This window comes from Rhodococcus sp. DK176 (assembly GCF_038447315.2).
GTDB lineage: Bacteria > Actinomycetota > Actinomycetes > Mycobacteriales > Mycobacteriaceae > Rhodococcus_F > Rhodococcus_F jostii_A.
The window spans coordinates 229400-344742 of sequence record NZ_CP118323.2 but is presented as its reverse complement, the minus strand read 5'-3'; the positions used below and the strand labels follow the sequence as shown (position 1 = coordinate 344742).

Below are 115343 nucleotides of genomic sequence, written 5' to 3'. Positions count from 1 at the left end.
TCGAAGACGCCGGGGCCGGAGGATTCGGAGACGTCGCCGAGTTCGAGTGCGGCGAGCAACCTCGGCGCGATGCCGCCGTCGACGGCGCCGAGTTCGTCGGCGCAGGCGCCGAGCACCTCGGCGGCGGTGGAGCCGGTGGCGAATCCGCTCAGGCATCCGGCGAGCAGGTGCTGGGCCTCGAACGTGTCGGCGAGCGAGCCGCCCGCCTCGGCGTTCCGCAGACTGGCGGCCGCGATGTTCGCGACGGTCTGCCAGCGGCTCGGATCGACCACCACCACGTCCGGCTGCGCCGCGTCGGCGACCATGGTCACCGCGTCGGCCAGCGCCGCGGCCAGCGCGGACGGTGAATCCGCGTGGCCGGGATGGTCGGCCGCGGCGGGTGGGGCCGTAAGGACCACCACCACCGCCGCCGAGGCACCCAGCGCCAGGGTGGTGGGCAGCCGTCTCGTGCAGGCGGTCAGCGCCGCTGAGGTGATACCGCGCATCGCAGGTCCCTTCCGAGCAGTCACGCCGGGGGTTCGGCGGTGAAGCACACACACGGACCGGCGCGACAAGTCAAGACGACACGCCGTAACGCTAATACACTTTCTTCACTTCTGTGCCGATATTCACTTGTTTCCCACGGCTCCCACCGGGTCAGATGGGGAGGACGACGGCGGTGACGAACTCGTCCCGGATCCAGGCAACGAACACATCCCACGCGCCGGTGAGCAACGCGAGCCCGACCACGACGAGGGTCAGCCCCCCGACGATCTGGAGGATGCGCGAGTGCCGCCGCAGCCAGCCGACACCGCGCACGGCCGCGGTGGAGCCGAAGGCGAGCAGGATGAACGGCAGGCCCAGACCCAGGCAGTAGGCGACGATCAGGGTGACCCCGCGGGCGGCGGTGGTGCCCTCGGTGCCGGCGGCCACCGACAGCACCCCGGCCAGGGTGGGTCCCAGGCAGGGGGTCCAGCCCAGCCCGAACACGGCCCCGAGCAGTGGGGCGCCGGCGAGGTGGGAGATCCGCCGCGGATGCGGGCGGGTGTCCTTCTGCAGGGCCGGAATCGCGCCGAGGAAGGCCAGTCCCATCACGATGGTGACCACGCCGCCGATCCGCCCGAGCAGTTCCCGGTTCAGTTGCAGCACGCTGATCGCCCCGAACACCGATGCGGTGGCGAGGACGAAGACGACGGTGAATCCGGCGACGAACAGGACCGCGGCGCCGGTGACCCGCCAGCGGGTGGCCGTGCGCACCCCGGCCCCACCGACGGGGGTGGACTCGGTTTCCGCGCCGGTGATCCCGGCCAGATACGACAGATAGCCGGGGACGAGGGGGATGCAGCACGGGGAGGCGAACGAGATCAGCCCGGCCAGGGCCGCGGCGCCGAGGGCCAGCAGCATCGGTCCGGTGGCGGCGGCGGTCTGGAAGCTCGATCCGAGTTCCTGGGCGAGCACGGTCATCTCGGATCTCTCGGCTCGGCCGCCGCCCGTTCGATGACCGGTTGGAGGTCCTCGGTGAGCAGGGCGCGCAGGAATACCGCGGCGACCCGGTGGTGGCGGTCGAGGACGAGGGTGGAGGGGATGACGCTGGTGGGATAGCTGCCGCCGAGGGCGAGCAGGGTGCGCATGGGTGGGTCGTAGATCGAGGGGTAGGTGACGGCGTTGTCGATGACGAAGTCCTGCGCCTTGTCGCGCCCCGGGTCGCGGACGTTGATGCCGAGGAACGCCACCCCGAGGTTCGCGGTGGCGGTGTAGGCGCTTTCGAGGTCGTCGGCCTCGCTGCGGCAGGGGGCGCACCATTGGCCCCACAGGTTGATCACCACCACCTGCCCGGGGTAGTCGGCCAGCGACACCGGTCGGTCGGTCATCAGATCCGCTCCGGTGAGGGCGCCGATCGTGCCCCGGTTCTGGGGTGGGTCGTAGAAGATGGCGGTCTGCCCGCCGGGGGCAACGAAGTCGAAGGTGCCGCCCTGGGCGACGGCGTCCGCACCGGTGGCACATGCTGTCGCGGTGAGCAGGGCCGCGCAGACGGCGGCGAGGGCGGCTCTGCGGCGAACCCGCCGCTGAGGCGTCGGTGTGGTCATGAGGTCAGTTCGCTGACAGCTCGGTGGATTTGGGCGGGTTCGGCGAAGACCGCAGGCTCGGTGATGCGCGCAATCGTGCCGTCCGAGCGTAGGAGGAAGCTCAGCGGCAGCACCGGCGGCGCCCCGAGGGCGCCGCGCAGGGCGCCGGCGTCGGTGTCACCGAAGGACGGATAGTGCGCGCCCAATTCGGTGAGCAGGGCGAGCGCGGCGGTGGAACTGTCGTCGACATCGACGCCGACGACGCGGATGGCATCGGGGGTGTGCGCGTATTCCTCGAGGACGGGGATCTCCTCCCGGCACGGGCCACACCAGGAGGCCCACACGTTGATCAGGGTCGTCTCCCCACCGAGGGCGGCACCGAGATCGACGTCGGCAGCCGCGCCCAGGCAGCGGGCGCGGATGCCGCCGAGCGGTCCGCTGGACGCCTCGGTGTCCGGCACCGCCTTCGCGGTCGGGCACGGCTGTAGCGCCGCCGTCGCGGCGAGCCGGTCCAGTTCGGCCTGATTACTTCCGCGGCCGGTCTCGGTGACGGGAGAGGACGGCCCGGTCGAGAAGTCCTGGTCCGCTTGTCGTGGCCAGAGGGCGACGATCAGCACGACGATCACGGCCAAGACCGGCACCAGCCAGCGAACACCGACCGGCATGGGACGACTCATGTCTTGGTTCTCGGAATCGAAAACGCTGCTACGAGGGCATCATCATCGAGCACATCTCACACATCTGGCACATCTGCCCGTTCATCATCATCATCTGGCAGTCCCACCATGCTTGCAGGTTGCCCAACATCTCCAGCATCGCTTCCACTCCCATTCGTCGATCGATGACGGTTCCCGACACCAAAATACGTAGTACGTACGTAGATAGTAGATCAGGGGTGTAGGCGTCCCGTGGAGTGGTGGGGTTTGGGGCTGAGCGGCGCGGCTCCGACGTAGAGAGGGCCATCGGCGGGATCTTCGGTGTGTACGGCCAAGCACGCATCGAAGAAAGAGGTCCACCGATGGCCCTGTCCCAGTCTGCCCTGTCCGAGCTACTCGACGCATTCCGTACCGGAGATGGAGTGAATCTGATCCGTGAATCGGTCCGGATGGTTATGCAAGAACTGATCGAAACCGAAGCGACCGAACAGATCGGCGCCGGCCGCTATGAACGCACCGAGGCCCGCACGACCGAACGCAACGGAGCCCGGTCCCGGCTGGTGGCCACCCAAGCCGGCGACGTCCAATTGCGGATCCCGAAACTGCGCAAGGGCTCGTTCTACCCCTCGATCCTCGAGCCCCGCCGACGGATCGACCAGGCACTGTACGCGGTGGTGATGGAGGCCTACGTGCACGGAGTTTCCACCCGCAGCGTGGACGACCTGGTAGCGGCTCTGGGAATCGATTCGGGAATTTCCAAGTCCGAGGTGTCGCGGATCTGCGCCGGCCTCGACGAGGTCGTCGGCGCATTTCGCACCCGCTCGCTCGACCACACCGCGTTTCCTTACGTCTACCTCGACGCGACCTACCTGCACGTACGCAACTCCTCTTCGCAGGTGACATCGATGGCGGTCGTGGTCGCCACGGGGATCACCGCCGAGGGTGCGCGTGAGGTCCTCGGCCTCGATGTCGGGGACAGTGAGGACGAGGTGTTCTGGCGCGGCTTCCTCGCTTCGCTGAAGAAACGCGGCCTGTCCGGTGTCCGACTGGTCATCAGCGATCAGCATGCCGGCCTGGTCGCGGCCTTGCGGCGCTCGTTCCAGGGCTCGGGGCACCAGCGGTGTCGGGTGCATTTCGCGCGAAACCTGTTGGCGCACGTCCCCAAGTCGCACTCCGACATGGTCGCCGCCGTGTTTCGCACGATCTTCGCCCAGCCCGATCCCGCGACCGCGGCCTCCACGTGGGACGAGGTCCGCGATCAGTTGGCCGGCCGGTTCCCCAAGATCGGTCCCTTGATGGACCAGGCGAAGGCGGAGGTCTTGGCGTTCAGCACGTTTCCGCGGGCACATTGGTCGAAGATCTGGTCGACCAATCCGTTGGAGCGGGTAAACAAGGAGATCAAGCGCAGAGCCCGTGTCGTGGGCATCTTCCCGAACGAGGCGGCCGTGATCCGACTCGTCGGTGCGGTCCTGGCCGACATGCACGATGAGTGGCAGTCCGGCGAGCGCCGCTACCTCTCCGAGGGGTCGATGGCGTTGCTAGATCCCAGCGGCGATACTGGGACCATCGCCGCGATCAACCGTGGCGAGTAGGCACCGAGGATTCGACCTCAAAGCCCACCACCCCACGGGGCTCTATCTCAGGGGTTGGTTCGGCCCGTTGCCTCAGGTGGGCGGACGCCGAGCCGACGCACCGGCACGGGGTCGGCGTCGTACCCTGGGACGACGAAGACGGCGGGAGAGAAGCAATGCGGGTGCGCGGGTTCGGGGAACTCGAAGCGGTGGTGATGGAGCGGCTGTGGGATCGGGAAGGGCCGACCACGGTCCGTGAGGTGTTCGACGACATGGCTACCAGCCGGGAGATCGCGTACACCACGGTGATGTCGACGATGGACAACCTGCACCGCAAGGGATGGCTCGAGCGCGAACGCAGCGGCAAGGCATTCCGGTACTGGCCCACCCTGACGCGGGAGGAGCACAGCGCCCGGCTGATGCGCGAGGCGTTCCATTCCGGCGGCAGGTCCGATGTGGTCTTGACCCACTTCTTCGAGCAGATGAGCGAGGAGGAGGCCGCCGGCCTTCGGGTGGCCTTGCAACGGATGGCCGCCGATGAGGACGCCGCCCCATGATGAGCGCGGCGGCGTGTTTCCTCCTGTTCAGCGGGCTCGTTGCCGTTCTCGGTCCCCCGGTGCTGCGGCGCCTCACCCATGACGGCCTCGCCCCGCGGCTGGGCGTGATCGCCTGGACGGCGGCGATCGCCAGCGTGGTGCTGTCGTGGGCGATGGCCGCCCTGCTGCTCGTGATCGGTCTTGTGCGGTATCGCGGTCGGCCCGGCGAGTCGATGATCGGCGCCTGCCTGGCCCGGGTGCAGGAGATGGTCGGCGCCGCCGACACCGCGTTCGCGATGACCGGGGTCGCCGCGGCGGTCGGGGTCGTGTCGGTCACCGCCTGGATCGTCGGCCGCCTCACGGTGGGCCTGCTCCGGTTGCGTACCCGAACCCATGGTCACGCCCGTCGGGCCCGCCTCATCGGCCGCCGGGTCCACGGAGTGGATGCCGTGGTCATCGACAATCCCGAGCGCGCCGCCTACTGCGCCGCCGGTCGCCCGCACGCCGTGGTGATCACCACCGCCGCACTCGCTGCCCTCGATGACCGGCAGGTCCAGGCCGTCCTCGCCCACGAACGCGCCCATCTGGCCGGCCACCACGCGCAGATACTCGCCGTCCTCCGTGTGCTGGCCGCCTCCCTGCCCGGCATGACACTGTTCGCCGCCGGGGTGACCGAGGTGGGCCGCCTGTTGGAGATGTGCGCGGACGACTCCGCCGCCCGCGTGCACGGCCCGCGAACCCTGCTCTCGGGGCTGATCGCGTTGTGCGCTCCGGCTCAGGTTCCCGATGGTGCCCTCGGCGCCGGCAACATTGCCCTACTGGATCGGGCCGGACGACTGGCGTCCCCGCCGCCCCGGTCGGCGAAGGTGCGGGTGCGGGTGTTGTCGGCGGCCGTGGCTGCCGCGGTGACCGTCGCCCCGATCGCGCTGGCCGTGCTCGAGGTGACCGGAACCATGTGGTGCCTGCCGATGGCCTGGTGACCTGCGGGGATCGACGCCGCACCCCCACGCACCCCCCGGTTATCTGGACCGACGCCCAGGTCACGGCTGCTACAGTCGGGAAATTGTGACGGCCCTTGCGATACGCCCCCCGCGTATGCGGACGGTAGTTGCGGTCGCCGCTGTCCTGTATTTGCTCGCGTACACGGTCGCCCAGTGCGGCATCTTCCTGGCGCACGGTCACGAGGGCGAGGACGTCCACGTCTCCTCCTCGTCGGCCCTTCCGGCCGAGGAACTGAATCCCGGGCACGCGCACATCGACGACGGATCGGCCCACCTGGCGCACGAGGCGCACACCGTCGTCGCCATGCCCCGATCCGATAATCCGCTCCGCCCGTTGACCGTCGCCGCGGTCATCGCGATGGCCCTGGCGGTGGTGCTGGTGGTGATGTCGGCGCCCCGCACGCCGCGGGCCCCGCCGGATCTGCCCGTTCCCATCCGGCATGGCCGGACCGTCTTGAACGAACTCTGTATCAACAGGTGCTGATCGGCAGCCCGCAGGCCATCTGAGGACTTTCCCTCGTGGCCCAGCTCGTGCTGCCCATCACTCACTTACTGCGCCGTCGCAGTCAGATACAGGGATTACTCATCATGAACAGTGCTGTTCCCTCCACCCTCGTTCCGCCGCCGGCCGCCGCCCACCTGCCGAGCACCGCCAACCGTTGCCCGCAGCCGAGCACCATGGTCGGCAACACCCCGGTTTTGTGGATCGGTGAACCGTTCGCCGATTCCGGCCGCGGCTTCTGGGCGAAACTCGAAGGCAGCAATCCCGGCGGGATGAAAGACCGCCCCGCGCTGCACATGGTCGAGAAGGCGAAGGCCCGCGGCGACCTCGCTCCCGGGGCGATGATCATCGAATCCACCAGCGGGACCCTGGGCCTGGGTCTGGCCTTGGCCGGGATCACCCATCACCATCCCGTCACGCTGGTCACCGACCCCGGTCTGGAACCGATCGTGCACCGGATGCTCGCCGCCTACGGCGCCCACGTCGAGTTGGTCACCGCACCGCACCCCACCGGCGGCTGGCAGCAGGCCCGGCGCGAGAAGGTCGGTGAACTCCTCGGTGCCCATCCGGGGTCGTGGTGCCCGGATCAATACACCAACCCGGACAACGTCGAGGCGTACGAGTCGCTCGCTCATGAACTCCTCGCCCAGCTCGGCCGCGTCGACACCCTGGTGTGCTCGGTGGGCACGGGCGGGCACTCCGCCGGTGTGGCGCGGGTGCTGCGCCGGTTCTGCCCCGACCTGACACTGGTCGGCGTCGACACCGTCGGGTCCACGATCTTCGGACAACCCGCCAGTACCCGGCTGATGCGCGGACTGGGCTCGAGCATCTACCCCGACAACATCGACTACCCGGCCTTCGACGAAGTGCACTGGGTGGCACCGCACGAAGCGGTCTGGTCCTGCCGCACCCTGGCCGCCACCCACCACGCCAGCGGCGGCTGGAGCGTCGGCGCCGTCGCCCTGACCGCCGGCTGGATCGCCCGCACCAGCCCCCCGGAGACCCGCGTCGCGGCGATCTTCCCCGACGGCCCGCAGCGCTACTTCGACACCATCTACAACGACGACTACTGCGCCGAACACGGCCTGCTCGAGGTGAACCCGCCCACCGAGCCGGCGACCATCGACCACCCGACCGACCAGATCGTGAAGTCCTGGACCCGGTGCGCCACCGTGGTCGATCCCACAGAGAGCATGTCATGAAGAACCTTCTGACCCAGTTCCGCAGCTTCGACCGGCCCGCCCAGGTGCTGATGGTCAACCAGTTCTCCATCAACGTGGGCTTCTACATGCTGATGCCGTATCTGGCCGGGTACCTGGCCGGGCCCCTGGGGCTGGCGGCGTGGGCCGTCGGGCTGGTCCTGGGCATGCGGAACTTCTCCCAGCAGGGGATGTTCCTGCTCGGCGGCACCCTCGCCGACCGCCTCGGCTACAAACCCCTGATCGTCGCCGGCTGCCTGCTGCGGGTCGCCGGTTTCGTGCTGCTCGCGGCCGTGGAATCGCTGCCGGCGATCCTGCTCGCCTCGGTCGCCACCGGATTCGCCGGTGCGCTGTTCAACCCGGCGGTGCGGGCATATCTGGCCGCCGACTCCGGGCCGCGGCGGGTCGAGGCGTTCGCGGTGTTCAACGTGTTCTATCAGGCCGGGATTCTGCTGGGCCCGTTGATCGGTCTCGCCCTGACCACCCTCGATTTCCGGGTCACCTCGCTGGCGGCGGCCGCGGTCTTCGCCGTGCTGACGATCGTGCAGATCTGGGCGCTACCCGCGCACCGAGCCGAGCCGGCCGCGGCCAAGACGTCGGTACTCGAGGACTGGCGGATGGTGGTGGCCAACCGGCCCTTCGTGCTGTTCGCGCTGGCGATGATCGGGTCCTACGTGCTCTCGTTCCAGATCTATCTGGCGCTGCCCCTGCAGGCAGCGGTGGTCGTCGGTGACGACCGGTCCGACACCGCCCTGGTGACCTCGCTGTTCGTGGTGTCCGGGGTGGTGGCGATCGCTGGACAGTTGCGGATCACGTCCTGGTTCTCCCGCAGGTGGGGTTCGGGACGAAGCGTGGTCGTCGGCATGGCCATCATGGCGCTGGCGTTCCTGCCGCTGATCGCGCTGCCCAGCCCGGCCACCCTCGGCGGGTGGGCCGCCGCCGGCGCCCTGGTGCTCACCGCCGCGCTGTTGGCGGTCGGCACCGCCGCGGTGTTTCCGTTCGAGATGGACACCGTCGTCGCCCTCTCGGGCGGCAGGCTCGTGGCCACCCACTACGGCTTCTACAACACCGTCGTCGGGGTCGGCATCCTGCTCGGCAACCTGGGCACCGGCGCCGTCTTCGGGTTACTGCGCGACGCGGATCTGGGTGCGCTGATCTGGGTGGCGTTGACCGTCGTCGGGGCGGTGTGTGTGACCGCCCTGTATCTGCTCGACCGGTCCGCCCGACTCTCCCCGCCGCCGGCGCCGAGCGCCGCGCCCGAGGGCGACGAGGTACCGGCCGCCCGCTAGGTCGACGAAGTCAACGCGCTGGTCAGACCCCCGTCCCCACCCATCTACTATGCAACTACGTAGATTGGGTGGGGTTCTCGGCGGCCCCGCGCCGTCCGCGCTCGAACAGGAGTTGTGCATGATCGAACAGTTTCCCGGCGCCGCCCGCCTGTCGCGTCGGAACTTTCTGGCGCTGGCCGGCCTGGGTGCGGTGGCGACGGCGGCCGCGTGCAGCAGGGGCGGCGGCGCCGGGCCGGCGGCCACCGCCGTCGGTCCCGATTCGGCAGCCGTGAGGACGGCCGAACAGGTCCGGCGAGCCAATATCGGGACCGGGAACACGGTCACCGCCTCCCTGAACGCCGGCCCGACCCGCATCGACCTGGGCGGTGTCCAGGTCGACACCTGGGCCTACAACGGCCGGATTCCCGGCCGGGAGATCCGGCTGCGCCGCGGGGATCTGCTGCGCGCCGAACTGACCAACGACCTGCCGGCCGAGTCCACCATCCACTGGCACGGCATCGCGCTGCGCAACGACATGGACGGAGTGCCCGGGCTGACCCAGCCCGCCATCGCCCCGAACAGCCCGTTCACCTACGAATTCCTCGTCCCCGACGCCGGCACCCACTGGCTCCATCCCCATGTCGGGATGCAGTTCGACCGGGGTCTGTACGCCCCGGTCATCGTCGAGGATCCCGCCGACGGCGCCGACTACGACCTCGAGGCGATCCTGGTCCTCGACGACTGGCTCGACGGGGTGGCCGGACGCACCCCCGAACTCCAGCTGGAGGCCCTGCGCCGGGGCGGGATGCCGATGAGCAGAATGGGCATGGACCACGGCGGCATGAACGGCATGGGGATGGGTGCCCAGGCCGATCCCGCGAACCCGCTGGGCGCCGACACCGGGGACGTGGACTACCCCTACTACCTGATCAACGGCACCCTCGGCGCCGACCCGTTCTCGGTGCGGGCCCGCCCCGGCCAACGCGTGCGGTTGCGGATCATCAACGCCGGCGCGGACACCGCGTTCCGGCTCGCGGTCGGCGGCCATCAGCTGACCGTCACCCACAGCGACGGGTATCCGGTGCAGCCCGTCACCGGATCCTCGCTGCTGATCGGCATGGGCGAACGCTTCGATGCGATCGTCACCCTCGGCGACGGGGTCTTCCCCCTCGTCGCCTCCGCCGAGGGCAAGCAGGGACAGGGTTTCGCCGTGATCCGCACCGGGGCGGGCGGTCGACTCGACCCGGCCATCCGGCCCGCCGAGCTCGACGCACCCCCGATCACCGGCCTGGCGCTGCGCTCGCGTGAGGAGGTGCGGCTCGGCCTCCGGGGCCCGGACCGGGTGCACGATCTGCTGCTGGGCATGGACATGTCCGGGTACCGGTGGACGATCAACGGCACCGTCTTCGACGAGCACACCCCACTCGAGATCACCGAGGGGCAGCGGGTGCGGCTGCGGTTCGTCAACCAGACCATGATGTTTCACCCCATGCACCTGCACGGGCACACCTTCCAGGTCGTCGGCGACCACGGCGCCGGCGCTCGCAAGGACACCACCCTGGTGCTGCCGAACCAGACGGTCGAGGTGGACCTCGACGCGGACAACCCCGGCCAGTGGCTGGTGCACTGCCACAACCTGTACCACGGCGAGGCCGGGATGATGACCACCCTGTCCTACACCGAATAACCACCGCCGCAACGTCTTCCGACCCACCATCCGGGACGGCATGCTTCGCTGCGGGCCTTCCCATTCTCATCCCACCGAGCACAGAACGAGACCCCTATGCCTGCCAATCGGATCGCCCGCACCCTGCTGCCCACCGGGATCGCCGCCCTGCTCGTGCTGGCCGGCTGTACCTCCCAAGCCGACGACACGACGACACCGGACGCGGCCGTGCCGACGGTGGAGTTCAGCTCGGAGCTGTCCCATCTGCACGGACTGCACGTGGGCGCCGACGGCACCGTGGTGGCCAGCACCCACACGGGGCTGTTCGCCATCGACACCTCCGGCGCGACGTCCCGCGTCGGCGCCTCCGACGACGACTTCATGGGACTGACCGGCGTACCGAACACCGACACCGTCTTCGCGTCCGGGCACCCCGGCGCGTCCAGTTTCGCCGCCAACCCGCTGGGGCTGCGCAGCAGTACCGACGGCGGCACCAGCTGGGTGGACCGGTCCCTGGCGGGGCAGGTCGACTTCCATGTCTTGAGCACCGACGGCCGGGTGCTGGTCGGGTTCGACGGCAAGGACGGGCTGCTCGTCTCGACCGACGGCGGCACCACCTGGACCCCGGGCGCCACCCTGGTCGCCGCCGCACTGGCGGTCAACGGCAGCGGGGTGTGGGCGGTGACCCCGGCAGGTCTGGAACACAGCACCACCGCGGCCCGCTCGTTCTCGCCGGTGCCCGGTGCCCCGCGCCTGGTGATGATCGCCGGCGCCGGGGATGCGCTGTGGGGAATCGACGAGGACGGGTATGCCTGGCGCAGCCGCGAAGGGCAGGACTGGCAGAAACGCTCCCGGGTCGGCACCGTCGAAGCGATGACCGCAGCCAACTACGACACCGCCTACGCCGCCACCTCCCAGGCGCTCTACACCCTGAACTGACCGAGATGCCCACCCGCGCCCGCCCGCTGATCCGTAGCACGGCGGTGGATGACCCACCGGGCCCGGCCGATTGTCTCGGGTCACCGCCCCGCGCGAGCGGAGGATGCGGGAGCGCCGATCCCCCGCCGACACGGCCCTTCAGCTCTTCTCACCGGTGCCGGGTCAGTAACATCATGGCTGTGAAACCGCTGGGTGCGACGCCGACGATGCAGCAATTGCTGCGGGTGGCCGCTGTCGTGGCGGTGCTGTTCGGTGTCCTACTCATGCATTCCTCCCCACTCCTCGACCACACCGGCGGACACGCCACCGAATCGGCGCACGATTCCGGTGGCCACGGCCACTCCCACGACGCGGCTGCGGAGCCGATGGCCCTCGATGATCTTCCGGTTGCACTGGCCGGGACGGGATGTGAGGGCGGCGACTGCAACGACCATTCCGGCCTGCATCTGTGCATGGCCGTGGTGACGATCGCCGCAGCGCTGGTCCTTGCCCGGTGGTACGCCACTGCCGCCGCCGGCGAGGCCGCAGTGCACGGTCTGCGGGCGCCGCTACCAATCCAGGCCGGCCGGGCGCCGCCGTGGACCACTCCGACCCTCGCGCAATTGTCGGTGTTGCGGGTGTGACAGGTGACCCACTTCAGGTGGGTCACCTTCGCAGGCGTGTGTTTTCCACGCCTGCTTCACCTTTCACACACCAACCTTTCGAGGAGCCCTATCCATGTGGTCTTTGCGTTCCCCCCGAGCCACCTTCGCCCTGTCCGCCGCGGCCGTGTCCGGAGTCCTGGTTCTCGCCGGCTGTAGCGACAACAGCGGCGGCGGCCATGACATGTCCCAGATGTCGAACAACACCTCGGGCACCACGTCGAGCTCGTCCACCACGGTGGAGACGGTTGCCTTCAACATCGCCGACGTGACGTTCCTGCAGATGATGTACCCCCACCACGCCCAGGCCGTCGAGATGGCGAACCTGGTCGAGGGCCGCAGCACCAACCCGCAGGTCCTCGACCTGGCCAAAAACATTGCGGCAGCCCAGGGACCGGAAATGGAGCAGATGAGCGCGCTGCTCGAAAAGTGGGGCAAGGCCGTCCCGTCGACGGACGCCGCCGGCGGCATGAGCGGAATGAACCACGGCGGCATGAGCGGCATGACCGACGGCGGCGGCATGAGCGGGATGATGACCGCCGAGCAGATGACCGACCTGGCCGGCAAGAGCGGCGCCGACTTCGACACCGCCTGGCTGAACATGATGATCGAACACCACACCGGTGCCATCGAGATGGCTCAGACCGAGCTGGCGGACGGCGACAACGCCGACGCCAAGCAACTGGCCACCGCCATCGTCGGTGCCCAGCAGGCGGAAATCACCACCATGACAACACTGCTGCCACAGGGCTGATCCCCGGAGGGTGGGACCGTCTCCTCTCGCGGTCCCACCCTCCTCCCCCGCGCCACACATGGCGTGCATCTCAACTTTCTTCTCGGCCACCAGCTTCGCTTTCGCCCCGTCGGTATGGAGGAACCCATGCACACTCACCCACCCCGCCGGACTCCGATCCTGTTCGCCCTGGCGATCCTGATCGCGATGCTGGCCGCGTGCGCCCCGTCCGGTACCGGGCCTTCCCCGTCGAGCGGCTGAGGCGGGGCCGTCCGCCGCCGCTGATCCCGGCCCCACGATCACCGTGACCCCCGCCGACCGAGCGGACACCGTCAACCCCGCGGATCCGGTGTCGGTGGACACCACCGGCGGCACCCTCGAATCGGTCACGATGACCAACAACGAGGGCAAAGTCATCGAGGGCATCTTCACCCCCGACCGCATCGCCTGGAAACCCGGTGCCGCGCTGGGATACGGCAAGACGTACACCATCGCGGCCACCGCAATTCACGACGGCGGCACCCGCGCGGAGCGGACCAGCACCTTCTCCACCGTCAAACCGGGCAACCTCACCAAACCGACCTTCGTCACCTCCGGCGGCAATCTCCTCACCGACGGCGGCACCTTCGGCATCGGAATCGTCGTCGTCACCCACTTCGACGAGCCGATCACCGACCGCCCCGCCGCCGAAAAGGCGTTGACCGTCGAGACCACACCCCCGGCGGCGGGATCCTGGTACTGGGCCGACGATCAGAACGTGCACTGGCGCCCGCAGAACTACTACACACCCGGCACGACAGTGACCGCCCGTGCGAACATCTACGGCGTCAACCTCGGCGGCGGACTGTTCGGCCAGGAGGACGCCGCCACCTCATTCACCATCGGCGACGCCCACATCTCCGTCGCCGACGACACCACCAAACAGATCACCGTCACCAACAACGGCGAAGTCGTACGGACCATGCCCACCTCGATGGGCATGGGCGGCAGCGAAACCATCAACGGGCAAACCCTCACGTTCTGGACCCAGCGCGGCATCTACACCGTCATCGACAAGGCCAACCCCGTGATCATGGATTCCTCCACCTACGGGCTCCCGGTCAATTCCCGGCTCGGCTACAAGGAAACGATCAACTACGCCACCCGCATCAGCAACGACGGCATCTACCTCCACGAACTCGCCGACACCATCTGGGCACAGGGAAACACCAACGTCTCCCACGGGTGCCTGAACCTCAGCCCCGACAACGCCCGGTGGTTCTACGACTTCTCCGTCCCCGGAGACATCGTCGAGGTTCGCAACACCGGCGGGGAGCCGCTCGAGCAGTGGCAGAACGGGGACTGGAGCGTGCCCTGGGATCAGTGGCTGGCCGGAAGCGCGCTGGCGTGAAGCCCCACACCCGTCGCGCATGGGCTCGACCGCTTTGCGTCCGAGCGCTCCCGCACCAGCAGCAGTGCCAGCACGGCACTGACCGTGGTGGCGGCGATGATGATGACTTATGCCGGTGAGTGGACCGAGAGCAGTCCGGCGCTGAGGGTGAACACCGTTCGTGGACTTCTCCTGTTGACTTTGATACCAGCACGCCAGCCCAGCACCCAACCGAACCGGGTGAGACCCGGTTCCACCGCGGCCGACCATCTGGTCTGGTTTCGCGGTAGAAGTGCGCATTCCTGGGTATTCCCTGTGCGCGTGTTCATCGCCACTCCGGTCGAGGAACACGTCTGGCATGTGTCGCACTGCGGCGCGAGTCGACGGTTCCTTTGAGGAGAACGAGGGCAGTCGCTTTCGAAGGTGGGATGTGATGCAGAAGCGGGCGGAAATCACTCGTGAGGCGTTGCTACTCGCGGCGGCGGCGGTGTTCACCCGTGTCGGCTACGCAGACGCCCGGCTGAACACGATCACCACCCGCGCTCAGGTCAGCAAGGGCGCGTTGTACGACCACTTCAGTTCCAAGGAAGAACTTGCCCGCGCGGTCATCGAAGCGGGCAGTACGCGATTCCAGATCGCGTGCAGGCCGTTTCTCACCTCCCGAATTCCCGCGTTCAAGGCGCTGATCGGCATCTCGTGCCTCCTGGTCGATCCTGCCGTCAACGACACCATGGTTCGGGCGACGTTCCGCCTGCTCACCGAAATTCCCGACCGCCCCGGTGCAGAAACGACCCTTCTCCCGACCTGGCTCTCGCACTACCGAGAACTCGCCCGCCGAGCCCTCACGGAAGGCGATCTTCGCGACGAAGACCCCGACGCTGTCGCTCTACTCCTGGTGGACACCCTCGCCGGAGCCCGAATCCTGGCCGCGGCCACCGGCCACCTCGACGATCTGCCCGTCCGCGTGGCCGCGACCTGGGACCTTCTTCTGCCCGGCCTGGTCGACGCAACGAAACTCGACCACTTCCGTGAACTCGTGACACGACAGGTGGCTCGAGTTGGTGACCGCGGCACGCCACCACAACCGTTGACGGCGTGAGCAACAACAGTCGAACAGTGGCGAAGCCGTCTCCGCGGACCGCAACGGAAGGGCGTGGGGCGAGCCGCCGTCAACCGTTCTCTACGCAGCCCGCGGTTAACGTTCAGTGGTCACAGCGACATCAGATCGATTAACCCGGCTGACTGATCGTTGCCGGCGCTGACGCGGGCTCATCGACGGACCCGCTCACAAGGACCCCGGTTCCACTGTGAGGCAGAAGAATTGACACCGTGCGCACGACGTACCGCCTACCATCGAATGTCATGGGAGTCGCAGCCGCAGCATGAGCGCTCGGCCGCCTCGAGTACCGGCTCGCGCGTGTTCCCTTTCAACTGTTCGACGACACGGTGATGCCGTTGCTCCTCGACGACGGAGCCCCGGCCCGGCTGGCGTACGAGTGGGTGCTGATCGAGTGCGACAAGGCCGCAGCAGGTTTGTTCGACGACGACTCCGCGGCCGCCCGCGCACAGATGTTGCGACAGCGCAGTGCCGCCGTGCGATACGCCATCGCCCGCCGGCAACGGCAGATCCTCCGCGATACGGACGCCGTCGTCCTCGAGCGGCACCGCGCCCGTTTCCGCGAGCGGCACCGGCAGCACGCCAGGGACACCGTTCAGCGTCTGCGGTCGAGGAGTCGAGTGCTCACTTGCGCAAAGCCCTCGGAGCCCAAACCCGGGACCTCGGCATCCACGATCCCAAACACCCGACAACGGGGAACCGCATCCCGCACAATGGCTACCGGTAGAACGCGGAGCGTTACCGACGGCAGTCGCGGCGACCTCGACGACCCGTCCTCGGGCCTCGGCACGAAGTCATCGAGCACACGTCGGTTTTACTGCGATGTGGTCTCGGGTGGCACCGACCGTATGGAAGTAGCCGAGGGTCAGCGGGCTTTGGTGGTGAGGATCGCCGCGAGGTCGTCGAGGGCGGTGAGGGCGGCGTCGCTGTCCCGGTCGACAAGCCAGCGCAGCACCAACCCGTTCATGCACGCCAGCGCGAACCGTGCGACCTGATCGACCGGGGTGATCCAGGCGACGTCCGCTCTACTCGCGCACAGGGTGAGGAACGCGACGGCTTCGGCGTCCATGGTGCGATATTGCCGCTGCGCGATCGCCCCGGCCGACGGGTTGCCGGCGGCGCGTTGGCGGAGCGCGTGGGCGGTGATCTCGTAGGTCAGCAGCTGACGGTTGGGGGTGGACTCGATGATCGGCCACAGTCCGCGGATTCCGGCGCGCAGCAGGTCTTCGAGGGCCGGAATTCCGGTCAACCCGGCGGGATCGGTGTAGTGCCCGAACGCCAGCCGCATCCCGTCGTTGACCTGCAGGATCTGGGTCTCACCGAGCTGGGTGAGGAGGGTGTCCTTGTCGTGGAAGTGGTAGTGCACGATCCCCAGAGAAGTCCCGGCGGCGGCGGCGAGGGGGCGCATGGTCAGCGCGTCGACGCCCTGCTCGGCCGCGATCGTCAACGCCGCCTCGAGAAGTTGGGCGCGGCGCTCATCGGCGGGGAGCTTCTTCGCCATCTGCCGAGCGTAAGCGCTCGACGGCCGGCCGGTCGCGGTAATCACTGAGCGCAAACCCAAGGGCGGCGTAGTGGTGCCGTCACCCGAGCGAGTGTGAATGCCCACAGAGGACATCGCATGTTCGCCGCCCGTTCGCTGCATGCGCACAAGTTGTCGGCCGGCGTCGGCAGACGAGGGTTTATCCCACGAGGATCAGCACTCCAACGGCCGCGACCGCGAGAGCAGATGCGGTGACGCAGATCGCCCACGCCCGTATCGCGACCCGGTGCCAGTCCCGATCGCGGCGTACAACTTCGACGGTCAGCACCGGCGACTCCGAGGGTGACGCCGCAGTCTCGGCCCGGTCCGGCACCCGCTCACGAGAGCGCCCGGACACCGCATCCGCGGTCACCGCCGCGGCGAACGACACCGCAATCACGCACAGCATGGCCACCAGAACCTCGACCATCCAGAACATATTCATACCGGCAACTCGAACTTCCTTGTTTCTCGGGCGTCCACCGCAGTCGGCGATCGGCAAACCCATCGGTCCCACCCCCGTCGTGTATCGCCACGAGGGCTCACCATGTTGCGCGGATCGACTCACGAATATTTTTCACCATTCTGATCAGTCGTCCAATTCTTATTTTGATCACACGTCCAATTGAAATGGGCTTTCGTTCAGCTTGAGGGGCGAAACTTTTTTTTTCGTGTTACGTGAAACATCGGAGGCGCCCGCGGTCGATATAGGAGTAAGCGGGTTCGGTACCCGTGGAAAACAAACAGAAAGAGGAGTGAAGGGTTCATGGGTTCTGCAGGTGTTGACTTTGCCGTCGCCTTCGAGGCGTTCCTGAAGTGGTTGAGTATCACGTTCGGAGGCGGTATCGGAATCGGCTGATCGACCGCATATGGCCTGGAAATCGGTGGCTCGACTCGCCAGGTGGGAGTCGAGTCACCCGACTGCGCAGCGGCTTGCCTGGGCGATGACCGTCCGTCGTGCCGACGTCCTTCTCTTCCGGCCGCAGTGAAACGGAAATGGGGTGCATTGCCGGCGAAAGGCGGATTCAACTAATGGACGTTATCGTCATTTTGCAACACATTCGCACGACTCGTAATAGCGGCTCAACTCTACGATCGTCCCGCGAATTTCGACCGAGACGGTTATGCGCCTATGATTCTGAGTGTGTTACTGGGTATAACTCTGGGACTGGGGAATCCGGCAATGACGCCGTATACAGTCGGATGAATGGAGAAGCCAATCCGAGCGGACCATGGGCCGCCGTCCGGAGACTCTGATGTCCCCGGTGCCGTCTCCGGTGGCGCCCAGACCGATGATCTCCTCACCCGGGCGATGACCGAGGCTCTCGCGGCGGGCATGTCGTGGGCGCAGATCGGCGCGCGGCTCGGTGTACCACCGCCGGCCGCCCGCGACCACGGCGTCGTCACCGATCGGGACTGGCAGGAGGCAATAGTCGCTCACGAGAACGCCCGGGCAGCCCGCCGCAACGACCAGACCTGAACCGGCCGATCAAACGACACACCGTGAGAGACCGCGTGCCCGCGGGCATGGGCGAGGGCGAGCCTCGATGTGCAAGTACAGCGTCCAGCAGCTTTTTCCGTGGACAGCCCACGGTCAACGACCTCCAGCGGATACCAGCCCCACGAACACCTACGAGTACTGATACCGAGCGGCCGAACAGCCGGGACCGCTCGATCGCAGAGGCACGCGTCCCACGACAAAGGGCACGTCGGCGATCTGGGGACGGAGGTTGATCCGGTGCGGATCGTCGCTTGAAGTGTGACGATGAGGTATGGCCCTTCATGTGCTGCTTGCCAAGGCCGCGTCCACCGTCGTGACCGGTGCCGTCGGTGTCGCCGCGTACAACGCGGTCCGCACGGTGATCGCGAGGGCGCCGCTGCACGAGGCGGCCGTCACCGCGACCGCGTGGGGACTGCGTGGGGCGCGTAAGGCGGAGGAGGGTGCCGAGTCGGCACGCCTGAAGGTCGGCGATGTGGTCGCCGAGGCCAGGGGGCGGATCGGCGAGGAGGTGCCCCCGCCGGCGGAGCCGGACACCGGTCACGGCCACAGTCACTGACATGCCCGACGCGCCGGCCCCGCACATCCCGACCGATGTCGTCGTCTCGGATGCGGCGGGCCGGATCCGCGTGCATCTGTCGTGGTTGCGGGCGAGCCCGGGGCGGGCGGTGGCGATCGAGGACGCTGTCGCCAAGATTTCCGGGGTGCGGGCGGTGCACGCGTACCCGCGGACGGCGTCGGTGGTGGTGTGGTATTCGCCGAGGCGGCTCGACCGCGCCGAGCTGCTGGAGGCGATCGCGGCCGGCGAGCAGACCCCGTGGTCGCGGGTGCCGGACCGGTCGCCGCGTTCGGCCGAGGTCGGTAACGCCGACATCGTGCGGATGGCCGTCGGCGGCGCCGCCCTGATTCTGCTCGGTGTCCGCCGGTACGGTCTGCGCCGGGCGCCGCTGCTGGGCCCGTCGAGTCGTCTGTTCGCCACCGGCGCCACCATCTTCACCGGCTACCCGTTCCTGAAGGGGGCGCTGCGGACGCTGACCGGCAACCGGTCGGCGGGCACCGATGCCCTCGTCTCCGCCGCGACCGTGGCCAGCCTGGTGCTGCGGGAGAATGTGGTGGCTCTGACCGTGCTCTGGTTACTTAACATCGGTGAGTACCTCCAGGAGCTCACGCTGCGCCGCACCCGGCGCGCGATCTCCGATCTCCTCAAAGGAACCCAGGACACGGCCTGGATCCGTCTTGCCGATGCCAGTGAGATCTCGGTGGATATCGACTCCCTGCAGGTCGGTGACGAGATCGTGGTCCACGACCACGTCGCGATCCCGGTGGACGGGGTGGTGGTCGATGGGGAGGCGATCGTGGATCAGTCCGCGATCACCGGTGAGACGCTGCCGATCGCCACCTCCGTCGATCACCTCGTCCACGCCGGTTCGGTGGTGCTGCGCGGACGCCTGGTCGTCCGGGCCACCGCCGTGGGCAACGAGACCACCATCGGCCGGATCATCTCCCAGGTCGAGCAGGCGCAGGACCACCGCGCCCCGATCCAGACGGTGGGCGAGAACTTCTCCCGGCGGTTCGTGCCGGCGTCGTTCGCGCTGGCCGCGCTCACCCTCGTCCTCACCCGCGATGTGCGCCGCGCCATGACCATGCTGCTGATCGCCTGCCCCTGCGCGGTCGGGTTGTCGACACCCACCGCGATCAGCGCCGCCATCGGCAACGGGGCTCGCCGCGGCATTTTGATCAAGGGTGGCTCCCACCTCGAGCAGGCCGGGCGCGTCGACGCCATGGTCTTCGACAAGACCGGCACCCTCACGATCGGCCGTCCGATTGTCACCAATGTGATTGCCTTCGCCAAGGATTGGGAACCTCAGCAGGTTCTCGCCTATGCGGCGAGCTCGGAAATCCACTCGCGGCACCCGCTGGCGGAGGCGGTCATCCGGTCCACCGAGGAACGGCACATCGTGATCCCACCGCACGAGGAGTGCGAGGTGTTGGTCGGGCTCGGCATGCGCACCTGGGCGGACGGGCGGACACTGCTGCTGGGCAGCGACGGGTTGCTGCGCGAGGAGAAGGTGCGGGTGTCGAAGAAGGTGGCCGACTGGGTGGGCAAGCTCCAGCAGCGGGCCGAAACCCCGTTGCTGCTGGCCGTCGACGGCAAGCTGGTCGGGTTGATCAGTCTCCGCGACGAGGTGAGACCCGAGGCCCTCGAGGTGTTGTCGCGGCTGCGGGCCGACGGCATCCGGCGAATCGTGATGCTCACCGGCGATCATCCGATGACCGCGGCGGCGGTGGCCGCGGAGCTGGGTATCGACGAGTGGCAGGCCGAGGTGATGCCGGAGGACAAGCTCGACATGGTCCGCCGACTGCAGGAGGACGGGTACACGGTCGCGATGGTCGGTGACGGCACCAACGACGCGCCGGCGCTCGCTGCCGCGGACATCGGCATCGCGATGGGCCTGGCCGGGACGGACGTTGCCGTCGAGACCGCGGACGTGGCCCTCTCCAGCGATGATCTGCGGCGGCTGCTCGATGTGCGCGACCTCGGGGCACACGCGGTCGCGTTGATCCAGCAGAACTATGCGATGGCGATCGCGGTGAACGCGATCGGACTGCTCGTCAGTGCCGGCGGCGCCCTGTCCCCGGTCCTGGCAGCGATCCTGCACAACGCCTCTTCCGTCGCGGTCGTCGCGAACAGCTCGCGCCTGATCACCTACCAGCTGCAACAACCGCGGCGCTCGGATCGGCAGACCGAACCGACGTCGTCATAGCCGCACTGGACGGTTGCGCCTCAGCCACGGCAGCGAGCAGATCCCCGGGTTGCCGGGATGACATCGGCGACGAGTCCGCTGAGTCACGCGGTGTCACTCCGCGCGGCCGCGCCGCGCAACCCGGTGCACATCACGCCGCTTCCGACTCTGAGCTGCCGCGCGCCGTCGCTCCTTCTCCGTCGTGCCGCCCCACACGCCATACGTCTCGCCCGCAGTGAGCGCATAGTTCCGACACGCGTCAATGACCGGGCACTGTGCACACAGCGTCTTCGCGGCATTCTCGCGACGATCCCGCGCCTTGCGGCCTTCGCCGGTGGGCGAGAAGAACATTCCGGTATCGGCGCCGAGGCACCACGCGCGGGTCATCCACCCGCCGGGGTCACCCGGCGGGTGCGTTCTCGGGGATGGCGACGCGACCACAAACGGTGGTGACAGTGAAGTTGGGGGTGCGGCACTCATCCACTAATGGTAACCATTGCCAATAGTGCCGCTGTGGCCCGTCCTCGTCGGTACCCATTCCGGCCTTCGTGATCCGGTGCTGAAGGTACGACGGATCGTCCTCGAAAAGCGCTCTCCGGCCGTGCACGGCGTCGTCCGTGTCTACTCTCCTCTTCGTGACTTCTCGCACCGGCCCGGGACGCTTGACCGCCGCGAGGGAATGCCCGTAGTCCGCCCTCTGCGGGAGCAGGACATCGGCAGTACGGAACACCGGCCTGTGTGCCTCATTGATCGCCTGAAAGTTTGCGGGTCGCCGGAGACACGGTGCGTTCATAAGCCGGCGCAGGCGATTCGGGGGCATCGGCCGGATGCGAGGCTGGATCCGGGGCTGCCCAGTGGTCGTACTCGGGCGGGCAGGTTTCGGCGGTGCGTTCGGCGACCGTGCGGACGACGTCGGCGAGGGTGCCGGTGTGCAGGGCGCGTCGCTGGTGGACGGCGCCGTTGCCGTGGGCCAGGACCCCCGCCACCGCCGCCCGGGTACACGCATAGTCGCCGGTGTCCTCGAGGGCGGTGCGGACGTGCGCGAGAAGGCGGCCCAGCAGCCGGGCTGCCGGCACCAGGTGTTGCGAGGTCGGGTCGATTCCGTGTCCGGTCAGACCGTCGTGGGCGGCGCGCCAGCACGCCGCCCGCAGCAGGTCGTCGCCGACGGGGCAGGCGAGACGCCCGCGGTCGAGTGCGGAAACTGCGGTTGCGACCAAGGCCCGGACCAGGACGGCGAGCAGCACGGTCTCGTGCACGGTGGCGGGGACGTCGCTGATGCGAATCTCGATAGTGGGCAGATGAGCCGACAGCCGCACATCCCAGTAGACCATCGCCGGATCGAGGATGCTGCCGCAGTCCAGCATCGTCGCCACCGCGGCGTCGTAGTCTCGCGCCGACCGGAAATACGGTGGCGGTCCCGCGCTCGGCCACCGCGCCCACAGGATGTGCCGCCAGCTGGCATATCCGGTGTCCGTGCCGGCGGAGATCGGCGAGTTCGCCGTCAGCGGCAACAACGCGGGCAGCCAGGGGCGCAGGTGATTGCTGACCTGCACCGCCGTGTCCCGGTCGGGAACGCAGACATGGACGTGGCAGCCGCAGATCACCTGCTCAGCCAGTGCGCCGAACCCGTCGGCCATCCGCCGATACCGCGGGGTGTCGGTGATCGCCCGCGGCAACGGCCCGAGCACGGGAACCCCGGTGGCGAGCAATCGGGTCCCGGACCGGGCGGCCGCGGCGGCGGCGAGGGATCGGGCCCTGCGCAGCTCCCGATCCAGGTCCGATATCCGCGCGCAGACCGGGGTGGAAGTTTCGATCTGGCACTGCGAGAGTTCGAGTTGCAGATCGATGCCGAGCGCCGTGCCGGCCGCCGCGACCGCGGCGTTGCGGACGTGCGGTGCGCCGGTGTGGGAATCGACCAGGATGAACTCCTCCTCGACCCCGATCGTGGGAGGGACACCCGACGCAGTGTATTCGGCGGAACCCGCGGGAAGAACGGATGCCCTCGACGTCTGCGACTCGGCCTTTCGCGGAACTACCTCCATAGAGTCAGCGTTCCACGCCTGTGCGGGTGTGACCAGGGCAAAGGAGAGCGCCGCCCGGAACACCGTCGACGTGCCGGCCGCGATCACCCAGGGGGCGAACGTCTTCGGGTGCGCTGACGCGGGGAAGGTCACCGGACACGCCCCAGACAGGGGTTCGGCCGGGAATGCTGACACATTCTCGGCCGGATCTCTGCTTCTCAAGTCCTTCATCGTTGCCGAAGACGATCTCGATCCGCGAATCCCAATGTACGCGCGCCCGGCGGCCCACCGCAATGCCGCGACGAGACTCACGAAAACTGCCCGCGAAACCCCTCTCCGTGCCTCACGTAGGAATGCCCGCGAAACGGTGAGTGTGGTGGGGCATGAGGAATGGGTTGTCGATGCAGTCTCGTGCCGAGGTCACCAGCAGGTACGCGAAGGCGTATGTGAAGGCCAGCAAGACGGACAAGGGCCGAGTCCTCGACGAGGTGATGTCGGTGACCGGCTGGTCGCGGGACAACGCCCGACGTCGGCTGGTCGCGGCCGCGAAACGGCCACCGGGAACTGGCCGGCGGGTCGTCGAGCCGCCGAGGAAGCAACGGGCACCGAAGTACTCCTACGACGCCGTGAAGGTGCTGCAGCGGGTGTGGGCTGCCTCGGGTGGACAGTGCGGGAAGTACCTCGCCGCGTCGATGACAATCCAGCTCGATGGGCTCGAACGCCACGGCGAACTCGTCGACGGCCTCGACCGGTACAGCCGGACGGTCCGGGAGGAACTGCTGTCGATGTCGCCGGCATCGATCGACCGGTACCTCAAACCGGCCAAGGCCACCGACCGGATCAGGGGAATCTCGACGACTAAACCCTCACCGCTGCTGCGTAGTTCGATCAAGATCCGCAAGTCCGGTGACGAGGTTGAAGCCGAGCCGGGGTTCTTCGAAGGCGACACCGTCGCGCACTGCGGGCCGACGTTGAAGGGCGAGTTCGCCCGCACCTTGAACCTGACCGACGTGCACACCGGCTGGGTGTTCACGTCCACCGTGCGCAACAACGCCCACGTCCACATCCTGGGTGCACTCAAAGCAGGCGTCGATGAGGTCCCGTTCGAGGTGACCGGCCTGGACTTCGACAATGGCAGCGAGTTCCTGAACAAGGCCGTGATCAAGTGGGCCGGCGAACGGGAGATCTTCTTCACCCGATCGAGGCCCTACAAGAAGAACGATCAGGCCACCATCGAGTCGAAGAACAACCACCTGGTACGCAAGTACGGCTTCTACTACCGCTACGACACAGTCGAGGAACGGGCCGCGCTGAACCGTCTCTGGCGGCTGGTCAACGACCGGCTCAACTACCTGACCCCGACCAAGAAACCGGTCGGGTTCGGGACCGACCGCAACGGACGACGTACCCGGCTCTACGACAAGCCGAAGACGCCGCTGGACCGGCTGCTCGCAGCACGGGTGCTCACCTCGACCCAGCAGGTAGAGCTGGTCGCCTACCGAGACTCGCTCAACCCCGCGGCCATCGGCCGCCAGATCGCCGACCTGCAGGCCGTTTTGCTCAAACTCGCCAAGGACAAGACCGAACAGCTCTACCTCGATTCGATTCCCACGGCCCTACCCGACGTCCGCAAAGGCATCCGGATCAAGGTCTCCTGACCCACCCGCTTGGCGGGCATTTCTAGTTGAGGCACCACTCCGCTTTCGCGGGCATCTTGACTTGAGGCACTACGTGCCGCGACGAGACTCACGAAAACTGCCCGCGAAACCCCTCTCCGTGCCTCACGTAGGAATGCCCGCGAAACGGTGAGTGTGGTGGGGCATGAGGAATGGGTTGTCGATGCAGTCTCGTGCCGAGGTCACCAGCAGGTACGCGAAGGCGTATGTGAAGGCCAGCAAGACGGACAAGGGCCGAGTCCTCGACGAGGTGATGTCGGTGACCGGCTGGTCGCGGGACAACGCCCGACGTCGGCTGGTCGCGGCCGCGAAACGGCCACCGGGAACTGGCCGGCGGGTCGTCGAGCCGCCGAGGAAGCAACGGGCACCGAAGTACTCCTACGACGCCGTGAAGGTGCTGCAGCGGGTGTGGGCTGCCTCGGGTGGACAGTGCGGGAAGTACCTCGCCGCGTCGATGACAATCCAGCTCGATGGGCTCGAACGCCACGGCGAACTCGTCGACGGCCTCGACCGGTACAGCCGGACGGTCCGGGAGGAACTGCTGTCGATGTCGCCGGCATCGATCGACCGGTACCTCAAACCGGCCAAGGCCACCGACCGGATCAGGGGAATCTCGACGACTAAACCCTCACCGCTGCTGCGTAGTTCGATCAAGATCCGCAAGTCCGGTGACGAGGTTGAAGCCGAGCCGGGGTTCTTCGAAGGCGACACCGTCGCGCACTGCGGGCCGACGTTGAAGGGCGAGTTCGCCCGCACCTTGAACCTGACCGACGTGCACACCGGCTGGGTGTTCACGTCCACCGTGCGCAACAACGCCCACGTCCACATCCTGGGTGCACTCAAAGCAGGCGTCGATGAGGTCCCGTTCGAGGTGACCGGCCTGGACTTCGACAATGGCAGCGAGTTCCTGAACAAGGCCGTGATCAAGTGGGCCGGCGAACGGGAGATCTTCTTCACCCGATCGAGGCCCTACAAGAAGAACGATCAGGCCACCATCGAGTCGAAGAACAACCACCTGGTACGCAAGTACGGCTTCTACTACCGCTACGACACAGTCGAGGAACGGGCCGCGCTGAACCGTCTCTGGCGGCTGGTCAACGACCGGCTCAACTACCTGACCCCGACCAAGAAACCGGTCGGGTTCGGGACCGACCGCAACGGACGACGTACCCGGCTCTACGACAAGCCGAAGACGCCGCTGGACCGGCTGCTCGCAGCACGGGTGCTCACCTCGACCCAGCAGGTAGAGCTGGTCGCCTACCGAGACTCGCTCAACCCCGCGGCCATCGGCCGCCAGATCGCCGACCTGCAGGCCGTTTTGCTCAAACTCGCCAAGGACAAGACCGAACAGCTCTACCTCGATTCGATTCCCACGGCCCTACCCGACGTCCGCAAAGGCATCCGGATCAAGGTCTCCTGACCCACCCGCTTGGCGGGCATTTCTAGTTGAGGCACCACTCCGCTTTCGCGGGCATCTTGACTTGAGGCACTACGTGCCGCGCATCTGCGCGACGCGAAGTCGCGCAACAGGATGTCAGACCGGTCACCCGCTAAGACGCCGCCACCGAAGGCTGATCATGTCACCGCCGACGGCATCATCCCCTCGCCGCAACCGCCGCGGCCTCTTCCCCTGCGCCGGGAACCCTCGACAACATCCGCGCTCGAACCCAACGGCGGTTGGACCCACGGTGTGACTGCCACCCGCACAAGCCCTGCCGCTGATGGACCCGGCCGGTGGCTGCACCCTGCACCCTTTCCGGCTATTATCTGCGTATGAATGCAGATAAGGGTGTTTGTCGGCGGCGGCTACCCGACGACCAGGCAGATCTGGTGGTCGAGGTGTTCCGCATGCTGGCCGATGCGACGCGGGTGCAGGTGCTGTGGGCGTTGGTCGATCGGGAGTGCTCGGTCAACGAGTTGGCCGAACACGTAGGTAAACCCGCCCCCTCGGTGTCCCAGCACCTGGCGAAGCTGCGGATGGCCCGGCTGGTCCGAACCCGCCGGGAGGGCACTTCGGTGTTCTACCGGCTCGAGAACGACCATGTGCGCCAGTTGGTGTCCGACGCGGTGTTCAATGCCGAACACGCCGGCCCAGGCGTGCCGGGGCATCACCGCGACGACAGCGAGCTGCGCGTCCTCCATCCCGGTCCCGCTCCAACACCCATCCTCGGCGAGATCGGCGGTCCGGCATGACCCACGAATCCAAGGACCACGGACATGGTCACGGCCACGGCCACGGCCACGGCCAGGGCCAGGGCCAGGGCCACGGCCAGGGTGGCGGGTTTCGGGCGGCGGTACGAGAGGTGTTCGCCCCGCACAGCCACGACGCGGCGGACAGTGTCGATGATGCGCTCGAATCGAGTGCGATCGGTATCCGCGCGGTCAAGATCAGCCTGGTGGCCCTGGGGATCACCGCCCTCGCCCAGGTGGCGATCGTGGCCATCTCGGGTTCGGTGGCCCTGCTCGCCGATACGATCCACAACTTCTCCGACGCCCTGACGGCGATCCCGTTGTGGATCGCGTTCGCGTTGGGGCGGCGCGCAGCGACTCGCCGCTACACCTACGGTTTCGGGCGGGCGGAGGATCTGGCCGGGTTGTTCGTGGTCGCGATGATCTTCCTGTCCGCGGTGATCGCCGGGGTCGAGGCGGTGCGCCGGCTGATCAATCCCGTCCCGATCGAGCACCTCGGTTGGGTCGCCGCGGCTGGGCTCATCGGATTCCTCGGCAACGAACTCGTCGCCCTCTACCGCATCCGGGTCGGCCGCCAGATCGGCTCCGCCGCCTTGGTCGCCGACGGACTGCATGCCCGCACGGACGGTTTCACCTCACTGGCGGTGTTGTTCGGCGCCGGCGGGGTGGCCCTCGGCTTCCCTCTCGCGGACCCGATCGTCGGACTGATCATCACCGTGGCGATCGTCGCGGTCCTGCGCACCGCGGTGCGGGATGTGTTCCGGCGGTTGATGGACGGTGTCGATCCGGAACTCGTCGATGCCGCCGAGGGTTCGCTGGCCGCCGAGCCCGGGGTGCGCAATGTGCGCAGTGTGCGGATGCGGTGGATCGGGCACCGGTTGCACGCCGACGTCGAACTCGACATCGACCCGGACACCAGCCTCGACGACGCGCACCGGTTGGCGCACGAGGCCGAACACACCCTCACCCATGCGGTGCCGAAACTGTCCACCGCGCTCGTCCACGCCTACCCGGCGCACAGCCCCGTCGCCGCCGGCCGGCACTGACCGACACCTCGTGGATGTACCGGAAGTGTGTGGCGCGCCGGCAGTGGAACCGCGGCGGCGGATGTGGCCGCTGTACGCGGCGGGTTTCACCACCGCCTTCGGTGCACACGGGATCGCGGCGAATCTGGGTTCGGAGACCGGGGATCTAGCTGGTTCGTTGCTGTATCTGGGTGTGTTGCTGGCCCTCTACGACGGCGCCGAGGTCGTGCTCAAGCCCGTGTTCGGGTCGATCGCGGACCGGGTCGGCGCCCGCCCGGTACTGATCGGCGGCCTGATCGCGTTTGCCCTCGCGTCCGGGGTGTTCGTGGTGGTCGATGATCCGGGCTGGCTGTGGCTGGCCCGGCTCGGGCAGGGGGCGGGGGCGTCCGCGTTCTCGCCCGCGGCCAGTGCGCTGGTCGCCCGGATGAACCCGAGATCGCAGCAGGGCAGCGCTTTTGGCAGCTACGGGTTCTACAAGAGCCTCGGCTACACCCTGGGTCCGCTGCTCGGCGGCGTGGTCGTGTGGGTGGGAGGGCTGCCGCTGCTCTTCGCGGTCATGGCGGTTCTCGCGGCGGTGGTCGGGATGTGGGCGGGGTTTGCGGTGCCGCCGGTTCCGCCGCTGCCGCGGTCCCGGCAAACCGTGGTGGACCTGGTCCGCCGCCTGTCGGAGGGATCGTTCCTGCGGCCGACCGCCGCGCTGGCCGCGGCGACCGCCGCCCTGTCGGTGGGGGTGGGTTTTCTGCCGGTGTCCGGGGCCGCGGCCGGGCTCGGTCCGGTCGTGACCGGCGCCGCGGTCTCGGTCCTCGCGGCGTGCGCTGCGCTGGTGCAGCCCCGCGCGGGACGGGCATTGGACGCGGGCCGACTCTCGACCGGCACAGGTATCACCGCCGGCCTCCTCATTACCGGCGCAGGGCTGGGCTGCGCGATGCTGCCGGGCCTGACAGGGGTGCTGCTTGCCGCGATCGGGATCGGGATCGGTACCGGCCTGATCACCACGCTGGCCTTTGCGACTCTGGGCACCTCGACGCCGGCGGAGCGGATGGGGCAGACGATGGGGGCCGCGGAGCTCGGCCGGGAACTCGGTGACGCGGGGGGACCGTTGCTGGTCGCCGGGGCGGCCACGGCCGCCACTCTCACCGCCGGCTATGCGGTGCTGGCCGTGCTGATCGTGGCGTCCCCGTCAGTGTTGACCTGCCGCGGCCGTGGCCAGAACGCCGATCCCGCATTTGACTGAGCTTCTCCGGTCGCGTTGCCCCCAACGGGTCTCATGCCCGCAGGTGCGGATTCTGGGTCTTGTGCCCGCAGGTGCGGATTCGCGGTGGCGCCTAACGAAAGCGACGACGAGAGCGGCCACTGACCTGGGTAAACTTCAGTACAAGCGAGGTGGCGGTGATGCGGGCAGCGTCCAAGCTCGACGTCGAAGATCTGCGGTGGGCGTGGGTCGCCACCTCCGCCGCCGTCGGACTCCTTGGTGTTCGCGTCGTACCCGCGCTCTACCTTCTCTTCATCGCGTCACTGATCGGATTCACCGGCTTGATCATGTTCGGTATCGACAACCACCGCACCACGGGCGCGAGGCTGGCGTCCATCAGCTTCGGTCTGCTGATTCCGGTCTGCACAACATTGGTCCTGCAGGGCGTCAACTCTCTGTGACGCCGCTCCGGCGTGGCGGTGGCGGGATGACTGGTCATCTCTGACATCCAGTGTGCGTAAGCGAAGACCTACCGTTCGTAGACACTTACCAAGCTGGAGACGAATGGGGCGCGCTCGCCGATCGCACGAGGCGCACGATCCTCGAGCGTCTGGCCGAGGGCCCGTGCGCGGTCGGTGAACTCGCCCGCGAGCTGCCGATCAGCCGACCGGCGGTCTCGCAGCACCTGAAGGTGCTCAAAGACGCTGGGCTGGTCCGCGACCGGGCGGTCGGCACCCGCCGCATCTATCACCTCGACCCGGCCGGTATCGGCGTGCTGCGCACGCAGCTCGACCGGTTCTGGGCCCAGGCCCTGACCGCCTACAAGGACGCGGTCGAACAACCCGCAGGAGAGGTCATGACACAGACACACACCGAGCCGGTGCAGCAGCAGATCGTGGTGAACGCAGGTCTGGAGCGCGCATTCGCGCTGTTCATCGAGCGATTCGATGCCATCAAGCCGCGTGAGCACAACATCATGGCGGTCCCGATCGCCGAGACCGTGTTCGAACCGAGGGTGGGCGGCCACATCTACGACCGCGGGGAGGACGGCACGCGATGCCGGTGGGCGCGGGTGCTGGCCTACGAGCCGCCGCACCGGGTGGTGTTCAGTTGGGACATCAACGGGCACTGGCAGATCGAGACCGACCCGGCCAAGACCAGCGAGGTGGAGGTCCGGTTCATCGCCGAATCCGCCGACCGCACCCGGGTCGAGCTCGAGCATCGCCACCTGCAGCGCCACGGGCAGGGGTGGGAAGCGGTCCGCGACGGGGTCGGCCACGACGCCGGGTGGCCGCTCTACCTGCAGCGCTACCTCGACGTCGTCGACAAGGAGCAGTCCTGATGGCACCGATCACCACCAGCATCGACGTCGACCGCCCGCCCGCGCAGGTGTTCGCCTACGTCACCGACCCGACCCGCTTCGCCCAGTGGCAGAAGGGTGTCGTCAGCGGCCACATGGACGGCGACGCGGCCCCGCGGGTCGGCGAGAAATGCCTCACCACCCGCCGTATCGGGTTCGCCGAACGCCCGGTCACGTCCGAACTGACGCATATCGATCCGCCCAGTACCTGGGGTGTGCACGGCGTCGACGGGCCGATCCGTGCGGTCGTGGAGGTGACCGTCGACCCGCTCGACTCCGGAGCCCGCTCCCGGGTGACGATCGCGGTGGACTTCGAAGGCCACGGGATCGGGAAAGTGCTCGTGCCCTTGGCGGTGCGCCCCCAGGCCCGCAAGGAGATGCCGGGCAACCTGGCCACGCTCAAGCAGCGCCTGGAAGCGTCACCGGCACAGCCGAACTAGGCGGAGTACATCCTCCCCACTAGTGGGGCTCATCCTTTCGGGGCCCGCTGCGTGCTCGTGCGGAGGGGTGTGGGGTGGGTTTCGTACATGCGGACCGCGACGGCCAGGGCGGAGGCGGCGCTGACCGCGGCGGCGCCCCACACCGCGGCGTGCAGTCCCATCAGGTCGGCGACGATGCCGCCGAGGATCGCGCCGACGGCGTAGCCGCTGTCGCGCCAGACCCGGTAGATCCCCACGGCGCGGCCGCGCCAGGCGGGGTGGGCGACGTCCCCGATCACGGCGAGCAGGGTGGGGTAGACCATGGCGGTCCCGGCCCCGAGCAGCACCGTCCCGGTAGCCCATCCGGTGAGGCCGTGGGAGGCGGCGATCAGCGCCAACGCTGCCGCTTGCAGGCTCATTCCGGTGGTGATCAGGTGTTTGCGCCCGATCCGGTCCGACAGGGCGCCGGTGACCAATTGTCCGGCGCCCCAGACGCCGGGATAGAGGGCGAAGAGCACACCGATCTGCCCGGGACTGAGGTCGGCGGTGGCGAACAGCAGGGGGAACAGGCCCCAGGAGAGCCCGAAGTTGAGGTTGTTGACCAGCCCGGCCTGGCTCGCCGAGGACAGGGCGGGCTCGGTGAAACTGGTGGCCGCGGCGATCTGCCGGTTGGTCAGATCCGCGTGCAGATGATCGTGCATTCCGTCGGCACGCGGGGTGTGCTGGGTGGCTTCCAGGCGCGCGTAGTCGCGGGTCTCGCGGATGAACACCCCGGACAGCGCCAGGGCGAGTGCGGTGTAGGCGATTCCGAGCAGGAACGGGGCGGGCCGTAGCCCGTACTGGTCGGCGAGGTAGCCGGCCATCAGGGAGCTGACGGCGACGGCGCCGTAGCCGGCGGCCTCGTTCAGTCCCATCGCCAGGCCGCGGCGGGCGGGGCCGACCAGGTCGATCTTCATCACCACGGTGGTCGACCAGGTCAGGCCCTGGTTGATGCCCAACAGCACGTTGGCGGCCACGACCCACCACCAGTTGGGGGCGGCGATGAGCATCAGTGGGACGGGGATGGCGAACAGCCAGCCCACCAGCAGCACCGGTTTGCGGCCGAAGCGATCGGAGAAGGTTCCGGCGACGTAGTTGGCGGCGGCCTTGGTGATTCCGAACGCGGCCACGTAGGTGAAGATGAAGGTGTAGCCGGTCAGCCCGAATTCGTTCTCGGCGAGCAGCGGCAGCACGGTCTGTTGCTGGCCGACCATGCCGCCGACGAGGGCGTTGACCGCGACGAGCAGGCTGAACTGGGCGAGGTTGGGGCCCAGGCCGAGTCGGATCGGCCGGGGCTTGGTGGTGTTCGGCCGGTCTCTGCTCATGCGCCGGTCTCGAGGGTGCGCCCGGTGGCGGCGGCCCAGTCGCCGGGGCCGCCCTCGAGCACCGTCAGCTGACGGTGGCCGGCGCGTTCGAGGAGGCTGGCGGCGCCCATCGCGCGTTCCCCGTGCCCGCACATCACCACGGTCGGCTCGCGGGGCAGGTCGTCGACCCGGCCCGGGAGGGCGCCGAGTTCGATGTGGACGGCGCCGGGCAGGTGCCCGGCCAAATATTCGGGGCGTTGCCGGATGTCGAGAACCCGAACGCCGGTGCCGACGGCGTCGGGGCCGGTCAGCGCCGTGGCGGTTACCTCGAGGTCGGCGGCGGTCCAGGCGCCCACGCCGCCGTCGAGTTCGCCGATCAGGTTGTCGTACCCGATCTTGGCTGCCTGCCAGACGATCTCGCCGGCGTCCTGGTCTGGGTCGCGGACGATGATCAGGGGCCGGTCGGTCGAGGCGAGCCAGCCGAGCCAGCTGGCGAACACCGGGCGCAGCGGGATCGAGAGCGCACCGGGGATGTGCGCGGCCGCGAACCGGGCCAGTGGGCGCACGTCGATCAGGGCGGCGCCCTCGGCCAACCGGTCGCGGACGGTGTCGACGGTCAGGGCCGGCAGCACCGGATCCCGGTCGAGCAGCGGTGGGCCGAGCCGGTTGATCTCCCCGAGCCGGCGGAAGTACGGCGGATAGCTGCCCAACGACCCCAACATCTGGTACACGAACGCGTCCTCGTCGGCGGCGGCGAGCAGCGGGTTGGTGGCGCGCTCGCGGGCGATGGTGCTGGTGCGCTCCGTGCCGGGCGGGGCCGAGCAGAACGAGCCCGCCCCGTGCGTGGGCCAGACCGCGACCTCGCCGGGCAGTGCGGCGATCCGGCGCAGGGAGGCGTACTGGGCGCGGGTGAGGGCCTCGGTGCGCTCCGGCGAGATCAGGTCCGTGCGGGCGGCCGAACCCACGATCAAAGATCCGCCGGTGAACACCCCGACCTCGGTGTCGCCGTCAAGGAGCAGGAACGACAGGTGTTCGTGGGTGTGCCCGGGCGTCATCAACGCCCGCAGCCGCAGCCCGCCGAGGTCCACCTCGTCGCCGTCGCGCAGCCCGGTGTGCGGGAACTCCCGGTCCCCGGCCGCCGAGGCCAGCACCCGCGTCCCAAAGGTGGCGGCGAGTTGGTGGGCGCCGGAGAGGAAGTCGGCGTGCAGGTGGGTGTCGGCGGCGAACGCGACGGTCAACCCGCGGCGGGCGGCCGCGGCGTGCACCGCCCGCAGGTCCCGGCTGACGTCGACCACCAACGCCCGCCCGTCCCCCAGATCCACCAGATACGCGGAGTTGCCGAGCCCCTCGTCGACGAGCGGCACCAGATCGATCCCGGCCATGGCCTTCTCCCTGCCTCGGCGTGCGTGGGCATTCCGGGCGGAACACCCGATCCATGTTCTACACTATTCCAAAGATGATTGGAGAATGCCATGGGTGATCGGATCGCGAAGACGGAACTGTTCGACCAGTTCGCCCGCGTCGGCAAGGCGCTCGGCAGCGGCAAGCGGCTCGAACTGCTCGATTTGCTCGCCCAGGGCGAACGCTCCGTCGACGGGCTCGCCCGCGCCTGCGAGCTGGGGCTGACCACCGCGTCCGCGCACCTGCAGACCCTCAAGCAGGCCAACCTGGTCGCCACCCGGCGCGCGGGCACCAAGGTGTTCTACCGGCTCGCCGGCGCCGATGTGGCGCAGCTGTTCGCGCTGGTCCGCACGGTCGCCAACGAACACCTGCCCGACGTCGAGGCCGCCCGCGCCGCGTATCTCGGCCCGGCCGACACCGAACACGTCAGCAAGGACCAGCTGCTCGAGCGGGCCCGGTCCGGGAAGGTGACGGTGCTCGACGTGCGCCCCCGCGAGGAATACCAGGCCGGGCACATCCCCGGGGCGGTGTCGATTCCGTTGGACGAGTTGGCCGATCACCTCGCCGACCTACCCGAAGATCAGGAGATCGTCGCCTACTGCCGCGGCGCCTACTGCGTGCTCGCCCACGACGCGGTCCGGCTGCTGACCGACCACGGCCGCCGTGCAGCGCGGCTGGCCGACGGCATGCTCGAGTGGCGGCTGGCTGCCCTGCCGGTCGACTCCCTGACCTGAGCCGAAAACCCGGCCGCGTCTGTGCGGGCCCCGTCCCCGAAACCTCCGAGGTGATCGATGAGTTCGCAGCAGATCCCGCAGCAGCGCGCACGCTGGCGGTCCTGGTCGGTCACTCGACAATGGGCGGTCGCCGCCATCGCCGCTGAACTGTCCCCCGCGCCTAGCGCCCTCGACCACCAATCGGCCCGTCGAGAATCGGTTTTCCGACACCCGCCCTGAACTTCGACCGGGTGCGTCGAGAACCGTGTCGAGAAACTATGTCGAAAGCCAATCAGCCGGTGCGACGATGGCTCACCGCCGCCGGATGGGCGAGATCTCCTCTGTCCGGGCCACACATGAGGTGCCACGGAGCGAGCCGATCTCCACTGCGACCAGTGGTAATGGTTCGGGCCCAACGGAACGATGCAACAGTACCTACGCGGTGCTGATGATGTCGGTGTCCTTTGCGTTGTCGTAGTCGTCGTTGATCAGCACGGTGGTGCGTTCGGGTCGGTCGATCATCGAGGCGGCGATGGAGGCGCGGTAGCCGGAGGCGCAGTGCACCCAGATCTCGCCGTCGGGGAGTGTGTCGAGGCGGTCGGCGAGTTCGTGGAGCGCGATGTTGATCGCCCCGTCGATGTGGCTCTCGGCGTATTCGTGGCGTTGGCGGACGTCGAGGACGGTGATGCCCTTCTCGCGCAGCACCTCCCCGAGGGCGGCGAAGTCGGCGACCCGGTAGGACCGCAGTTCGGTGCCGGCGACGAGGGTGTGGATTTCGCCGACCGCGGCGCCGTCGAGGACGTCGATGCCGATACGGACCAGTTCGCGGCGGGCATCGGCGACCTGGTCCTCGTTCTCGCCGATCAGGGTCAGCGGCGCACCCCACTGGTAGAGCCAGCCGAGGTAGGTCACGAACGAGTCCGACAGCTCGAAGCCGAGGGTGCCGCCGAGGTGGCCGGCGGCGAAGGCGGTGCGCTCACGCAGGTCCACGACCCATTCCCCGTCCTCGATGCGGCGGCGGAGCTCGTCCGGGTCGACGGGTCTGGGCAGTGACAAGTCGACCGGGGCCGGCCCCTGGGTGTTGATTACGCCCATGTGGGCGTAGTAGGCCGGGTAGGCGGACAGACCGGCGATCAGTTCGTCGACGTAGCTCTGCTCGTCCTGGGTCAGCGCGGGGTTGGTGCTGCGTTGTTCACCGACGGTAGAGGAGTCGCCGGTGGCCGGGGTGGCGGCGCAGAAGCTGCCGAACCCGTGGGTGGGGTAGACCTTGGTGTCGGCGGGGAGCGCGTCGGCCAGGCGCCGCACCGAATGATATTGGGCGTGCGTCAGTTCCTGGGTGTGCTCGTCCCCGAGGAGATCGGTGCGGCCGGTGGTGCCGAAGAGCATCGAGCCACCGGTGAAAACTGCGTAGGGGGTGCCGGCGGTGTCACGGAGTACGTAACTGACGTGGTGGTGGGTGTGCCCGGGGGTGTGCATGACCTGCAGCCGGATGGGGCCGGCGTCGATGACGTCGCCGTCCCCGACGGCGCGCCGCTGGTAGCCCACGTCGTCGCCGGTGGGGACGACGTATTCGGCGCCGACGGTGCGGGCCAGTTCGAGGCCGCCGGTGACGTAGTCGTTGTGGATGTGGGTCTCGAGGACGTGGGTGATCCGCACGTCCCGGTCGCGGGCGAGGGCCAGCACCCGGTCGATGTCGCGTTGCGGGTCGACGACGACGGCCACGCCGGCGTCGCTGACCAGGTAACTGCGATCGCCCAGACTGGAGGTCTCGATGATCGACACGTCCATGACTCGTACCTTCCTCACATGTTCTCAATTGGTTCGCATACCCGGGAGGGCATTCTTAAGCAGTACTGCGGTCTGGTCGGCCGCCGCGTCAGCGGAGAATGATCGTGTCGACCAGCACGTACGCGGCGACGACGAAGACGAGATAGGCGAACCACCGCTGCAGCCGATCGGTGTCGACCTTCGTGCCGAAATGACCGGCGATCAGCGACCCGACGACCGCGGTGCCCGCGAACGCGGCGGTGATCGCCCAGTCGATGCTCGCGCCACTCAAGTGCGAGATCAGACCAGCCGCCGAGTTCGCGACGATGATGACCAGCGAAGTACCGACCGCGACCGACATCTCCAGGCCGAGCATCAGCACCAGGGCCGGGATGATCAAGAAACCGCCGCCGACACCGAACAGGCCGGTCAGAAAGCCCACCGCGACCCCGGCGGGGACGGATCGGGGGGCGCAGCGGCGCCAGTCGATCCCCGAGTCCCCGACCTCGCAGGCGGTGCCGGTCTCACCCCGGTCCATCAGCATCCGGATCCCGGCGACGACCATCACGGCCGCGAAGCCGATCATGACCACCGATTGCGGCAGCAGGCGCCCGACCGCGCTGCCCGCGAAGGTGGCGGGAATACCGCAGGCGGCGAAGACCCCGACCATGCGCCAGTTCACTTGGTGCTCGCGCATTTTCGGGATGGCGCCGACGAGGGAAGCGATACCGATCACCAGCAGGGAGATCGGGATGGCCTGTTCGAGGTCGAGACCGAGGCCGAAGACCAGGGCGGGGACGGCCAGGATTGATCCGCCGCCGCCGAGGAGTCCGAGGAGGACACCGATGATCGCCCCGAGCGCGAGTGCGACCGTGATGTCCACATAACTCCTTTCGCTTCCAACCCGTGTGCGGGGTCGGGTCTGGTTACCGGTCGCCGGTGTCTCGGGAGAGGGTTTCGATGGCGGCCTGCAACGCGGCGGTGGCGTCGTCGGCGACCGCTCCGAGCCCGGGTTGGTCGGCGACCTGGACCATCACCTGCGGGTTCATCGCGTCGATCACCACCGTGCCCGGATCGGCGGGGTCGGCGCGCACGACGACGTTGCACGGCAGCAGCAGCCCGATCTGGCGGTCCACGGTGACCGCGCGGTGCGCGAGCGGCGGATTGCAGGCCCCGAGGATCAGATAGTCCTCCATGTCCTCACCGAGTTTCGCCTTGAGGGTGGCCTTCATGTCGATCTCGGTGAGCACGCCGAAACCCTGATCGGCCAGGGCTTTACGGGTGCGGTCCACCGCGTCGGCGAACGAGGTGTGCAGGGTGGTCGACAGTGCGAGTGTCATGAGCGTGTTCTACCTTTCTGTCGAGCAATCGAGTGTGATCGGTGACGGTCTGCACCGGTCATCACCCCAATGGGGACGGAGCACGGCCCGTCATCGCCCCGTGTGGGCGGGACACGGCGCGGCGAGGCGCGGTACGCCGAGGCGGTGCAGGAGCAGGCTTGCCGGGCACCATCCCACCGCGCTGAACAGCAGCAGGTTGGCGCCGACGAAGCCGGTGAGCAGCAGCCACCACGACGAGAACGCCAGGGTGAGCGCGATGCTCGCGAGCACCATGATTCCGGCCAGTAGCGGGACCGCCCGCTCGATCGTCCAGCTGCGAGCGTGGAGTGTGTCGGCCATGGTCGCCTTTCTGCGAGCAGGTCGGGGGCGAGGCTCAGGCGAGGGCGAGGAAGAGCTTCTCGAGTTCGGCCTCGGTCATCGGCTCCTTACCTTCCTCGGTCTCCCCGGTGAGGCATTCGCGCAGGCCGGTGGCGACGATCTTGAACCCGGCGCGATCCAGGGCCCGGGAGACGGCGGCGAGTTGGGTGACGACGTCCTTGCAGTCGCGGCCCTGCTCGATCATCGAGATCACTCCGGCGAGTTGTCCGTGGGCACGGCGGAGCCGGTTGAGTACCAATGCAATGCTGTCTTCGTCGCCGACCATGGCGGTTTCCTTTCCTAGACCTCCCACCACTGTACCCCCGGGGGTATTGCACGCGTGTGGCGCTGGGCGCACCGGGCCACCTCTCGGCCGGCCTCAGTGCGAGAAGCTGATCTTCGGCAGGACCTTGCGCAGCCAGGCCGGTGACCACCAGGCGGCGTGTCCGGTCAGCCGGAGCAGCACCGGCAGCAGCACGAGCCGGATCAGCACCGCGTCGAGGAGCACGGCGACACCGAGGATGATGCCCATCTCCTTTGGGGGCAGCGGGTCGGCGAGGGCGAAGGTGAAGAACACCGCCACCATCACCGCCGCGGCGGCGAAGATCACCCGCCCCGAGTGGGCGAGACCGTCGATGTGGGCGACCTCCGGATCCCCGGATCGTTCGTAGTGCTCCTTGGCCGTGGCGAGGAGGAAGACGGTGTAGTCCATGGCGATTGCGAAGATCATCGCGAAGAAGAACACCGGTCCCCACCCGTCGAGGAAGCCTTGCGGGGTGAAGCCGAGCAGGCCCGCGCCGTGGCCGTCCTGGAAGATCAGCTTCGCGACCCCGAACGCGGCGGCGGTGGAGAGCAGGCTGACCACGGTGCCGAGGACGGCGATCAGCGGGGCCTGCAAAGCCACCAGCAACAGCAGGAACCCCAGGGCGAGGATGATGCCGACGATCAGCGGGAAATAGTCGTTCAGGGCCTGCTGCAGGTCCAGGTTCTCCGCGGGTGCCCCGCCGACCAACGCGCCGTCGGGTAGGTCGGCGCGCAGGGTGTCGAGGATCGTGCCCATCTGCCCGTCGGAGGGGTCGACGGTCGGCATGGCCTGGAGCATCACGTAGTCGCTGCCGTCGGGGGCGGGCTGTTGCGGGGTGACCATGGCGACGCCGTCCGTGGCCGCGGCCGCTGCGGCGGTCTCCGCGCCCTCCGCGGTGGGGACGATGATCTGCAGCATCCCCGGTGCCCCCTCCCCCATCTGGTCCTGGACGAGTTCGTAGCCCTGTCGGACCGGGGCGTCGGTGGGGACGACTTCGATCGAGGGCATCGCGACCTTGAGACCGAGCACCGGGATCGACAGGGCGATCAGCAGCAGGAGGGAACCGATCGCGAACGGCCACGGGTGGCGATGCAGCAGTGCGCCCCAGGCGGCGAACCGCGGCGAGCGGTGCACTTGCCGCTTGGCGTAGGGCAGGGAGCCGGCGTTGATCTTGCCGCCGAGCGTGCCCAGCACAGCGGGCAGAAGCGTCATCGACGCAAGGAGCACGAAGAACACGGCGAGCATGATCCCGACGGCCATCGTCCGCACGGCCGGCGCGGGCACGAGGAGAACGGCGGACAGGCTGACCAGCACCGTGATTCCGGACAGGACCACGGCCTTGCCCGCGGTCGCCATGGTTTCGGCCACGGCGGCACGCGGGGAGGAGGCGTGGAGTATCGCGTCGCGGAAGCGGGCGACGATGAACAGGGCGTAGTCGATTCCCAGGGCGAGGGCGAACATCATCGCGAAGTTCATCGCCCACACCGAGATCGGGGTGATCTCGTTGAGCAGCACCAGGCCTCCGGCCGAGGCGACGAGCCCGGCCAGGGTCAGCAGCAGCGGTAGTCCGGCGGCGACGAGGGACCCGAATGCGAGCACCATGATCGCCAATGTCACCGGCCAGGAGAATAATTCGGCCTGAATCATCGCGTCGTGGTTGGCCTTGTTGAAGTCGCTCCAGAGCGCGGATGCGCCGGTCGGGTATACCTCGATCCCGTCCCCGGACAGGGCGGTCAGCTCGTCTTTGTGTTCGTCGACGGCCTTGACCATGTCGTCGGCGCTTGCGTTGGCGCCCGCGATCAGGATGCCGGTGTGCCCGTCCGGGCTGATCGACATCCCCGGCTGCGGCGCGATCACCGCACCGAAACGCGAGTCACCCCCGAAGACCGTGCCGACCTCGCGGATGGTCCGCTGCATCTGCGAGCTGTCCACGGTCTGGGTGTCCGAGTGCACGACCACCTGCACCGCAGCCGAGGAATTGCCGCCGAAGTGATCCTGCGCGAGTTCGCGGACCTGCACCGATTCCGAGCCGTTGGCCTGCCACCCGGCGCCGGCGAGGGAGCTGAACACCGAGGGCGCCGCGGCACCGAGGGCGACCAGCACGATCAACCAGATGCCGAACACCCAGCTGGCGTGGCCGGCCATGGCCGCACCCATGCGTCCGAGCACACCTCTGTTAGAGTGCATCTGAAAACTCTGGCTCGGGTCACGCCGTGCGGGCGAGTCGGCGTGACATGGTCGCGATCATGGCGATGTAGACCATCGCTTCGTGATGATCGGGCCTCGTCTCGTAGTCGCGGACGCAACGCCGGTGTTTACAGATCCACGCGGATGGGTCGGCCGCGCGGCGAGGTGTCTGATGAGGCAGATCCTTTTCCGCGCGGCCTCCCGCCGAACCGGACTTGATGGTTTCCCGATCATCCGGCTCTCCGGTGACTATTGCGTGGGCGGTGCGGCCGACTGCCCCGTGTGGATGTGGTCATGGCAGGTGGTGCAGACCACGAGGGTCTTGCGCCGCCGTTTCGCCATGGCCTCAGCCCATTTGGGGCGTAGGGGGCCGGGTATGCCGAGATCTGCGAGCGCGCGGACGTGGTGGACCTCCACGCTGCCCGTCTGCCGACAGATCTCGCAGGTATCCGCCAGGAGCCGTGTGATCAGTTCCTTGTGCGGATAGTCGACCCGGGTCGGCTGGCGGTCGACGACCGTCGCCGACTTCTGCCGGTGGAGTGGGATGCCCCCGAACCGTGCGACCAGTGGCTGTCTGCCGTCGCGTTCGATACGCGCTTCGAAGCAGGTGCGTGGCCCGTGCGGTGTCTGGATAGTGGCTTTGTGCTTGGCTGCCATCTTCGACACCGATGAGCGGTGCTTACCCGCCAGGGTCTTGAGCATCGAGGTCTCCATGACCCAGCGCAATCGATGCAGCCGGTGGACGTCTCCGGCCGGCAGGTAGTACTGGACGATGCCCCGGTAGATGGCCCCGAACGTGGAGACGATGGTGTAGTCGTCGCCGTTGGTCAGGGCTGCCTGCTTGGCGGGTTTGCCGCGTTGCAGGTACGGGGCGCATTTGGCCTTGATCACCTCCAGCGGCACACGCAGCGCGACCTGCCCGTTGACCGCACGGCGGCGCCGGGTGAACTTGCTGCTGTTGTGCTGAACGGTGATCTCGTAACCGAGGAATCGGGCCGCGCCTGTGCGGGCGTGGGTGATCAGCGTCTTGTCGTGGGACAGTTCCAGTTTGAGTTCGTCACGCAGGAACTGCGCCAACCGCTGTTTGATCTCCTCGGCTTCTGCCTTCGGTCCGGCGAACCCGAGCAGATGATCATCTGCGTATCTGCAGTAGCGCAGCCGCCGATATCCCGGGTCATCCGGATCGGAGCTGGGCAAGCGAACCATTTCCCGCCGCAGCATCCGGGCCTCGGCCCGGTCACCGCGTCGACGGGCTTTGGCCAGCCGGTTCTGCAGTTCCAGGTAGGCAGGGTTGCGCGCCCTGCGTTCCCCTCGGGTGTACTCCGGGATGAGGACCGTCTCGACGAACTCGTCCAGTTTGTGCAGGTAGATCGAGGACAGGATTGGGGAGGCCACTCCGCCTTGGGGAGCACCCGAGAGCGTGGCACCCCAGGTCCAATCCTCGAGGTATCCGGCCTCGAGCATGTTGCGCACCAGCCGCAGGAACCGGTTGTCGTGGATCTTCTCCGACAGGGTCTCGATCATCATGTCGTGGTCGAGTGACCCGAAGCAGTCGGCGATGTCTCCCTCGATAAACCAGGCCGTCCCGGTCCAGGTGTGGGCGATCTCCCGCAAGGCGGTGTGACAGCCCCGACCGGGACGGAATCCGTGTGAACGATCGGAGAACGTCGGCTCGTAGTACGCCTCCAAAAGGAGCCGTATCACTTCACCGACGAGCTTGTCCGACCAGGTCGGCAATCCCAGCGGGCGCGTAGTCCCGTTCTTCTTCGGGATGCGCACCCTGCGGACCGGCCGGAATCGGTAGCGCTCGTGGCGCATCGCACCGATGATGCGACCGATCTTTGCCTGGGACATGCCGTCCACGGTTTCCTGTGTGACCCCGGGCGTCATCGCACCCTGGTTGGCGTAGATACGCCCGTAGGCCAGCAGATACAGCTGCGGATTGAACAGTTGCCGATACAGCTCATCGCACGGCAGCCCGCGTCTGCCGCGCTCACACAGGACACTCAGCACCGTTTCGGCGCTCTGCATTACGCATACCTCCCGATCTGGTCGTGTCCACATCACCTGGCCTCCTTCGCCCTTGTGGTCGGCTTTCCCGACCTCCTCGGCCGGTCGTGACTCCGGCGACTACTACGAGGCCTCCGTCGCCATGGGGCTCGCGCCCGGTAGGCGATCCCGCGTTCGTCTCTGTCGTACGTAGCAGCGTGACGTAGGCGGCCCATTCATCTCCTTGAACACCCTCGCTGGGCGTCGCTCCGCGCTCCGGAGGTTGTGTCGGTCACCATCGACTCCGACACAGAGCACGGCACCGGTTTCAGCGGTCCTTCCGGTGGATGGGAACTTGCATCAACTGGAGATTGGGCTTCAGGCAATCCAGCTTTCGCCCTATCACGCGGGTCCTCCCCGATGCGTCGCCCCGACCACTGGGCCCGACCACCGGGTTTCCTGGCATGCTCTTGTCCCCTTCACCTTTCGGATCCAGGTCAGCCACCCGACCCAAGAACCTCCCTCCAAGTCCTTCCCGGCTGAACCGGGGATACGACAGAGCGCCTCGCGGCGCACAAGGTCCGCTCGACCACCCACCGACGGGGAAGAACCCTGAATCCTTTGACGTCGTCGGTGCGCTTGACGACCTGAACCATCAGTGACACAACTCGTTTCGACCAGTCGATCAGCCGTCCGGCATAGCCGCCGTCCGCCCAGACCAGGCTGATCGTCGAGAACTGGGCGCGCAGCGCAGCCAGCAGCCGGAACGCGCCATCGCGGTCCTGAATCCCGGCCATCGTCACCACGACCGCCAACAACAGCCCGCTCGAATCCACAGCGATGTGCCGTTTACGACCGTTCGTCTTCTTCCCCGCATCGTATCCACGACTCGACCCGGGCACGGTGTCGGAACCCTGCACCGATTGGGAGTCGACGATCGCCGCGGACGGCAGCGGGTGGCGGCCGCCCTGGACCCGCACCCGATCGCGCAGCGCGTCGTGAATCCGCTGCCACACTCCTGCCCGGACCCAGCGGACGAAGATCGCGTACACCGTGGTCGCGGGCGGGAACTCCGCCGGCAACTGCCGCCAGGCGATCCCACCTCGAACGACATAGAAGATCGCATCAAGTACCAGACGGCGGCAGTGCTTTTCGGGACGACCACCACTGCCCGTGGTGTTGCCGGGTGGAGGAAGCAGTGGTTCAAGAATCGCCCATTGAGCGTCGGTCACCGAGGATGACGAGTACACCGCGCACCGATGCCCGATCCCCTGATCCGGGGTAGGGCATGACGGACACAGTGCGATGAGCGATGATGGCAAGTGAACTCCTGGTCGGGTCGTGGCGTAAGCACCTACTGACCTACCAGGAGTTCACCCATTCCTCACCAGTCACACGCCGATCACCCCGAGTTTTCAGATGCGCTCTTAGCTTGTTGTTTAACCTGGTTGGGTTTCACTTTCTGGCTCCGTCATGTCGATTTTCGTGCGTTTCCCGACGTGATGGTGCTGGGCGGGGCGACGGTTCCTCGAGCCGGGTGGGCGTCCGGGACCGGGTCGAACGGGTTTCGGTGCGCCGGCCGGATTGGGCATGGTCGCGCGGATGCGCCGAAACCCCCGACGGACCCGGGCCGGCGTCAACCGTCGCGGTGGCGCGGGTCGTTCCCACGGACGGCGTAGGTCTTCGGCGAGCGGCCGGGCGAGCCGGAGTTGGGTGTGCGCAACCAGGACGATCCACGTCCATCGGTCGGCCGCCTCGGGGTTGCGGATCTTCGGGGCGGTCCAACCCAACGTCTGCTTGAACAACAGGAACGTGTGCTCGATATCGAAGCGCCGCAGAAACATCTGCCACAATCGGCCGACGTCGTCGGCGCCGACGTCCGGGTCCGAGCACCACAGCCACACCGGTTTGGGATGCCGGTCGCCGGGCAGGTGATCGACCGTCAGCCGGATCACCGTGCCTTCGACGATCGGCGGCGGACCCGGGTGGTCCGCCCACGATCCACGGTGAGTGATCCTCGGGTGCAACCGATTCCAAGCCGCAGTGACGGCTGTTCCGTAGCGGTCGGTGTCGGTATCGGTGTTGCTGTCGGGTTCGGGCCAGGTCAGGGGGTCGGCGAATTTGAATTCGGCACCGTGCCGGGGTGGGCGCCCGGTCCGACCCGGCGGCGGCGCGGGGAAGTGCAGCACCCGATCCGAACGCATCCGACCCAACACCTGAACCGGTAGATCGGCGAGTAGGAACGCCACCCGTGCCAGTTCGTACCCGGCATCGAAGACGAGCACGATGTCCGGGTCGCCGTCTCTCCAGTGCCCGGCCGATTGCAATCGCCCGACTACTTCACGGACTTGTGCCGTGGTGACCGAAGTTTCGTCGTCGTCGGGCCGCAGGCGCACCGCATCGAGTACCGCCGTCCACGACGTGCGGCCCACCTCCAACGCGGCGACGAAGGAATACGGCCACCCGGGAATCAACTGTGCTTGATTCTTACCGCGACCGTAGACGTGACAGAACGCTCGCTGGGAGCTGGTTGGCGCATCCGGGCGCAGCCACGGGCTGATATCGATGGCCAGGACGATCCGGCCATCGCCGCTTCGCGGCAGGGGAAGTGCTCCGACTGCGCGTCGCAGTCGACCGATATCAACCCGGCCGCAGTTTAATCCGTCGTACAAGGCGCCGTGACCGCGCCTATGCTCAGGGGTCAGCGACAAGTCGACCAACGTCGTGACCGGGTCCCCGGAACACAGCAGCGCATCGGTCAGCTCGAACACCGCATCGCTGCGCGCCGACAAACACCGGTAGAACTCTTCGCGGAACGACACCAGCTCGACCCGGTCATCCGCGCACGACCCTTCCCCGACCACCTGCGTGTAGGGCACACTGACACTCACGACCACCGCTTGCCTTTGTCTCGAAAGTTCTGTGAGAGGAACCTCAAGATGATCAGGCGGTGGTCGCCCCATGCGGCGGCGACACGCCGAACAACATCATCACCAACTGCCCCACGCGAGGGCAAAGGTTAAAAGTCAAGCTTAGCGATCGTCGTGGCGGGTGGCGCGTCGCGGCCCACTTCTGTACTGCGGGTCATACAGGTTCTCCTCGAGATTGTGACGGTACGAAAACAGTGGTGAAACCGGTTCGTGGGTCTGTCCGGCGGGCATTCACGACATGCCGGTATCGAGCGGGCACCCGCGCGCGGCCCACCCGAGGGTCCCCCCGCAACCGTTGGAGTATCCAGTTGGATTACACAGGGAAACTGCAGATTCCAGCTGGATGACGCCGATGACGCCCCAGGCAGCGTGGGCGTGGGTACGCAATTCCGCCGACTCGAGATCGTGCCCCTCAGGCCGCCCGCACGTACGACGCGAGCCCACCGGGAACTCCGACGATCGTCACCTGCCCGGGGCCGAGATCGACTGCACCGCCCCCGCTGCAGCGACAGTCAACCCGCCGCCGGTCCACCATCCAGCCCCAGCGAGGACATCGGACACACGCACGCCTCGCCACTCCAGGTGGCACCCCAGGCCTTTTCGGGGCAAATCAATTGGTCAGCTCGTCGAAGGTCAGGGTCAAGATGCGGCTGACCACCGGGATGAGCACGCTACCCCCAGGTCCGACCGAGAGGGTTCGGCGTTGAATGGCGATACGTCGTGCACGATGACGCGCTCGCGTTACCCCACATCCAGCCGCCCCCTCCTCGACGCCGTCGTTCAACACAAGTACCCGGCCGCCGGCGGGTACACCGGCAGCCGCAGGTGAGTCAGCGCCCGAACAGTGTGCGGAAGAGCCCGGATTTCGTCTGCGTGGCGGATTCGTCGGCGCAGGTGCACCGGTTGCCGGCGGGCACGGACCGCATCACGCTGTCGGCGTGCCGACCGCAACCGCCCCAGGTCGTCTTCCGGCAGTGCGCGCAGGTGGTGGGATAACACATGGTTGTTCCTTCTTTCGGTGTGTGACTTCCGGTTCCCAGCAGCCGCCCCTGCGAACTGCCGGGAAGGGTGGTGTGTGCGACGGGAGTGAAGCTTCCGTCGATCAGGTCCATCATGGTCGTCCGCAGTGGTCAGGCGACGAGCTGGTGCGTCGCCCACTCGGTGTACCCGCCCACGAGGTCGCTGACCTGCTCGATGCCCCGGGCCCGCAGCAGTGAGGCAGCGACGCTGGACCGCCATCCACCCGCGCAATGCACGACGATCGGACGATCGATAGGCAACTCCCCGACACGGGAGCGAAGCTGGGCCAAGGGAATCGGCACGGCACCGGGAATGACCCCGACCTCCCGCTCGCCGGGATTGCGGATGTCGATCAAGGTGATCGCATCCTCGGCGAGGAGACGGTCGAGTTCGGCGACCGTAGTCCTGGGCGCCACCTCGATCAGGTCGACCAGCTCGGCGCCGAAGTCGCCGTCCGTGTCGACGGTGAAAAACCCGCTCGCTCCGTCGGACCCGATGCGAGCCAAACGCATCGCCGCGTCCTGCTCCTGGCCGGGGTAGGTGATCAGGATGATTTTCTCCCCGATATCAGCGACCATGCCGCCCGTTTCGGCGAACCGGCCGTCGAATCCGACGTTGACCGAACCCCTCACATGCCCGGCGGCGAAGTCGTCCGGGGTGCGGGCGTCGAGCACCCGAGTTCCGGAATCGAGTTCGGTGTGTAGTTGCGCCGCGGTCACCGCGGGGATGCGTCGGTGCTGGTCGAGTAGGGGGTGGCTGCACTTGTTCAACGCGACGTCAGCCGAGAAGTACGCGGGCACCGCCGGTTGCCCGTCGGTGATCAGGGCCACGAACGCGTCCTCGCTCATCGGTTGCACGGACGGGTTGGTGCGGCGTTGCTCTCCGATCGTGGACGTCAGCTCCGCCGACAGGTTCTTCCCGCAGGACGAGCCGGCGCCGTGCGCGGGCATCACCGTCACTGAATCGGGCAGGGTCAGCAGCGTCTGGTGGATGGTGCGGTACATGGCCCGCGCGAGATCGGTGCTGTTGCCGTCACCGAGGTTGGCCAGGTCGGGGCGGCCGACGTCGCCGATGAACAGCGAATCTCCGGTGAGCACCGCGGTCGGGGACGCATCCGGTCGCTCGCGGACCAGCAGGCTGATCGATTCCCACGTGTGACCTGGAGTGGACAAGACCTCGAGGTCGACCTCGCCGAGGCCGATGCGCTCGCCGCGTCGAAGTCGGCGGATCGGGTAATCGGTCTCCGCGACCTCCCCGAACCCGATCCACGCGCCGGTCGCGTCCACCAGTTCGAGGTGCCCGGACACGAAATCCGCGTGAAAGTGGGTGTTGATCACACCCTCGATGGTCAGCCCGCGGTGGCGGGCTTCGGCCAGGTATTCGGTGACGTCACGCCGCGGATCGACCACGACGGCCCGGCCCGTGCTCTCGTCTGCGATCAGATACGACGCATGCGACAAGCACTCGATGTAGTACTGCTCGAGAATCATCCGGCTACCTCCAACGGGGAATCTCTTCCGTGTACCACCCAGGGTGGCACATACCCCTAGGGGTATGCAAGTACCCCTAGGGGTATATCTTACGATCGGGTTGAAGGGCCTGGCCGGCTCATACGGCGACGAGGTCGGCCCGAACCCCACCGAAACCGGCGCCACCCGGTTCGAACACGACGAGCGTGGCCGCATTACCAAAGGCCGTCCAGCACGACCTCGTCGACGACGGCAGGCGTGATCTCGCCCAGATGACCATCGCGAAAGTCATGGAGCACAATGTCGCTGACACCAAGCGCTCGCGGGCGGCGGTCGGCTCGTGACGGCGCACCGCCGGAAGGTCCGCGGCGGCTCCGAGTGCGCTCTCCTCACGGTAGGTCAGGCACAGCACACGCATGTCGGTTCCGGATGCGGTCAGCGCAGCGAGTACGGCGCCCAACCCGAAGCTTTCATCATCGGGGTGAGCCGGCACCGCCAACGCCGGCCCGCCGCCGGTGCCAGCACCGTACACCCGCGGCGCCAGACACCCCGACCGTCTCGGCTGTGACATCGGCGCCCAGATGCGCAGTGAGGCGTGCAATCAGTCAGCGCCGCAGCCTCCTCACGCTATTCAGCGGTGAACTTACGGTATTCGGCCTCGTGGACCTCTCTCATCGGAGGTATTCACCCTTCCCCGCCCGCTGTCCGTAGCAACCACACCCCCACCGGAGCATCAGCGCCGTGCAATTACCCTCTCGCGGAACGCGTTTCGTGCCACCGCCCGCACTGAGGCTGGTTACGGTCCGGCTGGGTGGTTCTCGTTGCTGGAGCGCTGTTCAGCGTGGAAGTCGTTGAACGCGGCGAAGGCGCGGGCCCGTACTCGGTGGCCGGCCCACCTGTCATCATGATCGCGACGTCGATTGCCTCAGCCGCTTCCTGCGGTGTGCTGCCCCTGCTCGGCGGCACCGCGGGCGTGTGTGGCAATGCAGCCGTCACGGTGCTTGCTCACGGCGATCGCCAAGCCGATCAGTTCCTTGGTCTTGGCGTCCAGTGCCCCGGTGGCCAAGGAAGCCGCGTGCAGCTGTCCGTAGCTCTCGTAGCTCTCGTAGATCTGCGGGATCGCGTGGCGCAGCGCCCGGGCGGGTGCGCGGAGTTCCTGTTGGACTGCTTTGCCGTAGCCCATGCTGCGCCTCCGGTTGCTCGTGGTAGGCGCCTGGTTGTGGTCAATGCAGGGTGCCGTCAGTGCTGGGGTTATCGGGTGCTGGGGTCAAGCATTGCGGGGGTAGCGGGAACCAGCGCAGCGCTTCGAAGTGCGCTGGGAGCCCGGTAGGTCCGTCGGGGACCTTCTCGGGGCGGCCTTCGAGCAGGGCGCGGGCCTCGCGCAGGTGGTCGGCCAGCGCGGACTCGTCGAGGGTCTCGCGTTTCGTCGGGTAGTGGAGGGTGCCCGCGTTGTCGTAGAACAGGTCGGTCAGGCGCAAGGGGGGCCGGCTGGTTCCTCCGCGGTGGTTCCACAGGCCGGTGTCCGGGCTGAAGGTGTAGTCGGTGAGGAGACGGTGGCCGTACCGGGCCAGTAGTTCCACGGCCTCGATCAGGTAGTCCCGCACGGTGTCGGAAATGAAGTAGTTGAAGTTGATGCGAGTCCAGCCGGGTTTGATGCCCTCACAACCCAACTCGACTTCGTCTCGGAAGGCACGCGAATGCTGCCGGTCAATGGCCAGGAGTCGATGCCCGTAAGGGGCGGCGCAGGAGCAGCCACCGCGGGCTTGGACCCCGAATAGGTCGTTGAGCAGCGCCACGACGTAGTTGTGATGCAGGTAGCGATTCGCGCCTGACCGGACGCGGAAAGACACGATGGAAATTCGTCGAGCATCAGGGTGGCCGAGAATGTCGATGTTCGGGTGGTTTTGCCACCGGTCCAAGGCATGGCACCACAGACGCTGTTCTCGTTGTCCGATGAGGTCGGTACCCACGGCGTTCTTGAGCGCGAAGACAAGCCCAGCGCGGATCGACTCGATGATCGCCGGGGTGCCGCCCTCCTCCCGGGCGACGGGATCATCGAGGTAGCGGTGCCCGATCGGATCCACGAACGCCACCGTGCCTCCGCCCGGCACGGTGGGAACGGTGTTGCGCACCAGCTCGCGGCGGACCACCAGGACCCCAGGGGTTTGGGGCCCGCCGACGAACTTATGCGGCGAGAGGAAGATCGCATCCTTGTGATCACCGCGACCGGGAACGCTGTCCCGCATCCGGATCGGGACGTAGGGTCCGGCGGCAGCGTAGTCCCAGAAGGACAACGCGCCGCGCTCGTGCAGCAGGGTGGCGATCCGGTCGGTATCCGACAAGACGCCGGTGACGTTGGAGGCGGCCGAGAAGCTGCCGATACGAAGTGGTCGTTGCGCGTACTGGATCAGTCGCTGCTCGAGCTGCTTCAAATCGATATGCCCGTCAGCGTCTTCGTCGATCACCACCAGGTCCGCGATGGACTCGCGCCACGGCAACTCGTTGGAGTGGTGTTCGTAGGGGCCGACGAACACCACCGGTCGTTGCGAATCGGGGATCTGTTCATCCCAGCGGTAGCGGGCGGCCAGCCCGGACGGGACCCGGAGTTCGAGGATATCGACCAGTTTGTTCACCGCCGCCGTCGCCCCGGACCCGCAAAAGATCACCAGATCGGTCTCGGTGCCGCCGACGGCGGCGTGGATGAGTTGGCGTGCGTCCTGCCGCAGGAGCGAGGTCTGCAGTCCGGTGCCCGAGCTTTCGGTGTGCGTGTTGGCGTAGCGCGGTAGCACCTGCCGGCGGATGAAGTCCTCGATGAAATCCAGCGACCGGCCCGAGGTGGTGTAGTCGGCGTAGGTTATCCGGCGCCGACCATAGGGACCATCCAGTACCTCGCCCTCACCGATAACCCCACGTCGGATCCGCTCGAGCAGAGCCGAGGTGGGGACCGACTCCGCCGAGAAATTCACACTCCCACTCAGGCTCGTCACAGCCGCTCCTTCCTACCGGCAAGGCACCAGACCCCGCCGTGGCCAGCGTGCTCCCGGACCGCTGGGCCGCGCTAGGGCCGTTGGCCCTCGGAGCGAGCAGGGAGAGGCGCAGCACGGAAAGACTCTCGGCGGAAGGCCATCGAATCTGCGGTGCGGATACGCGCGAGGAGCGTCGGTGGCCATCAGTAGGGTGAGCACCTCGAGCTGCCCCCAGAAGGCCGTGTGCGGCCAACCAGGACGCCGCGCCCGGCATCCACGGCGACAAAGCTGACGAGAAACGGCGCCGAGATAGTCAGACTGTTTTCAGTCTTCTCAGCGAACAAGATGCTTTACCTGGGGTGTGTGGAAACCTCGCCCGATCGGACTGCCTCTCCGAATCCCGATAACCCCGAAACGCCAAGGGATTCCGCGGGGGAAGACTTCAAGACCTCTCCTACGACCGGAGACGGCCACGGCAGCTCCTCGACCTGATGAAGGACTCCTTCGTCAATTTCGGATTCGACGAGTTCGAAGAAGTCGACCACCCCACAGATCAACTCGGGATCTACGTCAAGGAGAAACCGCGCGGGCCGGGGTACGTCACCGACATCGTCTACGTCAGCCGTGACCTACCGGTGACCGTGTACGCAGTCCTCATTGACCGCGGCCATGGCCTCGAAGTCGCCGAGCTCGAGCTCTTCCGCGACTACTGGGGCTGCGACGACGGGTTCGGCAACTACCTGCACCCCGACGACCAGCATGACGCCGACATTCACGAGGACGATGGCGACGACTTCGGAATCCCGTTTGACGGCGAAGATCCGGGCAAGGGGCCCAGACCACTGATCACCAGCGACCTACTACGCCGCATTCCCCTGGGCGCCATCATTGCCCGCACCGAGGCTCGGCTCGCCAACATGTCATGGCGCGAGGACGGCGTCAAAACTCTCATGGGCACCGACAAACCAGTCGACGATCTTACCGAGAGCGAGCAACGCGCCCTGACCACAGCATCCTCGGTCCGCGCGGACGTCCGACGCTGAGCGACCACCATCTCCGGGAGGTGGCCCGCGCCTATCTCGACGAAGCCACCCGCGGCACCGGACTCACCCGCCGGCTCGCGACGCGGTTCGACCGGCCGGAAGCAACCATCCGCGACTGGATCGGCGCCGCGCGCCGACGAGGATTTCTCAGCGCCGCGTCGCCCGGGCGCCGGGGCGCATCTGCCGGCCCCCACCTGAACGCACCGTAGAAACCGAAGAAAGTACAAAACCCCGGTGACATGCACGAAGTGCAGAGGCCGATCCGGGGTCTTCGCGATCAACCGTACACGACCCGGAGTGAGATGACGAACCGCCCGACAACCCTTGTGATCAGCCTGCAAACCGGGCTGACCAGCGAAAGGCTGGCTCCCTACCTGCGCGCTGCGGGCGGCAGCATCGATCGCGCTCTCGACCTGTACGAATGGAACACCCAGGTCAGCGCCGCACTCTTTGCGGACTTCAGCTACTTCGAAGTCATCCTGCGCAACGCCTGCCACCACCAGCTCCAACAGGGGGCGGCCAGGCAGAACTCGACCGCCCCCTGGTACCGGCAACCCGCCCTGACCATACGGTCGGCAGAAGACTTCACCAAAGTCCGCACCCGAGCAACACGAGGACGGCGGCAAGAAACCGAGGGCCGCGTCGTCGCCGAAGCTGATGTTCGGATTCTGGCGGTTCCTCCACTCGAGGTCCTATGAGGCCACACTGTGGACACCGAGCCTGCGGCACGCCTACCCATACCAAACGCCACGCCGGCGCAGCGACGTCTACACCCGCCTCGATCACCTCAACACCCTGCGCAACCGCATCGCCCACCACGAACCTATCCATGGACCCGCAATCGGAGACACCGGCAAAGACATCGCCGCCCTCCACGACGAACTCCTCACCATCCTCAAGTGGATCGACCCGACAATCGAAGCTTGGCTCCGCGCACGCAGCACTGTCGCCCACACCCTGCAACAGCGGCCCTGACTGACCCGACGGCATACAGCGGATCAAACACCCACTGAGAGCCGTACACACGAGGGTGGCCTGTCGGGCGGCGTGCGTATCGCCTGCCGGACACCATCTCGACACGAGCATTGGACACATCACATGGCAGAGAGCCGATTCCATCGAATTCACGACGCCCGCTGGCGCTGATCTGTGGCATCGATTGGTCGGAACGCGCACACGATGTCGCCGTCGTAGACCAGCACTGAAACGTTGTCGCCAAAACGTCGTCGGCGACGACGCAGCCGGACTCGCAGATTTGCCGACGATGCTCGCCGACCTCGGCGACCACGATCCCGCGTTCGGGTGACGATCGAGACTCCTCGCATCCACGAAGAGAATTCGATTACCTCCAGCTATCGATAGAGCCCGACGGTGCTTAGTTAACGAGGTCAGCCGTGATTTCCACGCTTCCGAAACCCAGGTACTGCACCCGAAGGCCAGTCCGCCGCAGTTCCGCTGTTGTGTCCTGCACTCGGGATGTGAGGCGCTGGAGTCGAGCATTTCGCCATTCGGGTGTGTCCGGGTCGTCGCTGTCGAGTAGGAACGCGAATAACTCGTCCAGTGCCCGACGAAATTCGCGCACATCATGCCGGTCGGCGAAATGTTCGTCCACGTCTCACCTCTCGCGATGTGTCGGCCTGAGATCCTGCAGGCCGGTTGTGGGCATCGGGGGTCGGCAGCCACCACGCGGCGGAGACTCGATGTCGTGCAGGAGACCGAGGTCACGCAGCGTCGTCGGTTCGTGCGTATCTTGATCAACCCAGTCACCAGCCGCGGCGACGCGGCTGCGACCCGACCAGCTGCCCCTTGGAGGGGGCCTCCCGACTGCGGTAGACCACGTACGGCCGGAACAGGTACCCGATGGGGGCACTGAACGCATGCACCAGACGGGTGAAGGGCCACAGGGCGAACAGGACGAGCGCGATCAGCGCATGAAGTTGGAATGAGAGCGGCGCTTGCACCATGAGGTCGCCGCGCGGCTGAAGGATCCAGATCGAGCGGAACCAGGGAGAGACGGTCTCCCGGTAATTGTGTTCCTCCCCCACCACACCCGAGCCCATCAGTGTGGTGGCCAGGCCCGCGACGATCGCGGCGACGAGCACGAGGTACATGAGCTTGTCGTTGGCGGTCGTTGCCATGAACACCGGGCCGGTGGTGCGCCTGCGGTAGATCAGCAGGCTGATCCCGACGAGGGTGGCGACGCCGGCGACAGTGCCGAGGGTGATCGCTTGCACATGGTAGGCGTGCTGACTCAAGCCGACTGCGTCTGTCCACGATTGGGGGATGATCAGACCGATGACGTGGCCGACGATCACCACGAGGATGCCGAAGTGGAACATCGGGCTGCCGATCCGCAGTAGCCGGCTTTCGTACAGTTGTGACGAGCGGGTGGTCCAGCCGAATTTGTCGTATCGGTAGCGCCACCACGTGCCGACCACCACCACGGCGAGGGTCACGTAGGGCACGACGTCCCAGAAGATTTCGCCCGCTCCCATCTCAGCGGTCTCCTTCCCGTCCGTGTGGCTGGTCGTTTCGTGGCGGCACGGTAAGCGTGAAGGGCTGCAGCCCGATCGCCTCGGCCGGCGGGCCGGTCGCTGCGAGGGCCGCGGCGTGGCGCTGGTCCAGGTCGGTCACCGGCGGCAAGGTCGCGCACACGGCGGCGACGGTGGGCGCATAGGGCGAGCCCCGTTCGACCAGTGCCGTCCGCAGCACGTCGATCGGGACCCGGTGCGCGGTCAGCAGCCGCTCCCCCGCGGCCGGGTCGACGGTGGCGGCGAACTCGAGCACGACGGGCAGATGGTCCGGTCCCTCACCGGCGGGGGGTGCCGTTCCGGCGTCGCGGTAGGCGCTGGCGAACGCGTGGATCTCGGCGCCCCGGTTGCGGGTGTCACCGGCTGTCCAATAGGTGAGGTACATCGTGGAACGGCGCCGCAGGTCGAAGGTCTCGACGTAGTCCGCGGCCGCGGTGAGCGGGTCGGCGCGGCGCACGTAGTCGAGGGTGTGACCCAACTGTTCCCGCGACGAGCCGGTGATGTGGCCGATTAGTTGGCCGACCGTGTCCAGCCGGTCGGGCATCTGCTCGTCGGGGTAGGCCAGCAGCAAGGACGCCGCCTGCCGGACGAGGCGGTGCTGCAGTGCGCGTTCCTGCGCGGGCCCGCCGGTGGTGCGTCGCAGCAACTTCACGATCCAGTCTCCTTGTCACGTTTTCGTGGCGGTGCGGGGAACATGCCGGCGGGCGCGCCCTTGCCGTCCCAATTGAGCAGGTTCACCCGGGAGGGCCGGCTCGCGTTCGCCGCGAGCTCCTCCGTGGTCTGGCGCTCGCGCAGGGCGTGGAAGGTCTCCACCGCCACGGGCACCGGGCCGCCGCTGGCCTCCCCGAACGGGCCGGAGTCATACATGCCCGGGCCGCCCTCGTACGACAGGGAACATTCGGTGGCCGTTTCCTCGAGTCGGTGCCCCTCGGCCGCGTACGCCGACGGGATCACATACCGTTCGTCGTACTTGGCGAGGGCGAGCAGCCGGTACATCTGGTACATCTGTTCCTCCGTCATGCCGACGGAGGAGGGAATGTGCGGCTGCGTTTCCCGGCCGAGGTTGATGTCGCGCATGTACGACCGCATCGCGGCCAGACGTCGCAGCACCTGCGCCACCGGCTCGGTGTCGCCGGCGGTGAACAGCTCGGCGAGGTATTGCAGGGGGATGCGCAGTGCGTCGAGCGCGCCGAACAGGTTGCCGAGGTCCTCGCCGTCGTGGCCGTCGCGGCTGACCGCGTCGACCACCGGCGAGAGCGGGGGCACGTACCAGACCATCGGCATGGTTCGGTATTCCGGGTGCAGGGGCAGCGCAACCTGGTAGGTGTTGATCAGGGCGTAGACCGGAGACCGCTGGGCGGCCTCGATCCACTCGTCGGAGATGCCCTCGGCGCGGGCGCCCGCGATCACCTGCGGGTCGCGGGGATCGAGCAGAACCTGCCGGTGCGCCTCGTACAGGTCGGCGTCGTCCTCCACCGAGGCCGCCTCGAGCACACGGTCGACGTCGTAGAGCACGAGTCCGATGTAACGCAGCCGGCCCACACAGGTCTCGGCGCACACCGTCGGCAGGCCCACCTCCACCCGTGGATAGCAGAACGTGCACTTCTCGGCCTTGCCGGTCTTGTGGTTGAAGTACACCTTCTTGTAGGGGCATCCGGACACGCACATCCGCCAGCCGCGGCACCTGTCCTGGTCGACGAGCACGATGCCGTCCTCGGTCCGCTTGTACATCGCCCCCGACGGGCAGGACGCCACACACGACGGGTTGAGGCAGTGCTCGCAGATCCGTGGGAGGTAGAACATGAAGGTCTGTTCGAGCTCGAGCCGGACCTGTTCGTTCACCTTCGCCAGGATCGGGTCGCCGGCGAGGAGCTCCGGGGAGCCGGCGAGGTTGTCGTCCCAGTTGGCCGACCACTCCACCTTCATCGGTTTGCCGCTGATCAGGCTGCGGGGCGGGGCCACGGGCATCTGCTCGCCGAGCGGTGCGGTGGTGAGGTTGTCGTAGTCGTAGGTCCAGGGTTCGTAGTAGTCGTCGATGGACGGCATCTTCGGGTTGGAGAAAATCCGGGAGAGCTTCTTCAGCCGGCCGCCGTCGCGCAGCCGTAACCTTCCCTTGGAATCGCGGATCCAGCCGCCGCGCCACTTCTCCTGGTCCTCGTAGGTGCGCGGGTAGCCCTGTCCGGGGCGGGTTTCGACGTTGTTGAACCACACGTACTCGGTGCCGGACCGGTTGGTCCACGCCTGTTTGCAGGTCACCGAGCAGGTGTGGCAGCCGATGCACTTGTCGAGGTTCATCACCATCGCCAGCTGAGCCATCACGCGCATCAGTACGTCACCTCCTGCGACCGGCGACGCACGACCGTCACCTCGTCGCGTTGGTTTCCGGTGGGACCGAGATAATTGAAGGCGTACGCCATCTGGGCGTACCCGCCCGCGAGATGCGAGGGTTTGATCAGCAGCCGGGTCAGCGAGTTGTGGATGCCGCCGCGGTTGCCGGTGGTCTCGGTGAGCGGGACGTCGATTGTGCGTTCCTGCGCGTGGTGGACGTACACCACCCCGTCCGGCATGCGGTGCGAGACGATCGCCCGGCACACCACCACACCGTTGCGGTTGACCGCCTCGACCCAGTCGTTGTCACGGACAGCGATCTTCGCCGCATCGGCCGGACTCATCCACATGGTCGGCCCACCCCGGGAGAGCGAGAGCATGAACAGGTTGTCCTGGTACTCCGAGTGGATCGACCATTTCGAGTGCGGGGTCAGGTACCGCACGGTCAGCCCGATACCGGCGCCCGCGGAGTTCTGTTCCGTCGTGTTCGTCCCGATCGGCGGCTCGCCGAACAGCCGGGCCATGTCCAGCGGCGGCCGATAGACCGGCAACTGCTCACCGAGTTCCTCGATCCAGTCGTGGTCGAGGTAGAAGTGCATCCGGCCGGTGAGGGTGTGGAACGGCTTGAGGTTCTCGATGTTCACCGTGAACGGGGCGTAGCGGCGACCGCCAGTCTCGCTGCCCGACCATTCCGGGCTGGTGATCACCGGAACGGGTCTTGCCTGGGTGTCGGCGTAGGTGATGCGCCGTTCCTCGCTGCCTTCCGCGAGGTGCACCAGGGGCCGGCCGGTGCGTTTCTCGAGTTCACGGAATCCCTCGACGGCGAGCCGGCCGTTGGAGGTGCCGGACAACGCGAGGATCACGTCCACCATGCGTTCGGCGGTGGTGATCGCCGGGCGGCCCTCGCCAGCACCGGAATCCATCACGCCGAACCGGGCACCGAGCTCGGCCACCTCGGAGGTGGGCCGGGTCGTCACACCCTTCGTGGTCAGACCGAGGGTGTCGACCAGCGGACCGAGAGTGGCCCACTTGTCGGCGATCGCGGCGTAGTCCCGCTCGACCACCGCCAGCGGGCCCATGGTGACGCCGGGCACCGGCCGCTCCCCCGTCTTGCGCCAATCCTTCTCGACACCGCCGGGGTAGGCCATCGCACCGGGGGTGTCGTGCTGCAGTGTCCCGAGGACCACATCGGTGCGGGTGCCGAGATGATCGGCGGCCAGCAAGCTGAACGACCTCGCGATCGCGCCGAATGCCTCGTAGTCCGAGCGGGTCTCCCACGGCGGGTCGATGGCCGGGCTGAAGGCATTCAGGTACGGGTGCATGTCGGTGCTGGACAGGTCGGCCTTCTCATACCAGGTGGCCGCCGGCAACACCACGTCCGAGAGCAGCGTCGTCGAGGTCATCCGGAAGTCGATCGACATCAGCAGGTCGAGCTTCCCCTCGGGAATCTCCCCATCCCAGGTGGTCTCGTGTGGGCGCAGCGCCTCCGGAGTTTCTTCGGCGCGCAGGTTCGCGGTGGTACCCAGCAGGTGCTTGAGGAAGTACTCGTTGCCCTTACTGGAGGACCCGAGCAGGTTGGCGCGCCAGATGCTCAGCACCCGCGGCCAATTCCGCGGATTGTCCGGATCGGTCACCGCGAGTGTGAGCCGGCCGTCGGCGAGTTGCTCGGTGACGTGGGCGGCGACGTCCTTCCCGGCCGCGCGGGCCTCGTCGGCGACATCGAGACTGGACCGGTCGAACTGCGGGTAGAACGGCGTCCAACCCATGGCCACCGCCGAGGCCATCACGTCCATGGTGTGTTTGTCCCGGAAACGGCCCCGCCCGAGCGGGCTGGCCAGGATGTCGGCCCGGTAGCCGTCGTAGCGCCACTGGTCGGTGTGGACATACCAGTAGGAGGTACCCGCCATCTGCCGCGGCGGCCGGGACCAGTCCGTTCCCATCGCCATCGCGGCCCACCCGGTGACCGGGCGGCATTTCTCCTGCCCGACGTAGTGCGCCCAGCCGCCGCCGTTGCGTCCCATCGCCCCGGTGAGCATCAACATCGCGAGGATCGCCCGGTAGGTGGCATCCCCGTGGAACCACTGGCAGATGCCGGCACCCATGATGATCATCGACCGACCACCGGATTCCTCGGCGTTGCGGGCGAATTCCCGGGCGATCCGGATCGCCTGCGCGGCGGACACCCCGGTGATCGGTTCCTGCCAGGCCGGTGTGTACGGCGCGGACGGGTCGTCGTACCCGGTCGGCCAGTGTCCGGGCAGACCGGGCCGTCCGACACCGTACTGGGCGAGCATCAGATCGAACACCGTGCACACCAGGTGCTCGCCCACCCGCCGCACCGGGACACCGCGCTCGACGGCGTCGCCGTGACCGTCGACGGTGTCGAAGCTGGGCAAGTGGACGAGCGCGGACTCGTCCGTGCCGGGATCGTGGTGGGCGACGGTCAGCGCCGGGACCACCTCACCGAGGTCGAGGTTCCACTTACCGACGCCGTCCTCGCCGTACCGGAAGCCCAGCGAGCCGTGGGGCACCGCCACGGCGGCGGTGGCGCCGTCGAGCAGGACCGGCTTGAACGCGGCATTCGGCTCGTCCCGGCCGAGGTCGGCGGCGGTGAGGTTCTTGCCCGGCACCAACCTGCCGTCCCGCTCCTCGAGCCGGATCAGAAACGGCAGGTCGGTATAGCGGCGCACATAGTCGACGAAGAACGGAACCCGGTTGCGCACGAAGCACTCCGAGAGGATCACGTGCCCCATCGCCATCGCCAGCGCCCCGTCGGTGCCCGCCGCGCAGGGCATCCATTCATCGGCGAACTTGGTGTTGTCGGCGTAATCGGGGCTGACAGAGACCACCTTGGTGCCGCGGTAGCGGACCTCCGCCATCCAATGCGCGTCCGGGGTGCGGGTCACCGGAACGTTCGAGCCCCACATCATCAGATACGACGCATCCCACCAGTCGCCGGACTCGGGGACGTCGGTCTGATCCCCGAACACCTGGGGGGAGGCGACCGGCAGGTCGGCATACCAGTCGTAGAACGAGGTCATCACGCCGCCGAGCAGTTCGACGAACCGAGACCCCGCGGCAAACGACACCATCGACATCGCCGGGATCGGCGAGAAGCCGGCGACCCGGTCGGGACCGTACTCTTTGATGGTGTGCACGTGGGCCGCGGCGATCATCTCGGTGGCCTCGGCCCAGGTCACCCGCACGAGCCCGCCCTTCCCCCTGGCCTGCTGATATTTCCGGCGTCGCGCGGGATCGGCCTGGATGTCGGCCCACGCGTCCACCGGATCACCGAGACGCGCGCGGGCCTCCCGGTACATTTCGACGAGGACCCCGCGCGCGTAGGGATACCGCACCCGCGTCGGCGAGTACGTGTACCAGGAGAACGCCGCACCCCGGGGGCAGCCGCGGGGTTCGTACTCGGGGCGGTCGGGACCCACCGACGGGTAGTCGGTCTCCTGGGTCTCCCACGTGATGATCCCGTCCTTGACGTAGATCTTCCACGAACACGATCCGGTGCAGTTGACGCCATGAGTGGAGCGGACCACCTTGTCGTGACTCCAGCGGTCGCGGTAGAAGACGTCCCCCTCGCGGCCGCCGCGATGGCTGACGGTGCGCGCATCCTCGGACACTTCACCGCGGGTGAAGAACCGGGCGCTGCGCTGCAGGAGTTCCTCGACCGGTCCACCGATGTGTTGGGCGTTCACGTCATCTTCCTTCCGAAGCAGGTCGCCTAGGTTGCAGTGGCCGACGCCGGCTCTCTGGCGTGCAGTTTCAGGGCGGTGTAGAGCAGCGCGAGTAGCGCCGTCGCGACCAGGAGCAGGAGCCCGACGGTGTAGTCGTTGTCGGCGGAGTCGTAGGTCGCTCCCATCACCAACGGTGGGAAGTAACCGCCGAGGCCGCCGGCGGCGGCGACGATGCCGGTGATCGACCCGACGGACTTCGCCGGCGAGCGGCGAGAGACCCAGGCGAACACACCGCCGGTTCCCACGCCGAGGAACAAGGCGAGCAGGATGAACGTCGTCGCGGACCACACGTCCGGCGGCGGCTGGAACACGGCGACGAACGCCATCACCGCGGTGCCGGCAAACGCGATCATCACCACGTACTTCGGCGCGATCCGGTCCGCCAGTGCCCCGCCGATCGGGCGGGCGATCACCGCGGCCAACGCGAACGCGGCGGTCCGGGCCCCCGCGTCAACCGCCGAGAACCCGTAGATCGTCTTGATGTAGGTGGGGAGGTAGTTGCTGAACGCGACGAAGCCACCGAACACGACGGCGTACAGGAACGCCATTTCCCAGGTAACCCGGAGTTTCGCGGCAGCTCTCAGTTTCGGCGCCACCGGGTCGGTGTTCGGGGTGAACGCTGGTGAGTTCCGCATGACCAGCGCACACACACCGGCAGTGAGGGCAAGCGCGGCGGCCACGAGCGCATGGGTCGGGAACAGGCCGAACCAGTTCACGAACCGTGGGGTGAAGAACGCCGAGAGGGCGGTGCCGACCATGCCGGCACCGAAGACGCCGGTCGCGAAGCCCCGACGGCTCGGTTCGTACCAGTTGTTCGCGAAGGGGATGCCGACGGCAAAGATGGTGCCGGCGACACCGAGAAAGAACCCGAAGACGAGCAGGAGTGGGTAGGAGCCGATTGTTCCGGCGAAACCAACCGCCAGTACCGGAACGATCGCAGACAGCGAGATCGTGATGAACATGGCACGTCCGCCGAAGCGATCGGTGAGCGCACCGATCACGATCCGGCCCAGCGAGCCGACCAAGATCGGTGTGGCCACCAGCATCGACGTCTCGGAACTGCTCAGCGACAGATCGCTGGCGTAGGTGGTCGACAAGGGACCGATCATGTTCCAGGCCCAGAAGTTGATGGCGGACACCCAGGTAGCCAGCGCCAGGTTCAGGCTCCGTCGCGCACCGGTATCAGTAACGGAAACTGTCACCAGCCCAGCGAACCACGCCTGATCGGCTTTTGCAGGCATTCCACATCAGTACTACCCATCGTTGGACGCTACCTGCCGGCCGGCACGGCGATCATGACCGTGCAGCAGTCTGACGAATACCGTGGGATGGGGCAGAGACTTGCCGGATCGCACCGGAAATCGCAGCATGACGCCTCGAGCAGGCGCAGCCGGTTCGAGTAGGGGTACAGGGAGGATGCCCAGCCATCGCCACCGCCCGGAAAGCGGGCGCATCGATACATCTGATGCGAGATGAGTCCGCCCACACGCGCGGTCATTTCCGCGTACCAGCCGATCGAAGGGCAACTCCTCGAGAGTCATGGCCAGGAACGTCACCCCCCAGAGCCATCGCCACCATCGCCGAATCACGAAACCCGAGACGTTGCCGGGTACCTGAACATCCGGCGACGACGTGCCGAAACCACCTACACCGCTTTCACTTCCACCAGAACCCCGGCCACCGCCAGGTTGACCGTGCACCGCCCACGAGACGCCCGCCTCCCGGCGTGCCGTCGACCGACGATCCACAGCACCCTGGGCTGCGGGCGACCCAACTTCATACCGGCCAGAAACAGTCGACGTGGGAGCATGACGTCCCCACAGACAAGCCAACGATGACAACCGGCCCGTTGCGTGACAGTCACGTCGGCGGCTGGTCCGCATCCTTCGGATTCTGATCGTTGTCCTCGGCGCCAAACCCCTTGCGGTCCTCATCTGCTTGCGTAAGCCGAGCAATCACGTCCATCGTCACCTCTGCGGCCAGGGAGAAGGGCTCGAGCACAAGTTCGGCTCCCGCGTACCGTAGTTGGTCCGCATCGTGCGGGGTATGCGCTGTGACCACGATGAGGCCTTGATACCCATGATGGCGGAGGCCGTGCAGCAGGGCCTTGTTGGTGTCGATCAGGGGAATGGTGCTGATGACGCACCTGGCCCGCGCCAGTGGCAGTGTCTCTAGAAAGTGCAGATCCTCGGCACTGCCGAATATCGCAGTGATCCCATCGCGTTTGTTCGCGGCAAGCCGATGGGGGTCGAAGTCAACTGCAAGTACCCGGTGGCCCGCCACGCTGAGTTCATCGGCAACGTGGCGGCCGAATCGCCCGAGTCCGTACAGGATGGCGTACACATCATCGTCCGTCTCCGCCAACTCCGTGCGGCGGCTGTTGGTCCATTCGAAGACCCGAAGCCACCGCTCCAGTCGCCGATAAATCCTGTGCCAATACAGAATCAGGTACGTCGACCCGCCAATTGTGATGAGCCCGACAACAGTGATCAGACTGACGGTGGAGCTTGTGATATGACCGAGACTCAGTCCCAGCGCCGCAAGGATGAGGGAGAATTCGGAGATCTGCGCAAGAGGGAGTCCGGTTGCGAAACCGACCCGTACCGGGTATCGCATCACGGACATGATCACAATGACGATCAGCGGTTTGCCGACGAAGACGAACAGCGAGAAGACCAACACTTCTGTGATCTGACCGACCGTGGCAGCGAAGTCCAGCCCGGCGCCCAGATCGAGGAAGAAGAACAGCAGCAAGAAGTCCCGCAGGCTCACCAGTCGAGCCCCGAGGGCATCACGGTAGGGAGTGGCAGCGAGCGAGACCCCCGCCAGAAACGCCCCCACTTCCGAACTGAATCCTAGCGCCTCGGTCACGGCCGCGACCGAAACCGCATAAGCAACGCCGAACAGCACCAGCAGTTCCTGCGACCGGGCAACCTGATGTAGCAGCCACGGCAACACAAACTTCATCAGGATGGCAACGCCCGCCAGCAGACCGAAGCCCTTGACCACGACCAACATGATGCTGGCAGCCACCGTATCGTCGGCGCTTTGACCGAGCGCGTTGACCACGATCATCACCAGCACGACGACGATGTCCTGAACAATCAGTAGCCCAAGTGCGATGCGGCCATGGAGATGCTCAATCTCCCGAGTGTCGGAGAGCAGTTTCACAATGATGATTGTCGACGAAAAGGTAAGGGCTAAAGCGACATACAGTGCTGCAATGGTGTCCATTCCGAAGCCGACGGCGAGGAAGTAGCCGATGACGCCGGTGACCACGACCTGTCCGAGGCCGGCAGCCAGAGCGACCGGGCCTGTGGTGCGGATCAAGTGCACGTCGAGCCGCAATCCTACGAGGAAGAGCAGGATCGCAATACCCATCCGCGCAAGTAATTCGATTGTGCTGTCGGCGACAACCCAGCCAGTACCGGCCGGCCCGACCAAAATCCCTACGCCGATGAACGCGACGATCATCGGCTGCCGAAGCCGGGTCGCCAGCAACCCGGCGACAGCAGCGATGGCGAGGACTGCCGCAATCAGCGCGAATTCGTGTAAGTCCACCACGTCTGACTCCTTCGCGAGTGAGCGGAGGTTCGACCAACTCGGTGACGGTTACCGGCGAAGGAGCAATTTACCCGTTCCATCCCATCCTAGGATCCCAAGGTCGTCCCGACGGGACTCTGCTCGCCCACGCTGTCAGGACAGGCGCAGATCCATACCGCGGGCAGCCCCGCGATATGCCAGCGATGCCCATCGATTGTCGCCGAAGTCGGCGTGGACTATCTGGAGGAGCTGGTGAAACGTTCACGTTGCCGTCTTTATGACCGGCGGGCCACCTGATCGCCAGGTTGGTGGCAGGTTCACCATCTACAAACGGCGGTGGTGCCACCCTCTGCTGGTCCTGCTCCCTTGCCTTGCTTCCTCGACGCGCGCTGGAAAGGTGAGGACCTTCTCCCCTACGGTGTCGGCGGCGGGTGCGGCGACGATGGTGGGGTCGGGATCATCCGAGCGATTCGAGGAGACCACCATGACCGCCCACCGTCCGATCGTTGTCGGGATTGACGACTCGCCGTCATCCTTGGAGGCCGTCTCCTGGGCTGCGCGAGAATCCGCACTTCGGAACGTACCGCTGACGTTGGTCACCACCATGTTCGTTCCGGGTGTGGCCGGCGTCCCCATGGGTATTCCCGACACTTTCTTCGAGGCAGAGGAACGCGACGCCAAGAAGCGTCTGACCCGAGCGGAGGACGTTGCGATCGAGGTCGCCGATGGTACCCCGATCGACGTTGATACCGCGTTCTGTACCGGCAGCCCGGTCGCGGAACTGCTCGAACGCTCGAAGACCGCACGGCTGGTAGTAGTCGGCGCGAACCGGCGCGGACTAATCGAACGTGCGATCGTGGGTTCGGTCAGCGCGGCGGTTGTCACCCACGCCCAATGCCCCGTGGCTGTCGTCCGGGGCCTGCCGCACATCGAGATCAACAGGGTGGAAGGGCCCGTCGTCGTCGGCATCGATGGGACAAACCACAGCGAACCTGCGATCACAATGGCGTTCGAGGAGGCCGCCCTGCGGCAGGTCGATCTCGTCGCGGTGCATGCCTGGTCCGATGTCGATCTGTTTGCCCCCTTCCCCAGCGACTACGACTGGTCACAGGTCGAGAGCAACGAGCGAGCGTTACTGTCGGAGAGCCTGGCCGGGCGCGCCGAAGAGTTCCCGGATGTAAAGGTGCGGCCAGTGGTGGTCATGGACCAGCCTGCACGGTATCTGCGAGAACTGTCCGAGCATGCACAGCTTCTCGTAGTAGGTAGCCGCGGCCGCGGCGGATTCACCAGCATGTTGCTCGGTTCGACGAGCCGGGCGCTGATGCACTCCGTCACATGCCCAATCTTGGTGACCCGTTAGGGCGGTGCCGCGATAAACCCGAATCCTAGAACGTTCCCATCAAGCTTCACAACTCGCCACTCGGAACGTGTATTCATCCCTACCGATCGCCTGGCATGCCCATCGGGTTTCGCCGACAGCGTCGTTCCCCGTCGTCATGTGAAGCCCCCGGCCAACCGCTTGACCGCTTTGTCGGCCTGCCATCGGCAGTCCTGGCTCCCGGTGGCGGCATCGCAGTGCCGCCACCGAAACCGACAAGTTGGCGACGCGCACGAAGTCGCTATCAGGAACTTTCGTCCTCGGCGCCCGGGTTTCGGTTTGCGACCGTACGCGCCGTGACTTCGTCGGGAGAAGGCAGGAAACGTCCGGTGATGATGCCTAGCACGGCTCCGGCGGCCACTCCGGTCGCGGTTCCCAATGCCGTTACCGACGGTGTCGACCAGGTGCTGTCAGGTGTGGTTGCACCCATGAAGATCACTGCCATCGTCGGCGGCCACGCCAGTGCGTTGCCCAACACCCACCGTCCCGGTCTGCGAACAAGGCTGCGAAGGGTGGTCGCTTGTGCGGCACCGAGAAACACACCCATCGTCGCCCCGAGTACAAGCGCACCTGCGAGTACGAGAGGTAGTGCCGGTTGCGGACCGGTCTGGTTCGGGTTGAGCACGTTGGGCGCAGACGCCGCAGCCCATCCCAGTCCGGCGACGGCGGCCGTGAGGTACAGCCAGCGTCGGGTGTTTAACCGGGGAACGCTCCGTCGCAGCCCGCCGGCCTGCAGGGCGCCCAGCACGCTTCCTTCGATGAGTCCGCCGGCCACGACCAGGGTGAGTGCCGTGGCGGTGGCCGGCACCTGCGGATCGTCCCCGAGCAGGCGCTGGGAGAGTTTCGCGGCGAGTGCAGCGGCGGTCATGCCGATGGCTTCGGCGCAGGCGCACAGAGCAATCCACCGTCTGAGCGAGAGCCCGCAGACGTCGGCAGACAATCGGCGCGTTGCATCGAAGGGCTCGGATCCGGACCGGGTCATCGTCGCCTCCTGCTGATTTCGGTTGTGCATCACGGCCATCCACTTGTCGCCGCCGGTCCAGCGGGTCCGCGGCATCGTGTCCGCCCATCAGCTCGAACACGTTCGGTCGAACCCTGGCCACGCGCTGGGCGCGATTGCCCCCCGCGAAGACGCGGTGATCCCCATCCCGCACGTCCGCCGGCGATCGTAGGGGCTGTATGGCTGCGGGTTCGGGGCATCCGGCGCAGGTACCGTGCCAGCCGCGGTGAGAGGAGGGAGCTTGTCGTTCCCACCGAGGACACTGAGTACGGCCACAGCACGCGGGCCGGTGAGGTGCGGGACGAGGCGTTCGACCGCGTCGTGGGCCTCAGTGAGCTGTGGATCACACTGCCGACGGCGATGGATTCGTCACCCACCGAGTTGATCGCAGCCAGTCGCCGGACGTCCACGACGTAACCGTTGTGGTCGCGGCCTGACGCGATGTGTTCGGCGGTCCCGCGGGTGGATCCCTCCACAGTCGCGTGTGCCACCGGTGTCTTCATGGGGTGGTCCTCTCGGGGGTGCCTGTCGTGGGAGGTTTGGTACCGAGACCTTCCGCTTGATCGAGGCTGAGGGGTGTTCAGCTGACAGCCCGCCGGTCGGAGTGCTCCACTTCAGTGTGGAGGCCGAGCCGGTGAGAGGGTGAGGGCCTAAGGTCACCACCCTCCGCTCCCGTGGCCGCCCCCGATGGGATCGTCCACGCCGGCGAACAATCTTCGATACCCGGCGATCCTTCCCAGTGCTCCGTTGCAGAGGACGCCACCGGCACCACGCCGCCCCCTTATCACCCCTCACCAGACCAGTCGGTACGCTTCAGGAAGGTCATCAGCCTGCCGAGGGGAGCCGAACGCCCGGGTGGGGCGCTGATTATCGTGCAGCATCAGGGCGTTCGGCGCAGGCCCTCCCCGCGAGCCTCCGGACCACGGCGAGGACATTTCGGGCTTGCGCCGCGGGTCCGGTCACCGGGTGCGGACGGATCTCCCGCTCCGGGGACGTCGACCGACCCGACGGCCGTCGGGAATGGCAGGATCAGGGTATCGAGATCGGGACGTCGACCTGGGGTCCGGCTCGGGAGTTGCAGGGAGTGTTACCGGCATGGCACAGGGCATCGTGAAGTGGTTCAACGGCGAGAAGGGCTTCGGGTTCATCAAACCCGATGACGGTGGTGCCGACCTGTTCGTCCACTACTCGGAGATCGCGGGCAGCGGATTCAAGTCGCTCGAGGAGAACCAACGGGTGGAATTCGAGGTCGGGCAGGGGCAAAAGGGCCCGCAAGCCCAGAATGTGCGGCCCATCTAGCCGACATCTGATATGGACGCAGATTTGTCAAGAGGGCAGCAGGAGGCGGACGTCCAGGACCGTCGTCGTGGACGTCCGCCTCGGTGGCCCCGGATGAATCTGGTGGTTGGTGGCGAGCGTGTCGGTTATCGACGCGTTGTCGAAGTCTGATATGCGCGGGTTGGCTACCGCAAAGACAGTTGTTCGGCTGGAGTGGATCGCTGGTCTAACCTCGAGCGTGATCCCAACGTGCAGTTGAGGATTGCTCATAGTTGTCTCGCGGGTCACTCCTAGGCGCTGTTGTCACCAACCGTGTGATCATCCGGGACGTTCGTGGGGTCCTGCCGGCCCCCGGTCAGTGCCTCATCGGTCGTCGCCGAGGAGCGGGGGCGAGGTGGAGTCCCCGCAGCGCAAGCGAGGAGAACCGACCTTGCCGCCCGACGAGCAACGACCAGAATGGCCGCGGCGGGGGAAGGCCCCGTGGGTCAGTTGTCGAGCACGGCCAACGACCAGCACCACCCGGCGAGCTCGCGGGCGATGGCGGTGTTCGCCAGCACGGGACGCTTGCGGCGGGCGTCGAACCCGGCCCAGCGCTCGTGCAGGCGCCGGTTGCCCCGTTGCCCGCGGGCTCGGGCCGCCGGTGAGGCCTTGTCCCAGCGGCGCCGCAGATCCACCCCGGCACGATAGGGCTGCCGGTGATGCCAGGCGGCCTCGATCAGCAACCGGCGCGCGTGCCCGTTGCCGGTCTTGGTGATCGCCCCCTGCGAGCGGGAGGCGCCTGAGGACGACTCGGTGGGCACCAGTCCCAGGTAGGCGCCGATCGAGCGGCCGGTCAGGCGGTGCCAGTCCCCGATCTCGACCGCCAGCCCGAAGGCGGTCAAGGTGGACACCCCGCGCAGGCACCCGAGCCGGGTCACCACCGGGGTGTAGGCGCTGTCGGCGGCCATCCGGGTGATCGCGGCATCCAAACGGTCGCGCCGGCCGAGGGCGGCGAGCATGGTGTCGTACGCGGTCTCGTAGGCCAGTTGCAGCCCGGGCTCATCGAAATGCTGGCTGCGCAGCCAGGTGTCGTGCACCTGCGTCCACGCGTGCCCGCCGTAGTAGACGATTCCCTGCCGCAGGAGAAGTTTCGACAGCCGGTGCCGAGCCGCCATCAGATCCCGGCGCACGTCCTCACGGGCGCGCACCAGATCCCGGGCCGCCTCCTGCGCCACGCTCGGCACCGTGACCGAGGTGATCTGATCGAGGTGCAGCAATCTCGCCAGATGTCGCGCATCTCGCGCGTCGGTCTTGACCCGATCACCGGACGGGCGCTGCAGCTTCGAGGGCGCGGCCACCAGACACTCGATGCCGACAGTGTCCAGGAAACGGGCCAACCCGAACCCGGTGGGCCCGGCCTCGTACGTCGCCTTCACCGGATCCGGCAACGACCGGATCCACTCGAGTATGTCGCGATGATCGGGCGTCAATCGGCGCTCGAACAGCTCACCGGTCCGCCCGTCGAGGCCGCACGCGACGACCGATCGTGCGTGCACATCCAATCCGACGCTCGTACGCTGATTCATTGCTGGGGCCTCCCACATCTTGTGGCTCTACCGGCCAGGACCCGTTTCCTGTCGGCAACCCACGTTCACATGTGGAGTGGGCCCCAGCCCATACCCTCATACTGTCTAACCGATCACCACGGGGCCGGTATCCAGAACCGACCCCATCTCGGCCGGCCCTACACGCCGGCGGCGGACTTGCCCTACGCGCGGAACCGTCCGCACCGAAACCGGGGCGGCGCTGGGTTCTCGAGGGCCAGTACACCACCACGCCACCGAAGGTCACCGCCGCCCACCTGTTCCTCACCACCCAGCGGCTGGCCGACCCAAAAACGACTGGGCAGGACTAACCCTCTACGGAATCGTGCGCGAACTCCAACGCGCCCTTGCCCGTTGGATCGGTACCTGCCCGCTCTGCCACCACAGATCTACCACTTACAAAGTGCTACTCGACCAGTGAGCGATCCTCGCCACCGCTGACGATGAGGTCATCGAGATCCAGATCATCATGGAAAGTACGGCAGTGAGCACGGCCCCGCCCACCGCCGCACCTCGACGAGGCAGTGCGGGGCGATCCATCGAGCTGGGCATCGTACGAATCCCAGCAGTTGCGCCGATGCGCGCCGCTCGCGCATCGTCCGGGCATCGCCCCTAGGTCAACCATCTCCACGCGGTACCCCGGACTACACCGCTCAGCGGGCGGATGTTGGAGGATCGAAGGGCACTTCACAACTCGTTCTGGAAGGGTGTGCCAGTGTCCGAATTGCTGGTCTTCGACGATGAGCCCGAACCGCGGACTGCGCTCTGGCATGCCTGCGCACGGGTTCCGACTGCCGCGCCGGGTGATTCGGTGGCGACTGTACTCGGCGACATGGTTGCTCAGCGATACGACTGTGCTTGCGTCGTCGCTGTCCTGGACGGTGGCCGGCTCGTGGGTATCGCACCGATTGAGCGCATGTTCGGCGCCCCGAACGGAGCCACGCTACGCGAGGTGATGGATTCGAATCCTCCGGTGGTCAGGCCCGATACTCACCAGGAACGGGCCGCGTGGCAGGCGGTCCAGCACGGGGAGCCGGGGCTGGCGGTGGTCGATTCCGATGGTCGGTTCCGTGGAGTCATCGCACCGCAGCAACTTCTCGCGGTGCTGCTCCAGGAGCATGAGGAGGACCTTTCACGCCTCGGCGGCTTCCTTCATTCGGTGGAGACCACCCGCGAGACGAGCGTGGAGAGTGTGCGGCGCAGATTGTGGCACCGGGTTCCGTGGCTCCTCGTCGGATTGTTGGGTGCCATGGTCTCGGCCGTGTTCATGGCGGCATTCGAAGTCACCCTCGAAGCGAACGTTGCCGTGGCCTATTTCGTACCTGGAATCGTCTATCTCGCGGACGCTGTCGGGACACAGACCGAGACCCTGGCGATCCGCGGCTTGTCGGTGGGGGTAGGAATTCGACGTATCGTGCGAAGGGAGGCGCTCACCGGTCTGTCGGTGGGTGCTCTCCTCGCAGTGGTGATGCTCCCCGTCGTCAGCCTGATGACCGGTGACATGATGCTCGCGGTCGCGGTGGCCATCGCGGTTCTCGCGGCCAGTGCGATCGCCACTTTCGTGGCGATGGTATTGCCGTGGCTCCTCCAGCGGCTCGGGAAGGACCCCGCCTTCGGTTCCGGTCCGCTTGCCACTGTCGTTCAGGACCTGCTGTCAATCTTGATCTATCTCGCGGCCGTCACCAGCCTCGTCACCTAGATCCGCTGCCCCGACCGTCATATGATCCCGAGCACGGACCGTGCGCCGCGGACGTTTCGACGCGATTGCGTCGCGAGCAAGGCAGCCAGCATCCGCCGTCCGAACGGCGTCGAACGCCGGATCGCGACGAGCTGCAGCGTCCACCTCGGTCTCAGTATGTGGCAGTTGTTGTAGCCATATTCGTGCACGGCCAAACCGCATCGTGCTGTGGCGCTGCCATTTCGGGCACACCCACTCCGACGCTGAGTGTACGGGAACATGCTTGTCCGGATTCACCCCCACCCGCGGGAACACGATTGGCAGATAGTCTGCGTCGTTTCGATCACAGCGGAAATCCTCATCGCCCGGTTCCCACCATCGGGCAGGGCCGCCTGCAGCACGCCGTAGTCTGCGTCCACGCCGCGACCCCGCAGGCGAGTGGTACGTTGCCGCGGTGGCCGGCGGGGGATCGCAGCGCTCAGCCAGCGAGGGCCTTGAAGACCTCGTAGACCATCCAGGCCGGCCACAGTAGCCCTTGGACGATCGCGAGGACGTACTCCCAGAATGCGTCCGCCTGCTGCCAGAACCATACCCAGGCTCCGAAGATGCCCAGGGCGTATATCGCTCCGCCACCCGCGGCGCCGGTGTTGCTGTCGCTCATCGTCAGATTCCTTCCCCACGGCGGATCCGCTGGTGACCGCCGACCGGTCGCGAAAGGTTCCCGCCCGATGTCGTTCGGGGAGCATGACCTTGTGCCCCCGCAGCACCGGAAATCGGGCCATGCACCCCGAGCAGTAGGACGTCGTCGGGGCAACGCGGGCCGACATCCGGGATGCGGATGCCGAGGGGTTCGATCGCATCCATCGTCTCAGTGTCATCACCGCCGGTGTCCAGATGCCAGAGTCCTTGGTCACCTCACGCCGCTGTGCTGAAGCAACATTGGGTCAACGGCCGCCGGGGTGCGCGAGAGTCCGGCACATCCAGGCTGTGCTGCGCTCCGAGCACCCGGCACTGTACGCCCCCGGTGGGCGGTGGATGTGGGCTGGACGAAGTTCACGTCTGCGGACTTCGCCCGTCGTCAGCCATCCGTTTCGAGGCGCTCGGTCCTTGGTCCGTGGGCTGGTGACCTTCTCCCCTACGGGTGCCACACGCGGGCCGCAACGATGAAGGTCAAGGCAGAAACTGGCGCCAGCAACCCGTAGGAGTGCACCATGTCCGGCCACCGCCCGATCGTTGTGGGAATCGACGGCTCACCATCATCATTGCAGGCTGTGTCGTGGGCGGCCAGGGAAGCCGCGCTCCGCAACACGCCCCTGTCACTGATCACGACGGCGTTCGTTCCCGGAATGTACGGCGTCCCGATCGGTATGCCCTCCAGCTTCTTTGATGACGAGGAACGCGACGGCAACGACAGGTTGGACCGTGCGGCGCAGACCGCCCGTGACGCGGTGACCGGACACACCATTGAGATCGTCACCACCGTCTGCACCGGGACGCCGGCCGGTGAACTTCTTGCGCGGTCCGCGAGGGCTTCGATGCTCGTGGTCGGCGCGAACAGACGGGGAATCATCGAACGTGCCGTCCTGGGATCGGTCAGTTCGGCGGTTGCTGCCCACGCCCGGTGCCCGGTGGCCGTGATCCGTGGAGTACCCGATCGCGACATCAATGACATTCCCGGACCGGTTGTCGTCGGCGTCGACGGAACTCAACACAGTGCACCTGCCATCGCGATGGCCTTCGAGGAAGCAGCCCTGCGGCAGTCGGAACTCGTCGCCGTTCACGCATGGGCCGACATTGTTCTGGAACTGTCCTTGGACGGGGGCACCGAGGCCGAGTGGAAGCGGGATGCGGCCGACGAAACCGCCTTGCTGTCCGAGAATCTCGCCGGCCGCGCGGAGAATTATCCGGACGTGAAGGTGCGCACCATCGTGGTCAGGGATCGGCCCACCCGACACCTGCGGGAGCAAGCCGAGGGCGCGCAGCTTCTCGTGGTGGGGAGTCGGGGGCGGGGAGGGTTTTCCAGCATGCTGCTGGGGTCGACCAGCAGGGCGTTGATGCATTCGGTCGTCTGCCCCCTCCTCATCGTGCGCTAGCGGCGCTAGCGGCGCCAGCGGGACGGGCGGGGTGTGATTCGGCCGATCTGGAGGAATGGCAATGCGATCCGACCCGCTGAGGGCGCTCAGGAGGAGATGTATCGTGCACGACCCCGGTCGCAGATCGAGCCTGATCGAAGCCCAGCTGCCGATTTATGAGCAACGCATTCTTCGCACGCAGGTCGTATGTGCGTCTGCGCCGGAGATCTTCGCAGCCCTTCGCCGCGTCGACTTCTTCCGGTCGCCAGTGGTCGCGCTGCCGAACCTGGCCCGAATTGCGATCGACGCCCTCCGCGCACGTCGGTGTGCACATATCCAGCGGAGTGGGTCCGAATTCCGTTTCGACCAGCTGCTGGAACCCGACGGCGGGTTCCAGCTTCTCGCGGAGGAGCCCGACCACGCGCTGGTGCTCGGGTTCATCGGGCGCTGGTGGGAGCAGGGCTACGGCCGCGTCGAGTGGGCCCCCGCGGACTTCGGCCAGTTCTCCCGTCCCGGATATGGCCTCGGCGCCTGGGGTTTCGCGGTTCTCGCCTACGACGCGCGTACCTCCATCCTGGTCGCCGAGGTCCGCGTCCACGGCACCGATGAGAGGGCGCGGCGGATGTTTCGCAGGTATTGGACGGTGGTGGGTCCGTTCGTCAAGGCGATGAGCGGGCCGATACTGCGACTGATCCGTGACGAGGCGGAGTCTCGCCCTCGCTTCCCGCGGCCGGACGGTGCGGAAGAATCGAGATGACCAACTGGGCTTGCTGAGGACGTTCGGAAGCCGACCCCGTCGAGCGTGGTTCGCGGCTGACCCCGCGTTGCGGCGAACACGCGGTCCTGTCCGTCATGCGATGGCCGCCCGGAGTTGTTCGTGCAGAGCCGCGGCGAGGGCGTGGATCTCCGGTACGACGTCGGGGTCGACGATGATCGTGACCGTCAGGGTGCCTGCGTAGGACAGCGCCGCGAACGCGACGCCGACGTTCCCCGCGGTGGCGGTGATCGGCGTGATGCCGGTGATCGGGGCTCCGGCGACGGCGAGTTGTCCGGGTGGGCCGGGCAGGTCGGTCAGGAACGAGTTGACGAGTCGCTGACGGTCGACGAACCACCGCAACAACCGCACGGCGGCCAGGAACCGAAGGACGGGGCCGATCAGTGCCGAGGAGGTACCTCGGGTTCGGGTTTTCTGGGCGCGGGTAACGCCCGACACGGTGGTGAGCCGCTGTGTGAACGTTCCGGCGAGCGGTACACGAACCGGCATCACACCGACCTGGTTTCCCAGGTGCCCACTCGTGGTCGATCGCCGGGCCGAGACGGGCACCGAGACCACCAACTCCGGGGGGAACTCGTCCCGTTCACGCAACAGTGCGGCCAAAGCCCCGGTGGCGGCGACCAACAGGACATCGTTGACGGTGGCCCCCACCCTGTGGCCCGCCGCGCGCACACCGTCGAGGTCGACCTCCACGGACACCGCCGCGCGGCGGGAGCCGGTGGCGACATTCAGGGAACACCGGGCTGCCCGCCGGCCGCGACCGCCACCGAGTTCGGTCCAGCCGCCCCGCATTCGTGCGAGGACGTGCGGAAGCCGGCGCAGCGTGGAAAGGCGTTCGGCAACGCAGTCGGACAGGAGATCACTCGGGCGGGGCGCCGGGGACGGGGCTGCAGTGTCGGCTGCCGGCTCCGTCGCGTCCATGCCGTCGACGAGGCGCGCGAGGACGGCGAGGCCACCGATTCCGTCGGCCAGGACATGGTGCATCACCATCACCAGACCGACCTGACCGTCGACGAGGTCGGTGATGATCGCCGCCCGCCACAGTGGCCGTGACCACGGCAGCGGCCTGGTCACCGCGTCCACAGCGGATGCGAGGGCAGCGTCACGGTCCCCCGGACTCGGGCACTGCACCCGGGACACATGGGCCCCGGCGTCGAACCTGTCGTCGTCGACCCAGTACGGCCGACCCAGGCCGCACGGTGCCCTGACCAGACGCTGCCGCAAGCGCCGAACCCCTGCGATCCGGTGCCTGAACGTGGCGTCGACGGTCGACGCGTCCACGCCGCTCTCAGCGGCAACGAACAGTATGGCGCCGATATTCAGAGGTACCGGTCCGACATCCGAGACGAGCTCGATCACATCGCCGGGGCCGATGCGGTCTACACCGCCATGCCGGCGAGAGAGGGGATCTCCATATTCGACCATCATTGGGAGGCCGCGTCCGCCGCGTCCGCCGCGCGCGCCGCGGCGAGGAGGGTCAGGACACCGCGTTCGATCGAGTCGGCAAGGTCGGTGAGGTCCGGGGTTGTGTCGTAGTCCCCGGTGAGACCGAAGGCGAGATGGTCGCTGTAGCTGAGGATCGCGACCCCGATCCGCAGCCGCAGCGCGATGGGCACGTACGGGAAGATCTCCAGGATCGTCCGTCCCAGCACGTGTCGGGTGGCCTTCGGTCCGGGCACGTTCGTGGCGACGGCGACGACACTGTGCTGAGGGAACCGGGTCGCGAGCCGAACGGCCCAGGCCATGGGCATGAACGGCCCGTACTGGGCCACCGCGGTGAACGCCTTGCCCCCTTCGGCTTCCTTACTCGTCTTGTGTGCCGTCAGCCGGTCGTGGACAGCGACCAATTGCTCGACCGGGTCGTCGATGTCGACGGGCAGGAAGGGCAGCATCAGCGAGACCTGATTGTGGGTCCCATCTTCCTCGGCTGCGGAGCGGACGGACACGGGAACGAGCGTACGGGCCGTGTGCGGTTCGGGGCGCTCGCCGCGCTGCAGGAGCAATTGCCGCAGTCCGCTGGTGATCGCGGCGAGTGCGACGTCGTTCACCGTGACCCGGTACCTGGTGCAGATTTCGCGGACGTCGTGCATCCGGACTCGCGCGGCACAGTAGCGGCGCTGGCGCCCGATCGGTCCGATCAGCGAGGTGTCCGTAGACGAGGTCAGCATCTCGGACAGCAGGTGGGTGAGGCCGGTTACGACGCCGATACCGGCGGCCGTGAGCCGGCGTGGAACGGCCAGAGCCGCCGAGACGAGCCGGAGTTGCCGGATCGGGGAGAGGAACTCCATCATCGAGCGGACCAGGTTCTCGTCGCTCTCGAGGCGTGTGCCGCCGGTCGGCACCGGATCGGCGTTGGTGTCGGTGTCGGTGTCGGTGTCGGTGTCGGTGTCGGTGTCGGTGTCGGTGTCGGTGTCGGACTGTGCAGTCCTCGACGTTTCGGCCACGACTTGGTCGCACATAGCCTCGAACAGTTTCGTTCCGGTGATCCCGTCCGCCATACAGTGATGAATCTTGGTCAGCACCGCCCAGCTGTCGTCGGTCAGGCCTTCGACGACCCAGCACTCCCACAAGGGGCGGTCGCGGTCGAGCCGGTGCGCCATCACCCGGGCGACGAACCCGAACAGGGCCTCCTCCTCCCCTGGCTCCGGGAGCGCGACCCTCCGCAGGTGATGACCGAGGTCGAAACGCGGATCCGGTGACCAGGTAGGTGCGCTGAAGTCCAGCGGGACGGTGTGAACCCTGTCGCGGGCGTGCGGGAGCTCCGCGAAACGGGCGACCACGGTGTCACGAAACTCGTCCTGCCCGGGAACGGGGCCCTCCAAGATGGCGAGAGCACCGATCGTCAGGCTCGCGTGTGGGTCGGAGTCCTCCGTTTCCAGGAAACCCGCGTCCAGGAAACTCAAGTTGTTGTCATCCACTGGCTCTGGCCTCACAAATCGTCGTCATCTTCACTGTCCGACATCAGCCCGGTGGGCACCCACACGTGCTCTCACGCCCTGACGCCGTGCCTTCGACCTGCTGCCGCCGTGTCGTGGTGTCTTCGTCAGCTGACCGGCCACCCTGGGGCCTTTCCGATGTTCCTCCACTCCTGCTCCCACTGCGACATCCGGTACCTCGCCGCTGCCCAGCGAATTCCCATCCACACCATGAGGCAGAACGACGCACCCATCGTCCACACCGCGAGTGCGGCGGCCACGGCCTCGGACGCGTTCTCGGTGCCGGTCTTCGGCGCATCGACGACGTGGCGGGCTGGGTCGATCCAGATGCTGATCGTTTGTCCCGCTTTCGCTTCCGGCTCGGTCTGCACCTGGCGGGTATGTGTGGTGCCATCCGCGGTCCACTGGGCCGGTGCCTGCCCCGTGGTACTCGTTGCCGGGGTGGTATCCGCCAGGTTCACAGTGGCGTCCTCGAGGAGCACTGCCGTGATCTGATGCCGGGTTTCGCGGTCGGCGCGGGACTGGTCATTGAGGCGTGTGTGGGTGGCGGTGCCGAAGGCTGCGGCGAAGGGCACCAGGATCAGGACCAGGGCGATGACGAGCAGGAGGACCGAGGATTCGAGGCGGTCGCTACCGCGCATCAGTCGGTTCCCGCTCCACGGCCCCAATCGCCAGATCCTCACCACCAGTGTCTGTTCCCCGATCATGGCGACCTCCTGCGATTGCTCCTTCGAGTGTCGCGCCGCAGCGGGGTGCCGATGTAGGGCCCAAGGTCATCGCCCTGTTCGGATCTTCGCGGACGTCGGTTGCTCGTCCGGTTTTCGGCGGTCGAATCGTCCTCGCCCCTACGTCCCCCGGCGCGGTCTGGCAATCAGGAGGGGACAGGGGGTGATGTGCAGTAAGGCTGCGCTGGTCGAGCCGAGGGTCATCCCGGGGAAGCCGCCCCGCCCGTGGCTGCCGACGACGATCATCTGGGCTTCGTCGGCCATCTCGAGGAGATGGCGCACGGGACGGTCCCGAACGAGGCTCTGCCGCACCGGGACGTCGGGGAACCGTGCACACCATTCGGCCACGCTGTCCGCGAGCACCGACCGCTCCGAGGTCTGGTCCGCACCGACCGGGAGTGTCGACAGGTCTTGGTCGGACCACGCGTGCAGCGCGATCAGTTCCGCGCCGTGGAGGGAACATTCCTCGAACGCCAGGCCGATGGCCCGTGCACTGTTCGGGGATCCGTCGACGCCGACGACGACGGGCCCGGTGCCGCCGGCGACTGTCGACCAGCCGTCGATCACGGCGACCGGGCACTGCGCATGGCGCGCCACGGCCGAGGTCACGGAGCCGATCAGTCCGTCGGTGAACTCGCCGAGTCCGCGGCGGCCGAGCACGACCATGTGCGCCCCAGCGGATCGGTCGACGAGTGATCCCGGGGCGTTCTGGTGGGACACCTCGGCCCGGATGTCGATGTCTACGTCAGCGGACCCGGCGCGGGCGATCTCGAGGGCTTCGGCAAGGTCCCGCTCGGCTCGGGCGTGGAGCGTGTCCGCGAGTCGAGGCCCGTCTGCGGTCCCGCGATACGTGATGCAGGACAACAACAGTAGCGGCGCCCTGCGCACCCTCGCCTCACGTGCGGCCCACCGCACCGCGTCGAGCGACGACGGGGATCCGTCCACTCCCACAACGATCGCCGGATCGACCATGGTGACCTCCTCATCGATTCCGCGCGCTGCCCGAGCCACCATCGTGTCATCGATCTTCCGTCGCGTGGCTGAAAGATCGCCGTGTGCCGGGGGCCCTTCCCCTACGCACCGGGCGGGTCGCCCGGAGCCGGCCTTTCTCGAACCAGGACTTCCGACAAGGGGCGCCTGGGGGTGGTCGACGGTTCCCCAGCTCCGGCGCCCGCGCCCACCCTGATCAGGACCTGCGGCAAGCCTTCCCCGGCGGACAGCTCTCGCAGCAGTGTCCGTGTCGCGGCGCGTTCGGTCAGATGGGTAACAGGGCAGGTGGCGAGCCCGCGGTCCGTGCATGCGAGCAGTACTGCGGAGAGTGCTTCGCCGCTCCGCAGCCAATCACGTGTCGAATCGCTGGAGGTGGAGAGCAGCAGGATCGCGGATCGGTCGTCCGAGGGGTGGTCGCCGGGTGTGGACATGCGGCGGCCGGGGGGAAACTCTCGCGAGAGGTGCACCGCGTGTTGCTGCCTGGCCGCCGGACGCGCCTGCTCCGGCACACCCTCGGGGAACAGTCCCCGCCCCGACCACCATCGCAATTCGGCTTGGTAGGTGGGGTCGTCGTGTCGTAAACCGGTCATGCGGCGTGAGGCGTCCTCGAGTGCGCGGCGGCTTCGCTCGCCCAGGTCTTCGAGTTCGACGCCTGTTCCCGCGGTGATTCGCAGCAGCTGTTCGAGTGTCTCGCCCCAGACGGGGGGTGCGTCCAGGGGCAATCGTTCGGTTCGTCGTCGTTCGATCGCCGCCGCCATTCGGGCGACGAAATCTGTCGGGTTCGGGGCCGGGGCGAAGCCGATCGTCGACAGAAGTTGCCGGTCGGTCGAGCGCGGCAACCGTTCGATCAGAGTACGCCAGTGCTGTGCCGCGAAGGCGTACTCGAGATGATTCAACACTGCACCGCAGGAGATCACCATCTGCCGACCGAACCCATCGGTGGCGGGCAACAGCCGGTCGGGATCGCTGTACAACCGCAGCTCAGCTGCGCCCATCACCCAATGCCACGGCTGGCTGTTGTGCAGCGACGGCGCCCGGCACGCCCGCGCCACAGCTGATTCGACGACACGACGGTCAGGTACCGTCGGGGCCGCTCGCGTATTCACCGCGTGTCCGTGAGTGTGGTGGGCGCTCCGCCGATCATCGTGTGTCTCCTGCGTTGTCGTAGCTTCGAGTGTTCCGTCCGCGGACCCGGTGACTCTAGGGCCGTAGGTCATCGACACCGGGCGGACGACCGCCCGGGCGGAACCGGCGCATCCGCGGGATGATCACCGGACGAGCATGACCCACACGGTCACAGCCGTGACAGCGACCGGTGGGACCAGCCACGCCGCCAACGTCATTGCGAACCGGAACGAACCGGCAACCGCGGCGAGGACCAGTTTGGTGAGCAGGTTCGTTCCGACGGCGACAACTGCGGCCACCGTCGCGGTGTCGACGGTGATCTCGGCGCCTGCCGCGGACGCCGCGGCGAGCGAGGACGAATGGGCATCGGCCAATCCGCCGACGGCCGACGCGGCGATGACACCGCCGCCACCGAAGAGGTCCGCGGCGCCCTTCGTCATGATGAGCAGGACGAGCAGGATCCCTGCCAGGGAGAGGGTGGCCGGCACCGAGATCGGGCGGTCGAGCACACCCGTGGCCGGCTGCGCCCCCTGGCCGTCGCTGCCCGACGATCTCTCGTGCGATCCCCGGAGCACCAGAACGGCGGTCTCCGCGACAACGAGTGCGGCGGCCCCGCCGAATATCAGTGCCAGCTGCGCCGAGACCTCGGAACTGACGACCCAGGTGATCCCGACCACGAGCACGATGGTGGACAGGTTCACAATCAGTGCCGCAGGGAGGGCATCGGGCGAATCCTGTTCTCGGCGCGCCGTCCGCGCCATCACCGCGGTGGTCGCCGCACCGGAGACGAAACCGCCGCCGAAACCGACGATCAGCAGCCCCCACCGTGGGCCGAGGATCCGGGTAGCGATGTAGCCCATCCAGCCGATCAGGCTCAGCATCAACACCAGTCGGCCGATCGTCGCGGGGTTCAACGCGCCGTAGGGTCCGACGTCACGGTCCGGAAGGAGGGGCAGGACGAGGAAGCCGATCGCGAGCAGCACGCAGAAGTCGGTGATGTCGCGCTCGTCGATCATGTGCTCCGCGAACTCGTGCATGGGGTACTTGACGGAGAGCAGGACGAGCACGATCACGCCGAGCCCGACGGCAAGCGACGGATAATGCCAGGCGAGGGCGCCGAGCAGGAACGCCACCAGGGCGGCGAACGCGGTGGTGGTCCCGACATCCGGTCGCGGCGGGATGTGGGTGCGTACCCAATACCACCCCACGGTGAGGGCCGCGATCCCCACGAACGCCGTGGTGACGACGGCGGTGCCGAGATGCGCCGCGATGGCGCCGGCGAGGGCGATGAGCGGAAAGGTGCGTGCGCCGGGCAATTCCCCCGTTCCCGGGTCCGCACCGTCGGGTGGGGTTCGTGCCGCGTGTTCCCGCTCGATTCCCAGCCCCAGCCCGATCAGCAGGGCGGCGGCGTAGCCGTAGGCGTGGAACTCAGCGACGTCCACGGTTTACCCGAACTCCACTGCCCGGTCATGCACCGTTGGCGGTGTCACGGTCAGATCTTGCTGATCATGACCGGACACCTGGCCCGGTGAAGCATGTCCTGACTCGTCGACCCGAGGACCGCACGGCCGAGCGCGCCGTGCCCGTGGCTGCCGACAACCAGAAGCTGCGCGTCCGCACACCAGCGAAGCAACACCTCGCCTGTGCCACCGCACTCGACGATCTCTCGCACGCTCACGTCGGGATATCGCTCACCCCAACCGGCCAGGCTTTCCGCCAGAACGGCCCGTTCCCGTTGCCGTGCCGAGACCTCGTCGGCATCGTTCTTGGCGACGTGCGGAACATCCGACCCCCACGAGTGCACGGCCACCAACGGCGCATCGAAGCATCCCGCGAAGTCGAAGGCGTCGGCCACGGCGGCGACACTGCACCGGCTACCGTCCACACCGACGACGACCGTGCGGCGGTCGGGAATCACATGCTCGTCGGGTCCCCGCCACACCACCACCGGGCATCGGGAGTGATGAGCAAGTCGCAGCGCCGTCGCATTCAGATACCCCTGCACCGGCCCGTGTGCCGTCGACCCGATCACCACCATCGACGCCGCATTCGCCAACGGCAACAAGACGTCGGCCGCCGTCGACCCGGTCAGCAGGGAACACTCCACGGCGAGGACAGCCCGGTCGGCCCTGATGCTGCGCAACGCACCGGACAGGAACGTTTCCCCGGCGAAGTGATCTTCGTCGTCCGCCGGCAGCAGACGGGGTTCGGCGTAGAAGAGCGGTGGTGGGGGGAGTACGTGAACCAGGTGCAGCGTCGTTCCCCGCTGCTCCGCGACCGCGGCGGCCCAGCGCGCCGCCGCTCGCGCTGCCGTCGACCCGTCGACTCCGACGACAACCGGCTCGAGAGAAGGCGTCCTCGCGTCAGTCACGGCGACCTCACCACGTCGTAGAGTGCCAATTGACTGGGGACATCGCCGATCAGACGATGAACCGCGGGCGCCGACGACCATGCGTTGAGGTCGAACACGTGCGCCGCGCCCGCGGTCGGACGCAGCAGACCCGCGAGTAGGCGCGGCGTGGTCGACGTTCCGGTGCCGTTGGGGTCGAGATAGCCGAAGACCCCATCTTCGACCATGTTCAGGTCCACCGAGTCCGGGGCCGGCACGGCGCCGAACCGCGGCGTGCGGCCGACCGTGTGAATGGCGATGGCGCTGAACATGTTCTCAGGCTTGCAGCGCGCTGTTGCCGCCAGTAGGGCCTTCCGACCTGAATCGTCGCCGGTTGTCCGGCGGTGACCATCGGCCCTAACCTCGGGCCGGTGGACGGAGAACACTGTGGTGTACGCACCGTACGTTCCGCCCCGGGGCGGGACGGTGTGCGAGTCACCGAGGAGGCAATCGTGGACAGCACCACTCCCGACGAGAACGTCGTGCGCATTGCCGTGGACCTCGCCTGCCGGGCGCCATCGGTACACAACAGTCAGCCGTGGCAGTGGACGTACGCCGACGGGCAACTCGACCTCTACACCGAACGCGGCCGGCTATTGACGTCGGCCGACCCCTCGGGCCGGCAATTGGTCATCAGTTGCGGTGCGGCGCTGAATCATTTCCAGACGGCGTTGACCGGACTCAAATGGTCCGCGGACATCCGGCGCGTCCCCGAGGGACCGCACTCGGCGCATCTGGCGACGATCCGGTTCCGCCACGATGCCCGGCCGCAATCGCACGACTTCGACCTGCTCGCGGCGATCCGACACCGACACTCCGACCGCAGACCGTTCGACCCGGTGAGCATGAAGACCCCGCTGCCCACGACACTGCCCGACGTGGCGCGGCGCACGGACGTCCACCTGACGGTGCTGGGACAGGACGCTCGTCCAACGCTTGCGAAGGCCACCGAGCTGACCGCGGCGGCACGGAAATACGACTCCGCCTATCAGACCGAGCTGCATTGGTGGGCCGGTCATTCCATTCCGCAGGGTGGAATACCGGCGGATGCGCTCGCGACCGCCGAGAACCGTGACCGGGTCGACATCGGGCGCCGCTTCCCCCCCGGGCTCGACAACAGTTCGACCACGGAGATCGACCGCTCGACGGTGCTGGTGTTGAGCACCGACTCCGACGGCCGCGCCGCGTGGTTGCGGGTCGGTGAGGCCCTGTCCGCGGTGCTGCTGGAGGCCACGGTCGCCGGCCTGTCGACGTGTCCGCTGACGCACATGACCGAGCTCCGTCAGGGCCGGGAGATGATCCGCGAACTGCTCCCCGACCGCGGCGTCCCGCAGGCCCTGATCCGGGTCGGTACGACTGCCAAGAAGATTCCGCCACGGCAGACTCCGCGACGCCCCGTCGAATCGGTGTTCTCGATCGGCCGCCGCCACTCCACTCGTTGACGATCCCGGTAACGCCTACCCACGGTCACGACCTTCGCTCCGACGGCTCCCCGATCTCCGCCAGCACCGCCGAGGTGGCCGTGTCGACAGCGCGACGCACTGCCGGTGACAGCCCGCGGCCATCACCCAGATCAGTGACCTCCACGGCCAGGATGACCATCCTGGCCGGTAGCCGATCCAGTACGGCGCCGAGCCCAATGGTGTCGTCGAGCGAGATTCCGTGCGTGCTGAACGTCCCCGCCCGCACGTCGCCGAGCTCGTCCGGAGCGAGCCGGTACACGGTGCCGGGTCGCGGTGAGTCGCAGACGACGGCGTCCACGACGACGGCCAACTGCGCACCGGTCCACGCGTCGAGCAGAGTGGCCGGGTCCCCATTGGACACGGACACGCACACGTCCGGGACGCCGTGGCCGGCCACTTGCCGGGCAACCGCCGGACCGATCCCGTCGTCGCGGCGAAGATCGTTTCCCAGCCCGATCACCACGACGGTCATCGGCGGTCCACCGTGAGCGTCAGAAAGTGGGTGGCGCAGGAGATACACGGATCGTAGTTGCGGATGGTGCGTTCGCACAGCGTCGTCAGCTCGTCATCGGCCAGCATCAGGTTCGCGTCCACCGCGCACCGTAGGTCGTGTTCGATGGCGGCCTGATTCTGCGAGGTCGGGGGAATGATGGTGGCGGCGCGGATCAACCCGGTCGGATCGACTTCGTAGCGGTAATACAGCAGTCCCCGGGGCGCCTCGCTGACACCGTGCCCGACCGCCCGTATCGGGGCGCCCGGAGTGAACGGCTGCGCAGGCCGCTCGTATCGGTCGATGACCCGCAACGCTTCCTCTACCGCGTAGACAACCTCGACGGCGCGGACAATGATGCTGCGGTACGGGTTCCGGCACTGCGCACCCAGCCCGGCGTCCGCGGCGGTCCGCGCCGCCACGCCGCCGAGCTGGGACGAATTGAGCGAGTACCGGGCCAGCGGCCCGGTGAGGTACCGGCGACCGTCCAGCTCGGCGTGCAGCGCGGTCGAGTGCGGCACCTGACGCTCGACCACGTGTGTCGGAAATTCGTCCGCGGTGCACCGCAATCCGGTCGACGACCAGATCTCGCCGTCCTCGATGGCGTAGCGGGAGTCGTCGTGCAGTGCAAGGAGGACGTGGTCGAGTTCGACGTCGGGGAAGTCGAAGCGCGACACCCATTCCACGGTTGCCACGGCGTGCTCGAGTGCCGTGCGCAGTTGCTCGGCCAGGGGAATGAGTTCGGCTGTGGTCGGCACCCGGTGGAACCCGCCGATGCGGACGTTGACCGGGTGGATCGGTCTGCCACCGATCGCCTCGAGGATCGCGTTTCCGGCCTTCTTCAACACCAGGCCCCGCTCGACGGCCTCCCGATCGCGGCGGGCGAGGGCAATCGAATCCGGGAGCCCCAGAAAGTCGGGGGCGTGCAGGAAGTAGATGTGCAGCACATGACTCGCGATCCACTCGCCGCAGTACAGAAGTCGCCGCAGATCCAGCACCGCGTCGTCGAGGTCGAGTTCGCATGCCTGCTCGATGGCGTTGCACGCGCTCACCTGATAGGCGACCGGGCAGATACCGCAGATACGCGAGGTGATGTCCGGGGGCTCGAGAAAGTGCCGGCCCCGGAGGAAGGATTCGAAGAAACGGGGCGGCTCGTAGATGTTGAGCGCGACGCGTTCGGCTCTCCCCTCCCGCACGGTCACGTCGACGCGGCCCTCACCCTCGACCCGGGCGAGGGTGCGCACGGTCAACTCCCTACTCCGCGGCGTCATGGGCGTGCCCTTTCGATCTGTAGGCGGCCACGTTGAACGTGGCGAAGATGCGACCGATGGCGTCGTCGTTCATCCCGCAGGTGCGCAGCCACCCGCTCATCGCGGCGAGATTCGGGTCGGTGGTGGGGCCGAAACAGCCGTAACACCCGCGCGAGACCGCCGGGCACAGGGCGCCGCACCCGGAGTGGGTCACCGGTCCAAGGCACGGGGTGCCGTCGGCGACCATCACACACGTCAGACCGCGCCGCTTGCACTCGGTGCACACGCTGGTGTCCGGGATGTTCGGTCGCCGGCCCGCCAGGTACGCGGTGATCACCTCGAGGAGCTGACGGCGGTCGATCGGGCACCCCCGCAGCTCGAAGTCGACGGGGACGTGCGCCGAGATCGCCGTCGAGGTGGCCAGGGTGTCGATGTAGTCGGGGCGGGCGTAGACCACCGACAGGAAGTCGTCGATGTCGGCGAAGTTGCGTAACGCCTGGATGCCGCCGGCCGTCGCGCAGGCCCCGATCGTGACCAGGTATCGGGACTGCGCCCGCACCGCGCGGATGCGGTCCCGGTCGGCGGCCGTGGTGATCGACCCCTCGACCAGCGACAGATCGTACGGGCCCGCGGTGATCGTGTTCGACAGCTCCAGGAAGTGCGAGATCTCCACGGCCTCGGACAGGGCGAGCAGCTCGTCCTCGCAGTCGAGCAACGTCAGCTGACAGCCGTCGCAGGAGGCGAACTTCCACACGGCGAGTTTCGGTGTGGTGGTCGGTGGTGCGCTCATCACAGCTCCGGGATCCGTAGGAGTGGTTCGGCGACGGCGTAGTCGACGACGGGGCCGTCCCGGCACAGCAGCAGTTCGCCGAGCTGGCAGTGCCCGCAGAGGCCGGCGCCGCACTGCATGTTCCGTTCCACGGACACCTGGATGTCGCGCGGATCCACCCCTCGGTCGGTCAGTGCCCGGGCGCAGAACCGCATCATCGGCTCCGGCCCACACAACAGGGCGGTGGTGCGTTCGGGGTCGACGTCTATCCGGTGCAGGGATTCGGTGACGAATCCGACGCCGCCCGTCCATCCCGCGACCGGCTGGTCGATCGTCAATTCCACGGCAAGGTCTGCGCGGGCCTGCCATGTTTCGAGTTCGGTGCGGTAGAGGATGTCCGCCGGGCTGCGCGCGCCGACGACGAGGGTGACTCGGCGGAAGCACTCCGGTGCGGCCAGCGCGGCGAGGACCACCGGGCGCAGTGGCGCCAATCCCACTCCCCCGGCGACGATCACGAGGTCGCGGTCCGTGCTGGCGGGCAGGTTCCAGCCCCGCCCGAAGGGGCCGCGGACGCCGATGATCGTGCCGAGCGGGGCGTCGTGCAGGGCCCGGCTCACGGCTCCGACATCGCGGATCGTGTGGACCAGGGTGCCGTCCTTCACGGAGGGGTCTCCGGACACCGAGATGGCGACCTCGCCGACCCCGTGGGCATACAACATCATGAACTGGCCGGGGGCGAACTGGCTTTCGGGAACACCGGCGATCGGCTGGAGCGTCAGAGTCGCGGTGTCCTGCGTTTCGATCGCACGGGAGACGACGCGGTAGCCCAGTGGAAGCGTCCTTTCCTGCGACACGGTGTCACTCCTCGCGACGGCCGGCGTAGAGGTCGAGCAATCGCGCCCGGGTGGAGTGGAGGCGGGCGATGAGCACCTCCGACAGCGCGCGAGTGACCGCGTACGTGAAGGCCGGTTCGTCGGCGGCCGTCGCCTGCAGGGCGATCACGTCCAGTTCGGTGGCGTCGGTGGCTTCGGTGGCGTGCGCCGTGAATTGCCAGCGTGGATTCGCGCCGAGCCAGGACCAGCCCAGGATGTCACCCCCGTGGAGTGTTTCGAGGCTGATGGTGCCGCGACCGGGCACCACCGTCGTCAGGGACACACTGCCGGTGTGCAGCAGCCAGCACCGGGTCGCCGGATCGTTCTCCCGGAAGACGAGGTCTCCGGGAGCGAACCGGGCCGCGGTGGTGAAATCTGCGAGCCGGACACGATGCTTCTCGGCGAGTGCTGCGAGCGCGGCCGGAAGGACTTGTTCGTCAGCGTTCACCGGCCCTCCCGCCCCCAGGCCGGCAGGAGCTGCGACAGCCGCCCCGCTTCCTCGGTGATGTCGATGCCGACCGGGCACCAGTCGATGCATCGTCCGCATCCCACGCACCCGGAGCTGCCGAACTGGTCGAACCAGGTTCCGAGTTTGTGGGACATCCACTGCCGGTATCGGCTCTCCCCCGACGTCCGGACGTTCCCGCCGTGCACATAGCTGAAGTCGGGTTCGAAACACGACGACCAGTGCTGCCAGCGCTCGGCGTGCTCCCCGGTCAGATCGGTGAGGTCCTCACTGGTGGTGCAGAAACAGGTGGGGCACACCATGGTGCAGTTTCCGCAGGTCAGACACCGGCTGGCGACGTCCGCCCAGACGTCGGCATCGCGGGCGTCGCGGAGCAATGCATGAAGATCCACCTCGGGCATGGCCCTCCCCATCCGGCCGGCCGCGGCGCTCACGGCCTGCCGGGCGTCGTCGACCTCAGCGGTCGCGGTGGCGCGGTGAGCCACCTCGGCGAGGACGTCGGCCCCGGCGTCGGTGCCGACCTCGACGACGAAGCGGTGCCCAAGGTCGTCGATGCGTTCGGTCAGTGCCAGGTCGTACCCGGGGCCGGCCGCCGGTCCGGTCCCCATCGAGGCGCAGAAACACACACCGCCCGGTTCGGTGCAGTGGGCGGCCACGATGAACAGTCGCCGGAACCTGCGGGCGGTGGTGCTGTCGGAATCGGGATCCGGGCACAGCACCCGGCGCAGGACCGCGATCGCCGCGAGATCACAGCCTCGGACCCCCACGAATGCGTAGGGCCGCTCGTCATGTGCCGGTCCGGTGAAGGCACCGTCTCGGTCGACGGACCACTGCTGCTGCCGCGGCGGGTGGAGGAACCGTTTCCACGACTGCGGGCCTGCCGAGTGGCCGAAGACCGCGGCATCGTCTCGCCGCCGCAGCCGATACGTCCCGGGTCCGGTCGTCACACCCCAACCGGACGGCAGCTGCGCACCGGATTCGAGTTCGGCGAGAACGATCGCCGAGTCCTCGACGGTGGGTCCGACGACGAGGTAGCCGCGGGCCCGGAGGACCTCGATCAGGTGGTCGAGACCGCGGCGATCGAGAACACTCGCCTCGGTGTGCGCTGCAGGTTGCCCATCCATGCGCTCACTCCTTAGCCGACCCGGCGGGTGTAGGGCCCTTCGTCCATTGAGCCAGGCACTTGACCCCGGAGCCAGGGCCGTTCGGCCTTTCCTCGGTTCATATAGACGCGCACGCCGGGGGTCCGGTATGTCGGTGGTCCGGTTATTCGGTGAGGTGGACGCGGCTGTGGCTGTGCGTGGCCGCTTCCACGTCGGCGGCGGTGAGTTCGATCAATTGGTGGGCAAGGTCGGCCAGGGCGCGGGCCGTGGCGAGTTCGTCCCCGATCTCGGGGATTTCGGTATCCGCGGGATTTCGGCGTGCGAGTCCGACCCCGACCAGGGTGTGGGTGTCGCGGGTTCGGAGTCGGGCCTGGGCCCGGGTCCTGGACCCGTTTTCGTCGGCGTCGTGTTCGTCGATGACGATCTCCACGGACCATTTCTTCTCGTTCATGTTCATCGGCCTCCGTTCGGTGTTGGGCGCGGCTCTCGCGTCCTCGATGCGTGTCGGGTGCGTGGGTGTGCCGCGATCACGAGGCCACGACCACTCTCGTATCGGTTGTCGTCGCGCACAGCCCGAGGACGCCGCGGAACCCGTCCGCTATCGAATCGGTCAGGGCTGCCAGATCCGGGACGGCGTCGGTGTCGGCGTTGATCCCGACACAGCATCGCGTGGTGTAGGACATCAGGGTGACGTTGAATGCCGATCCGAGTGTCGGGCTGAAGGCGTAGTAGTGCAGGATCTCCGACCCCGCAACGAACAGGGGTACCGGGGATCCGACGACGTTCGAGGCGACGAAGTCGACGTGTTTGAGCATGTTTCCCAGCGTCGCGGCCGGAAGCAGGTTCAAGGCGCCGGCGATCATCGGTGACAGCGCAATCGCGGGCTCACGGCGCCAAGTCTCGACGGTGGCGTGCACCCGGCGTATCAGGTCGGCGGGGTCGCCGACGTCAGTGGGTAGTGCAAAACGTGCCAGGGTGATGCGGTTGCCGCCCACCGGGTCCGCCTCGGTGCGCAGGCTGATCGGCAGCGTCATCCGCAGTGCGCTGATCTCGGCGCCGTGACGTCGGTGATACTGCGCCATGCCCAGCAGCACTGCAGCCAGAAACGCGTCGTTGATCGAACCAGCCCCCGCCGCGGCCGCCTGAGCGAGCGCTTCGACCGGGACGTCGAGCACCGCACAGTGACGCCGGGTGCTGCGTTTGGTCATCACGGGGGGATAGCGTGGAGACCACGGGACGTGTCAGGCGCAGTATGGAGCCGGTCAGCACGGTTGCGTCGTGCCAGGTGGCCCTCGGAGCCCGAACCAGTCGAACACTGCTGCGGCCCAGGGCATTCGATGCCCGGCGGGCCAGGTCCGTGGCAGTGTTCCGGTACCAGGACAGGCGGCCCGGCGGAGTAGTCGAGTCACCGTTCGGCGAGGCCGTCCGGTTGTCCGTTCGGTCCGGCCGTGGAGCGCCCTCGCGGGTGAAATCCACGATCTCCCGGGCAATCTGCATTCCACTGACACCGTCGGTGAGGGCGTGATGCACCTTCATCACGAGGGCGGCCTTGCCGCCGGGCAGGCCGTAGAACCGTGAACTCCCAGAGCGGACGGCGGGTGTCGAACGCGGTCATCTCCGCCGCCCGGGTGAAGTCGAGAACCCCGTCCCAGGTTCCGGGTTCGGTGAGGCTGTAGCGGCGCAGATGCCAGCTCAGATCGAAATCCTCATCGCCTGACCACCTCGGCGGGGCAAGGCCCAGCGGATCCTCGATCACCTTCTGTCGGAAGAGGGGCACCAATTCGACCGCCCTGCCCATCATGTCGACGAATCGGGTCTGATCCGGACTACGGTCGAGCACCGCGACCGCCACGATGGTTGAGCGCAGGATCGGATCCTCCTCCATCCGCCACGACATGAAATCCGTCTGGGTCATGTATCGCTGATTCGTCGCGCTCACGTCGGTCAACTCGCTCGTCGATGGGGTCTTCGGTCGGTCTGCTAGCTGATGGTGTTCGGTGTGGTCGCCGGAGAGGCCGATCCCCCGCGGGTTCCCCGGGCCACGCGTCACATCGGCATCATGTGCATGGGTGGCAGAACACCCATGCTGTGCAGCCACATCATGAACATGTGGAACATCGGCATCGCATCCATCACGGGTCACCTCCTTTGATTGGCGCCGGAGTCACGGTGTCGTCCCGGCGCGCAGAATGCTCAGGCGACTGCGATATTCCTGCTCGTCGATCTCGCCGCGCGCGAACCGCTCGGCAAGGACCGCTTCGGCACTGCGAAGCGGCGGCGACCCACCGTGCGGTGCAGGGAACGGGTGACTCACATAACGGATCAGCAGGATGATTCCCACGATCAGCAGCCCCCAGAACAGCGCCATGCCGATGAACATCAGGGCATACCCCCAACCGCCGGAATAGTCGTCGTACATCACGGTGCGGCCCTCCTACTGTCAGCCCGGCGGTGTTCATCCGGAGTGGGTCCGCCGTGCTTCTCCCTCCAGTGTCCGACTACCCGAGGTGGTGTTCACAGGGTCTTTCGGCCGTTTCGAGAGTTTCACGAAGGAATGAACACCCTGTATACGGTGTTTATATACACACGATGGTGGTGGCGCCAGGCGACCACCGGCAGGTAGAAGACGTGCATTATGACCAGCCCTCATGAACCAGCGATGAGGAATCCGCCGGCGACCAACAATGCGGTGGCCCGGGCGCAGTTGCCCGCGCCCCGCATGATGCTCGTCGACCCTCGCTTCGGTGGGCTGGCCAGGCAGTTCTTCCGGCTCTTCGGGCACCCCACCGACGGAGGCGGCGCCCTTGCGATCTACCTGCACGGTGAGCCCGTGGTCGACATCTGGTCGGGATGGGCAACCCGGGATAGCCGCTGGCAAGCCGACACCGTGTCGGTGTCCTTCTCCACCGGAAAGGGCGTTGCAAGCACGGTACTCCACCGTGTCGTGGACCGCGGACTGATCACCTACGACGCGCCCGTCGCCGAGTATTGGCCCGAATTCGCGAATGCAGGCAAGGAGTCGGTCACGGTACGGGAGCTGTTGACGCACCGGGCCGGCCTGCACCGTGTGCGCGGACTGGTACCGGGGCCCTCGGCTCTGTTCGATCACGACAGCATCGTCGGCGCACTCGCATCCGCACAACCGACCGTCGCCGAGCCATCATGCCGGGCTATCACGCAGTCACCTTCGGATCACTGGTCGCGGAACTCACCACTCGCGCAACCGGATCGTCGTTCACCGACCTCGTCCGCACCGAAATCGCCGAACCCCTCGGAATCGGAGAATTCTGGTTCCAAGTCCCTGCGGAGGAACGTCACCGGATCGCGAAGCTGTTCCCGCGCATCAATCCGTTCGGGGTCCCCTGGGAAACGGCGTCCTTCGCGCTGTCCTGTCTGCCCGTGCTCCGGAACATCGCCAACGCAGGCATGCCCGAGGGATTCGACGAACTGGTCCGCAATCCCGCCGTTCATGACTACGTGATGCCCGGATGGAACGGCGTCTTCAGCGCCCGCGCCCTCGCCCGGATGTATGCGGCGATCGCGAACCGGGGCATGGTAGGTGGCAGGAGATTCCTCAGCGAGGAGACTCTCGCGCAAGTCGGTGAGGTGCAGACTACGGCTCGCGACTACGTACTCGGCATCCGAATGAACTGGCGACTGGGCTATCACTCGGCGTTCGTCGCCAGCCGCAACCAGCCTACACACGCGTTCGGCCACTACGGGCTCGGAGGGTCCGGGACGTTCGCCGATCCGGAAACCGGACTGTCGGTGGCGTTCGTGACGAACCGGATGGGGGGTGCACTGACCCCGCTCGCCGACCTGCGGCTGGCGAAACTCGGCGCGCAGGCGGAATCGATCGCTCGGCGACTGTGAATGCGGTGCGGCCACCGCGAGCACCTTCCCGTGGGCTCGTCGAAACCGCGAGCCTCAATTCCCTCGGCGGCAGATCATCAGCGGGCAGAGAACGTGATGGAGCAGGTTCTGGCTCGTTGAGCCCAGGACAGCACCGGCCAGTCGATTGTGGCCGTGGCTACCGACGACGACGAGCTGCGCGTCGCGGGCGGATTCGAGGATCAGCTCGGCCGGATTGGCCTGCTCGATGACGGTGCTCAGTTGCAGATCCGGGTACTTCTCCCGCCACCCGGCGAGATTTTCCGCCATGAGAACGGCCTGTTCTTCTTCGACGACGGCCCAATTCACCCTTGTCAAGGCGGTCTGGCGCCCTGCGAGTTCGCCGGTGCCCCAGCCGTGCACCGCGAGCAGAGGTACCTCGAGAAGCGTTGCGAACTCGACGGCCGTGGTGATGGCGAGTGAGCTCAGTTCACTTCCGTCGACCCCGACGACGACAGGACGGCGGTCGGGCACCGGCAACGCCGATCGGAACACGGTGACGGGACAGTGCGCACGGTTGACCACCTGCATGACCGTGGAGCCGGTGACGAGCGATTCCAGCGCTCCCGCACCGGTGGATCCCACCACGACCATCTCTGCGTGCGTGCTCAATCCGGCAAGCGCCGGGCCCGCGGGCCCGGGATGGGAGCTGGCGGACACGGTGACGTCGGGGAACGCGCTCTTCACGTGCCGTTCGGCCCGGTCCAGGATCTCGTGGGCAGATTTCTCGACCTCCTGGGCGAACTGGTCCTGGAAGAGAAGAGCGGCTTCGCTGTAGTGGTATCCCGGACTCGGCAGGACGTGAGCCAGTTGTAGTGGCACAGATTTCCGGTGGGCGATCGCCGCTGCCCATACAGCGGCTCTCATCGCTCGTTCCGAACCGTCGACACCGACAACGATGGACTGGTGTTGCGCGAGAACGCTCATTCTTCTCAACTCCTGTACTCGGGCGGACGATCGCGTGGAGCGAAGGTCCTCGTCCGGTTGCCGGCGGCGGTCAGGCCCCACCACCGTCACGATCGCATCGGTGGGAATGAAGTCGATAGGGGCATAGGTCATCGCCCGCCGCGACACAGGACCGGGAAGTGACGGTAGACCCTACTCGGTGGCCGGCATCGTTGGTTGAATCCGAAGGAACACGACACCTGGAGTTCGCCATGAATCCCACACCCCACCGTCGTCGACGGGAACGTCCGTCGACGACGAGGGTCCGATCAGAAACGCCGACGAACGACGCCCCGACATGGGTGTGCAGCACATGTCGCGGCCTGCGCCGATCACCGATGACGACCGAATCGATTGGCCCGATCCGAGCCCGCTCACCGACTGGTGGACACGCGTGATGTTCGGGCCACACTTGTCGCGGCACCATCATTGACCGGAACCTGCTCGCGCACCCCACTTTACGCCCTCCAACAGCACACCAACCATCAAAGGAGTCAACATGCGAACACTCGTGGTCTACGAGTCGATGTTCGGAAATACCCGACACGTGGCTGAGGCGATCGCTCGGGGTCTCAGGTCGGCGGGAACCGTGACAACGGTCCCGGTGGCCCGGGCCGGCGACGAGGACTTGTCCAGCTACGACCTGGTGATGGTCGGCGGCCCAACACATGTTCACGGGATGAGTCGCGAGTCGACCCGGCACGGGGCGGCCGTAACCGCGCACAAGCCGGACAGCACGGTGACATTGGAACCTGATGCGGAAAGCGAAGGACTCCGCGAGTGGCTCGACGGGCTCCCACCATCGCACGGGAAAGCGGTGGCGTTCGACACCCGCGCCCACGGTCCCGCCCTCCTGACCGGCAGAGCGTCGAAGGGTATCTGCCGGAAGCTGCGGCTGCGCGGGTTCGATCTCGTCGCCGAGTCCGAGAGTTTCCTCGTCGACAAGGAGTCTCGGCTCGACGAAGGGGAGGAGACGCGTGCCGAGCAATGGGGCCTCACGCTCGCCCAGCAGGCCAGTTCCCCTCGACCGTAACGAATCCGGCGCAACCCCCCAGCCTCGAGGTGGCTCGTTCTCGTCGTCATCGGCACAGTGGATGCGACCGGATCCACAACTCTCGTGCCGGCGGCAACCTCGTTCGATCCGTACCTGTGGTCGCCGCCGTCGGCGACCAGCACGACCTGCGGGATCCGCCACGACGAAGCGCGCGTGCCCGGTAATCTGGGGCTCACACGCGTCTCTCAACCGGAGGTTGACCCCATGTCGACGCCTGCGATCGACCTGCGCCGACATGATGCGGTGATCTTCGACCTCGACGACGTGGTGACCGCCACCGGGACGACGAACGACACCCTGTCGCCGGACGTGTGCGGCGGCGTCCGGCGCGAGAACCCGGACCGCACAGACCTGTTCCACCAGAACATCGCACCTGGCGGCGAGATGCCCGTGGGCTCCACCGTGATTCTGCTCCGCCACCTGCGGGGCCTCGGGGTGGCGACAGCGGTGTTCTCGACGCATCGACGCGTAGGGCCGGTGCTCGATGCCGCAGGGATCGCCGACCTGTTTGCCGTTCGGGTCGACGACGCGTCACCCGTCGACGCCGCCGCTCGGCTGGGTACGCGTCCGGACGGTGCGGTCGTCGTCACTGCATCAGCAGCAACCACCACCGCGGCCAGCGGTGGGGGGTTCGCGCGTGTCATCGGGGTCGGTCGCGGCCGCCGCGCCGACGAGCTGAGAGAATGCGGGGCAGACATCGTCGTGGCCGACACCTCCGAGATACAGGTCCGTGCAGGCGATCTCCGCCTGTCCGAGATTCCTGACGCGTTGACGTCTCGGCACGAGCTGACCGCCCTACTCCGCGTGCGCCGCCCCGCGGTGTTTCTCGACTTCGACGGCACCCTCGCGGAGATCGTGTCCGATCCGTCGGAGGCCGTTCTGATCGACGGGGTGGCCGCCGAGTTGGCCAGGTTGACACGCGAATGCCCGGTGGCCGTGATCAGCGGACGCGACCTCGCGGACGTCCAGGCACGGGTCGGTATGGCGGAGATCTGGTACGCGGGCAGCCACGGCTTCGAGTTGGCCGGACCACAGGGCCAGCACTACCAGAACCCTGACGCACTCGCCGCGGCACCGGCGCTGGCGCGTGCGACCCGCGCGCTCGCCGACCGCCTCGGTGACGTGCCGGGTGTGGTGGTCGAGCCCAAGAAGTTCACCGTCGCCGTGCACTACCGCAACGTGGCTGCCGACCGGATAGACGAGGTCGTCGCCACTGCCGGCGACGTCGCCACGTCCGGGGCGGTCCACCTGCGGGTCACCGGTGGCCGCAAGGTCGTCGAACTCCGTCCCGACGTCGAGTGGGACAAGGGACGCGCACTGAACTGGGTCCTCGAGCACATCGACGACGCAAGGTCCCTGCTTCCGATCTACATCGGCGACGACCTCACCGACGAGGACGCCTTCGACGCCGTCACGGAGACCGGGGTGGGGATCGTCGTCCGCAGCCGGGAGAGCGGGGATCGGCGGTCGGCGGCACGATTCGCCGTGAACGATCCAGTTCAGGTCTGTGAACTGTTGCAGCGGCTGGCGGATCGTCTCGGCCGCGACCCCGAGACCGCGGCCGCGGCCGATGCATGGATGTTGTTCTTCGATGGCTATGACCCGGCGACCGAGAAGCTGCGGGAGGCGATCTGCACGTTGGGGAACGGCTACTTCGCCACTCGCGGCTGCGCCCCCGAAGCATCCGCCGGCACCGTCCACTACCCGGGCACGTATCTCGCCGGTGTGTACAACCGCTTGCGCGACGAGCGGGCCGGGATGGCGATTGTGAACGAGAGCATGGTGAATGCGCCGAATTGGCTGGCGACGACCTTTCGTATCGAGGGCGGGCAGTGGTTCGACGTCGATGCCGTCGACCTGCTCGAGTACCGCCAGTACCTCGATCTGCGGCGCGCCGTGCTAACCCGCCGGTTTCGGTACCGCGACGACGCCGGGCGAACGACCTCGGTCCTCCAAAGACGATTCGTCGCCATGCATCGTCCCCACGTCTGCGCGCTGCAGACGACGATCATCGCGGAAGACTGGTCCGGCTCTTTCGAATTGCGTTCGGCCCTCGATGGTTCGGTCCACAACACGCTCGTCGAGCGGTACCGGGATCTCGCCGCCGATCATCTCGCACTACTGCATTCCCGCGCGCTGTCGGCGGACTCGGTCCTGCTGGCGATGCAGACCACTCAATCGCGCATCCCGGTGGCCATGGCGGCACGCACCACGCTGTCGCCCCGCGACCGACACCGTGAGCCCACCTACCGTCTGCTCGACCGCGACGGCCGCATCGGCCACGACATCACGGTCGACCTCACCGCGGGTGAGTCCGTGACGTTCGAGAAGATGGTGACAGTGTTCACGGGGCGCGATCACGCGCTGTCCGAGCCGGCCGAGGAAGCGGCCCGTTGGGTGCCGTCGATCGGTGGGTTCGAGGAAGTGCTGGACGGTCACGTGCTGGCCTGGGAGCACCTGTGGGACCGTGTCGGGATCGCCCTCGACGATTACCAGGACGCGCTGCGCATCGCCCGGCTCCATCAGATGCAACTCCTGCAGACCGTGTCGCCGAATACCGCCGACCTCGACGTCGGTGTGCCGGCCCGGGGACTGCATGGCGAGGCCTATCGGGGGCACGTCTTCTGGGACGAGTTGTTCGTCTTCCCGGTCCTGAACCTGCGGGTGCCGACCCTGACCCGGTCGTTGCTGCGCTACCGGTACCGTCGGCTGCCGGAGGCCCGCCGGGCCGCGCGGGCGGCCGGTTATCGCGGTGCGATGTTCCCGTGGCAGTCGGGTAGCGACGGCCGGGAGGAAAGCCAGCAAGTGCATCTCAATCCGCGGTCCGGTCGCTGGCTGCCGGACCCGAGCTGGCGCCTGCACCACATCGGCATCGCGATCGCCTACAACGTGTGGCACTACTACCAGGTCACCGGGGACCTCGAGTTTCTCAGCGATTTCGGCGCCGAGATGCTGGTGGAGATCGCCCGATTCTTCGCCGGCCTCGCCTCCTACGACCGGACCCGGGGGCGCTACACGATCCGCGGAGTGATGGGCCCGGACGAGTTTCATTCCGGCTACCCCGAGGCCCCGCACGAGGGAGTCGACAACAACGCCTATACCAATGTCATGGCCGTGTGGGTGATCCTGCGGGCGATCGAGGCGCTCGATACGATTGCGGCCCCGAACCGGTCCGAGCTCGTCGACTCGCTGAGCGTGGACGCCCACGAGATGGCGCGGTGGGCGGACGTGAGCCGCCGCATGTTCGTTCCCTTCCACGATCGGGTCATCAGTCAATTCGAGGGGTACGAGGCGTTGGCGGAACTGGACTGGGCCGGCTACCGAGAGCGGTACGCCGACATTCAACGGCTCGACCGCATCCTCGAGGCGGAGGGGGACGACGTCAACCGGTACCGCGCCTCGAAGCAGGCCGACGTGTTGATGCTGTTCTATCTGCTGTCCGCCGACGAATTGCGAGATCTGTTCGAGCGACTCGGCTATCAGCTCGAACCGGAGGCGATACCGCGCACCATCGACTACTACATCGCCCGGACCTCGCACGGATCCACGCTCAGCGCGGTCGTGCATTCCTGGGTACTCGCCCGCGCCAATCGCGGCAAGGCCATGGAATTCTTCGACAGGGTGCTCGCGTCCGACATCACCGACATCCAAGGAGGCACGACCTCCGAAGGGATCCACCTGGCGGCCATGGCGGGAAGCATCGACCTGCTTCAGCGCTGTTTCACCGGACTCGAAACCCGTGGTGATCGCCTCGTTTTCAGCCCGGAATGGCCGGAAACGCTCGGTAAGCTCGAATTCCCGATCGTCTATCGCGGGTACCAGCTGTGGCTGACGATCAGCGGTCGACGCGTACGGGTCAGCGCGGGGGCCGGAAATCAACGCGCCATCGAAATCTCGTGCCGCGACCAGGTAGCCCGACTGGAACCAGGGTGCACGGTCAGTCTGGGCTAGATACGTCCGATCCGTGCGCCACCACCGCCCACGACCGGACCGTCGCGCCGTCACACCAAGTCAGCACATCAGCTGACCGGCCATCCCGGTTTTCGCCCGACATCGTTCCATTCTCGATCCCACTGGCGCATCCGGCTTCGTCCGTTCACCCACCGCACCCCCCAGTACAGCAGCAGGGCGCACACCGCCGCGACCGCCCAAACCGACACTGCCGCACTCACGGCGATCACCGCGTTCTCCACGCCCGACCGGGGCTCGTCGACCACGTTGCCGTTCGTGTCCACCCACACCGTGACGGTGTCACCCCGGTGCGTTCCGGATCGGGTTTCCACGACGGCCGAGCGCAGGGCGCCATCCGGTGCAGTCCACTGAGCCGTCGCACGGTCCTGCGTTTCCGGAGATCGACTGGCCGCGTCGGGAACCACCACGTGTCGCGGATCATCGATGAGCACAGCAGACTGCGCATGCCTGGTCTCGAGTTCGGCGGCAGACCGTTCGTTCAGGCCGGTGTTCGTCACGGTTCCGAACGCCGCTGCGAACGGGATCACCATCAGGATGAAGGCGATCAGCACGGCCGCGACCACGGCGTCGAAACGGTCCGTCGCCCGCATGAGCGGATTTCGGCTCCAAGGCACCAGACGCCACCAGCGCAGGGCCTGATCGATGGTCATCACACGCCTCCTCGGACCGTCCTTCTGTTTCAGAGTGATCTGTTCCGCGCCTTCTGTTTCAGAGTCTTCCGCGCACGAGGTGGGCAGCCTAGGGCACAAGGTCATTGGCAGTGGTGACCAGCGAGGTCTTTGGTCATTGCCGTCGGAAGGGATTCCCCGCGCGCAGAAGGCTCGGCCTCCACCTACGGATCGCTCGTCGATCGGGCTCCCGACTACGTGATGGCCGTATGGCCTACAGTCCTTGTTCCGAGCCGAGTCCTTGTGCCGAGTCGGCGCCGAAACGCTCGATGAGCGTTTCACCCACGGATCAGGCGGCCGCACCGTCAGTCGCCGGGCCCGGGCCCGGGAACGAACCTGGAGATCCGTGGATGATCGTCTCCAGCCCTGCGTCGAGCATCACGTTGGTGATCAGTTCCCCGAAGGCGTGGGGGTCGTCTATGAGCCAGGCATGACCGCCGGGCACAACGATCGTGCGGGGGTCACCGAGCGCAGCCCGCATCGACAGCGACGTCGATTCGGGGATGACCGTGTCGCGTGTACTCCACACCACGAATACGGGAAGCCGCCGTGCCGCGAGGGCAGCGAGTTCGTGTGCGAGGTTCGCGGTCCGGGCGAGGTGGGCAACGTGCCACACCGCGGCCGGGTTGCGCAGAACGTTGGGCACCGCGTCGCGCAGGACGACCGGCAGGACGCGGGTCAGGGAGTAGATCGGCCGGCAGATGCAGTCCCCAGTCCCACAACGGGCGGTCGCGCAGTGCCCGTAGGACTCCGCGACCGTCAACCCAGGACGAGCCACCGATGGAGTTCACCAGCACCAATCGCTCGGCAAGAGTCGGCAATTCAAACACGGCTGCAGTCGCGACACCACCGCCGAAGGAGTGCCCGACCACCGTCACCGGGGAGATCAATGGCGTCAGCGAAGCGTCCGATCCACCGGGCGTATCCGACGAGGGTTCGGTGCTCGGCGGGGAGGCTGGCGATGCCGCCGAATCCGGGAAGCGCCGGGGCGTACACGCGAAACCCGGCGTCGATCAGCTCCTGGAGGGGACGCGCGTACGCCTGGCCTCCGAGACCCCACCCGTGCAGGAACAACACCGGCGGGCCGCTGCCGCCGCCCGCGTACCGAGCTGCCCGGCCGTCGACCCGGATCGACCGCCACCACATCCGACGGGATCGCAGGTGCGAGACGCCTCTGCCGTTCATACCTTCCATCGAAGCGCTGCGAAGACGCAGCGCCGAGGGCCACCGGACCTCGAATCGGTGGCCTAACGTCACAGATGCCGCGCCGTCGTACCGCGGGATCCCGAGAAAAGTGACCTTTGACCCTGGAATCGCGCGCGCCGTTACCGCACCGTTGTGGATGAGGCCGACCCGTCACACCGGATACACCCGTCGGCGAAGCAACGAGAGGGCATCATGTTCGACCGCCACGCCACCGCAACGGGGCAGCGCGAGGACCGTCACCAGCGGCACGACGACCCGGGCGAGTTCCTGCATCTCCACCCCGCAGGGCTGGTGCTCGCGGTGCTATCAGGTGCGGCGGCCGCGGGTCTGGTCGTCCTGCTGGGGGCGTGGCTCGCAACTCTGCTCGTCGGAGTCGGCGCTGCCGCGACCCTCGTCGCCACCGTCGGCTTGGCCGCGGTGATGTTGATGCCGCACCGGCCACGCTGGCATCGACCGCGCCCGGCCCGTCCGGCTTCTCGATGACCACCGGCAGTACCGTGCAGCGAGAAGCGCCCGATGCTTCCTGGGGTCGGCGTAATCTGGGTTTCCGCGGTCACACAGCCAGACTGGAGGTTGCCCCATGATCACGGTGTTTCTGGTGGACGATCACGAGGTCGTGCGGCGCGGGATCGCGGATCTGCTCACCTCCGATCCGGATCTGACGGTGGTCGGTGAGGCCGCCTCGTATGCGCAGGCGATGGCGCGGGTGCCGGCGTTGACACCGGATGTCGCCGTCCTCGACGTGCGCCTGCCCGACGGCAACGGCATCGAGCTGTGCCGCGAGCTGCACTCGTTGATGCCGGAGCTGCATTGCCTCATCCTGACCTCGTTCACGGACGATCAGGCGATGCTCGACGCGATTCTCGCCGGGGCCAGCGGGTACGTCGTGAAAGACATCCGGGGGATGGAATTGGCCGAGGCGGTCCACGCGGTGGGGGCCGGCAAGTCGCTGCTCGACAGCCGCGCCGCAGCCGCCCTGATGGCCAAGATCCGTGCGGATGCCACTGAGAAGGACGGCATTTTCGGGCACCTGACCAATCAGGAGCGGACGTTGCTCGCCCTGCTCGGCGAGGGGTTGACCAACCGTCAGATCGCCGCACGGATGTTCCTGGCGGAGAAAACCGTCAAGAACTATGTGTCGCGGCTGCTGACCAAACTGGGGGTGGAGCGCAGGACGCAGGCAGCGGTACTCGCCACGAAGCTGCCGTCGAGCCCGTCCGGCACCTGACGGGGCACCGGTTCCGACTCCTGGCGAGGCCGCTACATGGGAGAATGCGACGTGTGACCCGTCAACCGGATGAGCCCGATCGAGGTCCGTTGCTCGGTACCCTGTCCGAACTTCGGCTCCGTGAGCTGCTGACCGAGGTGCAGGAACGCATCGCGCAGATCGTCGATGCCCGAGATCATGTCGACGGGCTGCTCGAGGCGATGCTCTCGGTCACCTCCGGACTCGACCTCGACCGAACGCTCCGCACCATCGTCCACGCCGCGATCAAGCTGGTCGATGCCCGCTACGGCGCCCTGGGGGTCCTCGCCCCCGGAGAGGGAGAGGGCCTGAGCGAGTTCGTGTTCGAGGGCATCGACGAGGAGACACGCGAGCGGATCGGCGACCTGCCCCGTGGCCGCGGGGTCCTCGGGTTCCTGATCACCGATCCCAAGCCGCTCCGGCTGAAGGACCTGTCCCGGCACTCCGCCTCGGTGGGATTCCCGGCCGACCATCCGCCGATGAAAACCTTTCTGGGAGTTCCCATTCAGATCCGGGACGAGGTGTTCGGGAATCTGTATCTCACCGAGAAGGCCAACGGTGCACAGTTCACCGAGGACGACGAGATACTTCTGCGCGCCCTCGCGGCCGCCGCCGGGATCGCGATCGAGAACGCCCGCCTGTACGAGGAGTCGAGGGCGCGGCAGGCCTGGCTCGAGGCGACCCGGGAGATCGCGACCGAACTACTCGCCGGCAGCGACACCGCCGAGGTGCTGCGGGTGATCGCCGACGACGCGCTGGCCCTCACCGGCGCCCACAGTGCCTTCCTCGCGGTGCCGGACGATCCCGACATCCCGTCGGACGAGGTCACCGAGCTGGTGGTGACGGCGTCGGCCGGGACGGTGTCGGATCGCATCATCGGCCGGACGATTCCACTCGAAGGATCGACGTCCGGTGAGGCGTTCCGGGAGCGGACACCGCTGCGCGTCACCGCGCTGGCCTTCGACCCCGGGTTCGAGACGGGAACCCGGTTCGGTCCGGCACTGGTACTGCCGCTGCGGGCGGCGCAATCGGTGGCCGGGGTGCTGGTGACGCTCCGCACCGTCGACGCGCCGCCGTTCACCGACGACCAGCTGGCGTTGATGTCGGGGTTCGCGGATCAGGCGGCCGTCGCGCTGCAGCTCGCCAACAGTCAACGCCGAATGCACGAAATGGACGTCCTGTCCGATCGCGATCGGATCGCCCGCGACCTCCACGACCACGTCATCCAGCGCCTCTTCGCGGTCGGGCTGTCGCTGCAGAGCACCCTGCAGCGGGCGAAGGCGCCGATCGTCAAGCAGCGGCTCGAACAGTCGATCGACGACCTGCACGACATCGTGCGGGACATCCGCACGGCGATCTTCGACCTGCACGGCGGCTCGGCTGGCATGACCGAGTTCCGGCGGCGGCTGCACGACATCGTCGCCGAGACGACCGCGGATTCCGGGCTCCGCACGACCGTGCACCTGTCCGGGCCGCTGTCCGTCATCGACGCCGCGCTCGCCGAACATGCCGAGGCTGTCCTGCGTGAGGCGTTGAGCAACGCGGTCCGACACGCAGGCGCCGACACGGTCACGGTCAGCATCTCCGTCTACGACGATCTGGTCATCGAGGTCGCGGACGACGGCAAAGGGTTTCTGGAGGACGTCTCCCGCAGCGGCTTGGAGAATCTGGCTTCCCGGGCGCGGGACGTCAACGGGCACTTCACCATCGACACGACACCCGGCGGCGGAACCACCCTCCGCTGGTCGGCTCCGCTGCCCTGAGCCGGGCTCGGTCGCGCCCCGCCCGCGAAGGTGGGGACCTTCTCCCCTACGCCGGTGCCGTGCACACCGCGACGATGGAAGGCATGCCCGGCAATTTCGCCGCCACGCCTCGAGGAGAACACCATGACCGCCCGCCGCCCGATCGTTGTCGGAACAGATGGTTCACCGTCGTCCCTCCAGGCGGTCGCGTGGGCCGCACAGGCGGCGGCGCTGCGACATTCCCCGCTGTCGGTGATCACGACCACGTTCGTGCCCGGCGCCTACGGCTTCCCGATCGCCATGCCCACGAGCTACTTCGACGACGAGGAACGCCACGGGAAGAACCGGCTGGCTGCCGCCGCGGAGGCCGCCACCCACGCCGCACCAGGGCACTCCCTCGACATTCACACCACCCTCTGCACCGGAACCCCGGCCGGTGAGCTCCTCGAGCGAGCGAAAACTGCGGCGATGGTCGTGGTCGGCTCGAACCGGCAAGGAATCATCGAACGCGGCTTCCTGGGATCGGTCAGCGCCGCGGTCGCCACCCACGCCCGGTGTCCGGCCGCGATCATCCGCGCCGTTCCCGATTCCGACGTCGCCGAACTCGAGGGGTCTGTCGTCGTCGGAGTGGACGGGACGGCACACAGCGAGCCCGCCATTTCGATGGCCTTCGCCGAGGCCGCCCTGCGGCAGTGCGAACTGGTGGCCGTTCACGCCTGGTCCGACATCGACCTGCCCGTGCACTTCGCAGGCGGTAGCGTGTCCGGGTGGAAGCAGATCGTCACCCAGGAAACGGCGCTGCTGTCGGAGAGCCTCGCCGGCCGCGCCCAAGATTTCCCGGACGTCAAGGTTCGGACGATGGTCGTCATGGATCGACCGGTACGTAACCTGCGCGAACAAGCCGACAACGCAAGGCTTCTCGTCGTGGGGAGCCGCGGACGCGGCGGGTTCACCAGCATGCTGCTGGGATCGACGAGCCGGGCCTTGATGCACTCCGTCCGCTGCCCGCTCCTCATCGTTCGGTAGCGCCGACGGCGGTCAGAGTTCGTCCTCGGCTCTCGGGGCGAGAGCGAAGTAGTCCTCTTCCTCCTGCGCGAAATGCAAACGCAGCACCGCATACAGCCCGTACAGACACGCGAGAAGGTCGTCACGCTGATCCGGGCGGACCCCGCCGTGCGCCTCTATCGTGCCGAGGTGAGTGTCCAACCGTCGGCTGAGTCGATCGATCTCCGCATGGGCACGGCTCATAGGGGCAGTGGCTTCGACCGTCCCGAAGGCATCCGCCAGCGCGGGATACAGTTGACTCTCTTCGGCGCGTTCGTGGGGCAGGACACGCTCCACCAGGGCGGTGTGTGCCCGGCGCACCGCTGCCAGTGTTGCGGGTCCGGGGTCGGCGCTCACCTGCTCGGCCGCGTCACGGATCACAGCCAGCGCGCCCCGCAGATCGTCGTGCTCACGATCGAATCGCTGCAACAGCAGCCCGGTTTCCCGGGTGACCGTCAGTTCGGGGGAGCGTCCGCCTCGAACGGACCGTAGCGCGTTGAGGATGACCGCCACATCGATCCCCTCCTGCAGCAGGGCGCCGGGCGCGGGAGCGATTAGGCCGAACGCCGCGCAAACCATCGCCAGCAGCGACAGCGTCATACCGATGCCGGCACTCTGGATCGCGATCCGCCTCGACCGTCGGGCGATCTCCATGGCGTCCGCCAACCGGGCGAGGTGATCGGTCGTCAGCACGATATCGGCGGCCTCGGAACTGGCCGTGGCCCCCCGCGCCCCCATCGCCACGCCGACCGACGCCGCCAGGGCGGGCGCATCGTTGATCCCGTCCCCCACCATGATCGTGACCGCGTTGCGCTTCTCGTCCTGGACTGCCGCCACCTTGTCCGCCGGGGTTTGCTCCGCGAGCACGGCGTCGAGCCCGACGATGGACCCAATTTCGAGTGCCGGTGCCCGGCGGTCGCCGGTCAGCATGATCAGACGATTCAGTCCGGCCGCCCGCAACCGCCGCAACGTGCGGGGCGCGTCTCGGCGAAGAGGATCCCGCAGCAGGATCGCCCCCACCAGGGTGTCGTCGACGTGTACCCAGGCCACCGCCGCGCCGTCCAGGGCCGACCGCGTCGAGACGGCCTCCGCCCAGTCCGGCAACACACCGTGATCCGAACCGACCTTCACCGCACGACCGTTCACCATGCCGGTGACCCCGGTTCCCGCCTGCTCGCTGACATCGGTGGGAAGCGGCAGCGCACAGCCCCTCTCCCTCGCGAAATGCACGATCGACTCGGCCAGAACATGGGGCGAGAGTTGGTCGACGGCAGCGGCGAGTTGGAGTACCTCGTCGGGATTCTGGCCGGGGGCGGTGGCGACGTCGAGGCCGGATGGCCGGCCGGTCGTCAGAGTTCCGGTCTTGTCCAGCACCAACGTCCGAGCTCGACCGAGTGTTTCCAGTGCCCCACCGCCGCGGATGACGACACCGATCCGTGAGGCGCGAGAGAGCCCCGACACGATGGCAACTGGGGCGGCGAGCAGCAAGGGGCACGGGGTCGCGACGACCAGGACGGCGACCGCGCGCACGGCGGAACCACTCACCCACCATGCGACACCCGCCACCACGAGGGTCAGGGGAAGGAACCAGGTGGCGAGACGGTCTGCGATCCGCACGATCGGTGCCTTGTCCGCGGCCGCCTCCTGCGCCAGTCGGACGATGCCCCGAATAGGTGCTGTCCGCGGCGCTGGCGGTGGCGCGCAACTCGATCGCTGATCCGACGTTGACAACCCCGCTGCGGACCGAGTCCCCCACCCGCCGTTCGACGTGCAGCGACTCCCCGGTGAGCGCGGACTCGTCGAGGACTGCGGGCCTGTCGGCGACGACGCCGTCGACGGGAACAACCTCTCCCGAGGCGACGACCAGCAGATCGGTCGGTTCGACGGCGTCGAGGGGTACGAGGACGACGTCGTCGTCGCCGACCCGCTTGTGCGCTCGACGTGGCGCACGTTCGAGAAGGGCACGCAGATCGCGTGACGCGCGCCGCTCCGCCGCCGATTCGAGCGTGCGCCCCGTCGCGAGCATGAACCCGATGAGTGCACCTGACAGATATTCGCCGACCGCGAGTGTTCCCACCAGAGAGAGCACGGCGATGAGATCGACACCAGCTCTGCGATGAAGCAGTGACACGACAACCCAGCCCACAGCGGGTGCCAGGGACACCACCGTGCCGATCGCCCAACACGCGTCCGCAACGCCGGGCCGACCGAGAGAAATGGCCACCACACCGGAGACAAGCGCCACCGAGGTGACTGCCAGCAGGGTGGGTGCCAACAGCCTCGTCAGGCGCGCATACCTGGTTTCGCGGGTTCGTGTGTCGTGCATATGTCTTCCCTCGTCGAGGGCCGACGCGTAATAGCGCGTGTCTCCATCGTTGCAGCCCGCCCCTTGTTCTGCCCGTGTGCGACGGCAAGAGAGGACCAAGGTCCCTTTCCTCGCGACTAGCGGTGGCGCACCGTCGGAGAAGGAACCCCGCCAGCCCCGTCCCCTGTCATCCGTGCTGGACCGGCCGACGACCAGGAGCGCGATGGTGACGGCGACCAAGACAGCTCAGATGGACCCTCAGGATTCGACCGACTGGCTACTGAGTGAGCTCCGCACCCGACGAGATGGCTTGTCACGGAGGGCAGCGGAGCGGCGAACACTCGTCTACGGGACCAATGAACTGATACGGCATCGCGGTCGTACCGGGCCCCGACAGTTACTGCGTCGTTCACGCATCCCCTCGCCCTGCTCCTGTGGGATGGCTGCCGTCCTGGCCGTGATCAGCGGTTCAGCGCCGCAGGGTGTCGCGATCGCCATCGTGATCCTGCTCCACGCCGCCTTCGCGTTCGTGCAGCAATGACACGCGGAGCAGGCGGTCGAAGCGGTGGCGGCGTTTCTGCCGGACAGGGCGCGCGTCGCCCGTCAGGGAACGACGTGGCTCCTTCCCTACCGTTCCTCGTCTGGGGCTGCGACGAAGTCTGGCACCGGCGACGAACACTGCCGAGCACTGCGGCCCGGTCGCGCGCAGTGGTCCAGCAGTAATCGTGTCGTCGCTCAGGTGTGTGTATGCGAGGCAAGGTAGTTGACGATGTCCTCCACGGTCACCAGTGTCGCGTAGTCGGATTCCGGAATGTCGACGCCGAAGACAGCATGCAGGCGCACGAGGAAGTTCAGCCAGTCCATCGAATCGAGATCGACCTGGTCGCGTAGCGGCACATCCGTGGACAGTTCCTGGTCCTCGATCTCCGGTGCGATCTCCCGCAATGCGCGGATGACTCTCGACTCGATCGTCTCGCCGTTCATCTGTCGTCCTCACCACTTGTCAGGCTGTTGGAGCAGTTCGCTGATTCTGCTCAGGAATTGTGCGCCCCGTGTTCCGTCGCTGGCTCGGTGATCGGCGGCGAGGGTGGCGGTCACGACCGTCGCGACCTGCAGTTCCCCGTCGGCCGCCCAGGGGCGTTCACGGGGTCTGCCGAAACCGACCAACGCCACCTGGGGTGGATAGATCACACCGAAAACGGCGGCAACCCCGCGTTCGCCGAGGTTCGTCACGGTCAACGTCGGGTCCGCCATTTCCGAGCTGCGGAGCGAACCGGCACGCGCACGCGAGACCAGATCGCTCAGTTCCGCCATCAGCTGTGGGAGCGGTTTGTCGGCGGTGTCGTGGATTGCGGGGGCGACCAGCCCGCCGTCTCGCAGAGAGATCGCCACGCCGATGTGCGGGTGAGGGGCGGGCGTGAACTCCTCGTCTCGCCAGAACCCGTTCAGGTCCGGGAACTGCCGGGCGGCGAGCGCCACGGCCTTGATCTGCAGGGCGGCCAGGAGCACACGTTCGGTGATCGGACGGGCGGCATTCTCCGTGCGCAGCCATCTCGTCGCGGCCCGGAGCGGGATCTCGTCCATCAGGTAGTAGTGCGGGATTTCCCGTTTGGAGCGGCTCATGGACGCGGCTATCGCGCGCCGCATGTCGCGGGCCTTGGTCTCGGCTGGTCCGCGCTCGATGGAGTCGGCTGCTGCGCGCTGCACGTCGTCGAGCGTGACCGCAGCGTCGGGGCCGGTCCCGGTGACGCCGGCGAGATCGATTCCTGCTCGTTCCGCTTCCCGGCGGGCCCTGGGCGAGATCTTGCGCCGTGGTGCCGGTTCCACCGCGGGGGCGGCCATGGTGGTGCCGGCCGTCGGCTCCGCGGACGGTTGTTGCGGGGGTGGTGGTGATTCTCCCGGGCTCAGCATTGTTGCCAGTGCGGTCCCGACCGACACGGTCGTTCCGGGCTCGACGAGGAGGCGGTGAACGGTGCCGTTCTGCCAGATTTCCACGTCCACAGCCGCTTTGACGGTGTCGACGGTCGCTATCGCTTGACCGCGCTGGACGTTGTCCCCGGTTTTGACCAACCAGTCCGTCAGTGTTCCTTCGTCCATGTCGGCACCCAGGGACGGCAGCGTGAAATCGAACATGGCTGTGCCTCGTTCCTACTGATCGCCGATCACAGTTCGCGCCGTGGTCACAATGGTCTCGACCTGAGGGAGGGTCGCGTATTCGAGATGCTTGGCGTAGGGCCCCGGGACCTCGGCGCTGCACACGCGGCGAGGTGGCGCGTCGAGTTCGTAGAATTCGCGCTCGACGATCTGCGCCATGACCTCCGCCGCGAGACTGCCGGTGCGCCAGCCCTCATCGACCACCACTACGCGGTGTGTCTTCCGGACCGACGCAGCGACGGTGTCGGTGTCGAGCGGGCGCAGCACCCGGAGGTCGATGACCTCGGCGGCGATTCCCTTCTCCGCCAGGACGTCGGCGGCGGCGAGGGCCTTGGGCAGCGAACCGCCGTAGGTGATCAGGCTGATGTGGCTTCCCTCCCGGCGCACGGCGGCTGCGTCGATGTCCACCGGGACGGGCTCATCGAGGTCTTCCGACGAGCTGTACAGCTGGGTGTGTTCGAAGATGATCACCGGGTCGGGGTCGGCGAGCGCCGGTCGGAGCATTCCGCGTGCGTCCGCCACGGTCGCGGGCGCCAGGACCCGGATTCCGGGGATGCGGGCATACCAGTTTTCGAGGCTGTGCGAATGCTGTGCGGCGAGTTGCCGGCCGGCTCCGGTCGCCATGCGCACCACCACGGGGACCGAGAACTGCCCGCCCGACATGTGCCGGAGTGAGGCCGCGGTGTTCACGATCTGGTCGAGGGCGAGCAGGCTGAAGTTGACGGTCATCACCTCGATGATCGGGCGCATCCCGCCCACGGCCGCGCCGATCCCCACTCCGACGAAACCCAACTCCGAGAGCGGGGTGTCGCGGATCCTCTCCTCCCCGAATTCGGCGAGCAGGCCCTTGGACACCGCGTACGTGCCGCCGTAGCGGCCCACGTCCTCCCCCATCAGGAACACCCGCGGATCCGAGTGCAGGGCCTCCCGGATCGCTTCCCGTATCGCATCTCGGTAGGTGATTTTCACGTCGCCTCCTCGGTGTGCGCCGGCGTGAGGACGTCGCGCAGGAGATCGCCGGGGGCCTCCCAGGTGCCGGCTTCGGCGAAGGTCACCGCGGCATCGACCTCCGACATGACGCGGTCGTCGATACGGAGAAATTCCTCCTCCGAGAACAGCCCAAGCGCTTTGAGCCGTGCCGAGAAGGTGTGAATCGGGCCCCGTTCCTTCCAGGACTCCACTTCCGCCTTGTCGCGGTACAGTTCCGGGTCGAACATCGAATGGGCGCGAAACCTGTAGGTCTGGAATTCGATGAAGAAGGGGCCGCCGGTGGTGCGGACGTGCGTGGCACCGGAGCGCGCCGCGTGCAAGGAGGCGATCACGTCCATGCCGTCCGCTGTGAGGGTCGGGACGTCGAACGATGCGGCTTTGACGCACAAGTCTGTTTGCGATTCCGAGCGGGACAACGCTGTTCCCATGGCGTACAGGTTGTTTTCGCAGCAGAACAGCACCGGGAGCTGCCAGAGCGATGCGAGATTCATGGTCTCGTGGAAAGCGCCCTCGGCCATGGCGCCTTCCCCGAAGAAGCAGGCCGTCACCCGGCGTCTGCCCTGCATCTTGTCGGCCATCGCTAGGCCGGCCGCGAGGGGCAGCCCGCCGGCGACGATCGCGTTGCCCCCGTAGAACCGGGTGGCGGCATCGAACAGATGCATCGATCCGCCCCGGCCCCTCGAACAGCCTTCGTGTTTCCCGAACATCTCGGCCATGATCGCGTTCATGGAGACCCCGTGCACCAGCGCGTGCCCGTGCTCGCGGTAGGTCGCGACCACCGCGTCGCCCGCAGACAACGCGTGCAACGCCCCGACCGCGACCGCTTCCTCCCCCACATACAGGTGCAGGAATCCGCGGATCTTCTGGGCACCGTACAGTTCCGCGGCCTTCTCCTCGAAGCGCCGGATGCGCAGCATGTCGGTCAGCAACTCGACCGCGAATGCCTTGTCGTAGGGGAAGTCCGGGCCGGTCATCCGCCCACCTCCAAAGTCGAAGTGTCGCCCTCGGGCAGGCCGAGTTCGCGTGCTTTGAGCAGCCTGCGCATGATCTTGCCGCTCCGTGTGTGCGGGAGGACGTCCACGAACTCGATCTCCTTGGGAGCGACCGAGGCGCCGAGCTTCTTGCGGGAGTACCCGAGAAGTTCCCGGCGCAGGGCGTCGTCGGCGTTCCAGCCAGTCTTCACCGACACGAATGCCTTCACCACGGCCCCCACGATCGGGTCCGGCTTACCGATGACTCCGGCCTCGGCGACCGCGGGATGTTCCATGAGGACGTTCTCCACCTCGAAGGGGCCGATGAGGTGGCCCGCCGATTTGATGACGTCGTCCGCCCGGCCCACGAACCAGTAGTAGCCGTCCGCGTCGCGCTTGGCCAGGTCGCCGGTCAGGTACCAGTCGCCGGCGAATGCACGCCGGTACCGGTCGTCGTTGTTCAGGTAACCGCGGAACATCGACGGCCAGCCTCGCCGTATCGCGAGTTCCCCCTCCACGTCCGGCGTTTCGACGGGTGCGATCCCGCCGTCCTCTGTGCGCCGGACGATGGCGGCGTCGATACCCGGAAGGGGTCGTCCCATCGAGCCGGGTTTGATGGTGAAACCGGGTGTGTTGGCGATCATGATGCCGCCGGTCTCGGTTTGCCACCAGTTGTCGTGGATGGGCCGTCCGAGCACGTCCCGTCCCCACAGAACGGCGTCGGGGTTGAGTGGTTCGCCGACACTCGCGATGAACCTCAGGTGCGGGTAGGAGTACTTGTGCGCCAACGCCGGACCGGACTTCATCAGCATGCGGATCGCGGTCGGCGCGGTGTACCAGACCGTGACGGCCTGCTCGCCCAGGATGCGGTACCACCGTTCGGCATCGAAGTCGGTGCCATCGACGATCGAGGTCACTGCGTGCAGCAGCGGTGTGATCACCCCGTACGAGGTACCGGTGACCCAGCCGGGGTCCGCCGTGCACCAGAACACGTCCGAGGGATGCAGGTCCAGTGCGTACAGTCCGGTCGCATAGTGTGTGGCGACGGCGTCGTGGACGTGGATCGCGCCCTTAGGGGTACCGGTCGTTCCACTCGTGAAGTGCAGCAGGGCACCATCGTCGGCGGAGGTCGGGGTAATGTCGCCGTCCCCGTCGGCTTCCGCCATCATCGTGTGGAAACCGAGGGTGCCCGGAATGTCGGTGATCGAACCGGAATCCCCCACCAACAGAACGTGGCGCAGATAGGGCAACGCACCGCGGATCTTCGCCACCCGCCGCCGATACAGCTGCTCGGTGGTCACCAGGACCTCTGCGCCGCCGAGCCGAAGTCTCGTGGCCAGCGGCTCGGGGCCGAAGGCGGAGAACAACGGCGACACGACATTTCCGTTGCGCAGTGCCCCGAGAATGCTGACGTACAGCTCCGGGATGCGGCCGGTGAACACGAAAACCGGGTCGCCCTTTCCGACGCCGAGTCCGCGCAGCACCTCGGTGAACTTGCGGACGTGGAGTGCGAATTCCCCGAAGGTCACCTCGGTGACGGGGAGCTCGCCGGCACCGCTGGTAGTCGGACCTACGAATCGGAACGCGACCTTGTCCCGGTGCGGCCCGCAGGCGTGGCGGTCGACTGCGTAGTAGGCGATGTTGCAGCCACCGGGAGCCGGACCGAGCTGACGCTCGACGCCGGACCACGAGAACCGGGTGCGTTCACCGTCGTAGTCGGTGAAATTCGGTGACACCCCGCTGGGGGACGGCGAGGGGGGAATGATGGTCATGGCCGCTGATCACAGTCCACGGCCGGCCTGGGCGGTCCCGGGTTTGTGCCCGTCCCGCACGCAGCCGCGTCCTGTGTGGCGGCCAGCTCGAACAATTGGTGCGCCAGGTCGGTCAGGGCACGCGCGGCGGCCATCTGTCGACTGACCTGCACGGTGTCGGCGTGTCGGGGGCGGCAACCGGCCTCACCGTGTCCTTCGAGGGTTCGGTCGCGGGTGCGCAGACGGGCGGTGGCCCGCGAACACATCTGCTCCGCGTCGGGTTCTCGTACCTCGATTTCCACGGGCCATGTCGTCGCGGGCAGCGGTCTGTTCACCGCAGCTCTCGACCCCTGTGCGTGCGACTGCTCCGTCATGGCCCCTCGTATTCGATTGCTGTGTGGTCGCGCTCGGTAACCGGGTCCAGTCCCCCGGCCCGGCCGGACATTCCGCCCCCGGTGGAAGCGACCATCACTCGGTTGTTCGGTGTGGGCTCACCACGCTCGAACGACGCCCATTCCGGCTGCAGTTCCAGTGCTGTGAAGAGCCGTTGCCGGGCAACCCGCTCGGCCAGTTCCGGCAGGTCTGCGATCGGCACCCCCGCGAGGTCCGCAATGCTGCCCGCAACTGTCCGGGCAATCATGTCCCGGGTGAAATTCGCCCCGAACTCGCGGGTCAGCCGCTCGACCGCGGAGAGTTGCGCGTGCGGCATCGACGTGGCGTCCGTATCACTGTTCGTGCTGGTCATGGTGTTCTGAGGTTCCTTCGATGCCAGTTGTGCGTCGGTGGTTTCCTTCAGCATCGCCAACCCCACGACATCGGTAATAGAGGCGAAGGACCGTAGTCGAGGACCAAAGGCTCTGACGGTGCGGCCGGCCCCGCGATTGACTGAGTTCCAACGGCCGACGACGGAGGTGACGGTGCATGAAAGCCGGCAGGCCACACGCGGTCACAACGGGCGTCGTCGTGCGCTCCCTTCGACCCACCGACAGAGACGATGTGCGGGATCTGCACGAGCGGATGGACCGGCGTGACGCCTACCTGAGGTTCTTCGGGGCGCGTCCGAAGCAGTTCGAGGATCTGGCCGAGTCACTGTGCCGGCAAGACCCGCGGCATTGCGCGCTGGGTGCCTTCATCGGCGACACCCTGGTCGGAGTCGCGAACTACGTGAGTCCGGCTGAGCAGGCAGGCAGCGTCTCCCCGTGGGTCGAATTCGCATTGGTGGTCGATCACGAGTACCAATCGCACGGCATCGGAACGATGCTGCTGACTCGGCTCGTCGACGCAGCGCGTGCGCACGGCATCGGGCGGATGACGGCCGAGGTGCTGACGGAGAACACCTTGATGCTCGAGGTGATCCGAGACCTTGGGTGGGCCCACGCGCTGCGCCGCCACGGGACCACCCTTCACCTCGACCTCGACCTCAATGCCGACGAGCCCAAGACCGCGGGTCCGACGGCACTTCGCCGATAGAGTGGCGGAGTCTCATGTCGGCGTCCGAGAGAGTCTCGAGGGATTCACCGACGCGGGCCGTCGGCGAGCTCGACGTCCACGTCGTCGAAACGCACACGGCCTCCGTCGTTATGATCGGTGATGTCGTCTTCAAGTCGAAAAAGCCGATCCGGACAGCGTTCGCCGACTTCGGCACCGCCGCGAGGCGGCGGGCGGCCTGTGAGCGTGAAGTGGCATTGAACCGCAGGCTGTGCCCCGACGTGTATCTCGGTGTCGCCGAATTGACGGACCCGGCGGGAGGACCGACCGAAGCGCTGGTCAAGATGCGCCGGATGCCGTCGGACCGACGACTGGCCCGGCTGGTCGGCGGGGGCGGCGACGATACCACCGCGCAGGTGGATGCGATCGCCGCCGTCGTCGCCCGATTCCACGCCGGGGCGGAGCAGTCTGCGGAGATCGATTGTGACGCCACGCCCGGAGCGGTGGCCGCACGGTGGCGAGCCAACGTCTCCGAAGTGACGAGTTACCGGTGCGATGTCCTCCCGGCGGCGGACGTCCACGAGGTGCAGGCGCGGGCCCTCAGGTATCTGAAGGGGCGGAAACGGCTGTTCGAGTACCGCGTTCGGGAAGGCCGGATAGTCGATGGTCACGGCGATCTTCTGGCGGACGACATCTTCTGCCTCGCAGACGGGCCGCGCATTCTCGACTGCCTCGACTTCGACGACCACCTACGCCACGTCGACTGTATCGACGACGCGGCATGCCTCGCCATGGATCTCGAGTACCTGGGACGCGAAGACCTGGGGTTGCGGTTTCTCGATCGGTATTGCGCCGCGGCACGCGATGAGCCGCCGGCATCATTGCAGCATCACTACATCGCCTATCGGGCGTTCGTCCGCGCGAAGGTGGCCTGCCTGCGGTACACGCAGGGTTCCCGCGCGGCCGGCGAGGATGCGCGGGCGCACTGCAACCTCGCATTGAAGCATCTGCGCGCCGGAACCGTGCGAATGGCACTGGTCGGCGGGCTACCCGGCACCGGAAAATCCACACTCGCGCGCGGATTGGCTGACATCACCGGCTCCGTCGTCATCTCCAGCGACCGCGTCCGCAAGGAACTCGCCGGCGTCGAGCCGCATTCCCGGCAGGTGACCGGATTCGGGGAGGGCTTGTACCGCCCCGCCATGACCGACCGCACCTACGCCGAGGTGCTGCGGCGCGCCCGCGACCACCTCACAGCGGGACGATCGGTCGTTCTGGATGCGTCGTGGACACAACCGATGCACCGGGAGCGCGCAGCGCTCGCCGCGTCCGGCACCCACAGCGATCTCGTCGAAATCGAATGCAGGGCACCACGTGCCGTGGCGATCGCGAGAATCGACAGCCGCCCCTCCGGCGACTCGGATGCCACCCCCGCGGTGTACGACGCGATGGCCGCGAGTGCCGCGGCGTGGACGTCGGCCACCCCGGTCGACACCGACACCGCCGCCGGGGACAGCGTGCAGGCGGCGGAGCAGATGTGGCAGTCCACCTCGGGGTGGCGAGATGACTAGTCACAGAAGCCGGTTCGCCGGAAACGGCCCGGACGGCCCGACGACAGGAGAGCCCATGCCCGAAATCGTGACGTTGACGATGAATCCCGCGCTCGACATCACCACGAGCACCAACCGGGTGGCCCCCACCGACAAGGTGCGCTGCGGCGCGCCTCGCCGCGATCCCGGCGGCGGCGGCCTGAACGTCGCCCGAGTCCTG

General features: G+C 67.3%; 99 protein-coding genes and 9 pseudogenes (2 of these 108 running past the window's edge). 46 read left to right on the top strand and 62 right to left on the bottom strand.

Features of this window, described 5'->3' with window-relative positions:
* The 4 genes from PSR88_RS40260 to PSR88_RS40245 all read right to left on the bottom strand — a co-directional run.
* Window positions 1-485, bottom strand: the beginning of a protein-coding gene (locus PSR88_RS40260) for a M23 family metallopeptidase (RefSeq protein ID WP_016881529.1). It extends 736 nt beyond the left edge of the window; only the first 485 of its 1221 coding nucleotides appear in the window; it begins with the start codon at window positions 483-485; the stop codon falls past the left edge of the window.
* 151 nt (window positions 486-636) lie between these two features.
* Entirely contained in the window at window positions 637-1443 is an 807-nt protein-coding gene (locus PSR88_RS40255) for a cytochrome c biogenesis CcdA family protein (RefSeq protein ID WP_016881528.1), read from the bottom strand.
* Window positions 1440-2066, bottom strand: a complete 627-nt coding sequence (locus PSR88_RS40250) for a TlpA disulfide reductase family protein (RefSeq protein ID WP_016881527.1) — start codon at window positions 2064-2066, stop codon at window positions 1440-1442. The genes PSR88_RS40255 and PSR88_RS40250 overlap by 4 nt, the downstream gene beginning before the upstream one ends.
* Window positions 2063-2722 carry a TlpA family protein disulfide reductase gene (locus PSR88_RS40245; protein WP_237723997.1) on the bottom strand — a complete coding sequence of 220 codons (660 nt, stop codon included), beginning with the start codon at window positions 2720-2722 and terminating at the stop codon, window positions 2063-2065. Before PSR88_RS40245 ends, PSR88_RS40250 begins: the two co-directional genes overlap by 4 nt.
* Window positions 2723-3063: 341 nt before the next feature.
* Here PSR88_RS40245 and PSR88_RS40240 point away from each other — a divergent pair, with 341 nt between their 5' ends.
* From PSR88_RS40240 to PSR88_RS40185, 12 genes and pseudogenes are all read left to right on the top strand, one after another.
* The gene (locus PSR88_RS40240; RefSeq protein ID WP_016880606.1) at window positions 3064-4293 is read left to right on the top strand and encodes an IS256 family transposase; all 1230 of its coding nucleotides are present in this window, start codon (window positions 3064-3066) and stop codon (window positions 4291-4293) included.
* Between the two features lie 155 nt (window positions 4294-4448).
* Window positions 4449-4829, top strand: coding sequence for a BlaI/MecI/CopY family transcriptional regulator (locus PSR88_RS40235; protein WP_016881524.1), 381 nt, complete (start codon window positions 4449-4451; stop codon window positions 4827-4829).
* The gene (locus PSR88_RS40230) at window positions 4826-5788 is read left to right on the top strand and encodes a M56 family metallopeptidase (RefSeq protein ID WP_157180115.1); all 963 of its coding nucleotides are present in this window, start codon (window positions 4826-4828) and stop codon (window positions 5786-5788) included. Before PSR88_RS40235 ends, PSR88_RS40230 begins: the two co-directional genes overlap by 4 nt.
* A gap of 115 nt (window positions 5789-5903) precedes the next feature.
* Entirely contained in the window at window positions 5904-6293 is a 390-nt protein-coding gene (locus PSR88_RS40225) for a hypothetical protein (RefSeq protein WP_016881522.1), read from the top strand.
* A gap of 104 nt (window positions 6294-6397) precedes the next feature.
* Window positions 6398-7513, top strand: coding sequence for a PLP-dependent cysteine synthase family protein (locus tag PSR88_RS40220; protein WP_016881521.1), 1116 nt, complete (start codon window positions 6398-6400; stop codon window positions 7511-7513).
* Window positions 7510-8799 carry an MFS transporter gene (locus tag PSR88_RS40215; protein WP_016881520.1) on the top strand — a complete coding sequence of 430 codons (1290 nt, stop codon included), beginning with the start codon at window positions 7510-7512 and terminating at the stop codon, window positions 8797-8799. Before PSR88_RS40220 ends, PSR88_RS40215 begins: the two co-directional genes overlap by 4 nt.
* 118 nt (window positions 8800-8917) lie before the next feature.
* Window positions 8918-10465 (top strand): multicopper oxidase family protein, encoded by a 1548-nt coding sequence (locus PSR88_RS40210; RefSeq protein ID WP_016881519.1) that lies wholly within the window; start codon window positions 8918-8920, stop codon window positions 10463-10465.
* Between the two features lie 96 nt (window positions 10466-10561).
* Entirely contained in the window at window positions 10562-11383 is an 822-nt protein-coding gene (locus PSR88_RS40205) for a F510_1955 family glycosylhydrolase (RefSeq protein ID WP_016881518.1), read from the top strand.
* Window positions 11384-11556: 173 nt separating this feature from the next.
* On the top strand, window positions 11557-12006 hold the full coding sequence (locus PSR88_RS40200) for a DUF6153 family protein (RefSeq protein WP_016881517.1): 450 nt from the start codon (window positions 11557-11559) through the stop codon (window positions 12004-12006).
* Between the two features lie 94 nt (window positions 12007-12100).
* Window positions 12101-12778, top strand: coding sequence for a DUF305 domain-containing protein (locus PSR88_RS40195; RefSeq protein ID WP_016881516.1), 678 nt, complete (start codon window positions 12101-12103; stop codon window positions 12776-12778).
* A 126-nt stretch (window positions 12779-12904) separates the two neighbouring features.
* A pseudogene (locus PSR88_RS40190) lies at window positions 12905-14147 on the top strand (Ig-like domain-containing protein).
* A gap of 412 nt (window positions 14148-14559) precedes the next feature.
* Window positions 14560-15225, top strand: coding sequence for a TetR/AcrR family transcriptional regulator (locus PSR88_RS40185; RefSeq protein WP_016881513.1), 666 nt, complete (start codon window positions 14560-14562; stop codon window positions 15223-15225).
* A gap of 248 nt (window positions 15226-15473) precedes the next feature.
* Here PSR88_RS40185 and PSR88_RS40180 read toward each other — a convergent pair whose 3' ends face one another.
* From PSR88_RS40180 to PSR88_RS40170, 3 genes are all read right to left on the bottom strand, one after another.
* Window positions 15474-15824 (bottom strand): hypothetical protein, encoded by a 351-nt coding sequence (locus tag PSR88_RS40180; protein WP_016881512.1) that lies wholly within the window; start codon window positions 15822-15824, stop codon window positions 15474-15476.
* 284 nt (window positions 15825-16108) lie between these two features.
* The gene (locus PSR88_RS40175; RefSeq protein WP_016881511.1) at window positions 16109-16744 is read right to left on the bottom strand and encodes a TetR/AcrR family transcriptional regulator; all 636 of its coding nucleotides are present in this window, start codon (window positions 16742-16744) and stop codon (window positions 16109-16111) included.
* A gap of 178 nt (window positions 16745-16922) precedes the next feature.
* A complete protein-coding gene (locus tag PSR88_RS40170; protein WP_016881510.1) occupies window positions 16923-17207 on the bottom strand; it encodes a hypothetical protein in 285 nt (94 codons plus the stop codon).
* Window positions 17208-17969: 762 nt separating this feature from the next.
* On the opposite strand from PSR88_RS40170, the gene PSR88_RS40165 reads away from it, so the two are divergent.
* The 3 genes from PSR88_RS40165 (at window position 17970) to PSR88_RS40155 (ending at window position 21025) form a co-directional block, all read left to right on the top strand.
* Window positions 17970-18242: a hypothetical protein gene (locus PSR88_RS40165; protein WP_029538669.1), complete on the top strand. Its 273-nt coding sequence runs from the start codon at window positions 17970-17972 to the stop codon at window positions 18240-18242.
* Between the two features lie 292 nt (window positions 18243-18534).
* Window positions 18535-18819, top strand: a complete 285-nt coding sequence (locus tag PSR88_RS40160) for a DUF1490 family protein (protein ID WP_016881507.1) — start codon at window positions 18535-18537, stop codon at window positions 18817-18819.
* 1 nt (window position 18820) lies between these two features.
* On the top strand, window positions 18821-21025 hold the full coding sequence (locus tag PSR88_RS40155) for a heavy metal translocating P-type ATPase (protein ID WP_016881506.1): 2205 nt from the start codon (window positions 18821-18823) through the stop codon (window positions 21023-21025).
* A gap of 93 nt (window positions 21026-21118) precedes the next feature.
* Here PSR88_RS40155 and PSR88_RS40150 read toward each other — a convergent pair whose 3' ends face one another.
* Both PSR88_RS40150 and PSR88_RS40145 read right to left on the bottom strand, forming a co-directional pair.
* Window positions 21119-21391, bottom strand: a complete 273-nt coding sequence (locus PSR88_RS40150; protein WP_016881504.1) for a WhiB family transcriptional regulator — start codon at window positions 21389-21391, stop codon at window positions 21119-21121.
* A 356-nt stretch (window positions 21392-21747) separates the two neighbouring features.
* Window positions 21748-23178, bottom strand: a complete 1431-nt coding sequence (locus PSR88_RS40145; protein WP_016881502.1) for a glutamate--cysteine ligase — start codon at window positions 23176-23178, stop codon at window positions 21748-21750.
* Window positions 23179-23426: 248 nt separating this feature from the next.
* Between PSR88_RS40145 and PSR88_RS40140 the strand changes: the two genes are divergently transcribed.
* The 9 genes and pseudogenes from PSR88_RS40140 (at window position 23427) to PSR88_RS40100 (ending at window position 30908) form a co-directional block, all read left to right on the top strand.
* The gene (locus tag PSR88_RS40140; RefSeq protein ID WP_016881501.1) at window positions 23427-24683 is read left to right on the top strand and encodes an integrase catalytic domain-containing protein; all 1257 of its coding nucleotides are present in this window, start codon (window positions 23427-23429) and stop codon (window positions 24681-24683) included.
* Between the two features lie 181 nt (window positions 24684-24864).
* Window positions 24865-26121: an integrase catalytic domain-containing protein gene (locus tag PSR88_RS40135; RefSeq protein ID WP_016881501.1), complete on the top strand. Its 1257-nt coding sequence runs from the start codon at window positions 24865-24867 to the stop codon at window positions 26119-26121.
* Window positions 26122-26474: 353 nt separating this feature from the next.
* Complete coding sequence (locus PSR88_RS40130; protein ID WP_051004134.1) at window positions 26475-26894, top strand: ArsR/SmtB family transcription factor; 420 nt, start codon at window positions 26475-26477, stop codon at window positions 26892-26894.
* Window positions 26891-27937: a cation diffusion facilitator family transporter gene (locus tag PSR88_RS40125; protein WP_016881499.1), complete on the top strand. Its 1047-nt coding sequence runs from the start codon at window positions 26891-26893 to the stop codon at window positions 27935-27937. Before PSR88_RS40130 ends, PSR88_RS40125 begins: the two co-directional genes overlap by 4 nt.
* 61 nt (window positions 27938-27998) lie before the next feature.
* Window positions 27999-29150 (top strand): MFS transporter, encoded by a 1152-nt coding sequence (locus PSR88_RS40120; RefSeq protein ID WP_016881498.1) that lies wholly within the window; start codon window positions 27999-28001, stop codon window positions 29148-29150.
* A gap of 158 nt (window positions 29151-29308) precedes the next feature.
* Window positions 29309-29569: a hypothetical protein gene (locus PSR88_RS40115; RefSeq protein WP_029538666.1), complete on the top strand. Its 261-nt coding sequence runs from the start codon at window positions 29309-29311 to the stop codon at window positions 29567-29569.
* 50 nt (window positions 29570-29619) lie between these two features.
* A pseudogene (locus PSR88_RS40110) lies at window positions 29620-29946 on the top strand (ArsR/SmtB family transcription factor); the annotation flags it as partial.
* Between the two features lie 18 nt (window positions 29947-29964).
* The gene (locus PSR88_RS40105; RefSeq protein WP_029538664.1) at window positions 29965-30450 is read left to right on the top strand and encodes an SRPBCC family protein; all 486 of its coding nucleotides are present in this window, start codon (window positions 29965-29967) and stop codon (window positions 30448-30450) included.
* Window positions 30450-30908 (top strand): SRPBCC family protein, encoded by a 459-nt coding sequence (locus tag PSR88_RS40100; RefSeq protein ID WP_016881495.1) that lies wholly within the window; start codon window positions 30450-30452, stop codon window positions 30906-30908. The genes PSR88_RS40105 and PSR88_RS40100 overlap by 1 nt, the downstream gene beginning before the upstream one ends.
* 29 nt (window positions 30909-30937) lie before the next feature.
* On the opposite strand, the gene PSR88_RS40095 is transcribed toward PSR88_RS40100, so the two are convergent.
* Together PSR88_RS40095 and PSR88_RS40090 are read right to left on the bottom strand one after the other, a co-directional pair.
* Window positions 30938-32251 carry an MFS transporter gene (locus PSR88_RS40095; RefSeq protein WP_016881494.1) on the bottom strand — a complete coding sequence of 438 codons (1314 nt, stop codon included), beginning with the start codon at window positions 32249-32251 and terminating at the stop codon, window positions 30938-30940.
* Window positions 32248-33612 (bottom strand): MBL fold metallo-hydrolase, encoded by a 1365-nt coding sequence (locus PSR88_RS40090; RefSeq protein ID WP_016881493.1) that lies wholly within the window; start codon window positions 33610-33612, stop codon window positions 32248-32250. The genes PSR88_RS40095 and PSR88_RS40090 overlap by 4 nt, the downstream gene beginning before the upstream one ends.
* A 90-nt stretch (window positions 33613-33702) precedes the next feature.
* On the opposite strand from PSR88_RS40090, the gene PSR88_RS40085 reads away from it, so the two are divergent.
* Window positions 33703-34365, top strand: a complete 663-nt coding sequence (locus PSR88_RS40085; RefSeq protein ID WP_016881492.1) for an ArsR/SmtB family transcription factor — start codon at window positions 33703-33705, stop codon at window positions 34363-34365.
* A gap of 414 nt (window positions 34366-34779) precedes the next feature.
* Here the strand turns inward: PSR88_RS40085 and PSR88_RS40080 are convergent, their stop codons facing one another.
* From PSR88_RS40080 to PSR88_RS40030, 11 genes are all read right to left on the bottom strand, one after another.
* Window positions 34780-36132: an MBL fold metallo-hydrolase gene (locus tag PSR88_RS40080; protein WP_016881491.1), complete on the bottom strand. Its 1353-nt coding sequence runs from the start codon at window positions 36130-36132 to the stop codon at window positions 34780-34782.
* An 88-nt stretch (window positions 36133-36220) separates the two neighbouring features.
* Window positions 36221-36994: a sulfite exporter TauE/SafE family protein gene (locus tag PSR88_RS40075; RefSeq protein ID WP_016881490.1), complete on the bottom strand. Its 774-nt coding sequence runs from the start codon at window positions 36992-36994 to the stop codon at window positions 36221-36223.
* Window positions 36995-37037: 43 nt separating this feature from the next.
* Window positions 37038-37451 (bottom strand): DUF302 domain-containing protein, encoded by a 414-nt coding sequence (locus PSR88_RS40070; RefSeq protein WP_016881489.1) that lies wholly within the window; start codon window positions 37449-37451, stop codon window positions 37038-37040.
* Window positions 37452-37541: 90 nt separating this feature from the next.
* Window positions 37542-37790, bottom strand: a complete 249-nt coding sequence (locus PSR88_RS40065; protein WP_016881488.1) for a DUF2892 domain-containing protein — start codon at window positions 37788-37790, stop codon at window positions 37542-37544.
* Between the two features lie 34 nt (window positions 37791-37824).
* The gene (locus PSR88_RS40060) at window positions 37825-38094 is read right to left on the bottom strand and encodes a metal-sensitive transcriptional regulator (protein ID WP_016881487.1); all 270 of its coding nucleotides are present in this window, start codon (window positions 38092-38094) and stop codon (window positions 37825-37827) included.
* A gap of 93 nt (window positions 38095-38187) precedes the next feature.
* Window positions 38188-40299, bottom strand: a complete 2112-nt coding sequence (locus tag PSR88_RS40055; RefSeq protein ID WP_083853057.1) for an MMPL family transporter — start codon at window positions 40297-40299, stop codon at window positions 38188-38190.
* A gap of 249 nt (window positions 40300-40548) precedes the next feature.
* A complete protein-coding gene (locus PSR88_RS40050) occupies window positions 40549-42330 on the bottom strand; it encodes a reverse transcriptase domain-containing protein (protein ID WP_342338993.1) in 1782 nt (593 codons plus the stop codon).
* 455 nt (window positions 42331-42785) lie between these two features.
* Window positions 42786-43520 carry an IS5 family transposase gene (locus tag PSR88_RS40045; RefSeq protein ID WP_342338992.1) on the bottom strand — a complete coding sequence of 245 codons (735 nt, stop codon included), beginning with the start codon at window positions 43518-43520 and terminating at the stop codon, window positions 42786-42788.
* Window positions 43521-43727: 207 nt separating this feature from the next.
* A complete protein-coding gene (locus tag PSR88_RS40040) occupies window positions 43728-45179 on the bottom strand; it encodes an NF041680 family putative transposase (RefSeq protein WP_411755689.1) in 1452 nt (483 codons plus the stop codon).
* An 869-nt stretch (window positions 45180-46048) separates the two neighbouring features.
* Window positions 46049-46219 carry a hypothetical protein gene (locus PSR88_RS40035; RefSeq protein WP_085990432.1) on the bottom strand — a complete coding sequence of 57 codons (171 nt, stop codon included), beginning with the start codon at window positions 46217-46219 and terminating at the stop codon, window positions 46049-46051.
* 129 nt (window positions 46220-46348) lie between these two features.
* The gene (locus PSR88_RS40030; RefSeq protein ID WP_016881483.1) at window positions 46349-47728 is read right to left on the bottom strand and encodes an MBL fold metallo-hydrolase; all 1380 of its coding nucleotides are present in this window, start codon (window positions 47726-47728) and stop codon (window positions 46349-46351) included.
* Window positions 47729-47913: 185 nt separating this feature from the next.
* On the opposite strand from PSR88_RS40030, the gene PSR88_RS40025 reads away from it, so the two are divergent.
* Window positions 47914-48051, top strand: coding sequence for a hypothetical protein (locus tag PSR88_RS40025; RefSeq protein WP_237723994.1), 138 nt, complete (start codon window positions 47914-47916; stop codon window positions 48049-48051).
* Between the two features lie 23 nt (window positions 48052-48074).
* On the opposite strand, the pseudogene PSR88_RS40020 reads toward PSR88_RS40025, so the two are convergent.
* The 3 genes and pseudogenes from PSR88_RS40020 to PSR88_RS40010 form a co-directional block, all read right to left on the bottom strand.
* Window positions 48075-48278 (bottom strand): annotated as a pseudogene (locus PSR88_RS40020) (PIG-L family deacetylase); the annotation flags it as partial.
* A gap of 225 nt (window positions 48279-48503) precedes the next feature.
* Window positions 48504-48890: pseudogene (locus tag PSR88_RS40015) on the bottom strand (carboxymuconolactone decarboxylase family protein).
* Between the two features lie 40 nt (window positions 48891-48930).
* Window positions 48931-50694 carry an aminotransferase class V-fold PLP-dependent enzyme gene (locus PSR88_RS40010; protein ID WP_157180114.1) on the bottom strand — a complete coding sequence of 588 codons (1764 nt, stop codon included), beginning with the start codon at window positions 50692-50694 and terminating at the stop codon, window positions 48931-48933.
* A 470-nt stretch (window positions 50695-51164) separates the two neighbouring features.
* Here PSR88_RS40010 and PSR88_RS40005 point away from each other — a divergent pair, with 470 nt between their 5' ends.
* From PSR88_RS40005 to PSR88_RS39995, 3 genes are all read left to right on the top strand, one after another.
* Window positions 51165-51716 carry a hypothetical protein gene (locus tag PSR88_RS40005; protein WP_016881481.1) on the top strand — a complete coding sequence of 184 codons (552 nt, stop codon included), beginning with the start codon at window positions 51165-51167 and terminating at the stop codon, window positions 51714-51716.
* 302 nt (window positions 51717-52018) lie between these two features.
* Entirely contained in the window at window positions 52019-52414 is a 396-nt protein-coding gene (locus PSR88_RS40000) for a hypothetical protein (RefSeq protein ID WP_157180113.1), read from the top strand.
* Window positions 52374-52691, top strand: coding sequence for a hypothetical protein (locus PSR88_RS39995; RefSeq protein ID WP_051004129.1), 318 nt, complete (start codon window positions 52374-52376; stop codon window positions 52689-52691). Before PSR88_RS40000 ends, PSR88_RS39995 begins: the two co-directional genes overlap by 41 nt.
* Before the next feature lie 788 nt (window positions 52692-53479).
* On the opposite strand, the gene narI is transcribed toward PSR88_RS39995, so the two are convergent.
* From narI to PSR88_RS39965, 6 genes are all read right to left on the bottom strand, one after another.
* Window positions 53480-54211: a respiratory nitrate reductase subunit gamma gene (gene narI / locus PSR88_RS39990; RefSeq protein ID WP_016881478.1), complete on the bottom strand. Its 732-nt coding sequence runs from the start codon at window positions 54209-54211 to the stop codon at window positions 53480-53482.
* A 1-nt stretch (window position 54212) separates the two neighbouring features.
* On the bottom strand, window positions 54213-54899 hold the full coding sequence (gene narJ / locus PSR88_RS39985; RefSeq protein ID WP_016881477.1) for a nitrate reductase molybdenum cofactor assembly chaperone: 687 nt from the start codon (window positions 54897-54899) through the stop codon (window positions 54213-54215).
* Window positions 54896-56572 (bottom strand): nitrate reductase subunit beta, encoded by a 1677-nt coding sequence (gene narH, locus PSR88_RS39980; RefSeq protein WP_016881476.1) that lies wholly within the window; start codon window positions 56570-56572, stop codon window positions 54896-54898. Before narH ends, narJ begins: the two co-directional genes overlap by 4 nt.
* On the bottom strand, window positions 56572-60282 hold the full coding sequence (locus PSR88_RS39975; RefSeq protein WP_016881475.1) for a nitrate reductase subunit alpha: 3711 nt from the start codon (window positions 60280-60282) through the stop codon (window positions 56572-56574). The genes narH and PSR88_RS39975 overlap by 1 nt, the downstream gene beginning before the upstream one ends.
* Window positions 60283-60308: 26 nt before the next feature.
* Entirely contained in the window at window positions 60309-61523 is a 1215-nt protein-coding gene (locus PSR88_RS39970) for a nitrate/nitrite transporter (protein ID WP_342338991.1), read from the bottom strand.
* Window positions 61524-62181: 658 nt separating this feature from the next.
* Window positions 62182-63882, bottom strand: a complete 1701-nt coding sequence (locus tag PSR88_RS39965; RefSeq protein WP_051004133.1) for a cation:proton antiporter — start codon at window positions 63880-63882, stop codon at window positions 62182-62184.
* 466 nt (window positions 63883-64348) lie between these two features.
* On the opposite strand from PSR88_RS39965, the gene PSR88_RS39960 reads away from it, so the two are divergent.
* Complete coding sequence (locus PSR88_RS39960; RefSeq protein ID WP_029538649.1) at window positions 64349-65224, top strand: universal stress protein; 876 nt, start codon at window positions 64349-64351, stop codon at window positions 65222-65224.
* Between the two features lie 262 nt (window positions 65225-65486).
* Here PSR88_RS39960 and PSR88_RS39955 read toward each other — a convergent pair whose 3' ends face one another.
* Window positions 65487-66299 (bottom strand): hypothetical protein, encoded by an 813-nt coding sequence (locus PSR88_RS39955; protein ID WP_016881471.1) that lies wholly within the window; start codon window positions 66297-66299, stop codon window positions 65487-65489.
* 1038 nt (window positions 66300-67337) lie between these two features.
* Here PSR88_RS39955 and PSR88_RS39950 point away from each other — a divergent pair.
* Complete coding sequence (locus PSR88_RS39950) at window positions 67338-67541, top strand: cold-shock protein (RefSeq protein ID WP_016881469.1); 204 nt, start codon at window positions 67338-67340, stop codon at window positions 67539-67541.
* 464 nt (window positions 67542-68005) lie between these two features.
* Here PSR88_RS39950 and PSR88_RS39945 read toward each other — a convergent pair whose 3' ends face one another.
* Window positions 68006-69085 (bottom strand): IS110 family transposase, encoded by a 1080-nt coding sequence (locus tag PSR88_RS39945; RefSeq protein ID WP_237723984.1) that lies wholly within the window; start codon window positions 69083-69085, stop codon window positions 68006-68008.
* Window positions 69086-69767: 682 nt separating this feature from the next.
* On the opposite strand from PSR88_RS39945, the gene PSR88_RS39940 reads away from it, so the two are divergent.
* Window positions 69768-70802 carry a magnesium transporter gene (locus PSR88_RS39940; protein WP_157180111.1) on the top strand — a complete coding sequence of 345 codons (1035 nt, stop codon included), beginning with the start codon at window positions 69768-69770 and terminating at the stop codon, window positions 70800-70802.
* Between the two features lie 457 nt (window positions 70803-71259).
* Here PSR88_RS39940 and PSR88_RS39935 read toward each other — a convergent pair whose 3' ends face one another.
* A complete protein-coding gene (locus tag PSR88_RS39935; RefSeq protein WP_016881465.1) occupies window positions 71260-71442 on the bottom strand; it encodes a hypothetical protein in 183 nt (60 codons plus the stop codon).
* A gap of 550 nt (window positions 71443-71992) precedes the next feature.
* Between PSR88_RS39935 and PSR88_RS39930 the strand changes: the two genes are divergently transcribed.
* Window positions 71993-72874, top strand: coding sequence for a universal stress protein (locus PSR88_RS39930; protein WP_016881464.1), 882 nt, complete (start codon window positions 71993-71995; stop codon window positions 72872-72874).
* 103 nt (window positions 72875-72977) lie between these two features.
* Entirely contained in the window at window positions 72978-73610 is a 633-nt protein-coding gene (locus PSR88_RS39925; protein ID WP_051004132.1) for a hypothetical protein, read from the top strand.
* A gap of 93 nt (window positions 73611-73703) precedes the next feature.
* Here the strand turns inward: PSR88_RS39925 and PSR88_RS39920 are convergent, their stop codons facing one another.
* The 8 genes from PSR88_RS39920 to PSR88_RS39885 form a co-directional block, all read right to left on the bottom strand.
* Window positions 73704-75053: a wax ester/triacylglycerol synthase domain-containing protein gene (locus PSR88_RS39920; protein WP_020476768.1), complete on the bottom strand. Its 1350-nt coding sequence runs from the start codon at window positions 75051-75053 to the stop codon at window positions 73704-73706.
* Window positions 75053-76546, bottom strand: coding sequence for a wax ester/triacylglycerol synthase family O-acyltransferase (locus PSR88_RS39915; protein ID WP_016881461.1), 1494 nt, complete (start codon window positions 76544-76546; stop codon window positions 75053-75055). The genes PSR88_RS39920 and PSR88_RS39915 overlap by 1 nt, the downstream gene beginning before the upstream one ends.
* A gap of 125 nt (window positions 76547-76671) precedes the next feature.
* The gene (locus PSR88_RS39910) at window positions 76672-77271 is read right to left on the bottom strand and encodes a hypothetical protein (RefSeq protein ID WP_016881460.1); all 600 of its coding nucleotides are present in this window, start codon (window positions 77269-77271) and stop codon (window positions 76672-76674) included.
* Between the two features lie 138 nt (window positions 77272-77409).
* Complete coding sequence (locus PSR88_RS39905; protein WP_029538639.1) at window positions 77410-78261, bottom strand: universal stress protein; 852 nt, start codon at window positions 78259-78261, stop codon at window positions 77410-77412.
* Window positions 78262-78362: 101 nt separating this feature from the next.
* A complete protein-coding gene (locus PSR88_RS39900) occupies window positions 78363-79385 on the bottom strand; it encodes an Acg family FMN-binding oxidoreductase (protein WP_016881458.1) in 1023 nt (340 codons plus the stop codon).
* 162 nt (window positions 79386-79547) lie between these two features.
* Window positions 79548-80846, bottom strand: coding sequence for an MgtC/SapB family protein (locus tag PSR88_RS39895; RefSeq protein WP_016881457.1), 1299 nt, complete (start codon window positions 80844-80846; stop codon window positions 79548-79550).
* 50 nt (window positions 80847-80896) lie between these two features.
* Entirely contained in the window at window positions 80897-81775 is an 879-nt protein-coding gene (locus tag PSR88_RS39890; RefSeq protein ID WP_016881456.1) for a universal stress protein, read from the bottom strand.
* A complete protein-coding gene (locus PSR88_RS39885) occupies window positions 81772-82065 on the bottom strand; it encodes a hypothetical protein (protein WP_016881455.1) in 294 nt (97 codons plus the stop codon). Before PSR88_RS39885 ends, PSR88_RS39890 begins: the two co-directional genes overlap by 4 nt.
* 156 nt (window positions 82066-82221) lie before the next feature.
* Here PSR88_RS39885 and PSR88_RS39880 point away from each other — a divergent pair, with 156 nt between their 5' ends.
* Entirely contained in the window at window positions 82222-83235 is a 1014-nt protein-coding gene (locus PSR88_RS39880; RefSeq protein ID WP_016881454.1) for an Acg family FMN-binding oxidoreductase, read from the top strand.
* Window positions 83236-83260: 25 nt separating this feature from the next.
* On the opposite strand, the gene PSR88_RS39875 is transcribed toward PSR88_RS39880, so the two are convergent.
* From PSR88_RS39875 to PSR88_RS39835, 9 genes and pseudogenes are all read right to left on the bottom strand, one after another.
* Window positions 83261-83728 carry a hydrogenase maturation protease gene (locus tag PSR88_RS39875; protein WP_016881453.1) on the bottom strand — a complete coding sequence of 156 codons (468 nt, stop codon included), beginning with the start codon at window positions 83726-83728 and terminating at the stop codon, window positions 83261-83263.
* Entirely contained in the window at window positions 83725-85017 is a 1293-nt protein-coding gene (locus tag PSR88_RS39870) for a Ni/Fe hydrogenase subunit alpha (protein WP_029538636.1), read from the bottom strand. Before PSR88_RS39870 ends, PSR88_RS39875 begins: the two co-directional genes overlap by 4 nt.
* Window positions 85001-85786, bottom strand: a complete 786-nt coding sequence (locus tag PSR88_RS39865) for an oxidoreductase (protein ID WP_016881451.1) — start codon at window positions 85784-85786, stop codon at window positions 85001-85003. The genes PSR88_RS39870 and PSR88_RS39865 overlap by 17 nt, the downstream gene beginning before the upstream one ends.
* A complete protein-coding gene (locus tag PSR88_RS39860) occupies window positions 85786-86619 on the bottom strand; it encodes an FAD/NAD(P)-binding protein (protein WP_016881450.1) in 834 nt (277 codons plus the stop codon). Before PSR88_RS39860 ends, PSR88_RS39865 begins: the two co-directional genes overlap by 1 nt.
* A 4-nt stretch (window positions 86620-86623) precedes the next feature.
* Complete coding sequence (locus PSR88_RS39855; protein WP_016881449.1) at window positions 86624-87085, bottom strand: cyclic nucleotide-binding domain-containing protein; 462 nt, start codon at window positions 87083-87085, stop codon at window positions 86624-86626.
* Complete coding sequence (locus PSR88_RS39850) at window positions 87082-88227, bottom strand: 4Fe-4S dicluster domain-containing protein (protein ID WP_016881448.1); 1146 nt, start codon at window positions 88225-88227, stop codon at window positions 87082-87084. The genes PSR88_RS39855 and PSR88_RS39850 overlap by 4 nt, the downstream gene beginning before the upstream one ends.
* Window positions 88228-88369: 142 nt before the next feature.
* The gene (locus tag PSR88_RS39845) at window positions 88370-88663 is read right to left on the bottom strand and encodes a DUF1876 domain-containing protein (protein ID WP_016881447.1); all 294 of its coding nucleotides are present in this window, start codon (window positions 88661-88663) and stop codon (window positions 88370-88372) included.
* Between the two features lie 70 nt (window positions 88664-88733).
* Window positions 88734-90154 (bottom strand): annotated as a pseudogene (locus tag PSR88_RS39840) (wax ester/triacylglycerol synthase domain-containing protein).
* Window positions 90155-90370: 216 nt separating this feature from the next.
* Entirely contained in the window at window positions 90371-90625 is a 255-nt protein-coding gene (locus PSR88_RS39835) for an SHOCT domain-containing protein (RefSeq protein ID WP_016881445.1), read from the bottom strand.
* Between the two features lie 216 nt (window positions 90626-90841).
* Here PSR88_RS39835 and PSR88_RS39830 point away from each other — a divergent pair.
* Window positions 90842-92079 (top strand): annotated as a pseudogene (locus tag PSR88_RS39830) (serine hydrolase domain-containing protein).
* Window positions 92080-92133: 54 nt separating this feature from the next.
* Here PSR88_RS39830 and PSR88_RS39825 read toward each other — a convergent pair.
* A complete protein-coding gene (locus tag PSR88_RS39825; RefSeq protein WP_016881444.1) occupies window positions 92134-93024 on the bottom strand; it encodes a universal stress protein in 891 nt (296 codons plus the stop codon).
* A gap of 517 nt (window positions 93025-93541) precedes the next feature.
* Here PSR88_RS39825 and PSR88_RS39820 point away from each other — a divergent pair.
* Together PSR88_RS39820 and otsB are read left to right on the top strand one after the other, a co-directional pair.
* Window positions 93542-94075 carry a flavodoxin family protein gene (locus tag PSR88_RS39820; protein ID WP_016881442.1) on the top strand — a complete coding sequence of 178 codons (534 nt, stop codon included), beginning with the start codon at window positions 93542-93544 and terminating at the stop codon, window positions 94073-94075.
* A 225-nt stretch (window positions 94076-94300) separates the two neighbouring features.
* The gene (gene otsB / locus PSR88_RS39815; protein WP_029538633.1) at window positions 94301-98047 is read left to right on the top strand and encodes a trehalose-phosphatase; all 3747 of its coding nucleotides are present in this window, start codon (window positions 94301-94303) and stop codon (window positions 98045-98047) included.
* Window positions 98048-98115: 68 nt separating this feature from the next.
* Here otsB and PSR88_RS39810 read toward each other — a convergent pair whose 3' ends face one another.
* Window positions 98116-98718: a hypothetical protein gene (locus PSR88_RS39810; RefSeq protein WP_016881440.1), complete on the bottom strand. Its 603-nt coding sequence runs from the start codon at window positions 98716-98718 to the stop codon at window positions 98116-98118.
* A 479-nt stretch (window positions 98719-99197) separates the two neighbouring features.
* Window positions 99198-99882: pseudogene (locus PSR88_RS39805) on the bottom strand (alpha/beta fold hydrolase).
* A 252-nt stretch (window positions 99883-100134) separates the two neighbouring features.
* On the opposite strand from PSR88_RS39805, the gene PSR88_RS39800 reads away from it, so the two are divergent.
* The 4 genes from PSR88_RS39800 to PSR88_RS39785 all read left to right on the top strand — a co-directional run bounded on the left by PSR88_RS39800 (window position 100135) and on the right by PSR88_RS39785 (window position 103956).
* Window positions 100135-100425, top strand: a complete 291-nt coding sequence (locus PSR88_RS39800; RefSeq protein WP_020476767.1) for a hypothetical protein — start codon at window positions 100135-100137, stop codon at window positions 100423-100425.
* A 97-nt stretch (window positions 100426-100522) separates the two neighbouring features.
* On the top strand, window positions 100523-101170 hold the full coding sequence (locus PSR88_RS39795) for a response regulator transcription factor (RefSeq protein WP_016881439.1): 648 nt from the start codon (window positions 100523-100525) through the stop codon (window positions 101168-101170).
* A 44-nt stretch (window positions 101171-101214) separates the two neighbouring features.
* Window positions 101215-102951, top strand: coding sequence for a GAF domain-containing sensor histidine kinase (locus PSR88_RS39790; protein ID WP_037196498.1), 1737 nt, complete (start codon window positions 101215-101217; stop codon window positions 102949-102951).
* Between the two features lie 123 nt (window positions 102952-103074).
* Window positions 103075-103956, top strand: a complete 882-nt coding sequence (locus tag PSR88_RS39785) for a universal stress protein (RefSeq protein ID WP_016881437.1) — start codon at window positions 103075-103077, stop codon at window positions 103954-103956.
* A 12-nt stretch (window positions 103957-103968) separates the two neighbouring features.
* Here PSR88_RS39785 and PSR88_RS39780 read toward each other — a convergent pair.
* Window positions 103969-106300, bottom strand: a pseudogene (locus PSR88_RS39780) (heavy metal translocating P-type ATPase).
* Between the two features lie 202 nt (window positions 106301-106502).
* Between PSR88_RS39780 and PSR88_RS39775 the strand changes: the two are divergent.
* Window positions 106503-106676: pseudogene (locus PSR88_RS39775) on the top strand (cation-transporting P-type ATPase); the annotation flags it as partial.
* A gap of 338 nt (window positions 106677-107014) precedes the next feature.
* On the opposite strand, the gene PSR88_RS39770 reads toward PSR88_RS39775, so the two are convergent.
* The 7 genes from PSR88_RS39770 to PSR88_RS39740 are packed head-to-tail and all read right to left on the bottom strand — an operon-like array spanning window position 107015 to window position 112890.
* Window positions 107015-107263 carry an acyl carrier protein gene (locus PSR88_RS39770; RefSeq protein ID WP_016881433.1) on the bottom strand — a complete coding sequence of 83 codons (249 nt, stop codon included), beginning with the start codon at window positions 107261-107263 and terminating at the stop codon, window positions 107015-107017.
* 9 nt (window positions 107264-107272) lie between these two features.
* Complete coding sequence (locus tag PSR88_RS39765; protein WP_016881432.1) at window positions 107273-108412, bottom strand: dihydrolipoamide acetyltransferase family protein; 1140 nt, start codon at window positions 108410-108412, stop codon at window positions 107273-107275.
* Between the two features lie 15 nt (window positions 108413-108427).
* Window positions 108428-109402, bottom strand: coding sequence for an alpha-ketoacid dehydrogenase subunit beta (locus PSR88_RS39760; RefSeq protein ID WP_016881431.1), 975 nt, complete (start codon window positions 109400-109402; stop codon window positions 108428-108430).
* Complete coding sequence (pdhA, locus tag PSR88_RS39755; RefSeq protein ID WP_016881430.1) at window positions 109399-110397, bottom strand: pyruvate dehydrogenase (acetyl-transferring) E1 component subunit alpha; 999 nt, start codon at window positions 110395-110397, stop codon at window positions 109399-109401. The genes PSR88_RS39760 and pdhA overlap by 4 nt, the downstream gene beginning before the upstream one ends.
* On the bottom strand, window positions 110394-112166 hold the full coding sequence (gene acsA / locus PSR88_RS39750) for an acetate--CoA ligase (protein ID WP_016881428.1): 1773 nt from the start codon (window positions 112164-112166) through the stop codon (window positions 110394-110396). Before acsA ends, pdhA begins: the two co-directional genes overlap by 4 nt.
* Complete coding sequence (locus PSR88_RS39745; RefSeq protein ID WP_016881425.1) at window positions 112163-112519, bottom strand: dsRBD fold-containing protein; 357 nt, start codon at window positions 112517-112519, stop codon at window positions 112163-112165. Before PSR88_RS39745 ends, acsA begins: the two co-directional genes overlap by 4 nt.
* A complete protein-coding gene (locus PSR88_RS39740; RefSeq protein WP_029538625.1) occupies window positions 112516-112890 on the bottom strand; it encodes a three-helix bundle dimerization domain-containing protein in 375 nt (124 codons plus the stop codon). The genes PSR88_RS39745 and PSR88_RS39740 overlap by 4 nt, the downstream gene beginning before the upstream one ends.
* A gap of 176 nt (window positions 112891-113066) precedes the next feature.
* Here PSR88_RS39740 and PSR88_RS39735 point away from each other — a divergent pair, with 176 nt between their 5' ends.
* The 3 genes in view from PSR88_RS39735 to PSR88_RS39725 are tightly spaced (at most 55 nt apart) and all read left to right on the top strand, a layout consistent with a single transcriptional unit that may run on beyond the window.
* Entirely contained in the window at window positions 113067-113615 is a 549-nt protein-coding gene (locus PSR88_RS39735; RefSeq protein WP_029538622.1) for a GNAT family N-acetyltransferase, read from the top strand.
* 14 nt (window positions 113616-113629) lie between these two features.
* Window positions 113630-115144: a bifunctional aminoglycoside phosphotransferase/ATP-binding protein gene (locus PSR88_RS39730; RefSeq protein WP_342338990.1), complete on the top strand. Its 1515-nt coding sequence runs from the start codon at window positions 113630-113632 to the stop codon at window positions 115142-115144.
* Between the two features lie 55 nt (window positions 115145-115199).
* Window positions 115200-115343 carry the 5' portion of a 1-phosphofructokinase family hexose kinase gene (locus tag PSR88_RS39725; protein WP_016881421.1) on the top strand. Its footprint extends 810 nt past the window's final position, so only the first 144 of its 954 coding nucleotides appear in the window; the start codon lies at window positions 115200-115202; its stop codon lies off the right edge, out of view.

Excerpts from the sequence above, each read along its gene's own strand:
- PSR88_RS40255 (WP_016881528.1), bottom strand. The coding sequence starts at position 1,443 with ATGACCGTGCTCGCCCAGGAACTCGGATCGAGCTTCCAGACCGCCGCC.
- PSR88_RS40250 (WP_016881527.1), bottom strand. The coding sequence starts at position 2,066 with ATGACCACACCGACGCCTCAGCGGCGGGTTCGCCGCAGAGCCGCCCTC.
- PSR88_RS40245 (WP_237723997.1), bottom strand. The coding sequence starts at position 2,722 with ATGAGTCGTCCCATGCCGGTCGGTGTTCGCTGGCTGGTGCCGGTCTTG.
- PSR88_RS40240 (WP_016880606.1), top strand. The coding sequence starts at position 3,064 with ATGGCCCTGTCCCAGTCTGCCCTGTCCGAGCTACTCGACGCATTCCGT.
- PSR88_RS40235 (WP_016881524.1), top strand. The coding sequence starts at position 4,449 with ATGCGGGTGCGCGGGTTCGGGGAACTCGAAGCGGTGGTGATGGAGCGG.
- PSR88_RS40230 (WP_157180115.1), top strand. The coding sequence starts at position 4,826 with ATGATGAGCGCGGCGGCGTGTTTCCTCCTGTTCAGCGGGCTCGTTGCC.
- PSR88_RS40225 (WP_016881522.1), top strand. The coding sequence starts at position 5,904 with ATGCGGACGGTAGTTGCGGTCGCCGCTGTCCTGTATTTGCTCGCGTAC.
- PSR88_RS40220 (WP_016881521.1), top strand. The coding sequence starts at position 6,398 with ATGAACAGTGCTGTTCCCTCCACCCTCGTTCCGCCGCCGGCCGCCGCC.
- PSR88_RS40215 (WP_016881520.1), top strand. The coding sequence starts at position 7,510 with ATGAAGAACCTTCTGACCCAGTTCCGCAGCTTCGACCGGCCCGCCCAG.
- PSR88_RS40210 (WP_016881519.1), top strand. The coding sequence starts at position 8,918 with ATGATCGAACAGTTTCCCGGCGCCGCCCGCCTGTCGCGTCGGAACTTT.
- PSR88_RS40205 (WP_016881518.1), top strand. The coding sequence starts at position 10,562 with ATGCCTGCCAATCGGATCGCCCGCACCCTGCTGCCCACCGGGATCGCC.
- PSR88_RS40200 (WP_016881517.1), top strand. The coding sequence starts at position 11,557 with ATGGCTGTGAAACCGCTGGGTGCGACGCCGACGATGCAGCAATTGCTG.
- PSR88_RS40195 (WP_016881516.1), top strand. The coding sequence starts at position 12,101 with ATGTGGTCTTTGCGTTCCCCCCGAGCCACCTTCGCCCTGTCCGCCGCG.
- PSR88_RS40185 (WP_016881513.1), top strand. The coding sequence starts at position 14,560 with ATGCAGAAGCGGGCGGAAATCACTCGTGAGGCGTTGCTACTCGCGGCG.
- PSR88_RS40175 (WP_016881511.1), bottom strand. The coding sequence starts at position 16,744 with ATGGCGAAGAAGCTCCCCGCCGATGAGCGCCGCGCCCAACTTCTCGAG.
- PSR88_RS40170 (WP_016881510.1), bottom strand. The coding sequence starts at position 17,207 with ATGAATATGTTCTGGATGGTCGAGGTTCTGGTGGCCATGCTGTGCGTG.
- PSR88_RS40165 (WP_029538669.1), top strand. The coding sequence starts at position 17,970 with ATGGAGAAGCCAATCCGAGCGGACCATGGGCCGCCGTCCGGAGACTCT.
- PSR88_RS40160 (WP_016881507.1), top strand. The coding sequence starts at position 18,535 with ATGGCCCTTCATGTGCTGCTTGCCAAGGCCGCGTCCACCGTCGTGACC.
- PSR88_RS40155 (WP_016881506.1), top strand. The coding sequence starts at position 18,821 with ATGCCCGACGCGCCGGCCCCGCACATCCCGACCGATGTCGTCGTCTCG.
- PSR88_RS40150 (WP_016881504.1), bottom strand. The coding sequence starts at position 21,391 with ATGACCCGCGCGTGGTGCCTCGGCGCCGATACCGGAATGTTCTTCTCG.
- PSR88_RS40140 (WP_016881501.1), top strand. The coding sequence starts at position 23,427 with ATGCAGTCTCGTGCCGAGGTCACCAGCAGGTACGCGAAGGCGTATGTG.
- PSR88_RS40135 (WP_016881501.1), top strand. The coding sequence starts at position 24,865 with ATGCAGTCTCGTGCCGAGGTCACCAGCAGGTACGCGAAGGCGTATGTG.
- PSR88_RS40130 (WP_051004134.1), top strand. The coding sequence starts at position 26,475 with ATGAATGCAGATAAGGGTGTTTGTCGGCGGCGGCTACCCGACGACCAG.
- PSR88_RS40125 (WP_016881499.1), top strand. The coding sequence starts at position 26,891 with ATGACCCACGAATCCAAGGACCACGGACATGGTCACGGCCACGGCCAC.
- PSR88_RS40120 (WP_016881498.1), top strand. The coding sequence starts at position 27,999 with ATGTGGCCGCTGTACGCGGCGGGTTTCACCACCGCCTTCGGTGCACAC.
- PSR88_RS40115 (WP_029538666.1), top strand. The coding sequence starts at position 29,309 with ATGCGGGCAGCGTCCAAGCTCGACGTCGAAGATCTGCGGTGGGCGTGG.
- PSR88_RS40105 (WP_029538664.1), top strand. The coding sequence starts at position 29,965 with ATGACACAGACACACACCGAGCCGGTGCAGCAGCAGATCGTGGTGAAC.
- PSR88_RS40100 (WP_016881495.1), top strand. The coding sequence starts at position 30,450 with ATGGCACCGATCACCACCAGCATCGACGTCGACCGCCCGCCCGCGCAG.
- PSR88_RS40095 (WP_016881494.1), bottom strand. The coding sequence starts at position 32,251 with ATGAGCAGAGACCGGCCGAACACCACCAAGCCCCGGCCGATCCGACTC.
- PSR88_RS40090 (WP_016881493.1), bottom strand. The coding sequence starts at position 33,612 with ATGGCCGGGATCGATCTGGTGCCGCTCGTCGACGAGGGGCTCGGCAAC.
- PSR88_RS40085 (WP_016881492.1), top strand. The coding sequence starts at position 33,703 with ATGGGTGATCGGATCGCGAAGACGGAACTGTTCGACCAGTTCGCCCGC.
- PSR88_RS40080 (WP_016881491.1), bottom strand. The coding sequence starts at position 36,132 with ATGGACGTGTCGATCATCGAGACCTCCAGTCTGGGCGATCGCAGTTAC.
- PSR88_RS40070 (WP_016881489.1), bottom strand. The coding sequence starts at position 37,451 with ATGACACTCGCACTGTCGACCACCCTGCACACCTCGTTCGCCGACGCG.
- PSR88_RS40065 (WP_016881488.1), bottom strand. The coding sequence starts at position 37,790 with ATGGCCGACACACTCCACGCTCGCAGCTGGACGATCGAGCGGGCGGTC.
- PSR88_RS40060 (WP_016881487.1), bottom strand. The coding sequence starts at position 38,094 with ATGGTCGGCGACGAAGACAGCATTGCATTGGTACTCAACCGGCTCCGC.
- PSR88_RS40055 (WP_083853057.1), bottom strand. The coding sequence starts at position 40,299 with ATGCACTCTAACAGAGGTGTGCTCGGACGCATGGGTGCGGCCATGGCC.
- PSR88_RS40050 (WP_342338993.1), bottom strand. The coding sequence starts at position 42,330 with ATGCAGAGCGCCGAAACGGTGCTGAGTGTCCTGTGTGAGCGCGGCAGA.
- PSR88_RS40035 (WP_085990432.1), bottom strand. The coding sequence starts at position 46,219 with ATGTGTTATCCCACCACCTGCGCGCACTGCCGGAAGACGACCTGGGGC.
- PSR88_RS40030 (WP_016881483.1), bottom strand. The coding sequence starts at position 47,728 with ATGATTCTCGAGCAGTACTACATCGAGTGCTTGTCGCATGCGTCGTAT.
- PSR88_RS40005 (WP_016881481.1), top strand. The coding sequence starts at position 51,165 with ATGAAGGACTCCTTCGTCAATTTCGGATTCGACGAGTTCGAAGAAGTC.
- PSR88_RS40000 (WP_157180113.1), top strand. The coding sequence starts at position 52,019 with ATGACGAACCGCCCGACAACCCTTGTGATCAGCCTGCAAACCGGGCTG.
- PSR88_RS39995 (WP_051004129.1), top strand. The coding sequence starts at position 52,374 with ATGTTCGGATTCTGGCGGTTCCTCCACTCGAGGTCCTATGAGGCCACA.
- narI (WP_016881478.1), bottom strand. The coding sequence starts at position 54,211 with ATGGGAGCGGGCGAAATCTTCTGGGACGTCGTGCCCTACGTGACCCTC.
- narH (WP_016881476.1), bottom strand. The coding sequence starts at position 56,572 with ATGCGCGTGATGGCTCAGCTGGCGATGGTGATGAACCTCGACAAGTGC.
- PSR88_RS39960 (WP_029538649.1), top strand. The coding sequence starts at position 64,349 with ATGACCGCCCACCGTCCGATCGTTGTCGGGATTGACGACTCGCCGTCA.
- PSR88_RS39955 (WP_016881471.1), bottom strand. The coding sequence starts at position 66,299 with ATGCCGCGGACCCGCTGGACCGGCGGCGACAAGTGGATGGCCGTGATG.
- PSR88_RS39950 (WP_016881469.1), top strand. The coding sequence starts at position 67,338 with ATGGCACAGGGCATCGTGAAGTGGTTCAACGGCGAGAAGGGCTTCGGG.
- PSR88_RS39945 (WP_237723984.1), bottom strand. The coding sequence starts at position 69,085 with ATGAATCAGCGTACGAGCGTCGGATTGGATGTGCACGCACGATCGGTC.
- PSR88_RS39940 (WP_157180111.1), top strand. The coding sequence starts at position 69,768 with ATGTTGGAGGATCGAAGGGCACTTCACAACTCGTTCTGGAAGGGTGTG.
- PSR88_RS39935 (WP_016881465.1), bottom strand. The coding sequence starts at position 71,442 with ATGAGCGACAGCAACACCGGCGCCGCGGGTGGCGGAGCGATATACGCC.
- PSR88_RS39930 (WP_016881464.1), top strand. The coding sequence starts at position 71,993 with ATGTCCGGCCACCGCCCGATCGTTGTGGGAATCGACGGCTCACCATCA.
- PSR88_RS39920 (WP_020476768.1), bottom strand. The coding sequence starts at position 75,053 with ATGGTCGAATATGGAGATCCCCTCTCTCGCCGGCATGGCGGTGTAGAC.
- PSR88_RS39910 (WP_016881460.1), bottom strand. The coding sequence starts at position 77,271 with ATGATCGGGGAACAGACACTGGTGGTGAGGATCTGGCGATTGGGGCCG.
- PSR88_RS39905 (WP_029538639.1), bottom strand. The coding sequence starts at position 78,261 with ATGGTCGATCCGGCGATCGTTGTGGGAGTGGACGGATCCCCGTCGTCG.
- PSR88_RS39885 (WP_016881455.1), bottom strand. The coding sequence starts at position 82,065 with ATGTTCAGCGCCATCGCCATTCACACGGTCGGCCGCACGCCGCGGTTC.
- PSR88_RS39875 (WP_016881453.1), bottom strand. The coding sequence starts at position 83,728 with ATGACCGTCGTGGTGATCGGGCTGGGAAACGATCTTCGCCGCGACGAC.
- PSR88_RS39870 (WP_029538636.1), bottom strand. The coding sequence starts at position 85,017 with ATGACGCCGCGGAGTAGGGAGTTGACCGTGCGCACCCTCGCCCGGGTC.
- PSR88_RS39865 (WP_016881451.1), bottom strand. The coding sequence starts at position 85,786 with ATGAGCGCACCACCGACCACCACACCGAAACTCGCCGTGTGGAAGTTC.
- PSR88_RS39850 (WP_016881448.1), bottom strand. The coding sequence starts at position 88,227 with ATGGATGGGCAACCTGCAGCGCACACCGAGGCGAGTGTTCTCGATCGC.
- PSR88_RS39845 (WP_016881447.1), bottom strand. The coding sequence starts at position 88,663 with ATGAACATGAACGAGAAGAAATGGTCCGTGGAGATCGTCATCGACGAA.
- PSR88_RS39835 (WP_016881445.1), bottom strand. The coding sequence starts at position 90,625 with ATGTACGACGACTATTCCGGCGGTTGGGGGTATGCCCTGATGTTCATC.
- PSR88_RS39825 (WP_016881444.1), bottom strand. The coding sequence starts at position 93,024 with ATGAGCGTTCTCGCGCAACACCAGTCCATCGTTGTCGGTGTCGACGGT.
- PSR88_RS39820 (WP_016881442.1), top strand. The coding sequence starts at position 93,542 with ATGCGAACACTCGTGGTCTACGAGTCGATGTTCGGAAATACCCGACAC.
- otsB (WP_029538633.1), top strand. The coding sequence starts at position 94,301 with ATGTCGACGCCTGCGATCGACCTGCGCCGACATGATGCGGTGATCTTC.
- PSR88_RS39810 (WP_016881440.1), bottom strand. The coding sequence starts at position 98,718 with ATGACCATCGATCAGGCCCTGCGCTGGTGGCGTCTGGTGCCTTGGAGC.
- PSR88_RS39800 (WP_020476767.1), top strand. The coding sequence starts at position 100,135 with ATGTTCGACCGCCACGCCACCGCAACGGGGCAGCGCGAGGACCGTCAC.
- PSR88_RS39795 (WP_016881439.1), top strand. The coding sequence starts at position 100,523 with ATGATCACGGTGTTTCTGGTGGACGATCACGAGGTCGTGCGGCGCGGG.
- PSR88_RS39790 (WP_037196498.1), top strand. The coding sequence starts at position 101,215 with ATGCGACGTGTGACCCGTCAACCGGATGAGCCCGATCGAGGTCCGTTG.
- PSR88_RS39785 (WP_016881437.1), top strand. The coding sequence starts at position 103,075 with ATGACCGCCCGCCGCCCGATCGTTGTCGGAACAGATGGTTCACCGTCG.
- PSR88_RS39770 (WP_016881433.1), bottom strand. The coding sequence starts at position 107,263 with ATGAACGGCGAGACGATCGAGTCGAGAGTCATCCGCGCATTGCGGGAG.
- PSR88_RS39765 (WP_016881432.1), bottom strand. The coding sequence starts at position 108,412 with ATGTTCGATTTCACGCTGCCGTCCCTGGGTGCCGACATGGACGAAGGA.
- pdhA (WP_016881430.1), bottom strand. The coding sequence starts at position 110,397 with ATGACCGGCCCGGACTTCCCCTACGACAAGGCATTCGCGGTCGAGTTG.
- acsA (WP_016881428.1), bottom strand. The coding sequence starts at position 112,166 with ATGACCATCATTCCCCCCTCGCCGTCCCCCAGCGGGGTGTCACCGAAT.
- PSR88_RS39745 (WP_016881425.1), bottom strand. The coding sequence starts at position 112,519 with ATGACGGAGCAGTCGCACGCACAGGGGTCGAGAGCTGCGGTGAACAGA.
- PSR88_RS39740 (WP_029538625.1), bottom strand. The coding sequence starts at position 112,890 with ATGACCAGCACGAACAGTGATACGGACGCCACGTCGATGCCGCACGCG.
- PSR88_RS39735 (WP_029538622.1), top strand. The coding sequence starts at position 113,067 with ATGAAAGCCGGCAGGCCACACGCGGTCACAACGGGCGTCGTCGTGCGC.
- PSR88_RS39730 (WP_342338990.1), top strand. The coding sequence starts at position 113,630 with ATGTCGGCGTCCGAGAGAGTCTCGAGGGATTCACCGACGCGGGCCGTC.